Annotated in this window: 118 protein-coding genes, 4 tRNA genes and 1 pseudogene (1 of these 123 cut by a window edge); 88 read left to right on the top strand and 35 right to left on the bottom strand. The window is 62.0% G+C overall.

What is annotated here, in order from left to right:
- On the top strand, positions 1-1225 hold the 3' portion of the coding sequence (locus tag JTF07_RS13630) for a thiamine pyrophosphate-binding protein (protein WP_204234788.1). 632 nt of this gene lie to the left of the window's left edge; 1225 of the gene's 1857 nt are visible here — the last part of the coding sequence; the start codon falls outside the window, past its left edge; it ends in the stop codon at positions 1223-1225.
- Between the two features lie 179 nt (positions 1226-1404).
- Here the strand turns inward: JTF07_RS13630 and JTF07_RS13625 are convergent, their stop codons facing one another.
- Positions 1405-2964 carry an HNH endonuclease gene (locus tag JTF07_RS13625; RefSeq protein WP_252199822.1) on the bottom strand — a complete coding sequence of 520 codons (1560 nt, stop codon included), beginning with the start codon at positions 2962-2964 and terminating at the stop codon, positions 1405-1407.
- 145 nt (positions 2965-3109) lie between these two features.
- A complete protein-coding gene (locus JTF07_RS13620; RefSeq protein WP_204234787.1) occupies positions 3110-4474 on the bottom strand; it encodes an isochorismate synthase in 1365 nt (454 codons plus the stop codon).
- 127 nt (positions 4475-4601) lie between these two features.
- Here JTF07_RS13620 and JTF07_RS13615 point away from each other — a divergent pair, with 127 nt between their 5' ends.
- From JTF07_RS13615 to JTF07_RS13600, 4 genes are read left to right on the top strand one after another with little or no spacing between them, the layout of a single operon-like run.
- Positions 4602-5306 carry a demethylmenaquinone methyltransferase gene (locus JTF07_RS13615; protein ID WP_204234786.1) on the top strand — a complete coding sequence of 235 codons (705 nt, stop codon included), beginning with the start codon at positions 4602-4604 and terminating at the stop codon, positions 5304-5306.
- A gap of 2 nt (positions 5307-5308) precedes the next feature.
- Positions 5309-6610 carry a geranylgeranyl reductase family protein gene (locus JTF07_RS13610; protein WP_204234785.1) on the top strand — a complete coding sequence of 434 codons (1302 nt, stop codon included), beginning with the start codon at positions 5309-5311 and terminating at the stop codon, positions 6608-6610.
- Positions 6611-6639: 29 nt separating this feature from the next.
- Positions 6640-7665 (top strand): polyprenyl synthetase family protein, encoded by a 1026-nt coding sequence (locus JTF07_RS13605; protein WP_252199821.1) that lies wholly within the window; start codon positions 6640-6642, stop codon positions 7663-7665.
- Positions 7666-7676: 11 nt separating this feature from the next.
- Positions 7677-8741, top strand: coding sequence for a permease (locus JTF07_RS13600; protein WP_252199820.1), 1065 nt, complete (start codon positions 7677-7679; stop codon positions 8739-8741).
- Positions 8742-8786: 45 nt separating this feature from the next.
- Here the strand turns inward: JTF07_RS13600 and JTF07_RS13595 are convergent, their stop codons facing one another.
- The 5 genes from JTF07_RS13595 to rarD (JTF07_RS13575) all read right to left on the bottom strand — a co-directional run bounded on the left by JTF07_RS13595 (position 8787) and on the right by rarD (JTF07_RS13575) (position 12909).
- The gene (locus JTF07_RS13595) at positions 8787-9530 is read right to left on the bottom strand and encodes a hypothetical protein (protein ID WP_204234784.1); all 744 of its coding nucleotides are present in this window, start codon (positions 9528-9530) and stop codon (positions 8787-8789) included.
- The gene (locus JTF07_RS13590) at positions 9527-10465 is read right to left on the bottom strand and encodes an ABC transporter ATP-binding protein (protein ID WP_204234783.1); all 939 of its coding nucleotides are present in this window, start codon (positions 10463-10465) and stop codon (positions 9527-9529) included. The genes JTF07_RS13595 and JTF07_RS13590 overlap by 4 nt, the downstream gene beginning before the upstream one ends.
- Before the next feature lie 2 nt (positions 10466-10467).
- Positions 10468-10869 (bottom strand): GntR family transcriptional regulator, encoded by a 402-nt coding sequence (locus JTF07_RS13585; protein ID WP_204234782.1) that lies wholly within the window; start codon positions 10867-10869, stop codon positions 10468-10470.
- A gap of 135 nt (positions 10870-11004) precedes the next feature.
- Positions 11005-11919, bottom strand: a complete 915-nt coding sequence (gene rarD / locus JTF07_RS13580; protein ID WP_204234781.1) for an EamA family transporter RarD — start codon at positions 11917-11919, stop codon at positions 11005-11007.
- Between the two features lie 69 nt (positions 11920-11988).
- A complete protein-coding gene (rarD, locus tag JTF07_RS13575) occupies positions 11989-12909 on the bottom strand; it encodes an EamA family transporter RarD (protein WP_353843972.1) in 921 nt (306 codons plus the stop codon).
- Positions 12910-13060: 151 nt separating this feature from the next.
- Between rarD (JTF07_RS13575) and JTF07_RS13570 the strand changes: the two genes are divergently transcribed.
- The 3 genes and pseudogenes from JTF07_RS13570 to JTF07_RS20920 all read left to right on the top strand — a co-directional run.
- Positions 13061-14479 carry an FAD-dependent oxidoreductase gene (locus tag JTF07_RS13570; RefSeq protein WP_204234780.1) on the top strand — a complete coding sequence of 473 codons (1419 nt, stop codon included), beginning with the start codon at positions 13061-13063 and terminating at the stop codon, positions 14477-14479.
- Between the two features lie 135 nt (positions 14480-14614).
- A complete protein-coding gene (locus JTF07_RS13565; RefSeq protein WP_204234779.1) occupies positions 14615-15529 on the top strand; it encodes a GTP pyrophosphokinase in 915 nt (304 codons plus the stop codon).
- A 51-nt stretch (positions 15530-15580) separates the two neighbouring features.
- A pseudogene (locus JTF07_RS20920) lies at positions 15581-15784 on the top strand (TetR/AcrR family transcriptional regulator); the annotation flags it as partial.
- A gap of 171 nt (positions 15785-15955) precedes the next feature.
- On the opposite strand, the gene JTF07_RS20395 reads toward JTF07_RS20920, so the two are convergent.
- Together JTF07_RS20395 and JTF07_RS13555 are read right to left on the bottom strand one after the other, a co-directional pair.
- Positions 15956-17395, bottom strand: coding sequence for a uroporphyrinogen decarboxylase/cobalamine-independent methonine synthase family protein (locus JTF07_RS20395; protein ID WP_252199819.1), 1440 nt, complete (start codon positions 17393-17395; stop codon positions 15956-15958).
- A 236-nt stretch (positions 17396-17631) separates the two neighbouring features.
- Complete coding sequence (locus JTF07_RS13555; protein ID WP_204234777.1) at positions 17632-18123, bottom strand: YajQ family cyclic di-GMP-binding protein; 492 nt, start codon at positions 18121-18123, stop codon at positions 17632-17634.
- 145 nt (positions 18124-18268) lie between these two features.
- On the opposite strand from JTF07_RS13555, the gene JTF07_RS13550 reads away from it, so the two are divergent.
- Positions 18269-18350, top strand: a tRNA-Tyr gene (locus tag JTF07_RS13550).
- Positions 18351-18466: 116 nt separating this feature from the next.
- On the top strand, positions 18467-18982 hold the full coding sequence (locus tag JTF07_RS13545) for a DnaJ family domain-containing protein (protein ID WP_204234776.1): 516 nt from the start codon (positions 18467-18469) through the stop codon (positions 18980-18982).
- Here the strand turns inward: JTF07_RS13545 and JTF07_RS13540 are convergent.
- Positions 18979-20184: a M20 metallopeptidase family protein gene (locus JTF07_RS13540; RefSeq protein WP_204234775.1), complete on the bottom strand. Its 1206-nt coding sequence runs from the start codon at positions 20182-20184 to the stop codon at positions 18979-18981. The genes JTF07_RS13545 and JTF07_RS13540 overlap by 4 nt on opposite strands.
- A complete protein-coding gene (locus JTF07_RS13535; protein ID WP_204234774.1) occupies positions 20181-21353 on the bottom strand; it encodes a hypothetical protein in 1173 nt (390 codons plus the stop codon). The genes JTF07_RS13540 and JTF07_RS13535 overlap by 4 nt, the downstream gene beginning before the upstream one ends.
- Positions 21354-21587: 234 nt before the next feature.
- On the opposite strand from JTF07_RS13535, the gene JTF07_RS13530 reads away from it, so the two are divergent.
- The 3 genes from JTF07_RS13530 to JTF07_RS13520 all read left to right on the top strand — a co-directional run bounded on the left by JTF07_RS13530 (position 21588) and on the right by JTF07_RS13520 (position 22639).
- Positions 21588-22388, top strand: a complete 801-nt coding sequence (locus JTF07_RS13530; RefSeq protein WP_204234773.1) for a glycerophosphodiester phosphodiesterase — start codon at positions 21588-21590, stop codon at positions 22386-22388.
- A 78-nt stretch (positions 22389-22466) separates the two neighbouring features.
- Positions 22467-22539, top strand: a tRNA-Thr gene (locus tag JTF07_RS13525).
- Between the two features lie 26 nt (positions 22540-22565).
- Positions 22566-22639 (top strand) — tRNA-Met (locus JTF07_RS13520).
- 52 nt (positions 22640-22691) lie between these two features.
- Here the strand turns inward: JTF07_RS13520 and JTF07_RS13515 are convergent.
- Positions 22692-22934: a hypothetical protein gene (locus tag JTF07_RS13515; RefSeq protein ID WP_204234772.1), complete on the bottom strand. Its 243-nt coding sequence runs from the start codon at positions 22932-22934 to the stop codon at positions 22692-22694.
- A gap of 217 nt (positions 22935-23151) precedes the next feature.
- On the opposite strand from JTF07_RS13515, the gene JTF07_RS13510 reads away from it, so the two are divergent.
- Positions 23152-23928 carry an SGNH/GDSL hydrolase family protein gene (locus tag JTF07_RS13510; RefSeq protein WP_353843971.1) on the top strand — a complete coding sequence of 259 codons (777 nt, stop codon included), beginning with the start codon at positions 23152-23154 and terminating at the stop codon, positions 23926-23928.
- Here the strand turns inward: JTF07_RS13510 and JTF07_RS13505 are convergent.
- A complete protein-coding gene (locus JTF07_RS13505) occupies positions 23925-24485 on the bottom strand; it encodes a PadR family transcriptional regulator (protein WP_204234770.1) in 561 nt (186 codons plus the stop codon). The genes JTF07_RS13510 and JTF07_RS13505 overlap by 4 nt on opposite strands.
- Before the next feature lie 97 nt (positions 24486-24582).
- Here JTF07_RS13505 and JTF07_RS13500 point away from each other — a divergent pair, with 97 nt between their 5' ends.
- Complete coding sequence (locus JTF07_RS13500; protein WP_204234769.1) at positions 24583-25539, top strand: squalene cyclase; 957 nt, start codon at positions 24583-24585, stop codon at positions 25537-25539.
- Here JTF07_RS13500 and JTF07_RS13495 read toward each other — a convergent pair.
- A complete protein-coding gene (locus JTF07_RS13495; RefSeq protein ID WP_204234768.1) occupies positions 25536-26105 on the bottom strand; it encodes a hypothetical protein in 570 nt (189 codons plus the stop codon). The genes JTF07_RS13500 and JTF07_RS13495 overlap by 4 nt on opposite strands.
- A gap of 151 nt (positions 26106-26256) precedes the next feature.
- Between JTF07_RS13495 and JTF07_RS13490 the strand changes: the two genes are divergently transcribed.
- The 11 genes from JTF07_RS13490 (at position 26257) to JTF07_RS13440 (ending at position 37870) form a co-directional block, all read left to right on the top strand.
- The gene (locus JTF07_RS13490; RefSeq protein ID WP_286672965.1) at positions 26257-27132 is read left to right on the top strand and encodes an aldo/keto reductase; all 876 of its coding nucleotides are present in this window, start codon (positions 26257-26259) and stop codon (positions 27130-27132) included.
- Positions 27133-27903: a sirohydrochlorin chelatase gene (locus JTF07_RS13485; protein WP_204234767.1), complete on the top strand. Its 771-nt coding sequence runs from the start codon at positions 27133-27135 to the stop codon at positions 27901-27903.
- 154 nt (positions 27904-28057) lie between these two features.
- Complete coding sequence (locus JTF07_RS13480) at positions 28058-29779, top strand: nitrite/sulfite reductase (RefSeq protein ID WP_502710966.1); 1722 nt, start codon at positions 28058-28060, stop codon at positions 29777-29779.
- Positions 29776-30549: a phosphoadenylyl-sulfate reductase gene (locus JTF07_RS13475; protein WP_204234766.1), complete on the top strand. Its 774-nt coding sequence runs from the start codon at positions 29776-29778 to the stop codon at positions 30547-30549. The genes JTF07_RS13480 and JTF07_RS13475 overlap by 4 nt, the downstream gene beginning before the upstream one ends.
- Positions 30546-31454, top strand: a complete 909-nt coding sequence (cysD, locus tag JTF07_RS13470) for a sulfate adenylyltransferase subunit CysD (RefSeq protein ID WP_204234765.1) — start codon at positions 30546-30548, stop codon at positions 31452-31454. Before JTF07_RS13475 ends, cysD begins: the two co-directional genes overlap by 4 nt.
- The gene (locus tag JTF07_RS13465; protein ID WP_204234764.1) at positions 31454-32782 is read left to right on the top strand and encodes a sulfate adenylyltransferase subunit 1; all 1329 of its coding nucleotides are present in this window, start codon (positions 31454-31456) and stop codon (positions 32780-32782) included. The genes cysD and JTF07_RS13465 overlap by 1 nt, the downstream gene beginning before the upstream one ends.
- Positions 32779-33579, top strand: coding sequence for a uroporphyrinogen-III C-methyltransferase (cobA, locus tag JTF07_RS13460; protein ID WP_204234763.1), 801 nt, complete (start codon positions 32779-32781; stop codon positions 33577-33579). Before JTF07_RS13465 ends, cobA begins: the two co-directional genes overlap by 4 nt.
- The gene (fdxA, locus tag JTF07_RS13455; protein ID WP_069599761.1) at positions 33576-33902 is read left to right on the top strand and encodes a ferredoxin; all 327 of its coding nucleotides are present in this window, start codon (positions 33576-33578) and stop codon (positions 33900-33902) included. The genes cobA and fdxA overlap by 4 nt, the downstream gene beginning before the upstream one ends.
- 17 nt (positions 33903-33919) lie before the next feature.
- The gene (locus JTF07_RS13450) at positions 33920-35329 is read left to right on the top strand and encodes an FAD-dependent oxidoreductase (RefSeq protein WP_204234762.1); all 1410 of its coding nucleotides are present in this window, start codon (positions 33920-33922) and stop codon (positions 35327-35329) included.
- A gap of 159 nt (positions 35330-35488) precedes the next feature.
- On the top strand, positions 35489-36610 hold the full coding sequence (locus JTF07_RS13445) for an NAD(P)/FAD-dependent oxidoreductase (protein WP_204234761.1): 1122 nt from the start codon (positions 35489-35491) through the stop codon (positions 36608-36610).
- A gap of 33 nt (positions 36611-36643) precedes the next feature.
- Positions 36644-37870: an MFS transporter gene (locus JTF07_RS13440; RefSeq protein ID WP_204234760.1), complete on the top strand. Its 1227-nt coding sequence runs from the start codon at positions 36644-36646 to the stop codon at positions 37868-37870.
- Between the two features lie 61 nt (positions 37871-37931).
- On the opposite strand, the gene JTF07_RS13435 is transcribed toward JTF07_RS13440, so the two are convergent.
- The gene (locus JTF07_RS13435) at positions 37932-39143 is read right to left on the bottom strand and encodes a serine hydrolase domain-containing protein (RefSeq protein WP_204234759.1); all 1212 of its coding nucleotides are present in this window, start codon (positions 39141-39143) and stop codon (positions 37932-37934) included.
- A 76-nt stretch (positions 39144-39219) separates the two neighbouring features.
- On the bottom strand, positions 39220-41010 hold the full coding sequence (locus tag JTF07_RS13430; RefSeq protein WP_204234758.1) for a biotin carboxylase: 1791 nt from the start codon (positions 41008-41010) through the stop codon (positions 39220-39222).
- Between the two features lie 282 nt (positions 41011-41292).
- On the opposite strand from JTF07_RS13430, the gene JTF07_RS13425 reads away from it, so the two are divergent.
- The 17 genes from JTF07_RS13425 (at position 41293) to JTF07_RS13345 (ending at position 56870) form a co-directional block, all read left to right on the top strand.
- Complete coding sequence (locus JTF07_RS13425; RefSeq protein WP_204234757.1) at positions 41293-41742, top strand: FAS1-like dehydratase domain-containing protein; 450 nt, start codon at positions 41293-41295, stop codon at positions 41740-41742.
- Complete coding sequence (locus JTF07_RS13420) at positions 41739-42182, top strand: MaoC/PaaZ C-terminal domain-containing protein (RefSeq protein ID WP_204234756.1); 444 nt, start codon at positions 41739-41741, stop codon at positions 42180-42182. Before JTF07_RS13425 ends, JTF07_RS13420 begins: the two co-directional genes overlap by 4 nt.
- Complete coding sequence (locus JTF07_RS13415; protein ID WP_204234755.1) at positions 42179-43258, top strand: UDP-N-acetylmuramate dehydrogenase; 1080 nt, start codon at positions 42179-42181, stop codon at positions 43256-43258. The genes JTF07_RS13420 and JTF07_RS13415 overlap by 4 nt, the downstream gene beginning before the upstream one ends.
- A gap of 68 nt (positions 43259-43326) precedes the next feature.
- Positions 43327-44964 carry a metallophosphoesterase family protein gene (locus JTF07_RS13410; protein ID WP_353843970.1) on the top strand — a complete coding sequence of 546 codons (1638 nt, stop codon included), beginning with the start codon at positions 43327-43329 and terminating at the stop codon, positions 44962-44964.
- Between the two features lie 126 nt (positions 44965-45090).
- Positions 45091-45163 (top strand) — tRNA-Trp (locus JTF07_RS13405).
- A gap of 98 nt (positions 45164-45261) precedes the next feature.
- The gene (secE, locus tag JTF07_RS13400) at positions 45262-45537 is read left to right on the top strand and encodes a preprotein translocase subunit SecE (protein ID WP_204234754.1); all 276 of its coding nucleotides are present in this window, start codon (positions 45262-45264) and stop codon (positions 45535-45537) included.
- Between the two features lie 94 nt (positions 45538-45631).
- The gene (gene nusG, locus JTF07_RS13395; RefSeq protein WP_353843969.1) at positions 45632-46564 is read left to right on the top strand and encodes a transcription termination/antitermination protein NusG; all 933 of its coding nucleotides are present in this window, start codon (positions 45632-45634) and stop codon (positions 46562-46564) included.
- A gap of 205 nt (positions 46565-46769) precedes the next feature.
- Complete coding sequence (rplK, locus tag JTF07_RS13390) at positions 46770-47207, top strand: 50S ribosomal protein L11 (protein ID WP_069599770.1); 438 nt, start codon at positions 46770-46772, stop codon at positions 47205-47207.
- Between the two features lie 64 nt (positions 47208-47271).
- Positions 47272-47970 carry a 50S ribosomal protein L1 gene (rplA, locus tag JTF07_RS13385; protein WP_204234753.1) on the top strand — a complete coding sequence of 233 codons (699 nt, stop codon included), beginning with the start codon at positions 47272-47274 and terminating at the stop codon, positions 47968-47970.
- 179 nt (positions 47971-48149) lie between these two features.
- Positions 48150-49421, top strand: coding sequence for a helix-turn-helix domain-containing protein (locus JTF07_RS13380; RefSeq protein WP_252199818.1), 1272 nt, complete (start codon positions 48150-48152; stop codon positions 49419-49421).
- Between the two features lie 126 nt (positions 49422-49547).
- Positions 49548-51071 (top strand): acetaldehyde dehydrogenase ExaC, encoded by a 1524-nt coding sequence (gene exaC / locus JTF07_RS13375; RefSeq protein ID WP_204234751.1) that lies wholly within the window; start codon positions 49548-49550, stop codon positions 51069-51071.
- 88 nt (positions 51072-51159) lie between these two features.
- Positions 51160-52179, top strand: a complete 1020-nt coding sequence (gene adhP / locus JTF07_RS13370) for an alcohol dehydrogenase AdhP (RefSeq protein WP_204234750.1) — start codon at positions 51160-51162, stop codon at positions 52177-52179.
- Between the two features lie 392 nt (positions 52180-52571).
- The gene (gene rplJ, locus JTF07_RS13365; RefSeq protein ID WP_143921969.1) at positions 52572-53105 is read left to right on the top strand and encodes a 50S ribosomal protein L10; all 534 of its coding nucleotides are present in this window, start codon (positions 52572-52574) and stop codon (positions 53103-53105) included.
- 57 nt (positions 53106-53162) lie between these two features.
- Positions 53163-53543, top strand: a complete 381-nt coding sequence (gene rplL, locus JTF07_RS13360) for a 50S ribosomal protein L7/L12 (RefSeq protein ID WP_204234749.1) — start codon at positions 53163-53165, stop codon at positions 53541-53543.
- A 152-nt stretch (positions 53544-53695) separates the two neighbouring features.
- Positions 53696-54931 (top strand): hypothetical protein, encoded by a 1236-nt coding sequence (locus JTF07_RS13355; RefSeq protein WP_353843968.1) that lies wholly within the window; start codon positions 53696-53698, stop codon positions 54929-54931.
- Positions 54928-55716 (top strand): hypothetical protein, encoded by a 789-nt coding sequence (locus tag JTF07_RS13350; RefSeq protein ID WP_204234748.1) that lies wholly within the window; start codon positions 54928-54930, stop codon positions 55714-55716. Before JTF07_RS13355 ends, JTF07_RS13350 begins: the two co-directional genes overlap by 4 nt.
- On the top strand, positions 55713-56870 hold the full coding sequence (locus JTF07_RS13345) for a hypothetical protein (RefSeq protein WP_204234747.1): 1158 nt from the start codon (positions 55713-55715) through the stop codon (positions 56868-56870). The genes JTF07_RS13350 and JTF07_RS13345 overlap by 4 nt, the downstream gene beginning before the upstream one ends.
- Here JTF07_RS13345 and JTF07_RS13340 read toward each other — a convergent pair.
- The gene (locus tag JTF07_RS13340) at positions 56842-57654 is read right to left on the bottom strand and encodes an MBL fold metallo-hydrolase (protein ID WP_204234746.1); all 813 of its coding nucleotides are present in this window, start codon (positions 57652-57654) and stop codon (positions 56842-56844) included. The genes JTF07_RS13345 and JTF07_RS13340 overlap by 29 nt on opposite strands.
- Before the next feature lie 24 nt (positions 57655-57678).
- Here JTF07_RS13340 and JTF07_RS13335 point away from each other — a divergent pair, with 24 nt between their 5' ends.
- The 3 genes from JTF07_RS13335 to JTF07_RS13325 all read left to right on the top strand — a co-directional run bounded on the left by JTF07_RS13335 (position 57679) and on the right by JTF07_RS13325 (position 66354).
- Positions 57679-58737: a GNAT family N-acetyltransferase gene (locus JTF07_RS13335; RefSeq protein ID WP_204234745.1), complete on the top strand. Its 1059-nt coding sequence runs from the start codon at positions 57679-57681 to the stop codon at positions 58735-58737.
- A 196-nt stretch (positions 58738-58933) separates the two neighbouring features.
- Positions 58934-62413 carry a DNA-directed RNA polymerase subunit beta gene (gene rpoB / locus JTF07_RS13330; protein ID WP_204234744.1) on the top strand — a complete coding sequence of 1160 codons (3480 nt, stop codon included), beginning with the start codon at positions 58934-58936 and terminating at the stop codon, positions 62411-62413.
- Positions 62414-62481: 68 nt separating this feature from the next.
- On the top strand, positions 62482-66354 hold the full coding sequence (locus JTF07_RS13325; protein WP_204234743.1) for a DNA-directed RNA polymerase subunit beta': 3873 nt from the start codon (positions 62482-62484) through the stop codon (positions 66352-66354).
- Between the two features lie 340 nt (positions 66355-66694).
- Here the strand turns inward: JTF07_RS13325 and JTF07_RS13320 are convergent, their stop codons facing one another.
- The 4 genes from JTF07_RS13320 to JTF07_RS13305 form a co-directional block, all read right to left on the bottom strand.
- Positions 66695-67720, bottom strand: coding sequence for a 6-phosphofructokinase (locus JTF07_RS13320; RefSeq protein WP_204234742.1), 1026 nt, complete (start codon positions 67718-67720; stop codon positions 66695-66697).
- On the bottom strand, positions 67717-68400 hold the full coding sequence (locus JTF07_RS13315) for a DUF1707 SHOCT-like domain-containing protein (protein ID WP_204234741.1): 684 nt from the start codon (positions 68398-68400) through the stop codon (positions 67717-67719). The genes JTF07_RS13320 and JTF07_RS13315 overlap by 4 nt, the downstream gene beginning before the upstream one ends.
- Before the next feature lie 313 nt (positions 68401-68713).
- Positions 68714-70924 carry a catalase/peroxidase HPI gene (katG, locus tag JTF07_RS13310; RefSeq protein WP_204234740.1) on the bottom strand — a complete coding sequence of 737 codons (2211 nt, stop codon included), beginning with the start codon at positions 70922-70924 and terminating at the stop codon, positions 68714-68716.
- A gap of 78 nt (positions 70925-71002) precedes the next feature.
- Complete coding sequence (locus tag JTF07_RS13305) at positions 71003-71479, bottom strand: Fur family transcriptional regulator (RefSeq protein ID WP_204234739.1); 477 nt, start codon at positions 71477-71479, stop codon at positions 71003-71005.
- A gap of 523 nt (positions 71480-72002) precedes the next feature.
- Here JTF07_RS13305 and rpsL point away from each other — a divergent pair.
- The 27 genes from rpsL (at position 72003) to map (ending at position 89412) form a co-directional block, all read left to right on the top strand.
- Positions 72003-72377, top strand: coding sequence for a 30S ribosomal protein S12 (gene rpsL, locus JTF07_RS13300; RefSeq protein ID WP_101621017.1), 375 nt, complete (start codon positions 72003-72005; stop codon positions 72375-72377).
- On the top strand, positions 72377-72847 hold the full coding sequence (rpsG, locus tag JTF07_RS13295; RefSeq protein ID WP_009883572.1) for a 30S ribosomal protein S7: 471 nt from the start codon (positions 72377-72379) through the stop codon (positions 72845-72847). The genes rpsL and rpsG overlap by 1 nt, the downstream gene beginning before the upstream one ends.
- Before the next feature lie 98 nt (positions 72848-72945).
- Positions 72946-75051, top strand: a complete 2106-nt coding sequence (fusA, locus tag JTF07_RS13290; RefSeq protein WP_204234738.1) for an elongation factor G — start codon at positions 72946-72948, stop codon at positions 75049-75051.
- Between the two features lie 115 nt (positions 75052-75166).
- Positions 75167-76360 (top strand): elongation factor Tu, encoded by a 1194-nt coding sequence (gene tuf, locus JTF07_RS13285; protein WP_143921956.1) that lies wholly within the window; start codon positions 75167-75169, stop codon positions 76358-76360.
- Between the two features lie 519 nt (positions 76361-76879).
- On the top strand, positions 76880-77188 hold the full coding sequence (rpsJ, locus tag JTF07_RS13280) for a 30S ribosomal protein S10 (protein ID WP_009379191.1): 309 nt from the start codon (positions 76880-76882) through the stop codon (positions 77186-77188).
- An 11-nt stretch (positions 77189-77199) separates the two neighbouring features.
- Positions 77200-77874, top strand: a complete 675-nt coding sequence (gene rplC / locus JTF07_RS13275; RefSeq protein ID WP_143921955.1) for a 50S ribosomal protein L3 — start codon at positions 77200-77202, stop codon at positions 77872-77874.
- A 5-nt stretch (positions 77875-77879) separates the two neighbouring features.
- Positions 77880-78533 (top strand): 50S ribosomal protein L4, encoded by a 654-nt coding sequence (gene rplD / locus JTF07_RS13270; protein ID WP_204234737.1) that lies wholly within the window; start codon positions 77880-77882, stop codon positions 78531-78533.
- A complete protein-coding gene (gene rplW, locus JTF07_RS13265) occupies positions 78530-78829 on the top strand; it encodes a 50S ribosomal protein L23 (protein ID WP_101621022.1) in 300 nt (99 codons plus the stop codon). Before rplD ends, rplW begins: the two co-directional genes overlap by 4 nt.
- A gap of 30 nt (positions 78830-78859) precedes the next feature.
- Positions 78860-79696: a 50S ribosomal protein L2 gene (gene rplB, locus JTF07_RS13260; protein WP_009883566.1), complete on the top strand. Its 837-nt coding sequence runs from the start codon at positions 78860-78862 to the stop codon at positions 79694-79696.
- A gap of 15 nt (positions 79697-79711) precedes the next feature.
- Entirely contained in the window at positions 79712-79993 is a 282-nt protein-coding gene (gene rpsS, locus JTF07_RS13255) for a 30S ribosomal protein S19 (protein ID WP_009883565.1), read from the top strand.
- A 42-nt stretch (positions 79994-80035) separates the two neighbouring features.
- Complete coding sequence (gene rplV, locus JTF07_RS13250; RefSeq protein ID WP_009883564.1) at positions 80036-80422, top strand: 50S ribosomal protein L22; 387 nt, start codon at positions 80036-80038, stop codon at positions 80420-80422.
- The gene (gene rpsC, locus JTF07_RS13245; protein ID WP_009883563.1) at positions 80422-81243 is read left to right on the top strand and encodes a 30S ribosomal protein S3; all 822 of its coding nucleotides are present in this window, start codon (positions 80422-80424) and stop codon (positions 81241-81243) included. The genes rplV and rpsC overlap by 1 nt, the downstream gene beginning before the upstream one ends.
- Positions 81244-81246: 3 nt before the next feature.
- Positions 81247-81663 (top strand): 50S ribosomal protein L16, encoded by a 417-nt coding sequence (rplP, locus tag JTF07_RS13240; RefSeq protein WP_009883562.1) that lies wholly within the window; start codon positions 81247-81249, stop codon positions 81661-81663.
- 2 nt (positions 81664-81665) lie between these two features.
- The gene (rpmC, locus tag JTF07_RS13235; protein ID WP_009883561.1) at positions 81666-81917 is read left to right on the top strand and encodes a 50S ribosomal protein L29; all 252 of its coding nucleotides are present in this window, start codon (positions 81666-81668) and stop codon (positions 81915-81917) included.
- Positions 81917-82204 carry a 30S ribosomal protein S17 gene (gene rpsQ, locus JTF07_RS13230; RefSeq protein ID WP_101574502.1) on the top strand — a complete coding sequence of 96 codons (288 nt, stop codon included), beginning with the start codon at positions 81917-81919 and terminating at the stop codon, positions 82202-82204. Before rpmC ends, rpsQ begins: the two co-directional genes overlap by 1 nt.
- Positions 82205-82348: 144 nt before the next feature.
- Positions 82349-82717: a 50S ribosomal protein L14 gene (rplN, locus tag JTF07_RS13225; RefSeq protein ID WP_009883559.1), complete on the top strand. Its 369-nt coding sequence runs from the start codon at positions 82349-82351 to the stop codon at positions 82715-82717.
- Positions 82718-82719: 2 nt separating this feature from the next.
- Positions 82720-83088, top strand: coding sequence for a 50S ribosomal protein L24 (gene rplX / locus JTF07_RS13220; RefSeq protein WP_101621025.1), 369 nt, complete (start codon positions 82720-82722; stop codon positions 83086-83088).
- Positions 83088-83657 (top strand): 50S ribosomal protein L5, encoded by a 570-nt coding sequence (rplE, locus tag JTF07_RS13215; RefSeq protein WP_204234736.1) that lies wholly within the window; start codon positions 83088-83090, stop codon positions 83655-83657. Before rplX ends, rplE begins: the two co-directional genes overlap by 1 nt.
- 69 nt (positions 83658-83726) lie before the next feature.
- Complete coding sequence (gene rpsH / locus JTF07_RS13210) at positions 83727-84125, top strand: 30S ribosomal protein S8 (RefSeq protein ID WP_009883556.1); 399 nt, start codon at positions 83727-83729, stop codon at positions 84123-84125.
- 16 nt (positions 84126-84141) lie between these two features.
- Positions 84142-84678 (top strand): 50S ribosomal protein L6, encoded by a 537-nt coding sequence (gene rplF / locus JTF07_RS13205; RefSeq protein WP_143921952.1) that lies wholly within the window; start codon positions 84142-84144, stop codon positions 84676-84678.
- A gap of 2 nt (positions 84679-84680) precedes the next feature.
- Positions 84681-85061: a 50S ribosomal protein L18 gene (gene rplR / locus JTF07_RS13200; RefSeq protein WP_009883554.1), complete on the top strand. Its 381-nt coding sequence runs from the start codon at positions 84681-84683 to the stop codon at positions 85059-85061.
- Positions 85058-85750: a 30S ribosomal protein S5 gene (gene rpsE / locus JTF07_RS13195; protein WP_069599776.1), complete on the top strand. Its 693-nt coding sequence runs from the start codon at positions 85058-85060 to the stop codon at positions 85748-85750. The genes rplR and rpsE overlap by 4 nt, the downstream gene beginning before the upstream one ends.
- Positions 85750-85932, top strand: a complete 183-nt coding sequence (gene rpmD, locus JTF07_RS13190) for a 50S ribosomal protein L30 (protein ID WP_143921951.1) — start codon at positions 85750-85752, stop codon at positions 85930-85932. The genes rpsE and rpmD overlap by 1 nt, the downstream gene beginning before the upstream one ends.
- A gap of 1 nt (position 85933) precedes the next feature.
- Positions 85934-86386: a 50S ribosomal protein L15 gene (gene rplO / locus JTF07_RS13185; protein ID WP_204234735.1), complete on the top strand. Its 453-nt coding sequence runs from the start codon at positions 85934-85936 to the stop codon at positions 86384-86386.
- A gap of 284 nt (positions 86387-86670) precedes the next feature.
- Positions 86671-87972 (top strand): preprotein translocase subunit SecY, encoded by a 1302-nt coding sequence (gene secY / locus JTF07_RS13180; RefSeq protein ID WP_204234734.1) that lies wholly within the window; start codon positions 86671-86673, stop codon positions 87970-87972.
- A 40-nt stretch (positions 87973-88012) separates the two neighbouring features.
- A complete protein-coding gene (locus JTF07_RS13175; RefSeq protein WP_204234733.1) occupies positions 88013-88579 on the top strand; it encodes an adenylate kinase in 567 nt (188 codons plus the stop codon).
- A complete protein-coding gene (map, locus tag JTF07_RS13170; protein ID WP_204234732.1) occupies positions 88576-89412 on the top strand; it encodes a type I methionyl aminopeptidase in 837 nt (278 codons plus the stop codon). Before JTF07_RS13175 ends, map begins: the two co-directional genes overlap by 4 nt.
- A 14-nt stretch (positions 89413-89426) precedes the next feature.
- Here map and JTF07_RS13165 read toward each other — a convergent pair whose 3' ends face one another.
- Positions 89427-89672 carry a hypothetical protein gene (locus JTF07_RS13165; RefSeq protein WP_204234731.1) on the bottom strand — a complete coding sequence of 82 codons (246 nt, stop codon included), beginning with the start codon at positions 89670-89672 and terminating at the stop codon, positions 89427-89429.
- 45 nt (positions 89673-89717) lie between these two features.
- On the opposite strand from JTF07_RS13165, the gene JTF07_RS20390 reads away from it, so the two are divergent.
- Together JTF07_RS20390 and JTF07_RS20385 are read left to right on the top strand one after the other, a co-directional pair.
- Positions 89718-90119 carry a hypothetical protein gene (locus tag JTF07_RS20390; RefSeq protein ID WP_252199817.1) on the top strand — a complete coding sequence of 134 codons (402 nt, stop codon included), beginning with the start codon at positions 89718-89720 and terminating at the stop codon, positions 90117-90119.
- The gene (locus tag JTF07_RS20385; RefSeq protein ID WP_252199816.1) at positions 90116-90529 is read left to right on the top strand and encodes a hypothetical protein; all 414 of its coding nucleotides are present in this window, start codon (positions 90116-90118) and stop codon (positions 90527-90529) included. Before JTF07_RS20390 ends, JTF07_RS20385 begins: the two co-directional genes overlap by 4 nt.
- A 33-nt stretch (positions 90530-90562) precedes the next feature.
- Here JTF07_RS20385 and JTF07_RS13155 read toward each other — a convergent pair whose 3' ends face one another.
- Positions 90563-91708: a MalY/PatB family protein gene (locus JTF07_RS13155; protein WP_204234730.1), complete on the bottom strand. Its 1146-nt coding sequence runs from the start codon at positions 91706-91708 to the stop codon at positions 90563-90565.
- 162 nt (positions 91709-91870) lie between these two features.
- On the opposite strand from JTF07_RS13155, the gene JTF07_RS13150 reads away from it, so the two are divergent.
- From JTF07_RS13150 to rplQ, 7 genes are all read left to right on the top strand, one after another.
- A complete protein-coding gene (locus tag JTF07_RS13150) occupies positions 91871-93094 on the top strand; it encodes an MFS transporter (protein ID WP_204234729.1) in 1224 nt (407 codons plus the stop codon).
- Between the two features lie 274 nt (positions 93095-93368).
- The gene (gene infA / locus JTF07_RS13145; RefSeq protein WP_101574514.1) at positions 93369-93590 is read left to right on the top strand and encodes a translation initiation factor IF-1; all 222 of its coding nucleotides are present in this window, start codon (positions 93369-93371) and stop codon (positions 93588-93590) included.
- A gap of 61 nt (positions 93591-93651) precedes the next feature.
- Positions 93652-93765: a 50S ribosomal protein L36 gene (rpmJ, locus tag JTF07_RS13140; RefSeq protein WP_009884960.1), complete on the top strand. Its 114-nt coding sequence runs from the start codon at positions 93652-93654 to the stop codon at positions 93763-93765.
- Between the two features lie 188 nt (positions 93766-93953).
- Entirely contained in the window at positions 93954-94322 is a 369-nt protein-coding gene (gene rpsM, locus JTF07_RS13135) for a 30S ribosomal protein S13 (protein WP_092102951.1), read from the top strand.
- Between the two features lie 51 nt (positions 94323-94373).
- A complete protein-coding gene (gene rpsK, locus JTF07_RS13130; protein WP_009884958.1) occupies positions 94374-94778 on the top strand; it encodes a 30S ribosomal protein S11 in 405 nt (134 codons plus the stop codon).
- 151 nt (positions 94779-94929) lie between these two features.
- Complete coding sequence (locus JTF07_RS13125; RefSeq protein WP_143921942.1) at positions 94930-95928, top strand: DNA-directed RNA polymerase subunit alpha; 999 nt, start codon at positions 94930-94932, stop codon at positions 95926-95928.
- Positions 95929-95951: 23 nt separating this feature from the next.
- Positions 95952-96494, top strand: a complete 543-nt coding sequence (rplQ, locus tag JTF07_RS13120; RefSeq protein WP_204234728.1) for a 50S ribosomal protein L17 — start codon at positions 95952-95954, stop codon at positions 96492-96494.
- Between the two features lie 276 nt (positions 96495-96770).
- Here rplQ and putP read toward each other — a convergent pair whose 3' ends face one another.
- Entirely contained in the window at positions 96771-98291 is a 1521-nt protein-coding gene (putP, locus tag JTF07_RS13115; RefSeq protein WP_204234727.1) for a sodium/proline symporter PutP, read from the bottom strand.
- Positions 98292-98441: 150 nt separating this feature from the next.
- Positions 98442-99293 carry a formyltetrahydrofolate deformylase gene (gene purU / locus JTF07_RS13110; RefSeq protein WP_204234726.1) on the bottom strand — a complete coding sequence of 284 codons (852 nt, stop codon included), beginning with the start codon at positions 99291-99293 and terminating at the stop codon, positions 98442-98444.
- A 168-nt stretch (positions 99294-99461) separates the two neighbouring features.
- On the opposite strand from purU, the gene glyA reads away from it, so the two are divergent.
- Together glyA and JTF07_RS13100 are read left to right on the top strand one after the other, a co-directional pair.
- Positions 99462-100736 carry a serine hydroxymethyltransferase gene (gene glyA, locus JTF07_RS13105; protein ID WP_286672964.1) on the top strand — a complete coding sequence of 425 codons (1275 nt, stop codon included), beginning with the start codon at positions 99462-99464 and terminating at the stop codon, positions 100734-100736.
- A complete protein-coding gene (locus JTF07_RS13100; RefSeq protein ID WP_204234725.1) occupies positions 100736-101623 on the top strand; it encodes a bifunctional methylenetetrahydrofolate dehydrogenase/methenyltetrahydrofolate cyclohydrolase in 888 nt (295 codons plus the stop codon). Before glyA ends, JTF07_RS13100 begins: the two co-directional genes overlap by 1 nt.
- A gap of 106 nt (positions 101624-101729) precedes the next feature.
- On the opposite strand, the gene JTF07_RS13095 is transcribed toward JTF07_RS13100, so the two are convergent.
- Positions 101730-102218, bottom strand: coding sequence for a GNAT family N-acetyltransferase (locus JTF07_RS13095; protein ID WP_204234724.1), 489 nt, complete (start codon positions 102216-102218; stop codon positions 101730-101732).
- Between the two features lie 84 nt (positions 102219-102302).
- Between JTF07_RS13095 and JTF07_RS13090 the strand changes: the two genes are divergently transcribed.
- The gene (locus tag JTF07_RS13090) at positions 102303-103115 is read left to right on the top strand and encodes an exodeoxyribonuclease III (protein WP_204234723.1); all 813 of its coding nucleotides are present in this window, start codon (positions 102303-102305) and stop codon (positions 103113-103115) included.
- A gap of 16 nt (positions 103116-103131) precedes the next feature.
- Here the strand turns inward: JTF07_RS13090 and JTF07_RS13085 are convergent, their stop codons facing one another.
- From JTF07_RS13085 to JTF07_RS13070, 4 genes are all read right to left on the bottom strand, one after another.
- Positions 103132-103464 (bottom strand): DMT family transporter, encoded by a 333-nt coding sequence (locus JTF07_RS13085; RefSeq protein WP_213018834.1) that lies wholly within the window; start codon positions 103462-103464, stop codon positions 103132-103134.
- Entirely contained in the window at positions 103461-103817 is a 357-nt protein-coding gene (locus JTF07_RS13080) for a DMT family transporter (protein ID WP_204234722.1), read from the bottom strand. Before JTF07_RS13080 ends, JTF07_RS13085 begins: the two co-directional genes overlap by 4 nt.
- Before the next feature lie 131 nt (positions 103818-103948).
- Complete coding sequence (locus JTF07_RS13075; RefSeq protein ID WP_204234721.1) at positions 103949-104191, bottom strand: CstA-like transporter-associated (seleno)protein; 243 nt, start codon at positions 104189-104191, stop codon at positions 103949-103951.
- 51 nt (positions 104192-104242) lie between these two features.
- Positions 104243-106456, bottom strand: a complete 2214-nt coding sequence (locus tag JTF07_RS13070; protein WP_204234720.1) for a carbon starvation CstA family protein — start codon at positions 106454-106456, stop codon at positions 104243-104245.
- Between the two features lie 236 nt (positions 106457-106692).
- On the opposite strand from JTF07_RS13070, the gene trpS reads away from it, so the two are divergent.
- Both trpS and JTF07_RS13060 read left to right on the top strand, forming a co-directional pair.
- Positions 106693-107691 carry a tryptophan--tRNA ligase gene (gene trpS / locus JTF07_RS13065; RefSeq protein WP_204234719.1) on the top strand — a complete coding sequence of 333 codons (999 nt, stop codon included), beginning with the start codon at positions 106693-106695 and terminating at the stop codon, positions 107689-107691.
- Between the two features lie 52 nt (positions 107692-107743).
- Positions 107744-108793, top strand: coding sequence for an App1 family protein phosphatidate phosphatase (locus JTF07_RS13060; protein ID WP_204234718.1), 1050 nt, complete (start codon positions 107744-107746; stop codon positions 108791-108793).
- A gap of 14 nt (positions 108794-108807) precedes the next feature.
- Here JTF07_RS13060 and JTF07_RS13055 read toward each other — a convergent pair whose 3' ends face one another.
- The 5 genes from JTF07_RS13055 to JTF07_RS13035 form a co-directional block, all read right to left on the bottom strand.
- Complete coding sequence (locus tag JTF07_RS13055; protein WP_204234717.1) at positions 108808-109797, bottom strand: NAD(P)H-dependent flavin oxidoreductase; 990 nt, start codon at positions 109795-109797, stop codon at positions 108808-108810.
- 150 nt (positions 109798-109947) lie between these two features.
- A complete protein-coding gene (locus JTF07_RS13050) occupies positions 109948-110724 on the bottom strand; it encodes an enoyl-CoA hydratase (protein ID WP_204234716.1) in 777 nt (258 codons plus the stop codon).
- Entirely contained in the window at positions 110721-111779 is a 1059-nt protein-coding gene (locus tag JTF07_RS13045; RefSeq protein ID WP_204234715.1) for an enoyl-CoA hydratase/isomerase family protein, read from the bottom strand. The genes JTF07_RS13050 and JTF07_RS13045 overlap by 4 nt, the downstream gene beginning before the upstream one ends.
- A 1-nt stretch (position 111780) precedes the next feature.
- Positions 111781-112947, bottom strand: coding sequence for an acyl-CoA dehydrogenase family protein (locus tag JTF07_RS13040; RefSeq protein ID WP_204234714.1), 1167 nt, complete (start codon positions 112945-112947; stop codon positions 111781-111783).
- Positions 112948-113093: 146 nt separating this feature from the next.
- Positions 113094-113609: a MarR family winged helix-turn-helix transcriptional regulator gene (locus JTF07_RS13035; protein ID WP_204234713.1), complete on the bottom strand. Its 516-nt coding sequence runs from the start codon at positions 113607-113609 to the stop codon at positions 113094-113096.
- 52 nt (positions 113610-113661) lie between these two features.
- Here JTF07_RS13035 and JTF07_RS13030 point away from each other — a divergent pair, with 52 nt between their 5' ends.
- Positions 113662-114336 carry an SOS response-associated peptidase gene (locus tag JTF07_RS13030; RefSeq protein ID WP_252199815.1) on the top strand — a complete coding sequence of 225 codons (675 nt, stop codon included), beginning with the start codon at positions 113662-113664 and terminating at the stop codon, positions 114334-114336.
- Positions 114337-114664 lie beyond the last annotated feature (328 nt).

Below are 114664 nucleotides of genomic sequence, written 5' to 3'. Positions count from 1 at the left end.
GGAGCTCGCCGATTGGAAAGCCACGGTGCAGACGCTGGCAGCGGGGACAATGGAAACAGGCGCGGATGCTGCGCGCCGCGCCGCGAGTGCATTGAGGAGCACCACGGTCCGAATACTTCCTGGCACGGTCATCGTGGCCGGTGATGCCGGCGGCCACTCTGCCCAGGCTCTGAAATCCTTGGCTGAGGCTTACGCAATCCCAGTCCTGGCTGAGCCCTCGAGCCCTCTCACCCCTGCTCTGCGGAACTCAACTGCTGCGGTCCCGGCGCATGCCCGTGTGCTCAGCGAACGTGAGGACCTGCGATCAGCGATCCGCACGGCCATCGTGCACGGGAAGCCGACTCTGACCAGACCTGTCGCCGCGCTCCTTGCCGATTCCGAGGTGTTGGTTCAGCGGTTGCCCGATGACGTCGATGCGGTGTCGCTAGCCGTGTCGCTCTCGGAGACGGAAGTCATCGACACCAGCAACAGCACCCGCCACGGAGATCGCGTCGGCGCCGAGGACAGCGCCAGCGATACATTCTCGCGCGTCAGCGAGGACACAACGTGGCGCGACGAGTGGGTGAACGCCGGCGAAGCGATCATTGCCGCATCTCGGCGTGAGCGCGAGATTGCGGCCGTGTCGACGCCGACGACCGCCCGTGCGATCACCGAGCATCTGGCCGGCCGCGCAATCAACCTCTTTGCGGCGAGTTCAAATACGATCCGCTATCTCAGTGAGGCCACTGATGTGCGAGCGCAAATCCACGCGTCACGCGGCTTGGCTGGCATCGACGGCCTGATTTCGACTGCCACCGGGCTCTCCCTTGCACTCGATGAACAGGTCGTTCTGGTCATCGGTGACGTCGCAATGCTCCACGACGTGGGCGGCCTGCTCACGCCGAGCGCTGAAGAGGCCGGGAACGTGCTCATCGTCGTCCTCAACGACGATGGGGGTGCGATCTTCTCCGGCCTCGAACACTCGCAGGAGCACGTGGCGCCGTATCTCGAAAGATATTTCACGGTTCCTCACGGTCGGGACTTCAGCGGTCTCGCGACTGCCTATGGATGTGAATATTCGTCGGTGCGACCTCAGGACGAGTCAAGCTTGCTCAACGACTTCATCGCAGAGTTTGAGAAGACAGTCTGCGGTGGAGAGGACCGCGAAGCAGCGGACAGCCCACAAACGAGGACCCCACAAACGAAGACGCACGGCCGCCGGATCATCGAAGTGGATCTGACCTGATCAAACTGACTTGAGCAATCCACCTGAGCAATCGGACCTGAGCAATCGGACCTGAGCAATCGGACCTGAGCAGAAGGACAGGACCGAAGGACAGAGCAGCGGGACTGACTCGAGGACCGTTCAGTGGAAAGAGCTTCTGCCATCGCGACCGCTGGCGGCTCTGCTGCCGCGGCGGCTAGTCAGCCAGTGTCCCTCAGCATCAGCTTCTCGAAGAATTCTTCTACCGGACTCAATCGAGGGAAGTCGACCACGTCTTCGTTCGCTTCCGACGTGGATTTGCTGCTGGGGTGACTACTGGCTGCGCCGGAACTGCTGCAGCCGCCTGCTTCATCAGTGTCTTTGACGTAGTCAAGTGCTCCGGAATCATCAGAGTCTGTGGGTTCATCAGTGTCTGTGGGTCCATCAGTGTCTCCCGAAGCGGTGTACTTTCTCGGCGGTGGGTGACTGAACTTGGTGACGAACGGGGGAGTGGTCGACTCGTACTCTTCACCTGTGGGGGTGGAGACGGTGAGGTCGACGGCAGTCGCCTCGTGCTTCCACCCAGGGTGCTCCTTGGCATAGTTGCAGGCCGCGCACAGGCCGGAGGCGTTGGACCACTGGGTCTCTCCGCCTTCGGCTACAGGATTCGCATGATCTGCATGCTTGATCGGGGCGTCACACCATGCGGTCCGACACACGTCGTCGCGGAAGATCACCATGCGTCGCAGCAGGCCGCCGAATGTTCGCCTGCGCGAGTCCATACCGACCAGCTGCCCTGTGTCCGGCGAAATGAATATGCGGCGGATGAAGGACCGGGCCCGATTTGCCGCAAGGAAGTTCCGTGCTGTCTTTGCCGGCAAAGGCCCATAGCTCGGAATCCACGCAGGAACCTGACCGTCAGAGAACAGACTTTCGGCCTCCATCACGATATGGACCTCAGTGGGCACGTCACCGACAGTGTCCTGTCCCGTGAGCCGTTCGACGAAGATATCGGCCATCAGCTGATTGCGGCCGCGGTCGAAGTCCTGGCCGTTGAGCTTGTGCTCGGAGGCAGCAGCGTCCAGACTTTCATACGCAGCAACGGCCTGCTGCAGAGGCAGTGTGGCGCTGAGCATCGCCATGCCGTTGTTCAGCGCGCTGAAGGACACATGGCGATTGGCACTCGCTGCTTCGGCCCTTTCGTGCGCATGATCGGAGGACACGTTGGCCGCCAGGGAGCGGGCTTCGGTCCGTAGCCGGCGGCTGCCGGCAACGGAGGCACGGTCTTTGAGCTCTTCGTCGACGAAGAGACGCTCGTCGGGAGTGAGCCAGGCCGTCTCATCGGCGATGATGCGAGCTTTGGCTTCGGAGATGGAGCCGTCGGCCAGTGCCTCGTAGGTGCGAGGCAGGCCGTTGACAACGGCCTTGGACGTTGAGAGAAACTTGCGCCCCGTCGCGGGTGAGACCCGTTTGGCCAATGCGATCTCGTTGCCTGCGTACTTCCCCTGTTCGCGTTTGGGCACGTCGTTGGCAGCATCTTCGCGCTGCCGGTGCCTATGGAAGGCGACGGCTTCACGGGCCTGAGCGGCGGCGGCCGCGGACGTGAGCTCCTCCAGGGCACGGATGCGAGTCTGGGCCTCCCACGCATCGTCTGCAGGTACGAGGTCACGCAGAGTCTTGCACCACCGATCAATATCGGTGGTGATGCCCGGAAGTCGGGCCCACGATCCGGGGCCCCGGTAATCGGGGTGGTCCGGGTCATCCGCGGGATGCGTGAACATGTGAAGAGACTATGCCGAGCCACTGACACAGGAACTGACACGAGCCGTGCAAACCCTGACAACATGTCAAGGCCACGAGGCTCAGCCAAGACTGCGGCGCTCAGCCAAGACTGCGAGGCTCAGCCAAGACTGCGACGCTCAGGTCCTATTCCAACCCCAGCGCACGGCGCATCGGAGCGAATTTAGCTTCGGTCTCGGCCACCTCGGCCAGGGGATCCGAATCGGGCATGATGCCGGCGCCGGCGAACAGGCGGATCCGATTACGGTCCTCGAGCTGTCCGCAGCGGAGGGCGATTCCGAACTGACCGTTGCCTTGGTCATCCATCCACCCCACGGGGCCCGAATACCGGCCGCGATCGAGCGGTTCCAACTCATCCACGTGGGCAACCGCGCTGGCCTGCGGGTACCCGCCGACGGCCGCGGTCGGATGCACAGCGGCCGCGATGTCGAGAGCGTTGAGACACGAGTCCTCCGGCAGGCGTGCCGAAGCATCCGATGCCGAGTGGATGACGTTGGCCAAGGGCAGCAGGTGCGGCCGCTCGTCGACGGTGACATCATCAGCGACGAGTCCGAGGCTGCGTTGGAGCGAGGCGATCGCGAAGGCATGTTCGGTGCTGTCCTTGTGAGCGCTCAACAGCTTTCTGGCAGCGGGCAGCTCGGCCGTCGGGTCGTTCTCCACCCGATACGTGCCCGCGAGCACACGCGAGGTCACCCGGTTGTTCTCGACGCCGATGAGCAGCTCCGGCGTGGAACCGATCAGGCCGGCGACATCGAACGTCCAACAGCTGGGGTAGCTGCGATTGAGTGCACCAAGCACGGACCGGACGTCGATGTCATCGTCGGTGGTGACAAGCTCATCACGGGCCAGCACGATCTTGCGCAGCGTGGAATCGTCGGCGAAGGCGTCCACCTCGGCGGAGTCTCCGACGGGCGTGAGCATGTGCGAGACCTTCGCGACCAGGTCCGCCCAGGAAGCGCTGTCGAGGTCACCGGGGGAGGCCGTCGCCGAGGTGACGCGGCGCAGCGGTTCGGACTTCAGCACGGGCGGCGCGGGAGTGCTGCCCTCGGCGATGATCGACGTCATCCACACGCGACCGCCTCGGCGTCCGAGCACGAATTCGGGGACGTGGATGAGGGAATCGACCTCCGATTCGCCCGAGTAGGCGACGGTGGCGAAGCACATCAGCCCAGAGCCGAGCAGGTCGACCTCGTCCTCGATGGTCGCGGCGCCGGTGATGGCCTTCCATGCCTCGGAGAGCTCGGTGAAACGATCGCGGCCGCGGGCACGGATGCGCAGCGTGCGGCCGAAGCCGATGAGGCCAGATGTGTCGCGGACCCAGCAGGAGAACGCCGAGGTGGGCAGGAGCTCCAGAGTCTGTTCGACGGTCGTGGGCAGTCCGGATTCGAAGGGGAATCCTGGTCCAGGTTCGACGTCGTCGACGAAGCGAGATCGCACGTGCAGGCGCGGGGGCGCGGTGCGGATGTCAGAGGTATCGAAGGTCGTAGTCATTTCAGGCCCACTCTAGTCGAGGATTTCGGCACGACGATGATGACTGTGGCCAGTTCCACACCGTGAGGCGCATGGAAACGGGACCGCGAATTCGCCCCCCGGCATCAGGTGTTGAGAGAATGGTGCCATGAACCGCGCTCAGCTGGACAAGCAGCCCGATGACGTCGCATCGATGTTCGATGACGTCGCCTCCCGTTACGACCTCACCAACGATGTGCTCACCTTCGGTCTGGCACGCACCTGGCGCCGGACGGTTGCGCACTCCGTGGCTGCCGGACCCGGCGAACGGGTCCTCGACCTCGCAGCCGGCACAGGAACGTCGTCGATGACGTTCACCCATCACGGCGCCGAGGTGGTCGCCGGTGACATCTCGCAGGGCATGCTCACCGAGGGGCGCCGTCGCCACCCGAAGATCGACTTCATCTACGCCGATGCGATGGACCTGCCGTTCTCCGACGCCAGCTTCGACGTCGTCACCATCTCCTTCGGCATCCGCAACGTCAACGACGTCGACACCGCATTGGCAGAGATGCTGCGCGTGCTCAAACCCGGTGGCCGAATCATCATCTGCGAATTCTCGACACCGACGTTCGACCCCTTCAGCCTCGTCTACAAGGAATACCTGATGCGGGCGCTGCCCGCCGTGGCGAAGGCCGTGTCCTCGAACCCCGAGGCCTACGTCTACCTGGCCGAATCGATCCGTGCCTGGCCTGACCAGGACGAATTCGCGCAGCAGATCCTCGGTGCCGGCTTCGACCAGGTTAAGCACCGCAACCTCACAGGCGGAATCGTCGCCGTCCACCACGCACTCAAGCCGGGCGCCGAACGCTGACTATGAACAACTTCGAGGCCGAGGTCATCGTCGTCGGGGCCGGCCCTGCCGGATCGGCCATCGGCACCTACCTGGCGCAGGCCGGCCATGAGGTCATCATCCTGGAGAAGTCCGGGTTCCCACGGGACAAGATCTGCGGCGATGCTCTGACCCCGCGTGCGGTCAAAGAGGTCGGGTTCCTCGGGATGGAGACCCCCGAATCCGAGGGATGGCACAAGAACAGAGGCCTGCGTCTCATCGGTGGCGGGCACCGGTTGGAGATTGACTGGCCCGAGATCGACGGCACCCCGAACTATGGTCTGACGAAGCCGCGGATGGGCATGGACGAGGCCTTCGCCCGCCACGCCCAACGCAGCGGTGCCCGCCTGTTCGAGCAGGTCAAAGCCATGTCCCCGGACATCGGCGAGGATGGTTGGATCAAAGGCATCCACGCCTCCGGAACCGACCACCGCGGCCGTCGGGTCGGACCTGAGGCTCACTTCAGCGCCCCGATCGTGATCGCCGCGGACGGCGTCTCCTCACGTCTGGCAGTGGCCATGGGCCTGGAGAAGCGCGACGACCGCCCGATGGGGGTGGCCGTGCGCGCCTACCATTCCTCGCCGAGGCACGCCGACGCCTACATCGAGAGCTGGGTCGAGATGCGCTCGAGCAATTCGGCCGGCGAATCCGAGGTTCTGCCCGGGTACGGCTGGCTCTTCCCGCTGGGTGACGGCACGATCAACATCGGTGCCGGTCTGCTTGACTCCTCACCTCAGTTCGGTTCCGTGGACTTCCGGGCGATGATGGGACAGTGGATTGCGGATATGGGACACGAATGGGGCATCGACGAATCCACTTCGTTGGGCCCGATCAAATCCGCAGCGCTGCCGATGGCCTTCAACCGCACCCCGCACTTCCATAAGGGGCTCCTGCTCGTCGGCGATTCGGGTGGGATGGTCAACCCCTTCAACGGGGAGGGCATCGACTATGCCCTCGAATCCGCTCGACTGGCCGCCGAGGTGATCTCCACCTATTCCCGCTACCCGCAGCGCGTGATGCGGGAGAAACTGCAGGAATACCCGGCGCTGGTGGGTGATTCCCTGGGCGGCTACTTCACCCTGGGACGCGTTTTCTCCGCCATTATCGGCCACCCTGCACTCATGCAGTTCGGAATCAAGTACGGTATGGGTGTTGAGGTTGTGATGGAATTCGTCGTGAAACTGTTGGCGAACCTCTACCGCGACCCGAAGGTCTCTGAGGCCGATCTCATCGACCGGGTGATTGCAGCTCTCGCCCGAATCGTGCCGGCCACCAGCAATGCCTGAGCTCACCAGCGACTACGACACTGACTACGATGAATGACGAGGACATGAGCCACCTAGCCTCTCCGGCGACTTTTATCGGTGCCGATGCCCAGCTTGCGGCGGATATCTCCACTCAGTTGGAAGCCGTCGAGCGCAGGCTCTATGAAGTGACCGCGCAGACACGGAAGCTGCCGGACACCACGTCCCAACATCTCCTCGCAGCCGGTGGCAAGCGTGCCCGTCCCAATCTCCTGCTGCTCACGGCCCGCCTCGGCGAGGCTGATCGTGAGGAGATCATCGACGCTGCCGTCGCCGTGGAACTCATCCACTTAGCCTCCCTGTATCACGATGATGTGATGGATGATGCCCCGGTTCGCCGAGGTGCTCCGGCCGCACACGAGGTGTGGGGCAATTCCGTTGCCATCCTCACCGGCGATCTCCTGTTCTCGAAGGCGTCGGGAGTGACGGCGAAGCTCGGCCCCGAGGCCGTCACGGTTCAAGCCGAGACCTTCGAAAGACTCGTCCTGGGCCAGCTCAACGAATTCGCGGGCCCACCCGAGGACGCGGACGCGATCGATCACTACATCCAGGTGCTCGCGGACAAGACAGGATCTCTAATCGCCACCTCGGCGCAGTTCGGGGTCATGTTCTCACTCGCGGATCAGGCGCTGGCTGAGCCTGTCAGGGTCTTCGGTGAACGTGTCGGCATCGCCTTCCAACTCGCCGATGACATCATCGACCTGACGGCGGCTTCCTCAGTGTCGGGCAAGACCCCCGGCACTGATCTGCGCGAAGGCGTTCCGACCTTGCCGGTGCTCTATGTCCGGGCCGCTGCGGCCGACGGTGACAAAGCGGCCGCCGAGGTGGTCGACCTCCTCGACGCGGATCTGACCTCCGACGAAGCGCTCGAGTCCGCCCGTGCTGCCTTGGCCGCCCACCCGGTGACGGTCCGGGCACGCGACGAGGCGACTCGCTGGGCCGAGGACGCGAAGGCAGCGCTGGCCCCCGTCCCCGAAGGACTGGTCAAGGAGTCGCTGTACGCGTTCGCCGATTCGGTGGTCTCACGCACAGCGTGAGGATCTGATCCTTGACGAGCCAGGCGGTTGCTGAAGCAGGAGGTCGTCGGCGACTGACCACGGTCGACTGGGTCGGACTCGGCATGCTCGTGGTCTTCCTCATCATCGGCCTGAGCTGGTCGAAGTGGATGCCCTATTGGGACAAGGCCTGGACGATGAGCCAGACGTCTGTTTGGGATGGCAGCCCACTGTTCGAGTCTGCTGGCGACACGTTCTCCTTGGCCGGAGCCTGGGACTTCACCCTGGTGTACTTCATCGCGGTGTGGAAAGCCCTGCTCGTGGCGCTCGTGGTCGCTGCGGCCATCGATGCTCTGGTGCCGCGAGATTGGCTGCTGCGGGTGATGAATCGTCGCACCCACGCCAGCCAGTCGCTCGTCGGCGCGGCGATGTCGCTGCCGTCGATGATGTGCACCTGCTGCGCGGCCCCGGTGACTGCCGGACTGCGGAGTTCGGGCGTCATGCGAAGCGCCGCCTTGGCCTATTGGGTGGGCAATCCGCTTCTCAATCCTGCAGTTCTGATCTTCCTCGCGCTCGTCCTGCCCTGGCAGTACGCTCTCACCCGACTTGTGTTCGGCATCCTCATCGCAGTCGGTGCCAGCGCGCTCATCGGCCGGTGGATCAAGGGTCGCGCCGAGGCGGTTCCCGAACAGAGTCCTGAGCCGCGGAGGATGTCATCTCTTCCCCGGCGCTACCTGCGATCGCTGTCGAAATTCGCCCTCATCCTCGTGCCCGAGCATCTCGCCCTGGTCTTCGTCATCGGACTCATCAGTCCATGGCTGTCAGGAGTGTACGGGCTCGAGGCTCAGGTCGGTGCCCTCGCAGTGCTCATCGCTGCTGTTGTGGGCACACTCCTGGTGATCCCGACAGGGGGCGAGATTCCCATCATCATTGCGCTGCTCGCCGCCGGGGTGGGAGCAGGCACTACCGGAGCCCTGCTGATTGCACTTCCGGCACTGAGCATCCCGTCGATGGTCATGGTCGGAAAGTCCCTCGGGTGGCGCACGACCACCGCAATGGGCAGTGCTGTCGCCCTCGGAGGGGTGCTCTCCGGGGTCGTGCTCATGCTCGTGAGCTGATTCGAATGCTCGCGAGCTGATTCGATCAGAGACGGTCTGCTGTTTTCAGACAGTCAACCGACGCAGAGTGAGGTACGAACCCGCGGCGAAGACCACACCCAATCCCAGGGCCCAGAGCGTCAGTCCCATGCTCTGAGTCTCGAGGACCCACATCCATACCTCGAGCCAGGCTCCGTTGAGGCTGATGAGTGCGGCGCCGCTCAACAGGACGAGTGCGATGACGAGCAGCGCGGTGGTGAGGATGAGAGCTCCGAAGCGCTTGTGCACGATGGCGAACCAGAAGCCGAGGATGAACACGAGCATGGTGAGGGCGAAGTAGGTCAGCCCCGCTGCGAACGGCCCACCCTCCCACACCCAGGGGAGGTAGGCGAAGAACCCGTTGATGCCGTAGCCTTCAGTGGCCTGTTCGATGAGGCCGAGGAGGACGAATATGGTCGATATCGCCGCGGCGCTGATGCCGGCTGCGGTCAGTGATCCGAGATAGAACTCGCGACGTGTGAGGCTCATGGCCTGCGAGAAGTAGAAGGTCAGATTCATCGCCTGCGCTCCGACCACGGCGAAGTACCACAGAGGTGCCTGGGATCCACCACTGTACATCGGCCCTTCGACTCCGGAGGCGGAGATGATCCAATAGATCAGCAGCGTGATCAGCCAGACTCCGCTGAGCACGATGACTGGTACCCAGACGAAGGTCTGAGTGTTCATGAAGTGGAGCCGGACGACACCGAGTATCCGACTCTTCGAACGAGTCGAGTGCTGATTGCCGAGTGCTTCTGTGGTTGCGGTCATGACTGAAGACTCCTGACATCAGTGTCGGTGAGGGGACCGGTGTTCTCATCCTCGTTCGAGGAAGTGGTGTCTGCCTGTGTGGTGCGCACGATGAGCTGTTGAAGCGATACCGGAGTGAGATCCAGATTCGCGTCGGCAATGAACTCACGATCGACGTCGGAGAGCTGACCGAGGATCGTCACCGACGACACACGTCCCAGCGCTTCCCGGTGGATGACCTCTCGACCGGCGACCAGACGCTGAACCGAGTCAGCATCTCCGACGATGTTGACTGCACGTGTGCGCGCCTCTTCCGTGGACTCATCCATGATGATCCGGCCGCGATCGATGACGATGACATTCTCAATCAGGTTGGCCACCTCGTCGATCAGATGGCTCGACAGCACAACCGTTCGTGGGCACTCCGCGTAATCGGCGATGAGGCGGTCGTAGAACATCTGTCGAGCTACTGCGTCGAAGCCGAGATAGGGCTCGTCGAAGAAGGTGATCTCCGCCCGAGACGCCAAGCCGATGATCACGCCTACTGCCGACTGCTGACCCCGGGAGAGCTTCTTGATCGGTGTCTTCAGGGGGAGACGGAAGTCGTCGATGAGCTCCTCTGCCAAGGACTGGTCCCAGCAGGGGAAGAACAGGCGAGCGGTGGCGATTGCGTGTTTCGCTGTGGCGTCCTCGGGATATTTCTGACTCTCCCGTACGAAGCACATCCGATTGAGGACGCGAGCGTTCTCGTAGGGATGCTCACCGAAGATCTCGACATCGCCGCTTGTGGCGAAGTTCTGCGCGGTGAGAATGGACATCAGAGTGGTCTTGCCGGCACCGTTGCGGCCGAGGAGGCCGTAGATCGAGTCCTTTTCGATAGATAGACTGACGTTATCGAGGGCGGTGGCGTGCTTGTACTTCTTGGTGAGGTCGCGTGCGTCGATGACGGAGGTCATTTTCATCCCTTCGCGGTGGTGGGGCCCAGGCGGTGTGAAGTGCCGAGTTCTCTTGAGTGGTCGGCGATGAGGGCGATGACTTCATCGCGGTTGAGTCCTAGCCTGCTGGCTTCTGAGAGCAGTGGGGCGATGAATTTGTCGGAGAAGGTGGACTTGTATTCATTGATGAGCAAGGTTCGGGCTCCTTCCTTCACGAACATTCCGATTCCGCGCCGTTTCTCGAGTACCCCTTTGGCAACGAGCTGGTTCACGCCCTTGGCGGCGGTCGCGGGATTGATCGAATAGAAGCTTGAGAGTTCGTTCGTCGACGGTGCCCGAGACATCTCCGGCAGAGTGCCATTGATGATCGAATCCTCGACCTGTTCGGCGATCTGTGCGAACAGTGGTTTGGCTTCGTCGATCACATCAGCTCCATGTGTATTGGTTAGTTACATAACTAATGAACCATGTAGGTGATTGACTTGTCAAGAGTGCGCCGATTTCGGGGACGATCGAAGCCGCTCTGCGAAGTTGGGTGAAGCCGGGAGTGGGGGAGGTGGCTAGAGCCTGCGGCGGCTTTGGCGGATCATGTCGACGCTGAGCAGGACGACGGCGATCCAGATGACGAAGAATCCGATCCAACGGGTCGTCGACATCATCTCGCCGAGGATGAAGACTCCGGTGATGAACTGCATCGTCGGGGTGATGTACTGCAGCATCCCGACCCACGACAGTGGAATTCTTCTCGCCGCAGCACTGAAGAGAATAAGTGGAATCGCCGTGGCCGGGCCGGTGATGAGGATGATGATGACGTGGCTGGCACCGAACCCGGTGAACGTGGAGAGACCCTGTGCACCGAGGACGATGAGGAAGATGAGGCTGGGCATGGACAGCACTGCACTCTCGATCGTCATGCCTTCGAGGGCTCCGACCCGATTGCCGACCTTGTTCTTCACGAGTCCGTAGAGACCGAACGAGATGGCAACGGTGAACGAGAGGTAGGGCATCCGACCGAGGCCGATGCCGACGATGACGACGGCGATGAGGCCGAATCCCACAGCAGTCCACTGCAGCGGACGCAGCTTTTCACCGAGGAAGATCACGCCCAGGCCGATCGAGATGAGCGGATTGAGGTAGTAGCCAAGTGACACCTCGACGAGGCGGCCCGTCTCGACTCCATAGATGAACGTCGTCCAGTTGACCGCGATGAGCACCGAGGCCAGGGTGAGCAGCCAGAAGGTCCGACCTGAGCGCACGACATCCCAGGTACGTCTGAAGCCGCCGGTGAACGTCAGTAGGATTGCGCAGAAGAGCAGCGACCAGACGACCCGGTGTGAGACGAGCTCCAGGGCCCCGGTCGGGGCTGCGGCTGCGAAGAGCAGGGGGATGAGCCCCCACAGCAGGTAGGCGGAGAGTCCGTTGATCAGCCCGGCACGGCGGAAGTCGTTCTCATCGGGGGCTGAATCTGCGATCACACATAGAGTCTAGTGAGTCGCAGCAGCCTGTCGGACCGCCGGTGGCGCGGAGCCACCGGTGACCGGGACTCAGCCCAAATGGGGTCGTCGTCGGTTCTGCCGGACCATGTCCGTGCACAGCAGGATGACGGCGATCCAGATGATGAGGAAACCGATCCATCTCGTCGTCGACATCGCCTCACCGAAGAGTGCGACGCCGAGGACGAACTGCATCGTCGGTGCAATGTACTGCAGCATACCCACCCAGGACAGTGGAATTCGCCGGGCGGCTGCGCCGAAGAGGATGAGCGGGATCGCCGTCAACGGTCCTGTGGCCAGCAGCAGGACAACGTGCCAAGGCCCGAATCCGATGAATGTCCCATTGCCCTGCACCGCGAGATAGGCGAGGAAGGCGAGGCTGGGAACGGTGAGCACGGCGGTCTCGACGGTCATGCCTTCGAGCGCACCGACCTTCCCGCCGACCTTGTTCTTCACCAGGCCGTAGAGGCCGAAGGAGAGCGCCACGGTGAGCGCCAGATAGGGGAAGCGTCCGATCCCGATGCCGACCACGATGACTGCTGCCGCTCCGAAACCCACCGCGGCCCACTGCAGCGGGCGCAGCTTCTCCTTGAGGAGGATGACGCCCAGCCCGATCGAGATGAGCGGGTTGAGGTAGTAGCCAAGCGAGATTTCGACGAGGCGGCCGGTTTCGATGCCGTAGACGTAGGTTGTCCAGTTCACAGCGATGAGCACGGATGCCAGAGCAAGCAGCCAGAAGATCTTTCCCGAGCGCATCACCGACCAGGTGCGGACAAAGCCTTTGGCGAAGAAGAGGAGGACGGCGCAGAAGATCAGCGACCAGATGATCCGATGGGCGACGATCTCGAACGCGCCCGTCGGGGCCGCAGCGGCGAAGAGCAGGGGAATGAGACCCCAGATGATGTAGGCGGCGGTTCCATATCCCAGTCCGACGCGTCGAAAGGCAGATTCTTCGGGTGCAGAGGCGTTCACAGCCCGAGTCTAGGCAACGCACAGGAGGCTGGCGATTCCGACTGATGCCTGAGATGAAGCCGAATGGAGGGATGCGAGCTTCGTCACGTGTTTGTTAGGAGGACCTTCTTTGCCGATACAATCGGAGATGACTTACTAGAGAGGTGTGAGAATGACGCGTCCCTTCCGTGTGGCTATTGTGGGTGCCGGTCCTGCCGGGATCTATGCTGCTGATCTGCTGACTAAGGCCGAGCGTGATTTCGAGGTCAGTATCGACCTCTTCGAGCGTCTGCCGACTCCGTTCGGTCTGGTTCGCTATGGTGTGGCGCCGGATCATCCTCGGATCAAGGGCATCATCAATGCTTTGATCAAGGTTCTCGATCGTGGTGATATCCGTTTGTTCTCGAATGTTGAGTACGGGGTGGATATCGCGTTGGAAGAGCTGACGGATCGTTATGATGCGGTGATCTTCTCCACTGGCTGTTTCATTGATGCTTCGTTGAGTCTTCCTGGTGTTGATCTGCCCGGTTCCTATGGTGCTGCTGACTTCGTTAACTGGTATGACTCGCATCCGGATGTGGCTCAGACGTGGCCTTTGGATGCGGAGAAGGTCGCGGTTATCGGTAATGGCAACGTCGCTTTGGATGTGGCACGTGTGCTGGCGAAGCAGGCCGATGATATGCATTCGACGGAGATTCCTGATCATGTCTACGAGGGTTTGAAGTCCTCGAAGGTCACCGACGTGCACGTGTTCGGGCGGCGTGGTCCTGCGCAGGCGAAGTTCACTCCGTTGGAGTTGCGTGAGCTGGGGCATGTCAAGGATGTTGACATCATCGTCTATCCCGAGGACTTCGAGTTCGATGAGGGGTCGTTGGCTGCGATCGAGTCGAATAATCAGACGAAGCAGGTTGCGAAGACGTTGACTGATTTCACGATGCGTGAGCCGGTGGGTGCTAAGCGGCGGCTGCATCTGCATTTCCTTCATTCTCCCGTGGCTGTCCTCGGTGAGGACAGGGTCACGGGGCTGCGCACGGAACGTCAGGAATTGGACGGCGCCGGGGGAGTCAACGGCACTGGCTCCTTCCATGATTGGGAGATCGAGGCCGTGTATCGCGCGGTCGGCTATGCGGGCACTGCGCTCCCGCAGCTGCCCTTCGACGAAGCCAAGCGTGTGATCCCGAACCATGAGGGTCGGGTCGTCGACGCAGATGACCAGGCTTCGGCAGCTGAAGGAGACGTGGTGCAGGGCGTGTATGCGACTGGGTGGATCAAGCGTGGTCCTGTCGGCCTGATCGGTCACACGAAGGGTGATGCCCTGGAGACGATCGGGCATATCCTCGATGATCGTGCCGCGGGTGTCCTGACGGAGCCTGTGTATCCGGATGACTCTGCGATCGTCGAACTCCTCGAGTCCAAGGGCGTCGACTTCGTGGATTGGGAAGGCTACCATCGCGTGGAGGCCGCTGAGAAGGCGTTGGGTGAAGTTGAGGGTCGTGAGCGTGTGAAGCTCGCGACTCGCGAGGCCATGCTGCGCGAGGCCCGCAGCCACCTGCACGCGGAAGCGGCCAGCCAGCCCGCATCGGGCCACTGACTTCGACAAGCCACTGAGTCAGACAAGGCACTGAGTTCGACAACTCAATCCAGAAATCTGCGAGCGCGTCACCGTATCGGTGGCGCGCTCGTGGTTTGATGGGAGCAGTGAGGACCCTGTGGCAGAGGAGGTACGGTGAGCGCGGATTCGGCGATGAGGGAAGTGGTCTCGCGGGCCTATGCGCAACGGCGCGACGCCTGGGAATCTGCCGCCGTGCGAATCAAACACTGGCTCAAACAGCAGCAGAAGGGTCTCCTGAAGGACAAGGACATCTCCCGCCTTGACGTCGACGGGCATCGCATCAAGGATCCGGCTCGCACCATCGCCAAGCTCGTCGAGAAGACCGCCGACGACCCGGAGCTGCGGATTTCCTCTCCACATGACGTTGAGGATCACATCCGAGACATCGTCGGAGTCAAGGTGCTGTGCAAATCACCGCGCGACCAGAAGATGATGTTCGACTCGCTCAGAGATCCGGAGCAGCTGGGCGCCTTCGTTCTCATCGAGCAGAAGAACTACGTTGACCCACCCAAGCCCAGCGGCTACCGGGCCTGCCACGTGACCCTGCAGATTCCCTCCGACCAGGGTGATCCGGTCTTCGCAGAGATCCAAGTCAAGACCAGGCTCCAAGACGCCTGGGGCGAGCTGACTCACGAGGATATGTACAAACCCGGCGCGGCGATGAAGCCCAGTGAGCTGCACGGTGAGTTCGCCCGAGCGATGGCGAACATGCTTGCAACTGTCGATGACATGGCCGATACCCTCGCAGTCGAACTCTCCGCCCTGACGAACCCCGACCTCGACACTGGTGTGCCCTCAGCTACCGACGACACGATCGAGGTGAAGGTCAGGGCCACGGGCCCGAAGTACGCGCTGGCGGTCGACGGCGATGGCCGTCAGGGCCTCATCCCCGCCTTCGCCGTCCGCAAACTCAGCGACTCCAAGGGCACGATCAAGGTCAACGACTTCGTCAGCGTCGACGACCGCCTGCGAGTCACCGTCGAAGAGGACTCAAAGGGCCTGTACTACATCCCGAGGGAACTGGCGTGAGCTCAGATTCGGCATCAGATCATTTCTGGAACGTCTGCTCTATAAATAATTGTGGAGCAGACGCTCTACAATGCAAGAGTGGAAGCGAATAGCCGTGGAAGGCCACTCGAGTTCGATCGAGCCCGAGCCCTGCTCGACGCCGCCCGATTGTTCTGGCGCCTCGGCTACAGCGGAACGTCGACTCGGCACCTGAGCTCGGCGATCGGTATCTCGACGTCGAGCCTGTACGCGGCATTCGGCAGCAAGTCCGGACTGTTCGACGAGGCTGTTCGCGTCTACGCCCGGCGTTACACCGCTCTGTACGAAAAGGCAGTTGCCGCGCAGTCCATCCGGACCGTCGTCGATGAGCTGCTGAGATCCTCGGTCATCGAGTTCACTCAACCTCCGGATTCGCACCCAGGTTGTCTCATCACCAGTGCAGTCATGTCAGAGGTTCCGGCGACGCGCAAGGCGCGCGGAGACATATCCACCATGTTGACGACGAACGAACGACTTCTCCGAACTCGCGTCACTCGGGCGATCGACGACGGCGAGATCCTGGGCGGAACCGACGGCGATGTCGTCGCCGGCTTTGTGCAGGCGAACTGGCACGGTCTGGCTGTCCAGGCGAAGCACGGTGTCAGACGCAACGAGCTCCTGCGGGTCGCCGATTTCTCGCAGAGGGCCATGTGGTCGACATACTCGCGGTGAGCTCCCCTCTGTGTCATCGGGCCTGTCGGTGAACGCGACTGCCAGGGTCTTCACCGCAGTGACCTTCTCCTCGGCGGCGGAGAGCTCCGAAGTCTCCTGAACGTTCAGATCGGTCTCGACTGACACCGCGTGGGGAGTATCCAGCATCGAAGTCGACGTGGAGACACTGAGCGATTCGCGATCACAGTCCTGCAGGACCGACAAGCTGGTGGACAGGTCATCGGCCAGAACATTGCCACCGTCGATGACACCGGCGACGAGGTGGACCGAGGTTGGAGTTTCCGCCGCAATGCGGGCAACGCAGTCCGGATCGGACGCGCGGGTGGCTGCTGAGACGTCTACTCCAAGGGCATCGATGCCAGAATGCGCCAACGCGGACAACCCTGCGCGCAGACTTCCGTGCGGGGCCGTGACGAGGATCTGCGGTCGAGTGTTCGCCCTGCTCAGTGCGGTGTAGGCGCGGGAGGCCGCCTCGGCGAGCTCAGAATCGGAGTGTTCGGCGAAGTCGGTCACGAGGGCGGGTTCGTCCAGCTGAACCCAGTCGACTCCGGCCGCGGCGAGAATGCTGATGACGTCGATGTAGGCGACAGCAAGTTCGTCGAGCCGGTCGAACGCCGAGACGTTCGAGTCGGGGTTGGTCTTCGCCAGGGCCAGCAGGGTCACGGGACCGACAAGGACAGGTCGGATAGTGTGACCGGCGGCCCGTGCCTCCGACACCAGCGAGAGAAGGTGCTGGGGCCGGGCCCTGAACGGGGCAGACTCCTTGAGTTCCGGCACCAGATGCCGGTAGTTGGCATCGAAACGCGTGTCGACCCCCAGGGGCGCTGTCTGCCCCGTGGCCCGTGCCGCTGCGAAGTAGTCATCGAGGTTGAAGTCGGTGCCGGTGGGCTCCGACTCGATGAGTCCGACGCTCAGGGCAGTGTCGAAGACGACGCTCAGGGCAGTATCGAAGACATGGTCGCAGTGGCTGGAGGAGGTGGGGATCGAATAGTCCTCATCCAAACCAAGCTCCCGCAGGCGACTGTAGGTGTTCAGCCGCAGGGAGCGCATGCACCGTGAGAGATCCAAGGCATCGATGCGGCCCGCGCAATAGTTCGAAAGAGCCTTCGTCTGCTCACGATTCGGGTCGATGTGCGGATAGCCGATGACGGTGGCTGTGGGGAATGCGCTGGACATACCACTATCCTGCCGTCGGGCTCGGGGAGGCGGTGGGCCAGGCGACCATCGCCGACATCTGCCGTCATCACCAGCTCAGAGCGCGTCTCGAGCCGTCTGACAACGTCGTGAACTCTCACGCAGAGTCATGAACTGTCAGACAGAGTCTTATTGAGACATGCTGGCCGAAGAGGGGGCCAGTGATGGGGCAGGCGGGGATGTGGGTGAGGGGTGTGCTGCTCACCGATCGTTGCGGCTCAGCGGTAGTTGACGAACTGCAGGTCGAGATCGAGGTCCTTGCCCTTGAGCAGGGCGATGACTTGCTGCAGGTCGTCGCGCTTCTTCGAGCTCACGCGCAGCTCCTCGCCCTGGATCTGTGCCTTGACGCCCTTGGGGCCCTCGTCTCGGATGTACTTCGAGATCTTCTTCGCATTGTCTTTGTCGATGCCCTCTTTGAGGCTGGCATCGATGCGGTATTCCTTGCCCGAAGGATAGGGTTCGCCGTCTTCGAGGGACTTCAGCGAGATGCCGCGCTTGACCAGCTTCGACTGGAAGACGTCGAGGATCGCCTTGACGCGGTCCTCGCTGAGGGCCTTCATCTGGATGGCTTCTCCGGTCCAGGCGATCGAAGCGTCGGTGCCGCGGAAATCGTAGCGTGAGTTGATCTCCTTGGCGGCCTGGTTCAACGCGTTGTCGGCCTCCTGCCGGTCGACCTTGCTGACGACGTCGAATGAGGATTCGCTGGCCATGAATGCTCCTTGTGTGGTGAGAAGATGGACGAGTATCTGGTCACCGAGTGTAGTCGAGACGCATAATTGTGATCTGCGTCTATCGAGTTGGTGATTCGGGGTGGGTGCTTGTAGTATTTTCAAGTGCTCATCGAGCACACACTGCGGCAGATTGCCCGAGCGGCCAAAGGGAGCTGACTGTAAATCAGCCGGCATTGCCTTCGAAGGTTCGAATCCTTCATCTGCCACGCAGAGGTGAGAAGCCCCGTGATCTTCGGATCACGGGGCTTCTTCGCATTCGCACCCATTGCGCGGCACCCGGCGCTTCTCTACTGTGGAAGAAAAGCCGAATGGAATCGTCGCCATGAACGAAGAACAGCCTCCTCGCCGCATAGGTTCCCTCGAGGATCGCAACGCGATCGTCGAATCCGCTTTGGACAAGGCGATCAGACGCGGCGATTTCGACGACTTGCCCGGTCTGGGCAAGCCCTTGTCCGGTCTCCACAACTCGGAAGATCCCGACTGGTGGATCAAGGCGAAGATGGATCAGGAGGACATGAGCGGTGTGGCTCCCGCGGCCTTCCAGCTGCGCAAGGAGAACGCCGTCCTCGAGGACACGCTCGATGCCTTGTCGAAGGAGGCCGACGTGCGCAGCTATCTCGCCGGGTTCAACGATCGTGTGCGTGACGCCATCATGGATCTGCGCGAGGGACCGCCCGTGTTCACCCCACCTCGGAAGGTCGAGGATGAGGTCGCGGCCTGGCGCCGGCGCCGAGCTGCGAAGGCTGTGCCAACGACGAACCCGCCCCCGGCCCCGACCGCAGGTCCAGGCGAGGAGCGGGAACAGCCTCGGCGGTGGTGGCAGAGGAAGCGGAGCTAGACCTCCGCGCGCAGACGTTCGAGGGCCAGGTGAGACAGCATTGCCGCCTGATCGCCGAGCACTGTGTCGTCGAAGATGACGAAGGGTGAGTGGTTGTCGCCCTGCCGTTCTTCGGGCACGTCCGTGCGTTTGGCACCGAGCATCATATAGGTGCCGGGAACCTCCTGAAGGACGAATGAGAAGTCCTCACTGGGCATGATCGGATGCGGTGAGACCTCCACTCGGTCTTCGCCCAGCAGGCTGCGGACCTGGTCGATGGTCCATGCGGTCTCAGCCTCGTCGTTGACTGTCACGGGGTACTGAACCTGGAAGTCCACCTCGGCGGTGCATCCGTGGGCCTCCGCGATTCCTCGAGCCAACTGTTTCGATTGCGTTCGCACCGTGTCCAATGATTCCTGGGACAGGGTGCGGACCGTGGCACCGAGGCTCGCCGAGGCGGGGATGACGTTGACCGCCTCACCAGCCGTCAGCTGTGTCACGGACAGGGCGATCGGGTCGAAGGTGCTGATGCGTCGGCTGACCATGTTCTGCAGCGCGGTCACGAGTTCGGCCAGGGCCGGGACTGGGTCGATCGCCGACTGCGGCTGGGATCCGTGACCGCCGCGTCCGTGCAGGGTGATGTGGAGGACGTTGGAACCGGCCTGCAGTGTTCCGGGCTTCGTCGAGACGACTCCTCTGGAGCCCATGTGGACATGGGCTCCGAAGGCGGCGATCACCCGGGGCCCGGCAGCCTCGAGGACACCCTCGTTGATCATCACTGAGGCGCCGTTGTAACCCTCCTCGCCGGGCTGGAACATGAAGACGACGTCGCCGGCGAGTTCCACCCGGTGCGCATGCAGCAGTCGGGCGGCACCCACGAGTCCCGCGGTGTGCAGATCGTGACCACAGGCGTGCATGTTCCCATTCGTCGACTTGAACGGTTCGTCGGTGAGTTCTTCGACGGGCAGCGCGTCCATGTCGCCCCGTAGGAGGACAGCCGGAGCATTCGCGGGCCGCTCAGGGTGCGTTCCACGCAGGACTGCCACCACCGAGGTGGTCTCAACGCCAGTGCTCACCTCCAGATCGAGTCCGTCCAGGGCGGTGAGAACCGCGGCCTGGGTGTGCGGCAGGTCGAGGCCGACCTCGGGGTGGGAGTGGAGCCGTCGTCGGAATTCCTGCAGCTGGGGTAGGAGGGCGTTCGCCTCGCTCAGAAGGGTGCTCACAGCATTCCTACGAGGACGCTGGCGATGACGACGGAACCGGCACTGACTGAGGTGAACCCGCCGACGAGCATCGGTGGCAACATGACGTTGAGGAGGGCTTCCTTCTCGTCCTCGTCACGGGCGATGGAGCGAGCGACCTCGTTGGTCAGCAGGTAGTCGGCAGGAAAGCCGTACATGGCGGTCAGTGCCACCGACATTCCCAGTGGGGCCTTCCACCTCAGCAGCTTCGTGGCGATGTAACCACCGGCGACGATGCCGATGCCGCCGACGATGAGGATCGAGATGGTGGGTAGGAAGGCGTTGATGACGTCCTGCACCGAGGCCGAGACCAGCGGAGCCATGACGATGGCGATCACGCCGGACATGGCGATGCCGAAGGAGTTCGAGCGCTCCATCGCCTTGTCCGGGGACAGGCCGATTGCGGTCGCGACGATGCCGAGGATGAGTGCGAGGATCGACGACGGGATGTGCGTCGGGCCGGAGAGCAGGGTTGCGATTGAGCCCCCGACGAGGATGAGGAAGAGCATGAACAGCTGGTTGTCTACGAGGAACGCCGGCAATGTCACGAGCTTCTTCTTCGCAGCGGCGTCGGCCTCGTCCTCGTGATGGGCCGCGGCAAGCTCGTGGAGTTCGCCGCTGTCACGCAGCTTCGTCGCATAGCGGCGGAGCAGGAAATTCGTCAGCGGCATCGACGGCAGCGACTGCAGCATGAGCACCAGAGCCGGAAGCACGATGATCGCCGATGCGGCTCCGGACGCTGTCAGGCCCTCGGTCGTCAGGCTGGTGGCGACGATGCCGCCCGCCAGTGGTCCCGAACCTGCCACGAAGGTCTCGAAGCCGAATATGGGAGCGATGATGAAGAAGATGAGCAGTACGGCGACGAGCATTCCGGAGACGGCGATGATGACCGAGCGCCACTGTTTGAGCATTACGCGCAGAGGAATGAGCGTCCCCATGTGGAAGAGCAGCGGAGCCACGAGGATGGTGTAGACCTGGACGAGCATCGAATCGTCGACGACGGTGTCAGGGACGATGCCGATCTTGGCGAAGATGAAGATTCCCAGCATCGCCACGAGGAGGCTGGGGACGCGGGCCTTGGACCAGATCGAGACCAATTCGCCGATGGCGATGAAGCCGAGCACGATCGCGGCAGCATAGATGCCTTCCATAGCGATCCTTTCGAAGATGGTGAGTGTCGTGTGGGCTCGGTCGTCACATCCACACCGGCGTGGTTATGAAGCAGCTCACACAGAGTACGTTATTGCCTGTTTTCGGATAGTGCCTATGTCTTTCTCAGCATTCAAGATAATGAAGACGATTCAGGTCCATCATGCCGTGCGATGAAGGGCGACGGAACGTGCCCGGATTGAGGCGTGGGCCGGGGCAGGGCATAGTCTGGGCGTATGAGTTTTCTGCAGTTCCTGCACGAACGAGGCATTACTGAGCGACCTGGTTCCTCGAAGCGTCCCCTGGTGATCGCGCACCGCGGTTATTCCGCAGTGGCCCCGGAGAACAGCCTCGCCGCAGTGGATGCGGCACGTGCGCTTGACGTGGACTTCATCGAAGTCGACACCTCGACGAGCGCCGATGGGGTTCCGGTCATCCTCCATGATCCGGATCTGGATCGGACCACGAATCGGAAAGGACCGGTGGCGAACCTGACGGCGGAAGAACTCTCCTTCGTCGACGCCGGCTCCTGGATGGGCCCGGGATTCACCGGAGTCCGGATACCCACGCTGGCAGCGGTGATGCGAGATATCCAGCACCGAGGCGGTGAACTCCTGCTCGAGCTCAAGGGGGAGTGGTCCTCCGGTGCGGTGGCTCAGATCTCCGAACTCGTCGTTGCGACCGGGACCGCTGACCGCATGGTCGTGCAGTCCTTCAACACCGAGACGCTGGCGGCCTGCAGGGACATGCTGCCGATGGTTTCGCGCTTCCTTCTGCGCATGGTCCCGCGCCCTGAAGACATCGAGTTGGCACGGGCCCTGGGCGCTGTCGCGATCAATCCCTCCTTCAAGGGCTTCTCCATGCGCAGGTCCGTTGTCACCGAGTTCCGTGACAATGACCTGGGCGTGTTCGTGTGGACGGCTGATTCCATGGATGAGTGGCGTGAACTCCTCGATGCCGAGGTCGATGGCATCATCACCAACCAGCCCGGCCGCCTGCAGGGTTTCCTGGCGGGTCGATTCGACCCGGTGAAGTGAACTCATGCAACCTGTGAGTGACGTCACTGAACGCCGATTTGCCCTCGTTGCGCGAAGCCGTGTAAATTCTTACCTGTTGCCCCGATAGCTCAGTCGGTAGAGCATCTCCATGGTAAGGAGAAGGTCAAGGGTTCGAATCCCTTTCGGGGCTCTCGTGCCGCTTAAATGCGGTGCTGGGGCGGGGTAGCTCAGCTGGTTAGAGCGCACGACTCATAATCGTGAGGTCGGGGGATCGAGCCCCCCTCCCGCTACACTGACAGAAGAACCTCCACCTGCAGGGTGGAGGTTCTTCTGATTCACCGGTTACTCATGCGGCTGCGCGGTGACGTCCTCTGGTGCGAATTCCGCCGCGAACTTCCGAAATGTGCTGCACAGTGCCCAGTAGATGGCCCCGGATACCGGGGCAACCAAGATGACCTGCCACCATGACAGATCTTGTGAGCCCCAGCCGAGAAGTTTGAAGCAGGAGTGGACGCACAGGACGAAGATCATCAGGGTGATCGCTTCTCGCCGGTTGCGGCGGCGTTCGGAGGTTGACTCCTTCATAAAAAACAAGGTTACCTGAATAATTGAATCTTCAGGATGTCATTTTTCGGTGGACCCGCGGTTGGGGGCGAAGCTAGGATGATCGTTACTCAACTTGTTGATTAATGGAGCCTGTGATGAAAGACCTCTTTCCACATCTGCACGGACCACAGGATCGTCGTTGTCGGCCTTTGTGCGGTCGGGTCCCGATGACGGCGACACTGTGAGTGGTGATCCCGTGCTTCCGCTGCGATACGTTGCGATCGGGGACAGCCTCTCCGAAGGGGTCGGTGACGAACCCTGGCCCGATGGCAGCCCGCGAGGCTGGACTGATCGCCTGGCCGCACTTCTGACAGCGCACTACGGTCGACATCAGCCGATTCACTATGCGAATCTGGCCGTGCGCGGCTACAAGACAGCCCAGATCGTCGACACACAGATCGAGACGGCCCTTGCGTTGCGACCCAGCTTCGTCACTCTGACTGCCGGAATGAATGACATCATGCGGCCACGTGTCGATTTCGGCGCCCTGAAGAGTGCCCTCGCAGGGATCGTGGAGCCACTGATCGCTGCCGGCGCCGAGATCTTCGTAGTCCCCGTCCCCAATCTCGCTGGAGTCTCGCCAGCCGGACGACTGATCAACACCCGTCGGCTGCGACTCAACGCGATCTACCAGCACCTCGTCGATACCCACGGAGTCCTGCCGCTGACGAATACCACCAATTCGGTCTTCGAAGATCCCCGGGCTTGGGACGAAGATCGCCTTCACCTGGCCACACTTGGTCACGAGCGGCTCGCCTGTGCCGCTGCTGCGAGCTTCGGTCTCCCGATCGGGTTCGATTTCCTCGGTGCTCCAGAAGGGCCAGCGCCGGTGCGCACAGGCAGCACCGAAGCACAATGGTGGTGGAAACACGTCAGGCCATGGGTCTATCGGCGGCTGACCGGCAAGTCGTCAGGCGATGGTCGAGTGGCCAAACGCCCTGACCTGGGGCCGGTCGTCACCGACGGATACTAGGATGCTGCTGTCCGATCGGCGAGTGTCGTCAGCACGAACTCGCACCAGCGGATGTTCTCCCGTTCGAAGGTGATCCCCCGCGCCAAGGTGAGGTATGGGCCGAGGTGGTCGGCCTCGACCAGGTAAGCCTGCTCGCTCCGTCCTTTGAGCAGGTGTGTGCGAGTCTGTTCGTAGTTTTTCAGTTTCGTCTTCGAAGCCTCGAGCTTGTCGTGCACATTAGCCTTGATCGATGCGGCGTCACCGAGTTCCATCGACTCGACCTGTACAAGCAGTTCGTCGCGGATGGCGGTCGGTTTGGGGGTGCGGATCGTGAAGTCGTGCAAAGCGGTACGGCCCTGATCGGTGAGGGAGAACAGTCGTTTGTTCGGTCGTTTCTGCTGGTGGACCGCCCGTGCCTCGACGAGCCCGGCCGCCTCCATCTTGTCCAGCTCGCGGTAGAGCTGCTGCGGCGAGGCAGCCCAGAAGTTCGAGACGGTCACGTCGAACGCCTTCGCCATGTCGTATCCGGAGGCCTCGCCATTCGAGATCGCGGCTAATATCGCATCCTGAAGTGCCATAGCCGACACCATAGCCCGGCATCTCGACCGATCACAAAGGTGATTGTTCCGAATGTAGACTGGGGTCACGCACTTTGCCCACCGTAGGGAATCAGCGATGATCGACACTCGGCTCAGCCACTGGCTTCTGGATTCCGACCCTGCTCTGCGCTGGCAGGTCGAGCGCGACCTGTTGGGCCTCGACGAAGACGTCTGGCGGGATACGCGGGCGAAGGTGTCGACCGAGGGATTCGGCCGTGAGCTACTCAGCCATCAGGACGCTGACGGGCAGTGGGCCGGGGGTGCATACTTCCCGTCGGACTTCAGGGGCGAAGGGCCTCAGCCATGGACGGCCACGACGTGGGCGCTCAATCAGCTTCGAGACTGGGGAGCTCCCGCCTCGGCGCTGCAGGGAATGGCCGAGAAGCTGGCACCGGTGAAGTGGGAATACGAAGACCTGCCCTATTGGGGCGGGGAAGTCGACGTCTGCATCAATGCGATGACGCTGTCGAACGGTCTGTGGCTCGGCGCCGACGTCGACGGGATCGTCGACTGGTTCCTCGACCATCAGCTCGAAGATGGAGGCTGGAACTGCGAATGGGTGGAAGGGTCGAGGGTGGGCTCCTACCATTCCACGCTCAACGCCCTGATCGGACTCCTCGACTACCAGGTGCGAACCGGCGATGCTGAGCGGGTGGCGGCGGCACGAGGCCGAGGAGAGGAGTACCTGCTGCGCCGTGAGCTCTTCCGCAGGCTCTCGACAGGGGAACCCTTCTACGATCGCGTATTCAGCTTCGCCCATCCTCGGCGGGCCTATTACAACGTCCTCGCTGCGGCCGATTACTTCCGGGCAGCCGACTATTTCCGGGCAGCAGCAGAAGGCGCCGGCCCCGATCCGCGCATGGCGGAGGCGATCGAGGTCATCAGATCGCAGCGTCAAGACGACGGGACCTGGTTGCAGGGACACCGGCTCGACGGCGACGTCTGGTTCCATATCGACGTGCCCGGAGGTGAACCATCGAAGTGGGTGACTCTCCAGGCGACCCGAGTTCTGGAATGGTGGGACTCGGCCTAGAAGTCGACTTCGCTCGGGTCGAGGCCGGGGAACTTGACCTCGTACTTGACCATATCGTCCTTGTGATCGACGAGTTTGACCGAGCCGAAGTAGGTCTTCTTCTTCGTTTGAACCTCGCAGCTCGTCAGGCCCCACCAGTCCATGACCTTCATATCGTCTCTGCACTCGACCGCCTTGACCTTCATCGTGAACTTGTTCGTGAACAGGTCGTCGATGTCGGCTTCAAGTGATGCCTTCGGAACTGTTCCGTCGCCTTCTTTGTTGACCTTGATCCCGTCGTCGCTGGCCCAGGAGGTGGCTTTCGGGGAATCTTTGAAGGGATCCTCATACTTGGTCCTGCTGGGCTCCGGCTTCGCGGCCTCCGACTCCTCAGCCTCCGTGGGCTCTTCGGACTCAGCAGCCTCGCCCTGCATAGCACCCGGGGCCTTGGTCTCCTCGCTCTGCTCGGCCTCGTCAGTCTTCTTCTCATCACCTCCGCCGCAGCCGCTCAAGGTCAGGGCCAGTGCGACAACAGCCGCGGCGATGACTGCTCCTGATCGCGAGAGTGACTTCTGCATCGGTTTCATCGTGTTGCTCCTCATCGGAATTCATCTGTGCCAGGGATGACTCATCTGACACCACGGGCGTTGTTCGTTCATTGATGATTCTGCCATCACTGCGCCGGCAGGCAACGATTGCGCTGTGCAGTTCCGGAGACACATGTGTCCATCCAGGCACATGACGTCTGACCCCCGCCACCGGCCCGGTCTCGACTACGATGACCGGATGATCCCCACCACGACAGCAGCCGACAGCACTGGCCTTCCGCTCCTCGGGCAGGGTACCTGGCACATCGGCGACGATCCCGCGCAGCGAACCACCGAGATCGCGGCGCTGCGCGAAGGAATCGAACTGGGTATGACCCTCGTCGACACTGCGGAGATGTACGGGTCCGGACGATCTGAGAGCCTCGTCGGAGAGGCGATCGCACCTGTACGTGATGAGGTGTTCCTCGTCGACAAGGTGCTGCCGACGAATGCCTCGGAATCCGGTGCAGTCGAGGCCTGTGAGCGGTCCCTGGCTGTCCTCGGAACCGACCACATCGACCTCTACCTGCTCCACTGGCCAGGCTCATACCCGGTGGAGGAGACGATTGCCGCCTTCGAGAGACTCCGCGAACGGGGCCTCATCGGAGCCTGGGGCGTGAGCAACTTCGACCCTGCCGAGATCGCGGCACTGCCCGCGGTGCCGCTGGTCAACCAGGTCCTGCTCAACCCCACCCGTCGGGGCCCGGAGTTCGATCTTCTGCCCGCTCACCGCGAAAGCCGACCGCACATCACGACGATGGCATATTCGCCCGTGGAACAGGGGCACCTGCTCGAGGATCCCACCCTCGCCGAGGTGGCCCGTCGTCACGACGCGACCACAGCCCAGATCCTCCTGGCCTGGGCGATCCGGTCCGGTGATGTCATCGCGATACCCAAGGCCTCGAGGCCGGACCATGTGCGGGCCAACGCTGCGGCAGTCGACATCGATCTGACGAGTGACGACCTCGCTGACATCGATCGTGCATTCCCCACCCCCACATCACCGATGCCACTGGAAGTGATCTGAGTGACTCTGCCATCGATCGGTCTCATCTCCCACGGCACCTCGTCGACAGAGGGGCGCAGGGTCATCGAGGCGCTCGCCTCCGCCGTCACCGATGACCTGCACTGCCGAGGGCTGGCCGCCGAGGTGATGCTCGGCCACGTCGATGTCCAGCACCCTGATGTCGCCGAGGTGCTCTCGGTCCTGCCGCCTGATTCCCCAGTGATCCTCGTGCCGTTGCTGCTCTCCCCGGGCTATCACGTGCATGTCGACCTCGCCGATGCCATCCGGGCAGCAGGAGGCGCCGATGGTCGAACAGGGCCAGGCACTGACCGCACTGAAGCGAGCGGGCGAGCCGAGCGTCGTGACATCCGACTGACGCCGACGCTGGGGCCGGACTCTCGGCTTGCCCGGATCCTGGCCGAGCGTCTGCCGAACCTCGAAGACGAGGACCAGGTGGTGCTCGCGGCTGCAGGATCAAGTGACGACAGGGCCAACGCAGCCTGCCTGGAGGTGGCTGAATCTCTGGCTCATGAACTCTCGAGGCCCGTCGTTGCAGGGTTTCATGCCGGTGGGGGAGACCGCTTGGGCGATATTGTTGAGCAGAAACGTGGGTCTGGTGCCCGCGTAGTGCTCTCGAGCTATCTTCTGGCGCCGGGGTTCTTTCAGGATCTCACTTCGACGCTCATTTCTGACTCCCGTGAGATCCTCGCGCCACCGCTGCTTCATGACGGCGCGGAAACCCCGCCGTTGCTGGTCGATGTCGTTCGTGACCGGATAGTCTCAGCGCTCTGATTCGGGGTCAATGTCCACGACCAGGATCGTCATCGGTCGACTTATGTGGTCATGTGTCACGAAACGACATGATTGGGGACCCTAATTTGTTGAGCAATCGATATCTCTTGTAGCGTGACTCACCAAAGGTTCACCGCAGCGTTTGGAGACGATCGTGTCCGCACATGTAGAAGAAATCAAGCAGACTCCGAGATCTGGGGCTTCCACACGGCCGGCTCGACCGAAGAAGTCAAACGGTCAGTGGAAGATCGACGGTCAGGAACCGTTGAACAAAAATGAAGCCGACAAGGCCCAGGACAACGGGCTCAATGTGCGCGCACGCATCGAAGAGACATATTCGAAGAACGGCTTCTCCTCGATCACCGATGAGGACCTGCACGCTCGCTTCCGCTGGTGGGGTCTCTACACCCAGCGCAAGCCAGGCATCGACGGCGGCCGCACGGCGACACTCGAACCCCACGAGCTCGAAGACGAATACTTCATGCTCAGGATCCGCATCGACGGTGGGAAGCTGAGCACAGAACAGCTGCACACCATCGCCGGAATCTCGAACGACTTCGGACGCGGCAGCGCCGACCTCACCGACCGTCAGAACATCCAGCTCCACTGGATCGAGATCGAGAACGTGCCCGAGATCTGGGATCGGCTCGAAGCCGTCGGGTTGCAGACGACCGAGGCCTGCGGCGACGTTCCCCGTGTGATCCTCGGTTCGCCGGTGGCCGGGATCGCCGCCGATGAGCTCATCGACCCGACTCCCTCGATCGAGGAGATCTCGCGCCGGTACATCGGCGATCCGAGCTTGTCCAATCTGCCCCGCAAATACAAGACAGCGATCACCGGCCACCCCAGCCAGGACGTCGTCCATGAGATCAACGACTGCTCCTTCGTCGCCGTCGATCACCCCGAACACGGAATCGGCTACGACCTGTGGGTCGGCGGAGCACTGTCGACGGTGCCGCGATTCGCAGAGCGTCTCGGCGCGTGGGTCGCCCCCGAGCAGGTCGTGGAGACCTGGCTCGGAGTGACCGAGATATTCCGCGACTACGGCTATCGGCGCCTGCGCAACAAGGCCCGCTTGAAGTTCCTGCTCGCCGATTGGGGCGCCGAGAAGTTCCGCGACATCCTCGAGACCGAATACCTCGGCTACAAGCTCGCCGACGGGCCGGCCCCTGAGAAGCCAGCCACTGCAGGTGACCATGTGGGCGTGCACAAGCAGGCCGATGGGAAGTACTACATCGGAGTCAGTCTCATCGCCGGTCGTGCCTCTGGCACATTGCTCAACCAGGTCGCCGACCTCGCGGACAAGTTCGGTTCGACACGTCTGCGCACCACCCCGCACCAGAAGATCCTCCTCCTCGACATCGAGGAGAAGGACATCGATGAGGTCGTCGCCGGCCTCGACGCTCTTGGGCTCTCCAGCCGCAAGGACCTGTTCCGCCGGTCCACGATGGCCTGCACCGGCATCGAGTTCTGCAAGCTCGCAATCGTCGAGACCAAGCAGACTGCCGCCGATGCGGTGGCGCAGCTCGAAGAGCGCCTGGCCGGGATCGATCTGCCGCACCCGATCAGCCTGCACCTCAACGGCTGCCCGAACTCCTGCGCACGCATCCAGACCGCCGATATCGGACTCAAAGGTCAGCTGGTGACCATCGACGGCGTGCAGACCCCGGGGTTCCAGGTTCACGTCGGCGGGGGACTGGCATCGAAGGATCGGGACGAAGCGGGACTGGGCCGCACGGTCCGCGGCCTCAAGGTCACCGTCGATGACCTCAGCGACTACGTCGAGAAGCTTGTTCGCCGGTTCCTCGACGGACGTTCAGAGGACGAGACGTTCTCCCAATGGGCCCACCGCGTCGACGACGAGGAGTTGGTATGAGCACCCCTGAAACCCGAACCACAGCTGTCCTGCCCACGCCCACCCGCCACCGACGTGGCATCGACGAGCTCAAGTCCCTCGCCGAGGCGGGGGCCAAGGAGCTGGCAGGCGATCCCGACAACGGCGTGGCCGAGGCCAACCCGGCCGACGTCATCCGCTGGGTCTCACGCAATTTCGAGACCTCCACCTGCGCAGTGGCCTGCTCGATGGCCGATGCGGCCCTGCCGCACTATGTCGCCCAGTACCTGCCCGGCGTCGACGTGCTCTTCCTCGACACCGGCTACCACTTCGCGGAGACCTATTCCACCCGCGACGAGGTGGCCAGGAAGGTCGATGTCAACATCGTCGACGTCCTCCCGGAGCAGACCGTGGCACAGCAGGATGCCCAATTCGGTGCCGAGCTGTTCAACCGCGACCCCGGCCTCTGCTGCGCCCGGCGCAAGGTCGCACCTCTGAAGAAGTCTTTGGCTGGCTACGAACTCTGGTTCACCGGAGTCCGCCGGGACGAAGCACCGACCCGCGCGAATACGCCGCTGGTGACCTTCGATGAGAAGAACGGGCTGGTCAAGGTCAACCCCCTGGCGGCCTGGTCCTTCGACGATCTTCTCGACTACGCCGGTGCCTTCGACGTGCCGGTCAATCCACTGCTGTCGCAGGGATATCCATCCATCGGATGCCAGCCCTGCACCAACCCCGTTGCCGAGGGGGAGGACCCCCGTGCCGGCCGTTGGGCTGGAACCTCGAAAACAGAATGCGGGCTGCACGTATGAGCATCGATCACACACCACTGTCCACCCTCGACGTCCTCGAATCCGAAGCGATCCACATCATCCGTGAGGTCGCCGCCGAATTCGAGAAGCCCGTGCTGCTGTTCTCCGGCGGCAAGGACTCCGTCACCGTCCTCCACCTCGCGGCCAAGGCCTTCTGGCCCGCGAAGATCCCGTTCGGTCTTCTCCACGTCGACACCGGCCACAACTTCCCGGAGATCCTGAAATTCCGCGATGAGACCGCCGCCCGCTATGGCATCGACCTGAACGTGGCGAAGGTCCAGGACTACATCGACGACGGCCGCCTGCGCGAACGCGCCGATGGCACCCGCAACACTCTGCAGACCCAGCCGCTCATCGACGCGATCGCCGAGGGCGGATACGACGCCGTCTTCGGCGGTGCCCGCCGTGACGAGGACAAGGCCCGCGCCAAGGAACGCATCTTCTCCCTGCGCGATGAGTTCGGCCAGTGGGATCCGAGCAACCAGCGCCCCGAGCTGTGGAACCTCTACAACGGCCGCCACGTCAATGGCGAGCACGTACGCGTGTTCCCCATCTCGAACTTCACCGAACTGGATGTGTGGAGCTACATCGCCCGGGAGAACATCGCCCTGCCCCACCTCTACTACGCCCACGAGCGCGAAGTCTTCCAGCGTGACGGCATGTGGTGGTCAACGGGTGAGTTCTCGGCCCCGCGGCCTGATGAGTCCGTCATCCGCAAGTCGGTGCGCTACCGCACCGTCGGCGACATGAGCTGCACGGGCGCCGTGGAATCCGACGCCGATGACATCTCCTCGGTCCTCGCCGAGGTGGCTGTGACCACTGTGACAGAACGCGGAGCAACTCGCGCCGATGACCGGATCTCGGCTGCGGCGATGGAAGACCGCAAGAAGGACGGATACTTCTGATGACCACGACACCAGACACCACCGCTGCCACACAGACGAAGACGCTGCTGCGATTCGCCACGGCCGGCTCCGTCGACGACGGCAAATCGACGCTCGTGGGTCGACTCCTCCACGATGCGAAGGCAATCCTCGCCGACCAGCTCGAGGCCGTCACGCGCACCAGCGAGGAGCGCGGCTTCGTCGGCGGCGAATTCGACTTCGCCCTGCTCACCGACGGCCTGCGGGCCGAACGGGAACAGGGAATCACGATCGACGTCGCCTACCGCTACTTCGCCACCGACAAACGGTCGTTCATCCTCGCTGACTGCCCCGGACACGTCCAGTACACCCGGAACATGGTCACCGGAGCCACGACCGCCGATGCCGTCGTCGTCCTCATCGACGCGCGCACCGGAGCCACGGAACAGACTCGACGCCACCTCACAGTCGTCCACCGTCTGGGCATCGGGCACGTCATCCTTGCGATCAACAAGATCGACCTCCTCGACTACGATCAGGTGGCGTATTCGAAGGTGGAGGCCGAGATCGAAGCGCTGACGGCTGAGATCGGACTCGACTCGGCTCATCTGATCCCGGTCTCTGCACTGGCCGGTGACAATGTGGCCGAGGCTTCGGCGAACACGCCGTGGTACCAGGGTCCCGCGCTGTTGGAGCTGCTCGAGAACCTGCCCAGCAAGGAAGAGGACACGGCCGACCTCGAGCCCTTCCGCCTCGACGTGCAGTCCGTACTGCGCCCGCAGGGCGGCCTGGCACCGGAACTCGACCCTGATGAGTTCCGCGACTACCGGGCGGTGACAGGCCAGGTCACGTCAGGACGAATCCGCCTCGGCGATGAGATCGACGTTCATCCGGCCGGTCTGCGGACCACTGTGGTCGGCATCGACACGGCAGATGGACCGCTGGAGACCGCGGGCGCCCCGCTGTCCGTGGCGCTGCGTCTGGCCGATGACATCGACACCGCGCGCGGCAGCGTCCTCGCCGCTGCCGGAAGCCTGACCGAACCTCGCAAGGCACTGCGGGCCGAGGTCTTCCCCTTCACCTCCGATGGACTGCGCACCGGTGACCGGGTGCTCGTCAAGGCCGGCACCTCGACGGTCAAGGCGATCGTGACGATCGAATCGAAGCACAACCTGCTGACATCAGGATCCGAACCCGCCGAGGTGCTCGCCGGAAACGACATCGGCACCGCCGAGGTGAAACTGGCCACCGCTCTGCCGATCGCGGACTTCCGCGAGCACGGACGCGCGGGCGGCTTCCTCATCATCGATCCGCAGACCGGGTCCACCGTGGCCGCAGGAATCCACACTCCCGAGGACGAACAGTCATGAGTCTCTTCACCCGTCAGGCACCGGGCAGCGTGCTGCTCATCGGCGCAGGACCCGGTGATCTCGGCCTGCTGACCGTCAAGGGCCTGCGCGCATTGGAAGCAGCCGAGGTCATTGTTGCCGACCGCCTCGGCGCGCGTTCGGTCATCGACCAGCTCGAGACCGAACGCGGGGAGTCACTCGAGGCTGAGATCATCGACGTCGGCAAGACCCCTGGGCACCATCCGGTTCCGCAGCAGCGGATCAACGAGATCCTCGTCGAACAGGCTCGCGCCGGGCACCGAGTGGTCCGACTCAAGGGCGGAGACCCGTTCGTCTTCGGCCGCGGCGGCGAAGAGCTCGCCCACTGCCACGAAGCCGGCGTCGACGTGCAGGTGGTGCCGGGAGTCACGAGTGCGAACTCGGTTCCCGCCGTTGCCGGAATCCCGCTGACTCACAGGGGACTGGCCACCGCATACACAGTCATCACCGGCCACGATCAGCTCTCCGAGCTCGGCGGAGGACGCGACCACACGGTCGTCGTGCTCATGGGCATCGGCACATTGGCGCATTCGACGATGATCCTGGCCCGCGGTGGGCGCGGGGGAGACTGCCCTGTCGCGATCATCGAGGACGGGTTCGGAGACAACCAACGGGTCACCGTCGGCACTCTCGATACGATCGCCTTCCAGGCCGCACGCCGAGGTGTCCGTTCACCGGCCGTCGTCATCGCCGGTGATGTCGTGACCTTGAGCCCGTATGCCGTCGGAGCCTTCGCCGCTGCGCAGGTGTCCGAGCCAGAACTCATGAGGAACCCATGACCTACATCATCGCCCAGCCCTGCGTCGACTTGAAAGACCGGGCCTGCATCGACGAATGTCCCGTCGACTGCATCTACGAGGGCAGCCGCTCGCTCTACATCCATCCCGAGGAATGCGTCGACTGCGGTGCCTGCGAACCCGTCTGCCCCGTCGAAGCGATCTTCTACGAAGACGACGTCCCCGACGAATGGGAAGCCTACTACTCGGCGAACGTCGACTTCTTCGACACCATCGGATCCCCGGGAGGCGCCGCCGCGCACGGAGTCATCGACGGCGACCACCCCTTCATCGCGGCCCTGCCGCCCCAGAACACTGACGACTGACTCTCCTGAGGAGAACCATGACGACGAATCCCTTCCGTGTGGCTATTGTGGGTGCCGGTCCTGCCGGGATCTATGCTGCTGATCTGCTGACTAAGGCCGAGCGTGATTTCGAGGTCAGTATCGACCTCTTCGAGCGTCTGCCGACTCCGTTCGGTCTGGTTCGCTATGGTGTGGCGCCGGATCATCCTCGGATCAAGGGCATCATCAATGCTTTGATCAAGGTTCTCGATCGTGGTGATATCCGTTTGTTCTCGAATGTTGAGTACGGGGTGGATATCGCGTTGGAAGAGCTGACGGATCGTTATGATGCGGTGATCTTCTCCACTGGCTGTTTCATTGATGCTTCGTTGAGTCTTCCTGGTGTTGATCTGCCCGGTTCCTATGGTGCTGCTGACTTCGTTAACTGGTATGACTCGCATCCGGATGTGGCTCAGACGTGGCCTTTGGATGCGGAGAAGGTCGCGGTTATCGGTAATGGCAACGTCGCTTTGGATGTGGCACGTGTGCTGGCGAAGCAGGCCGATGATATGCATTCGACGGAGATTCCTGATCATGTCTACGAGGGTTTGAAGTCCTCGAAGGTCACCGACGTGCACGTGTTCGGGCGGCGTGGTCCTGCGCAGGCGAAGTTCACTCCGTTGGAGTTGCGTGAGCTGGGGCATGTCAAGGATGTTGACATCATCGTCTATCCCGAGGACTTCGAGTTCGATGAGGGGTCGTTGGCTGCGATCGAGTCGAATAATCAGACGAAGCAGGTTGCGAAGACGTTGACTGATTTCACGATGCGTGAGCCGGTGGGTGCTAAGCGGCGGCTGCATCTGCATTTCCTTCATTCTCCCGTGGCTGTCCTCGGTGAGGACAGGGTCACGGGGCTGCGCACGGAACGTCAGGAATTGGACGGCGCCGGGGGAGTCAACGGCACTGGCTCCTTCCATGATTGGGAGATCGAGGCCGTGTATCGCGCGGTCGGCTATGCGGGCACTGCGCTCCCGCAGCTGCCCTTCGACGAAGCCAAGCGTGTGATCCCGAACCATGAGGGTCGGGTCGTCGACGCAGATGACCAGGCTTCGGCAGCTGAAGGAGACGTGGTGCAGGGCGTGTATGCGACTGGGTGGATCAAGCGTGGTCCTGTCGGCCTGATCGGTCACACGAAGGGTGATGCCCTGGAGACGATCGGGCATATCCTCGATGATCGTGCCGCGGGTGTCCTGACGGAGCCTGTGTATCCGGATGACTCTGCGATCGTCGAACTCCTCGAGTCCAAGGGCGTCGACTTCGTGGATTGGGAAGGCTACCATCGCGTGGAGGCCGCTGAGAAGGCGTTGGGTGAAGTTGAGGGTCGTGAGCGTGTGAAGCTCGCGACTCGCGAGGCCATGCTGCGCGAGGCCCGTGAACAGGTGAGGAGCGAATCCCACTCCGGCACCTGAGCCGAATCTGCATCACGCCCCGTCAGCCTCTGTTCCTCCCGTTGCACGTGTAGGAATAGAGACTGGCGGGGCGCAGTGCGTGATTGCCGGGAGGGCGTAGGCTCGAGGGACCAACAGCCGCCCTGCACGGTTCGCACCCGTCTAAGGAGACGCACTGCCGTGACCGACACATCAGCTCGCGTTGCCGTCATCGGCGGCGGAATCGCAGGCGCCTCGGTCGCGTTCGGCCTGGCCTCTCGCGAGGCCAGCGTCACCGTCTTCGACGACGCCATGGCCGGTCAGGCGACCGCCGCCAGCGCAGGCATCATTGCTCCCTGGGTTTCGACGAGCACCGGCGCCTACTACGAGACCTATGCCGCCGGAGGCAACTTCTACCCGGACTTCCTCAATCGCCTCAGCGCTCTGGGGATCCCCGATCTGGGATACCGCAGATCCGGTGCACTCGTCGTCAACTCAGATCCTGTCATGCTCGCCGAGGCGGCCCGACTCATCCGTGATCGTGTCGCAGGTGCCGCCTCCGTTGCCGGGGAGGTTCACGACATGGACTCTGCGAATCTGCGTGAGATCTTCCCGCCGATCGCCCCGGAGATGACAGGCCTGTTCATCACCGGGGGCGGTCGCGTCGATGGTCGTACCCTGCGCGATGCCATTCTGACCGGAGCCCACGCCTACGGCGCGCGGCTTGTGCACGATGCGGCGAGAACCATCTCCACCGGACACCGAGGTAGCAGGTGGAAGGTGGGGACCACCTCGGCGACGGAGGACTTCGACGCCATCGTCGTCGCAGGTGGAGCACGGAGCACGGAGATGCTGCAGAGGCTAGGTCATCACGTGGAGATCACCGCGCAGCGAGGACAGCTGGTTCACCTGGGTCTGCACGGGATCAACACCTCGCCATGGCCGACAGTGCACCCGCTCGACCACCACTACATCACTCCCTTCGACGGAGGCAGAGTCGTCATCGGCGCTACCCGTGAGGACGGTGTCGGATTCGACGTCCGCGCAACAGCTGCGGGGCAGCATCAGGTGCTGTCCGATGCGCTCAGGATCGCTCCCGGACTCGCAGATGCCGCGGTGGTGGAGACGAGAGTCGGAGTCAGGCCCATGTCCACACGCACGAGCGGGCTGCCCTATGCCGGGGCTGTCCCCGGTGCGCAAGACCTGTGGCTGGCTTCCGGATTCGGTGCGGGCGGGCTGACGATGGGTCCGCTCATCGGCGACGCAATCGCCAGAGCTATCCTCGGCCGGCAAGCAGCAGAGATCGCGCACTTGAGCCTATGACATCGAACGACAGCGCCTTGCTAACCTGAAGCCATGAGCGCGCAGCTGCCCCGAGCATTTCGGTGGTTCTGGGCGGGCGAAACCGTATCGGGATTCGGCAGCTGGATCACCCTCCTGACTCTGCAGGTCATCGTCGTCGACTACCTGCACGCAGGAACCGTCGGCCTGGGCTGGATGAACGCAGCAAGGTGGCTTCCCTATCTCCTCTTGGGCCTCGTGCTGGGTGCGCTCATCGATCGGGTGCGCCGGCGGCCCGTCATGATTGCCAGCGACCTCGTGCGTGCGCTGCTGCTGTGTGCGATTCCGGTGCTGTGGTGCCTTGACCTGCTGAATCTGAGCATGCTGCTTCTGCTTGCAGCGGTTCTGGGAACGGCGACTCTCATCAACGACAGTGCCTCACAGGCCTTCGTACCCCGTCTCATTCCGACACGGAGCCTGCAGTCCGCCCATGCCAGGATCGACGGGACCAACGCCGTCGCAGAGACGGCGGGTCCGGCCATCGGCGGTGCGCTGCTCGCGGTCATCGCGGCGCCGTTCGCTGTGCTCGTCAACGTAGGCACCTTCCTGTTCTCGGCAGTCGTCGTCTCTCTCATCCACGTTGAGGAACCGAACCGATCGCGGGCCGATGATTCAGACGAGCCGAACCTGCGCCGGGAGATCGGGGCCGGGCTGAAGTGGGTCTATTCGACTCCGAGCCTGAGACATCTCGCCGTATGGACCCATGTGTGGTTCGCCGCGCAGGCCATCCTTGCGGCAGTCACCGCAGACTACTTCCTCAACGACATCGGCATCGACGCCTTCTGGTTCGGCATCGTCATGGCCGGCAGCGGCACAGGCGGAATGATCGGCGCGCTGAGCTCGCGCACGGCGGGGGAGCGTGTGGGCAATGGTCGGGCAGTGATCCTCGCGCACGTGTGCTCGGCTTGCGGAGTGCTCGTCCTCTTGGCGGCAACGGTCAGCGCCGTTGCGGTGCCCGTCCTCTTCGTCGGAGTCTTCCTCCACGGATTCGGCATCGGGTTGAGCAACTCCCACGAAATGGCCTACAGACAGTCGATCACACCCGACGGCTTCCAGGCGCGGACGAACACGACGATGCGATCGACGAATCGCGCAGTCGTGGTCATCGTGTCGCCGCTGGCCGGAATCCTCGCTGCGGCCACGAGCTCTGAACTCGCGCTGATCATCGCCGCTGGGATCTTCACCCTGGCCGCTGTCGGCCTGTGGTTCTCGCCGTTTCGCACAGTGCGAATCGACACCTGACGCACAGGGCAGCCGCATGGTTCACAGGGCAGCCGCTTGATTCACATGGCAGCCGGAGAAGTCAGTCGACGATCGGTGCGCTGATTGCTGTGGCCAGGGCGTCGAAGGCCCGGATCGTGGGGAACAGTTTGGCAGCATCCTGCGGCAGGCCCCAGCTGGAGAGCTTGACGCCGACGAAGTTGGCTCCCGGGTTCATGTAGATCATCTGCCCGTGGATGCCCAGGGCGAGGAACGCGTGCGAATCCGGAAAGGGGAACCAGAACTGGTTCCGATACATTCCGCCGGGCATCCGATTGTCATCGGGGCCCTCGGCGAAGGCCTTCCTGGTGTCCTCATCACCGGTGAGCGTGTCCCCGACCCACGAGGTCGGCACCACCTGTTCACCGGTGAGGGAGACTCCCCGGTTCGCATACAGGTAGCCGAAGCGAGCGAGGTCGCGCAGCGTGGTGTTGATGCCACCGTCCAACATGCCCACACCGTATTGGTCGGTGGCGATGAGCGCGTCGCGTTCGGCTCCGATCCGCGACCACAGGACGCGCGACATGAGGGCCTGCATGCTCTCGCCGGCGACTTTCTCGCACACCCAGCCCAGCACATCGGTCTCACACGAGCGGTATTCGTAGACCCCGCCGTGCTCGGACTTCGCCTCCAGCGTGGTCAGGAACTCATACATGCCCTTGGCCTGGCCCTCGGGGCTCGTCTCAGACCAGCCGATCGACTCCTCGATCCGCCTGACCTCCGACTTCGGGTCGAGGTAGTTCTCCGAGAACCTGATCCCCGAGCGCATGTCGAGGATGTGACGCACCTTGGCCCCGGCATATCCGGAGGATGCGAGCTCGGGAACGTAGTCGGTGACCAGACGGTTCGGATCGAGATCCCCGGCGCCCACGAGCACACCGGCCACCGTGCCCACGAGTGATTTGCTCACCGACATCAGCAGGTGTTCGGTCTCCGGTCGCATCGTGGAGAAGTATTCCTCGGTGAGCACCGTGCCGTTGTGCATGACCATCCACGCATCCGTGTCGCTGGCCTCGATGACGCTGCGCACGCTGCGAGCCTCGGAGAACTCGGTCTTCGGAATCTCGATGCCGCCCAGGTCCTGCAGCTCCACGGACAGCTCTGCCACAGGTCCGGTCCCGCGCGAGATCGGCGTGGTGGGCAGCACCTGATCGACGTGCTGGAAGGACCAGCGGACGTTTTCGGCATCCTGCCAGTTGTCCTTGTCGATGACGGGGGCGACGGGCACAGTATTGTCCGGCGACGTCTCGGTCACTCTCCACCTCTTCGAATTCGTCTCGTGCAGTCTGCGGTATCTGCGTCAGTCCGTGATGAGATTACCACCACGGAAGTCAATCGCCCTTTGCTCCTGGACCCCCCAGAGCGGGTGCAGGATCCTCCACAGCAACAGGCACACCGGCGTACATCGCACGGATCGAATCGATGAAGTGCTTGGCCCGGATGCTCAGTGCGTTCGGACCCCCGGCCGTGGTCTGCAGCGGGTTCTTCGTCACGAGCACACCGAGGTCGGCCCCCTTCCACCGGTATTCGCCGGCCCCGAAGATGCGCAGGAAGAACACCTCATTGCCGTTCTGCAGGGGATGCCAGTCGAGCGCGGGGCGTTTGTAGGTCAGAGTCCCGTACTGATCGAGGAAGTACTGACCGGTCAGCGGTGAGTGCGTGATGTACTCGGTGATGTCAGCGGTCTCCTTGATGACCATCTGGCTCCATTCATCGGCCCCGGAGAGCTCTTCCCACCGCTCATTGATCTCATCGACGTCGAGATCGAACTCGACGTCGAGGTATTCGAGCAGATGGAACAGGAACAGCGGTACGTCGGCATAGGCTCCGGCGGTGACGTTGGTGATCGCCGAGGCTCCGGAGATGCGCGGGTTGAGCTCGCCCGGATACACGTCATCGGAGTCCAGATCGACGAGCACATCGACCTCGAAGAATCCGCGGTAGCCGCGCATGCGCAGTCCCTCGCCCATGCGCCGCACCAGCTCCCTGGCGCGTGTGCGCTGGTCCGCCGTGAGCACATCGGGGGTCATCTCATTGCCGCACCAGCCGCCCTTGTACGGGGTGAGTTCGGCGAAGCCGGCCAGTTCGGTGAGGAACGGGCCGACGACGACTCCGCTGCTGGTGATGACGGCCTCCACCGCCACGGGCGTGTTGTTGATGCGCTTCATGATCTTCAGCTGCTCGCCGATGATGTCGTGCTTGTGCCGGCTCCAGTCCTCCTCGGCGGCGATGAAGAACGTCGTCTTCCCCGAATCCCCGTAGGGCGTCTGGACGACGAGGTCGGTGCCCAGGTTCTCTTTCTCGGCCTCGGCGTTGAGCTGGGCATACGTGTCGGCCGTGGTGAGCACATTCGGCACGGAGAAGGCCCCGGCCTCATTGCCGAGCTTCGTCGTCTCGATCTTCGAGTCGAGCTGGTTGCGCAGCGTCGCCGAAGGCAGGATGAGGTCGTAGCCGAGTTCGCGGCAGATCCGCTCGGTCTCCTCGTCGAAGAAGACCATGGCCACCTTGGGCCGCTCACCATGGGGCACATTCGCCGTCATATGGGCGCGCACCTCGGCGTTGAGGAGGAGCCAGTTGTTGATCGCCTCACCACTGTCGAATTCGACGAACGGCTTGTAGCGCGGGGAGAACACGCGGGGATGCCCGCCGTCCCATCCGTCGTAGTACGTGATGTAGGAGAAGTTCCGGACCCAACGGTCGAGGCCGAGCAGGTTGAATGGGGTCGCACCGATGAAATAGATCGGCGTGATGTTGGTGCGGAAGAAGTGGCGGACCTCGGAGATGTTGCGCAGCGGGCGGCGGATCTGGACCCGTTCGGCCTCCTTGCCCGCATAGGCGGCGTCGGTGCCGACATGGACTTCGACATCTGCCGGATCCGGCGCCGAGGTGGAAGTTGGGGTGGGCGTGGCTGCCGGCACTGCCCGGGGCGCAGTGGCAGCGGCATCGGGAATGCGAGCCTCGATCGAGCTGACTGCTCGACCGGTGCCGGGAACCGCGACAGCATCCTTGACCACACGCCTGTTCGCGCCTGCTCCCGTGCCCGGCGTGCTGGTCGGCGTCCCCGACCCGTCCGTGTTCCCAGTCGTCGTCGACGGGGTTGGGCCTGCAGGATTCTTCGTCATGGCACTGCTCCTTGTCAATACATCTGGGCTCACTGCTCGCAGTCACCTGAGCCGTTCGCCCGCTTCATCGCGGAGATGACTCGGATGCCGAACGCCAAACGTGATGTGGGCAACAACCTATACCAGTTTTCGGGGGCTGAGGACGATGGTGCATCAATTGGATGAACCCGATGCGAATTCGCGGTCAAATCCGAGGTCGCACGTACCAGTCGGGTGAATTCCCCTCGCGTGGTGAGGGGCCGCTAGGCTGGGATCACCACGTATTTTCGAAAGAGAGCCACTATGCCGGTGAATACCGATAAGCAGGGAACCAGCTATTCTCTGCCACGCCCCTATGAGGTGTCGCGGGAGGCGGTCGCGGAATTCGCGCTGGCCACCAATGCGAAGGCCGACTATCACTTCGACACCGAGGCAGCGACAGCTCTCGGCTATCACGATGTTGTGGCGCCGACCACCTTCGCCGTGATCATCGCGCAGAAGTCCGAAGCGGCCTACATCAGTGACCCCGAGTCCGGCGTCGACTTCTCCAAGGTCGTTCACGGTTCGGAGCAGTTCAGCATCACCCGGCCCATCGTCGCCGGTGACAGTCTGGACGCCACGACCCACGTCGACGGCGTGCGCGCGTCGGGCGGCAACGCCATGATCACCACCCGCACAGAGATCACCGACGCCGCCGAACAGCCGGTCGTCACAGTGAGTTCGACCATCGTTGTGAGAGGAGACGGAGAATGAGCGTCACCGACTTCTCCCAGCTGACCATCGGGGACACCGTCGTCGAAGCCGAGATCCCCCTGTCGCGGGCATCGCTCGTCGACTACGCGGGCGCCTCAGGCGATCACAACCCGATTCATTGGTCCGAACGCTTCGCCACCGAGGTGGGTCTTGAGGGAGTCATCGCCCACGGCATGCTCTCGATGGCCGTCGTCATCGCCCCCATCGTCGAATGGATCGGAGATCCGGGCGCGATCGTCGACTACCGGACACGGTTCTCCGCGCCGGTGCTCGTCCCCGACGCAGAATCCGGCACACCGGCCACACCCACCGCCACCCTGTCGATGACCGCAGTGGTCGGGGCCGTCGACGGGGCTGTGGGCACCGCTCGCATCGACGTCACGGTGAAGTCCGGTGACCAGGATGTTCTCAGCCGCACCCAGATCCGAGTCTCGCGGTGACGAATGATCTGGCAGAGTTCACGACGTTCCACCTCGGCGGCCCAGCAGCCAAGCTGCATATCGCTACGACCAGGGACGATCTCGTGGACTTCTCTCGTGAACATCCCCTGAGTCTGTCGGCTCAACCCGCGGCCGATGTCCTCTTCATCGGCGGCGGATCGAACCTCCTCGTCTCCGATGCCGGCTTCGACGCCGACGTGTGCGTGGTCGCCACCAAGGGTGTGACGATGACCGATATCTCGGAGACCGAAACCCGTGTCACTGCCGAGGCTGGGGAGAACTGGGACGAATTCGTCGCCTTCACCCTCGGCTGCGGTCTCTCGGGTCTCGAGGCCCTGTCCGGGATCCCCGGCTCCGTCGGAGCGACTCCGATTCAGAACGTGGGCGCCTATGGAACAGAGGTCGCCGAACTCATCACCTCGGTCGAGGTATTCGATCGCCTCGCCGGCCAGGTCCGTCACCTCAGCGCCGTCGAACTCGAGTTCGGCTACCGCACCTCGGTGCTCAAACGTGCGCAGCAGAGAACTGGCACTGCCCAGTACCTGGTGCTGTCGGTGACCTTCGATCTGCACCGCAGTCCGGACTCCCTGCCGGTGCGCTACGCACAGCTCGCCTCGGCATTGGAAGTCGAGATCGGGGAGTCGGTGCCGGCCACGCTGGTGCGCACCAGTGTCATCTCCCTGCGCAGGTCCAAAGGCATGGTTGTGGACCCAGACGACCACGACACCTGGTCAGCTGGTTCCTTCTTCACGAACCCGATCGTCGACGACCCCGCCGCGCTGCCTGCCGAGGCGCCCCGCTACCCGGTCACCGATCCACTGAGCGGATCGACGATCGAAGGAAGGACGAAGACCTCGGCCGCCTGGCTGATCGAACATGCGGGATTCTCCAAAGGCTTCAGCGTCGGGAAGGGTCGGGCAAGCCTGTCGACCAAGCACACCCTGGCACTGACGAATCGCGGCCAGGCGGCGACGGACGACGTCCTTGAGCTCGCCCGCGCCGTGGTCGACGGGGTGGATGAGAAGTTCGGCATCATCCTCGAGCCTGAACCCACGTTCATCGCCTGCTCGCTCTGAGACCGTGGTCTGGAATGCAGTCTGTGTCGCCGCGTCGGAGAACCTCAGCCCTACTGATCCTCATTGTTGTGGTCGCAGCTGTGACCCTGCCATGGGCGCTCCTATCTGCACGTGCTGACCTCAGCTTCGGCCCGCATGAGGCCCGCTATCAGATCACGGCAGACTCCCGGCTGACCGTTGACTTCGGTCCGTTGGGCAAGCTGCTCGTCCCCGCAGACGACTATCTGCCTCTGGGGCTGGGGCTGACTGTCGACATCGGACAGATCCCGGTCTCCGGAGCGGACGAGGACGACCTGCACACAGGTGCCTCCGAACGGCGTTCTGACAGAGATTCCTCCGACGGATCAGACGATGCCTCCGAAGGATCGGAGCAGGGAGTCGGGGGAGGAGCGGTCGATGCTCTGGGCGGTGACATCGCCTCCTACGCTTCCCTGTTCTCAGCCCCACAGGCACAGGTCAACGAGGTCGTCGACGGGTTGACCACAGAGATCCTGGCCCGGTGGGCCCTGGCCGTCTGCCTCATCAGCGGCGTGGTCGTGGCCATGGCGTTCATCCTCGGGCCCGTTCGGCTCGCCGGGATCGGGAGGGCCTTCGTCGGTAAGGAGCTCATCGGCATCGGCCTGGTCACCATCCTCGTACTGGCGAGTGTCGGCACAGCAGTCCTCAACCGCCCCGAACCTCTCGACGCCGATCCCGCCTTCGACGGGACCCCATTGGCGGGTGCACAAGTCACGGGCCGCCTCGGCGGGGTCATCGATGCCGCGTTCACAGCGGTCAAGGACTTCTCCGACGACAACGACGCCTTCTACGACCAAGTGCTGGAGAACCTGCGCGCTCAATGGACCACGCGCCCCCAGACCGGCAACTGGTCGGATCAGGGGATGGTGCCTCGCCCGGGCGGAGACGAGGACGGGCTGAACGCAGACGTATCGACATTCGTGTTCGGCTCGGATCTGCACTGCAACATCGGTATGGCCCGGGTGGTCGGCGCGGTGACTTCGATGAGCGACGCCGATGCCTACATCGACGGGGGAGACGTGACGATGACGGGCACCACGGCGGAGAACTACTGCTTTGACGTACTCGACGATGAGCTGCCCGACAAGCTGCCGCGGATGATCGTCAAGGGCAACCACGACTCCGCCGAAACCACGAATCACGCGAGGGGCCAGGGGTGGAAGGTCCTCGACGACACGAGTGCGAAGATGAGCGGAGTGACGTTCTTCGGCGGACCGGATCCTCGACGGACTGTGTTCGGATCCGGTCCGCAGCTTGAGACGGATCTCACCGCCGATCAGTACGCGAAGAAGCTCAACGACGAGGCCTGCGCGAGCGACTTCGACATCATGCTCATCCACGATGCGCGGGTCGGGGCGCCGTCGCTGCGCTCCGGATGCGCGCCGTACAGCCTCAGCGGACACTGGCACAGACGAGTCGGCCCGGAGCCCCTGGGCAGCGGAGTCCGATATGTGAGTTCGACGACAGGCGGTGCCCTGGCGAACGCACTGACCCCGGGGCCGCTGAAGATGGACGCGGAACTGAGCATCGTGCGCGTGGACAATCAGACCAAACGGCCCATCGACGTCCAGATCGTCACGGTCAGCCCCGACAAGACGGTCACTATCGAGCCGTGGAGGACCTTCCCGGAGCCTGTGCCGCTGGTCGGTCAGCCGCCGCAGAATCAGGCCGCGGGCGAGGAGGGATAAGGGGCGAGGACGTCGAGTTCAGACAGGCATGGGAGCCCGGTTCGACTAACGGCGGTCACAGACGGTATGCTCGTTTCTCGTGGTTGGACACAACTCGGGGAACACGGATCGAGGGTGTCGAATCGAAGGGGTGTGGCGCAATTGGTAGCGCAACGGTCTCCAAAACCGTAGGTTGCAGGTTCGAGTCCTGTCACCCCTGCGCAGTTGATATCTGCTTGAGTCATATCGGCGAAACGCCGTCCTCGACGGGCTTGAACAATTGTGCTGTCCCAATGGAAACCGACCGAGTGAGGATGTGTGGAAGACACACCGGCAAAGAAGACTGGAGATCAGCCCAAAGGCACCAGTCGTAAGCAGCTCGGGTTCTTCGGACGAATCCTGCAGTTCTTCCGCGAGGTCATCGCGGAGCTGAAGAAGGTCGTCACCCCGACACGTAAGCAACTGGTCAATTACACCCTGGTTGTGCTGGGCTTCATCCTCTTCATGATGCTTCTCGTGGTAGTTCTCGACCTCGTGTTCGGCAAGCTCGTCGGATTCGTCTTCGGCGGAACACCGCTGTGGCCATTGTGGTGACTCACCCCCAGCGGTGATCACTTGGATTTCAAACACGTTGCAGACCCTTCACTCCCATATGGGAATCACTACACGCGAAGCGAGGAATTGATCGGTGTCGGATACCAGTTCACCTGAGCAGGAAACCCCTGAGACACAGAACGCCACTCCAGAGGAGTCGAGCGTTGCACCAGTGGTGGAAGACGTCGAGAACGAAACCTCCGCTGTGAGCGCCGACGACGCGCTGGTCGACGACGCGCCAGCTGACGAGGCTGTCCCTGAGGAGGCGCCTGCCGACGGTGCCGCTTCTGACCAGGCCGACGTCTCTGACGATGACAGTGCCGCAGCAGCCTCCGATGATGTCGCCTCAGGCGATGACGCAACAGCCGAATCAGTCGAGACGGATGAGACCTCTGCTGCCGCCGAGGTCGACCCGGCCGAAGAGTTCAAGTCGGAACTGCGCATGCAGGAGGGAGACTGGTATGTCATCCACTCCTACGCAGGCTACGAGAACCGCGTCAAGCAGAACCTTGAGAACCGTTCCATCAGCCTCAACCTCGAAGAGTTCATCTTCGAGTCCCAGGTGCCGATGGAAGATGTCGTCGAGATCAAGAACGGCCAGCGCAAGCAGGTCCGTCGCGTGCGCATTCCGGGCTACGTGCTCGTTCGCATGGAACTCACCGATGAGTCATGGGGCGCGGTTCGCCACACCCCGGGCGTGACCGGATTCGTGGGCAACGCCTACGACCCGACTCCGCTGTCCATCGACGAGGTCTTCACGATGCTCGCTCCGATCTTCGAAGAGCGCCAGGCCGAAGCCGCTGCCGCCGAAGGTGTGCAGGCCGAGCAGGCCGCGAAATCCGCCCCCATCACCGAGGTGGAGTACGAGGTCGGCGAATCCGTGCTCGTCAAGGAGGGTTCCTTCGAGGGCCACCCCGCAACGATCCAGGAGATCCGTCCGGAATCACAGAAGCTCACCGTGCTGCTGTCGATCTTCGAACGTGACGTTCCCGTCGAGCTCAGCTTCAACCAGGTGTCCAAGCTCTGAGCAGATTTTCACGGTAGGAAAGGGCCCGGTGATCTCCGGGCCCTTTCGCCATTCACGCCCAGTGATGCCTGTCACCGACATTTGCTCCAGGGTCTGCAGGCATGGAATACTGGTGTGGTTTGATCTCGGTTCCCATCGGAAGCCGATTTCGGACGATGCGCCGTATTTCTCTGGCGCATCGAAACTTCAAGATTAAGGACCGAATATGCCTCCCAAGAAAAAGGTAGCCGGCCTCGTCAAGCTCCAGATTCAGGCAGGTGCCGCTAACCCGGCGCCTCCGATTGGTCCGGCGCTTGCCCAGCACGGCGTCAACATCATGGAATTCTGCAAGGCCTATAACGCCGCAACAGAGTCCCAGCGCGGGAACATCGTTCCCGTCGAGATCACGGTGTTCGAAGATCGTTCGTTCACCTTCATTCTCAAGACCCCACCGGCTGCAGAACTCATCAAGAAGGCTGCAGGCGTGAAGTCAGGCTCGGCTACTCCTCACACCGACAAGGTTGCTCACCTGAGCGCCGACCAGGTTCGTGAGATCGCCACCACGAAGATGCCTGACCTCAACGCCAATGACCTGGATCAGGCTGACCGCATCATCGCCGGCACCGCTCGCTCCATGGGCGTGACCACCGACATCGAGGTCTGAGACCAGACATTTCACTGTGGTAGGGCTCGCGCAGCCCGCACCACGACTGCAAGGAGAGAAGCAGATGGCAAAGCGTTCAAAGGCCTATCAGGCCGCGGCAGAGAAGATCGCCGCAGATGTGACATACGAACCGGCTCAGGCAATCGCACTGGCCAAAGAGACCACAGTGGCGAAGTACGATGCCACCGTCGAGGTCGCCCTCCGCCTGGGTGTTGACCCACGTAAGGCGGACCAGATGGTGCGCGGCACCGTCAACCTTCCGCATGGTACCGGTAAGACCGCTCGGGTCCTGGTGTTCGCTGCCGGCGACCGTGCAGAAGCTGCCCGTGAAGCAGGTGCTGACTTCGTCGGCTCCGATGACCTGCTGGAGAAGGTGGCCAATGGCTTCACCGACTTCGACTCGGCTGTTGCCACCCCTGACATGATGGGCAAGGTCGGACGTCTGGGTAAGGTTCTGGGTCCACGTGGCCTGATGCCGAACCCCAAGACCGGCACCGTGACCATGGATGTCGCCAAGGCAGTGACCGAGATCAAGGGCGGAAAGATCGAATTCCGCGTCGACAAGCATTCGAACCTGCACTTCATCATCGGAAAGGTCTCCTTCTCCGAGGAAGCACTGCAGGAGAACTTCGATGCAGCGATCGAAGAGATCCTTCGTCTGAAGCCGAGCTCCTCGAAGGGCCGCTACATCTCGAAGGCAACCGTGACGACATCGAACGGTCCTGCCGTTCCGATCGACGGTTCATCGATGCGCGTAGTCTGATCCCTGTGAGGGATTGAACCGCGTTCAGCAGTTCTGGGCGGGAAGTGAGCGATCACTTCCCGCCCTTTCTGTTCCCCGGCAACCATCATTCGGCCTTGCCCGGAGGAGGTATCGCGGATAGATTGTGATCACTGAAGACCACTGTGTGCCAACCGCCGATGGGGGTGGACAGCTCCGCCATGCATTCGACTCCGCTGCTTCGCGATGATTATCAGCGCATCGTCCGTCGTGCCCATGACAATCTGGCATCACTGACCGCTCCGGAGAGTTCGGGCCCGGGAGTCCGCCCCGCCGTCCTCGAGTCCTGGAATCGATCCCTCGGCCGTCTTCGTGATCCGGGCGGAGTACGTGTGCGCATGGCCTATGAGGCCGATCAGCTCGCCGAGGTGAGGCGCCGTCATCCGTTCCACTCCATCATGGGCCTGCTGCAGTCGCATCTGATCGAACCCGCCAAGGAGGCAGGGCTGCTTGTGGCGCTCGGTGATGAGCAGGGGCGTCTCCTGTGGGTCGAGGGTGAGCGCGCCGTCCGCAGCCGTGCCGAATCCATGGGCTTCCTGCCAGGCACTGACTGGTCGGAGGACGTGATGGGAACCTCCGCCCCCGGACTCGCTCTGCGCTCGCGCAGTGCCGTGCAGATCAGTCAGGCCGAGCACTTCTCCGCAGAGGTGCACTCGTGGAGCTGCAGTGCAGTGCCCGTGACCCATCCGCTGACCGGTCACGTCCTTGGCATCATCGACGTCACCGGCGGCGATGACGCGGTATCGTCCATCGTCCTGCCGTTGCTGAACTCCACGGCTCAGGCCGCCGGCGTCGGATTGTCGAAGCTCTACACCCCGGACTCCGGTGGACTGTCTCCTGTCGGTACCCGTGACGGTGTCTATCTCGAAGTCACCGGGGCTCGTCCCCAGCTATCGGGCCCGGATGGCACCCGAATCACGCTGTCGGGACGACATGCTGAGATCCTGCTGCTCCTGGCGCGCAACCCCGGCGGCATCAGCAGCGCCGGGCTCGCCGACCGGCTGTGGGCGCTCGGTGGAAGTGAAGTCACCGTCCGGGCGGAGATCGCGCGTCTGCGCAGAACGATTGACCACCTCGGCGACCTGCGCCTCGATGCCCGCCCCTACCGGCTCCGTGGAGACATCGACAGCGACGTCGAGCGCACGCACCGGGGCCTGGCCCAAGGGGACGTGGAGACCGCCCTCAACTTCTATCAGGGGCAGGTGCTGCCCGAATCCGATGCCCCCGGCATCCGGGAGATCGGTGCTGAGCTGCAGGCGCTGATTCGGGAGAGCCTGCTGCAGAACGGAACCTGGCAGCAGCTGTGGCGCTATGCGGGATTGGCCGAAGCGCGCGAGGATTCGGAAGTGCTGATGTCCGTGCTGCGCCTTGCCCCTCCCGAAGCACCCGAACGCAACGCGGCCGTCGTGCGTCTCGAAGCCCTCGGCTGCTGAGCCCGAGGAGCTGGAGCTGACAGCCCTTCTGCTGTGATGCAACCCACATGCAACGTTGCCCTGCGTAGCGTGTGGAGCAATCGGAGACAGACATCCGATCGCCGCATACGCATCAAAGGAGTTGCAATGACTGTTTACGCTCAGCCTGGTCAAGACGGATCGCTCGTCACCTTCAAGTCACGGTATGAGAACTTCATCGGCGGACAGTGGGTCGCTCCCGTCAACGGGAACTATTTCGAGAACCCCACGCCCATCACGGGTCAGACGTTCTGCGAGGTACCCGCCAGCACCTCGGAGGACATCGAGCTCGCACTCGATGCCGCGCACAAGGCGGCTCCGGCCTGGGGCAAGACCTCGCCCGCAGAACGCGCCGTGATCCTGAATAAGATCGCTGACCGGATCGAGGAGAACCTCGAGATGATCGCGGTGGCCGAGACCTGGGACAACGGAAAAGCCGTCCGTGAGTGCCTCAACGCCGACATTCCCCTGGCCATCGATCACTTCCGCTACTTCGCGGGAGCCATCCGTGCTCAGGAAGGCGGGCTCTCACAGCTTGATGACGATACGGTGGCCTATCATTTCCATGAGCCGCTCGGCGTGGTCGGACAGATCATTCCCTGGAACTTCCCGATCCTCATGGGCGTGTGGAAGATCGCGCCGGCGCTGGCCGCAGGCAATGCCATCGTCCTCAAGCCTGCCGAGCAGACTCCGGCCTCGATCCTCGTCCTGATGGAACTCATTGCCGACCTGCTTCCCGAGGGAGTTCTCAACATCGTCAACGGCTTCGGGCTCGAAGCAGGCAAGCCCCTGGCGTCGAACAAGCGGATATCGAAGATCGCGTTCACCGGTGAGACGACGACCGGTCGTCTGATCATGCAGTACGCCTCGCAGAACATCATCCCGGTCACGCTCGAGCTCGGCGGCAAGTCCCCGAACATCTTCTTCGATGACGTCAATGCCTCGGATGACGCCTACTGGGACAAGGCCCAAGAGGGCTTCACCATGTTCGCCCTCAACCAGGGCGAGGTCTGCACGTGCCCGTCGCGCGCACTGGTCCAGGAATCGATCGCCGATCCCTTCCTCGAAGCAGTTGCAGAACGGACGAAGAGGATCGTGCAGGGCAACCCGCTGGACACCGACACCATGATGGGTGCGCAGGCCTCAAACGACCAGTTCGAGAAGATCATGTCCTATCTCGACATCGGCAGGCAGGAGGGCGCCGAGGTGCTCACCGGCGGAGCCCGGGCCGACCTCGGCGGGGACCTGTCCGGCGGCTACTACGTGCAGCCGACCATCTTCCGGGGCAACAACACGATGCGGATCTTCCAGGAGGAGATCTTCGGCCCGGTCGTTTCGGTGGCCACCTTCAGCGACTACGACGACGCCATCGCCACGGCCAACGACACCCTCTACGGACTGGGCGCCGGCGTCTGGTCGCGCAACGGCAACACCGCCTACCGTGCGGGTCGGGACATCCAGGCTGGCCGTGTGTGGGTCAATAACTACCACGCCTACCCGGCACATGCGGCCTTCGGCGGCTACAAGGCCTCCGGCATCGGACGTGAGAACCACCTGATGATGCTCGACCACTACCAGCAGACGAAGAACCTGCTGGTCAGCTACTCGGAGAACGCCCAGGGCTTCTTCTGAGACGAGTCCTTCTCTGAGTTCACGCGACGGTGCCCCGGTGGCAGCGACGCACAACAGCACACCTCACATCATCACAAAGGAGTCAATGATGTCAGACATGAAAGCAGCAGTCGTCAACGAATTCGGCCAGGATCTCACCGTCGGCGACAACGAGATTCCCGAGCCCGGACCAGGGCAGGCGCTGATCAAGCTCATCGCCTCGGGAGTCTGCCACACCGATCTGCACGCGGCGCACGGCGATTGGCCGATCAAGCCGAAGGTTCCCCTCATCCCCGGACATGAAGGTGTCGGGACCGTCGAGAAGGTCGGACCCGACGTCACCGATGTCACGGTCGGACAGATGATCGGCAATGCTTGGCTGTGGAGTGCCTGCGGAACATGCGAGCACTGCCGCCAAGGGTGGGAGACGCTGTGCGAACAGCAGGTCAACGGCGGCTACGGCATCGACGGATCGTTCGGTGAGTACATGCTCGTCGACACGAAGTTCGCCGCCATCATCCCGGAGGGGTCCGACCCCTATGAGATTGCGCCCGTACTGTGTGCAGGAGTCACCGTCTACAAGGGACTCAAGCGCACCGAGGTGAAGCCCGGGCAATGGGTCGTCATCTCAGGCATCGGCGGGCTCGGCCACATCGCTGTGCAGTATGCGGTGGCGATGGGGATGCGCGTCATCGCCGTCGACGTGGCTGACGACAAGCTGGCATTGGCGAAGAAGCACGGAGCGGAGATCACGGTCAACGCCTTTGCCGAGGAGCCGGCCGACATCATCCAGGAGAAGGTCGGAGGCTCACACGGTGTGCTCGTCACGGCGGTGCACCCGAAAGCATTCGGGCAGGCGATCTCAATGACTCGCCGAGGTGGGACCATCGTCTTCAACGGGCTGCCCCCGGGCGAGTTCCCGGCCCCGATCTTCGACATCGTCCTCAAGGGGCTGACGATCCGCGGATCGATCGTCGGCACCCGCCAGGACATGGTGGAAGCCTTGGAATTCTACGCAGCGGGCAAGATCCACCCGACGTTCACCAAGCGGCCGCTCGAGGACATCAATGCGATCTTCGACGAGATGATCCACGGCAAGATCGACGGTCGAGTCGTCATCGAGTACTGATCCACTCGGTCACCACAAGCCTCCGGGCACTGCGCAGCCTCTCTGCAGGGTACGCAGCGCCCGGAGGCTTGCCAGCGGGCACTGGTGGTGGCAGCCGTCCAGGTGCCGGCAGGAGTGTGGCCAGCATCTCGGCCATCGATTGGACTTGGCGCGAAGTCCTTCGATAGACTTCAACTACCCAAGACCGTCGGTCTTTTCGGAACCAGCAGAATTCGCAATCGGATCCTGTTGCCCGGAAACGAAGACTCCACTGGAGTGACCTGCGCAGGTGAGCACGAGATTCTTCCGATGAGTTCCTATGATCTCATCATTCGAAGCGTTTCACGCATGCCTGCGTGGAGCGCTTTTTTTGGCGTTGGGACACGATCGGCGACTGTACGAAAGGAACTACCATGGCGAGGCCAGACAAGGCAGCCGCAGTAGAGGAGCTCAAACAGCAGTTTGAGAACTCCGACGCTGTGTTGCTGACCGAGTACCGCGGTCTCACCGTTGCGCAGATGAAAGATCTGCGCGTTTCACTCGGTGAGAACGTCAGCTACGCCGTGGTAAAGAATACGCTCACTGCTATTGCAGCCAAAGAAGCCGGAATCAACGATCTCGATGAGTTCCTCAACGGACCCACCGCGATCGCATTCGTCAACGGTGAACCACCAGAGGCTGCAAAGGCATTGCGTAACTTTGCCAAGGCGAATTCTCAGCTCGTATTGAAGGGCGGCTACTGGGATGGTGCCGTCCTCAGTGCTGAGAATGTCAACAAACTCGCCGACCTCGAACCACGCGAAGTGCTGCTTGCAAAGGCAGCTGGTGCCATGAAGGCAAGCCTCCACCAGGCGGCTTACCTGTTCACCGCTCCGATGGTCAAGGCCGTGCGCACTGTCGACGCTCTGCGCGAGAAGCAGGACGACGCTCCTGCTTCAGACGCCTGAGCAACACCCCATAAACCCGGTCGCTCAAAGTGACCACCAAAGGAAGGACTGGCCACCATGGCTAAGCTCACCCCCGAAGAGCTCATCGAAGGCTTCAAAGAGCTCACACTGATCGAACTCTCCGACTTCGTCAAGAAGTTCGAAGAGGTCTTCGAAGTTGAAGCTGCTGCACCTGCCGCTGCAGTTGCCGCTGCACCTGCTGCCGCTGCCGAGGCTGCCGAAGAGCAGACCGAATTCGACGTCATCCTCGAATCGGCTGGCGAGAAGAAGGTTCCCGTCATCAAGGAAGTTCGTGGGATCACCTCCCTCGGACTGAAGGAAGCCAAGGACCTGGTCGACGGCGCTCCTAAGGCCGTCCTCGAAGGCGTGTCCAAGGACGCAGCCGAGAAGGCCAAGGAAACTCTCGAGGGCGCGGGCGCAACCGTCACCCTCAAGTGATTTCTCTGGCAGCAGTCTGACTGCTGCCTCTTCGAAGAACCCCACAGCCGATGCTGTGGGGTTCTTCGCATCTACAGTGCGAGCCGGCGATGTTGCAGGACGGCTGCGTGCCGCGACTTCGGCGACAGCCTGCCCTGACCTATTCTTAAGTGGTGACTGACAGTGCCACCGACACCAGACTGCTGAAGAAGCTGAGTTCCACATACCGTGACGCCTGGCAGAGCGACCCTCTGTTCATCGATCCGATCATTGCGCCGGGACTCACCGACAGTCAGAAGACAGCGGTCGAGCAAGCATCGAAGCAGACAGGGCAGTCGGCCCTTGCCCATTTCGTCGCGATTACGCCTGCGCTGCCGAGATCAGACGAGCCGAGATGGGCCCGCTTCACCTCTGATCTCGCATATGCGATGCACAAAGACAGCGGCAGAGAACAGACCATCGTCCTCTTCAGCCAGGCAGACGATGCCGCGCGATCCTACGCCTATCTCGTCGATGCGAATGGGCCGGCTATACCGCCGGGCTCGAACTTTCTTGCCCGTTCGTCCAGCGACGACTTTCTGCCTGTCGAGCTGGCAGTGCCCTATCAGCTGCAGATTCTCGTCGCGGCTGCGAAGGGGACTGAACCTCCGGCGCCCCCGGACTTCGACACTCGCGATGCGGGGGATCGCAATGAGGACTACATCGAAGCCACCGGACTCGACAATGACAACCCGGACGCCCTCGTCTTCGGTGCGACGGCTATTGCCGCCCTGGGGCTGAGTATCTGGGTGCTGCGCCGTCGGGAAAAATACTCCTGGCGGAACTCGCTGACGACGAAACCGGACCCCGTCAGGACGCAACAGCTGCCTGAGCGCGTAGAAAGTGCGCTCGAACCGCTTCCCGAGCCGCAGGAGTCCACCGAAGAGGCATGGTCGCTGTATGACCGCGGTCGGCGAGTGCAAGAGGCGATCAGGTCGATCATCGCGGCTAATCCCGATTGGGCGCAGAGCGTCGACTTCTCGCACCGCTTCGGTGTTGAGAACCTGCTGAGCACGCACAAATGGGTACGTGCTCGGCTTCGCGGTTCGACCACGGTCAGCTCCGAAGCGCCTCGGTTCTGCTTCCTCTTCCCTCACCACCGAAACAAGATCGAGACGTTCGCGCTCAAACAGGACGGGACCACGCTGACAGTCGACATGTGCGATCGCTGTCGCCGCGAAATCAACGACGGGCACGAGCCGCAGTGCCTCATGGTGCCCAAACGACCCGGATCGAAGAAGCCTGTTCCCTACTATCAGCGCTCCGATGTCTACGCACTGTCCGGCTTCGGCAGCTTTCAGCCCCTTGAAGACGCAGTCCTGGAGTCACTGGGAACACCGTCGACGTCCCCGACAGGAGGACGAGGATGAACACGCCAGCGAAATTGGGTGCGGCAATCATCATCGTCGGTGCTGTCGCAACCGGTTCGTCGATCTACAGCCACTCCGAATTCGACGAGGCCAGAGATGCTCGCATCGTCGCTGAAAAGGGCGACACGATCACGGTCGATTCGATCTATCTCGATCGCATCGAAGGCAGATACGACCCGAACTACGACCGGAGCCGGTACCAGGCGATCGCAGAGTCGCTGCAGTCCGACCCGATCTATATCGACGCCTATCAGGCATTCGAAGTCGACGACGAGAGCCTGGCGACGATCAGAGACGAAGTCAAAGACCTCGACATGCCGATCTACGTCGCGTTCCTGGCCACCTCGCAGGTCGATGATGCGGATGGACAATCTCAACTGCTGGCTGGGCGGATCGCCGAGGAGCTGCCCGATAAGCGCGCCACAGTGGTCGTAGTCGGGGCAGTGACCGAAGGTATTGCCGACAAGGGAGCCGACCGGCGCGTGGCTTCCTACGATGTCGCCACAGACGTCGACGATAATCGTTCGGCCGTGGCGCGCAGATACGTGGAAGCGCTCAAGGCGGCCGAAAGCGAGGCCTCGAAGTCCAGCAGCTCGCGAAGTCTCGACGATGAGCTGCAGCCGATCGTCGTTGATGAGGACACGTCCACCGATCCGAGCACGTTGGCCTATCCGGGCGGTGCAGCCGTCGGGGGTGCGGCGCTCGGCCTCATCGTCGGCGGTGGTCTGGGAATCGGGGGAGTCCTGGCGTGGAGAGCGATCAAGAAGAGGAAGCAGAACACGTGACAACTGATGCACAGCAGATTGCCGAGGCACTCAAAGACGACCCGTTCCACATCGACAGGGCGGTCGAGGGGTCTCTCAACGCGGATCTCATCGACCAGGCTCGGGAGACGGCGAAGGAATTGGACTATGACGTCTATGTCATCGCGGTCGATGAGCACTCTCTGAACCGAGATCTGTTGGAGCAGATCAAGGTGTTCAACGGGGGCGAAGGTTCGTTCATCATGATCAACGGCGAATCCCAGATCGCTGTCGATGTGAACTTCGCGGACAACCATGACCTCAATATGCAGGTGATGGACCAGTTGTCGGTCGCCCGCGATGAGTGGAACATCAGCTCACCGTCGACGACGAAGCTCAATATCCTCCTCGACCTCTATGCGCAGCCGCAGGAATACAAGCAAGAAGAAGCCGTCACCGGGCAGGAAGCGCCCGGCAGCGAGGTCCAGACCGTTGACGGTTCGGGATCCTTTGCTCCGATGTTCCTCGGCGGGGCGGTACTCATCCTCGCTCTCGTCATCGCCGGTATCTGGTTCACCCGCTCGCGACGGCAGCGTCGCGAGGTGAAGCGGATGCAGCAGCGATTCCAGCTGCCCGATCGGCTGCTGAACCGCGTCGACAGCCTGCAGCGGCGATCACTGCGCGAGACCATCAATGCCGACACGACTCAACTGGCAGGGGAGATCGATCGGCTGCAGACGCAGAATCTCAATGCGGCGAGTGCTGCCAGCGTCGAGCGCGGACTCGACGCCTATCAGATGGCCCGCACGATCGTCGACGACGAAACATCCGAACGCATCGATCTGGCCGGGGCGATGGTCCTTCTCCGGCAGGCGGGACGCGAAATCGCCGAGGTGGATGCTGCCAGGAAGAAGAAGCGCAGCCCCCGTGCCCGAAGCGGACTGCCGCAGAGTCTGTGCACCATCAATCCGCTGCACGGAGAGGCGCAGTCCACGACGCGCCTCGATGCCGATGCCTCAGGTGTACGCGTGCCCGTCTGCGGAAGCTGTCAGAACGACCGACAGCGCGGAAACCAGCTGCAGTGGATCTTCGACGGTGACCGGCCCTATGTCGAAGGCGACAGCGTGTGGGCGCAGACTCTGTTCGGCGCCATCGGCTCAGACCTCGTCACCGCCCTGCACCGGCAGGGCAGATGACCTGCTGCCGGGGGAAGCTCCGGTCATGGTCACCTGGCATGGCACGTGCGGGCAGAGCCACCTCGGCGTCGGCTTGATTCGATCTCAGACCGCCGATGTCCTCAAGCTGACGTTCGACGAATTCCCGGTCAACGGGCACTCCATGCCCGGGCACGAACACTGTGGTCTCGGGGAAGGACAGCAGCGTGTGCAGGCTGGTCACCCACTCGCTCAGTGAAGCATCGTCGCCTGCCTGTGGGGGAGCTCCCTCCTCCACCAGGTCACCGGTGAACACGATGCCCTGATCGGGCAGGCGCACGACGAGATCTGCTGTGGAATGCCCACCCAGCACGTGGAATTCGACCCGACAGTCCCCGAGGTCGAGCATCACCTCCGACTCAGCGGCATCGACGGGGGAGACGTCGACGATGAGGTCGCGCGGATCCTCGGGCAGCTCGGATGCGAATTCGGCCGTCTCGGGGGCGGTGCGGACGGCGTCGAGGGCGATCCATGCGGTCGCCTCGTGGTCTCCGGCGAAGGACTCGGAGACGTGGAAGGTCTCGATTCCCGCTGCGGCAAGGGTGGCATTGCCGAAGAAATGATCCCAATGGTCATGAGTGATGACGGCAGCAATGGGATTGACGCCGCCAGTGACCGCGAGGCTCAGCTGCTGTGCCGTGTCGGCCAGATGCTTCGCTGTGCTGGGCCCCGGACCGGAGTCGACGATGAGGCTGGCGCGGGAGCCGGTGATGATTCCGCAGTTGACCGCGGCCGGATTCTGAGAGAGAACACTGACATTGACCATGGGTGCAGTCTAGAATGTCAGCCCATGGAGATCACTCACATCCCAGCTGGATCTCGCAGCGAAGAAGAGATCGAGGGCATCCTCGCCGAGGTGCTCGATTTCGATACCCTCATCAACCGAGCATCGGGGCTCGGCACCGATTTCGACCCCCGCGCAGACGAGATACGGCGGGAGTTGCTCTCACCCACGCAATACCTGAGCAATCAGACGTGGATCGGTCGGCTCGGCGGGGCCATCGTGGCCAAAGGAATCGCCTACCTGGCTCTGCAGGACAACCTCGATGTCGCCGACGTGTGGTGCTCGGTCCATCCTGAGCTGCGCGGACAGGGACTGGGTTCCGAGCTGCTGGCTGAGATGGAGACCAACCTGGCTGCTCAGGGCCGAACACAGCTGACCAGCTACTGCGAGATCCCACCATCGGTTCGTGACGCCGATTTGCGGGGTGCGCATCTCGCGGCCGACTCCGGCGCGGGAAGTCTGCCCGTGAATCAGCCGGACGTCGCCTTTCTCATCCGACACGGCTTCGCCTTCAAGCAGCTCGAGCGGTGCTCTGTGGCGAATTCGGCCACGGCTGCACGGCTGCCCGCCGTTGAACTCGGCGCAGGCTACACGATCGAGACGTGGGTTGGGCCGACGCCAGAACACCGTCTCGACGCGGTCGCACTGCTGCACCAGAGGATGTCGACGGACACCCCCGGCGCCGAAGAATTCGGTGAGGAGGAGGCGTGGGACGCCGCACGGGTCCGCGCCCTCGACGCGAAGCGGACCACAGACCGGGAGGTGGTGAGCACGGCACTGGCGCTCAAAGGGGAGGCAGTCGCCGGCTTCACCGAGGTCGCGCACTTCGACGAACGCCCCGAGGTCGGGTGGCAGGGATCGACTCTGGTGACTCGAGAACACCGCGGACACGGACTCGGGGCGGCACTGAAGATCGCCAATCACGTTGCGTTGGGGGAGCGTACCGGCGTGGAGCGAATCTACACGTGGAATGCGGTGGAGAACTCGTGGATGCTTCTCATCAACGACAGGGCGGGATTCGCAACCTGGGCCTGGGTCGGTCTGTGGAAGAAGCGTCTTGCATGACTTGACCGATTGCTATAAGCTTGATATTTGCGTTGATCTGCCTGTGGCGTGCCTTCATATAGCGGGGGGCACCTCATTTCCACTCAAGTGAACCACGATGTCGCCCGGTGTCGAAATCTGACACACCTGGGGTCGTCGACGTGACTTCGGGTGGAGGGTCAACCTATCAATTGGTGAAGCACTCGGAAGGATCCCATTGGCCGCCGCCAACGATAACACCAGGACCGCTAACGCCCCCAAGAGAATCTCCTTCGCGAAGATTCGCGAACCGCTCGAGGTTCCCGATCTGCTCGGTCTGCAGACAGACAGCTTCGATTGGCTCATCGGCTCGGAAGCGTGGCAGGACCGCGTCGCCGAGGCTATTGAAATCGGAGACGATTCCGTAGCAACCACCTCGGGACTCGAAGATATCTTCGAAGAGATCTCACCGATCGAGGACTTCGGTGGATCGATGTCGCTGTCGTTCCGGGAGCACCGGTTCGAAGCCGCCAAGTACTCCATCGATGAGTGCAAGGAACGCGACATGACCTATTCGGCGCCACTGTATGTGACCGCCGAATTCATGAACAACAACACCGGCGAGATCAAGAGCCAGACCGTCTTCATGGGTGACTTCCCCCTCATGACCGACAAGGGCACGTTCATCGTCAACGGCACCGAGCGTGTCGTCGTCTCGCAGCTCGTGCGTTCGCCCGGTGCGTACTTCGAGTCCAGCGTCGACAAGACCACTGACAAGGACATCTTCACCGCGAAGATCATCCCTTCCCGTGGTGCATGGCTGGAGTTCGAGGTCGACAAACGCGACCAGGTCGGCGTTCGCCTTGACCGTAAGCGCAAGCAGTCGGTCACCGTTCTGCTCAAGGCCCTCGGCTGGTCAGAAGCGAAGATCCTCGAGGAGTTCGGCGAGTTCGAGTCCATCCGCGAGACCATGGCCAAGGACACGGTCAACACGCAGGACGAAGCGCTGCTCGACATCTACAAGAAGCTGCGCCCGGCAGAGCCTGCGACAGCTGAAGCGGCACGCAACCTGCTCAACAACCTGTACTTCAACCCCAAGCGCTACGACCTGGCCAAGGTCGGCCGCTACAAGGTCAACCGCAAGCTGGGCGTCGATGCACCGCTGAGCGACTCGGTCCTGTCGACCGACGATGTGGTTGCGACCATCCGCTACCTCGTGTCCCTGCACGCAGGCGTTGACACCTCCAAGGGTGTCCGTGACGGCGAGGACATCGAGCTCAACGTCAAGCTCGACGACATCGACCACTTCGGCAACCGTCGCATCCGTGCAGTCGGCGAGCTCATCGAGAACCAGGTCCGCACCGGACTCTCTCGCATGGAGCGCGTCGTCCGTGAGCGCATGACGACTCAGGACGTCGAAGCGATCACGCCTCAGACTCTGATCAACATCCGCCCCGTGGTGGCTGCGATCAAGGAGTTCTTCGGCACCTCCCAGCTCTCGCAGTTCATGGATCAGAACAACCCGCTCGCGGGTCTGACCCACAAGCGCCGCCTCTCAGCTCTGGGACCTGGTGGTCTCTCGCGTGATCGTGCCGCCATGGAAGTCCGTGACGTTCACCCGTCGCACTACGGACGTATGTGCCCGATCGAGACTCCCGAAGGCCCGAACATCGGTCTGATCGGCTCGCTGGCCTCCTACGCCCGAATCAACCCGTTCGGTTTCATCGAGACGCCTTACCGCAAGGTCGTCGATGGTGTCGTCACCGACGACACCGAGTACCTGACTGCCGACGATGAGCTCGAGTTCAACATCGCGCAGGCCAATGCGCCGCTGACCGAAGAGCAGCGCTTCGCCGAAGTCGAAGTTCTCGCACGTCCTAAGGGCGGCGGCGGCGAAGCCGAGTTGGTCCAGTACGACACGATTGACTTCATGGACGTCTCCGCGCGTCAGATGGTGTCTGTTGCGTCCGCACTGATTCCGTTCCTCGAGCACGATGACGCCAACCGTGCCCTCATGGGTGCGAACATGCAGCGTCAGGCTGTGCCGCTGGTGATGTCGGAGTCCCCAGTCGTGGGCACCGGCATGGAATACCGTGCAGCAGTCGACGCCGGCGACGTCATCACTGCCGATCGCCCAGGCGTCGTCACTGAGGTATCCGCCGACTTCGTCACCGTTCTGGCTGACGATGGCACGATGCAGACCTACCGCGCCTCGAAGTTCAAGCGTTCCAACCACGGAACCTCGTACAACCAGCGCATCATCGTCGACGAGGGCGATCGCGTCGAGCCGGGCACGGTGCTGGCAGACGGACCGTCGACTCAGAACGGTGAGATGGCACTGGGCAAGAACCTCCTCGTGGCATTCATGTCATGGGAAGGCTACAACTTCGAGGATGCGATCATCCTCTCCCAGCGTCTCGTCCAGGACGACGTTCTGTCCTCGATCCACATCGAGGAGCACGAGGTCGATGCTCGCGACACCAAGCTCGGTGCTGAGGAGATCACTCGCGATATTCCGAACATCTCGCCGGACGCCCTGGCAGACCTCGACGATCGCGGAATCATCCGCATCGGCGCCGAGGTCACCGACGGCGACATCCTCGTCGGCAAGGTCACCCCGAAGGGTGAGACCGAGTTGACGCCGGAAGAGCGCCTGCTGCGCGCGATCTTCGGTGAGAAGTCCCGTGAAGTCCGCGATACCTCGCTGCGTGTGCCTCACGGCGAGATCGGCACCGTCATCGGTGTGCGCGTCTTCGACCGCGAGGAAGACGACGAGCTCTCACCGGGCGTCAACCAGATGGTCCGCGTCTACGTCGCTCAGCGCCGTAAGATCACCATCGGTGACAAGATGGCCGGTCGCCACGGCAACAAGGGTGTCATCTCGACCATCCTGCCTGTTGAGGACATGCCGTTCCTGGCCGACGGAACCCCCGTCGACATCATCCTCAACCCGCACGGTGTTCCGCGTCGTATGAACATCGGCCAGGTTTTCGAAGTCCACCTCGGATGGATCTCGAAGCAGGGTTGGAAGATCGAGGGCAACCCCGAGTGGGCTGCCGAACTGCCGGATGCCGCTCGCGAAGCCGAGGCAGGCACTAACCTGGCGACCCCGGTCTTCGACGGTGCACACGAGCAGGAGCTGCGTGGACTGCTGGACTCGACGACTCCGAACCGCGATGGGGATCGACTCATCGATTCCTCGGGCAAGGCCCAGCTGTTCGACGGTCGCTCCGGAGAGCCGTTCCCGTACCCGATCGCTGTCGGCTACATGTACATGCTCAAGCTCCACCACCTCGTCGACGACAAGATCCACGCGCGTTCGACCGGTCCGTACTCGATGATCACCCAGCAGCCGCTCGGTGGTAAGGCACAGTTCGGCGGTCAGCGCTTCGGTGAGATGGAAGTGTGGGCCCTCGAGGCCTACGGTGCGGCGTACACGCTGCAGGAACTGCTGACGATCAAGTCCGATGACATTCCGGGCCGCGTGAAGGTCTACGAAGCCATCGTCAAGGGCGAGAACCTGCCCGATCCGGGAATCCCGGAGTCGTTCAAGGTTCTCATCAAGGAGATGCAGTCCCTGTGCCTCAACGTCGAAGTTCTGTCTTCGGACGGAGCCGAGGTTGAGATGCGTGACGGCGAGGACGAGGTCTACCGGGCAGCGGAAGAGCTCGGCATCGACCTGTCACGCCGTGAAGCCCAGACCGTAGAAGAAGTCTGAGGACTTCCACTTCAACCGACACAACTTCGCGATGAACTCGACGTTCATCGCCAGGAAAGAGGATTTACGTGCCTGACGTCAATTTCTTTGATGAGCTACGTATCGGTCTTGCCACTGCGGAATCCATCCGCGGCTGGTCACACGGTGAGGTGAAAAAGCCTGAGACCATCAACTACCGCACTCTTAAGCCGGAGAAGGACGGACTCTTCTGCGAGAAGATCTTCGGTCCGACCCGCGACTGGGAGTGTGCCTGCGGCAAATACAAGCGTGTCCGCTTCAAGGGCATCATCTGTGAGCGCTGCGGCGTCGAGGTGACTCGCGCCAAGGTTCGCCGTGAGCGCATGGGACACATCGAGCTGGCCGCACCGGTCACTCACATCTGGTACTTCAAGGGCGTTCCTTCGCGCTTGGGCTACCTGCTGGACCTGGCACCGAAGGACCTGGAGAAGGTCATCTACTTCGCTGCCTACATGATCACCTCGGTGGACGAGGACTCTCGCCACCGTGATCTGCCCAGCCTGCAGAACAAGATCGACATCGAGAAGCAGCAGATCGGCACTCGCCGTGACGCCGACATCGATCGTCGTGCCAAGAAGCTCGAAGAGGACCTGGCAGCTCTCGAGGCCGACGGCGGCTCCGCCCCGGCCAAGAAGAAGCTGCGCGATGTCGCCGAGAAGGAAATGGAGAAGCTGCGCAAGAACGCCGACCGTGAGGTCGACCGCCTTGAGCAGGTGTGGGACCGGTTCAAGAACCTCAAGGTCAATGACCTCGAAGGCGATGAGAGCCTGTACCGCGAGATGTTCCACCGTTTCGGTCTCTACTTCACCGGTGCCATGGGCGCCGAGGCGATCCAGAAGCGTCTGCTCGAATTCGACCTCGAGGCCGAGTCCGAGAAGCTGCGCGAACTCATCGCCACGGGTAAGGGTCAGCGCAAGACCCGCGCCCTGAAGCGTCTCAAGGTCGTCAACGCGTTCCTGACCACCGACAACAACCCCGAGGGCATGGTCCTCGACGTTGTTCCCGTGGTGCCCCCGGAACTGCGCCCGATGGTGCAGCTCGACGGTGGACGTTTCGCCACGTCTGACCTCAACGACCTCTACCGTCGTGTCATCAACCGCAACAACCGCCTCAAGCGTCTGTTGGATCTCGGCGCCCCCGAGATCATCGTCAACAACGAGAAGCGGATGCTGCAGGAAGCCGTCGACTCGCTGTTCGACAACGGCCGTCGCGGTCGTCCGGTGACCGGACCGGGCAACCGTCCGCTGAAGTCACTGTCGGACATGCTCAAGGGCAAGCAGGGACGTTTCCGTCAGAACCTTCTGGGCAAGCGTGTGGACTACTCGGGCCGTTCGGTCATCGTGGTCGGTCCGCAGCTGCACCTGCACCAGTGCGGTCTGCCCAAGACCATGGCTCTGGAACTGTTCAAGCCCTTCGTGATGAAGCGTCTGGTCGATCTCAACCATGCGCAGAACATCAAGTCGGCAAAGCGGATGGTCGAGCGTCAGCATCCTCAGGTGTGGGACGTCCTCGAAGAGGTCATCACCGAACATCCGGTGCTGCTCAACCGTGCACCTACTCTGCACCGTCTGGGCATCCAGGCGTTCGAACCACAGCTCATCGAGGGCAAGGCCATCCAGCTGCACCCCCTCGTCTGCTCGGCGTTCAACGCTGACTTCGACGGTGACCAGATGGCAGTTCACCTGCCGCTGAGCCCTGAGGCTCAGGCGGAGGCACGCGTGCTCATGCTCTCGGCGAACAACATCCTCAAGCCTTCGGACGGCAAGCCCGTGACCATGCCTTCACAGGACATGATCATCGGTCTCTACCACCTGACCTCCGAGCGCAAGGGTCTGGCCGGCGAGGGACGCTCCTTCACCGGTCTCGGTGAAGCCATCATGGCCTTCGATCGTGGAGAGCTGGACCTCGGTTCGGTCATCACGATTCGACTGGAGAACGTCGTCCCCGGCGACGATCTTGAGGTTCCCGAAGGCTGGGAAGCCGGCGATCCGCTGGACGTGCAGACCACTCTGGGTCGCGCACAGTTCAACGACTACCTGCCTGCCGACTACACGTATGTGAACTCCACGATCGACAAGAAGGCGCTCAGCCGCATCGTGAATTACCTGGCCGAGGAATACCCCAAGGTCGAGGTCGCACACACCTTGGACAACTTCAAGGCCGGCGGCTTCTACTGGGCAACTCGTTCGGGAATCACCATCTCGATGTCCGACGTGGTCTCACCCGAGGCCAAGACCGAGATCATCGACGATGCGGAAGCCTTCGACACGAAGGTTCAGCAGCAGTACGAACTCGGTGCGCTCACCGACGACGAACGCCGCAACGAACTGGTCAAGCTGTGGACCGAGACGACCGAGAAGGTCGACCAGGTCATGCGGACCAACTTCCCGGAGGAGAACTCGGTTCTGCGTCTGGTGGAGTCCGGTGCATCAGGTAACTGGATGCAGGTCCGCCAGCTGGCCGGTATGCGTGGACTGGTGACGAACCCGAAGGGTGAGATCATCCCTCGCCCGATCGTCTCGAACTACCGTGAGGGACTCTCGGTGCTCGAGTACTTCATCGCCTCGCACGGTGCTCGTAAGGGTCTGGCCGATACGGCTCTGCGTACCGCTGACTCCGGTTACCTGACTCGTCGCCTCGTCGACGTGTCGCAGGACGTCATCATCCGCACTGCGCAAGCCGATACGAACAAGGGCATCACCCTGCCTGCAGCCGAGCGCGACCACGAGGGCAACCTCGTTCCGCACGAGTATGCAGAGACGAGCCTCTACGGACGCCTCACGGTTGCAGACGTCTCCGACGCGGATGGCAATGTCATCGTGCCGGCGAAGACCGACGTGACCGCGGACACGATCGATAAGCTGGTCGCTGCCGGGATCGAAGAGCTCAAGGTTCACTCTGTGCTCACTGCTGATTCCGATACGCAGATCTCGGCCATGCACTACGGCCGTTCGATGGCGACCGGAAAGCTCGTCGACATCGGCGAAGCAATCGGCACCGTCGCTGCCCAGTCGATCGGTGAGCCGGGAACCCAGCTCACCATGCGTACCTTCCACACGGGTGGTGCGGCGGCGTCCACGGGTGACATCACCCAGGGTCTGCCGCGTGTGACCGAGCTCTTCGAAGCTCGCACGCCAAAGGGCTTCGCTCCTATCGCCGAGGCGACCGGACGAGCCAAGATCGACGACAGCCGCAAGACCCGCTTCGTCGTCATCACACCCGATGACGGTGGCGAAGAGATCGAGCACGCAGTCTCCAAGCGCGCCCGCCTCCTCGTCGAGGACGGACAGAACGTCAAGGCCGGCGAACAGCTGGTCATCGGCGCTGTCGATCCGAAGCAGGTGCTGCGCATCCGCGGTCGTCGTGAGGCCGAGCGCTTCCTCGTCGAGCAGGTGCAGAAGGTGTACCGTTCGCAGGGCGTGGGCATCCACGACAAGCACATCGAGGTCATCGTGCGCCAGATGCTGCGTCGCGTGACCGTGATCGAGTCGGGCGACACGAACCTGCTGCCCGGTGAGCTGGTCGACCGTGGCCGTTACCAGGGCGAGAACCGTCGTGTGGTCGCCGAAGGCGGCCAGCCGGCATCGGCTCGTGACGAGCTCATGGGTATCACGAAGGCCTCTCTGGCCACCGATTCGTGGCTGTCCGCCGCATCCTTCCAGGAGACGACACGCGTCCTCACCGAGGCCGCAATGGAAGGCAAGTCGGACACCCTGCTCGGACTCAAGGAGAACGTCATCCTCGGTAAGCTCATCCCTGCGGGCACCGGCCTGCAGACACACCGCGACATCGTGGTGGAGCCGACCGAAGAGGCGAAGGCCGAGATGTTCACGAACAGCTACGGTGACTTCTATGCAGGCATCGGTTCCGATTCCGGATCCGCCATCCCGCTGGAAGACTACGACTACGGCGCCTTCAGCTGAAGCTGATCGTCTGAGTCGAATCCCTGTCGCTGAGTCACCAGACTGAGTCGACAGGCACAGCAAGAGGGGCACCCACCATCAGGTGGGTGCCCCTCTTCGCTCCTTCATCGGCGTTGCCCGCGAACACAGACGCGAACGCGGGCGCGTTCGCGGGTGCGCGAGCAGAAGCATTGCCGCAGAAGATCCTCGGCCAATGGCCTCGAACTCGGTCAGAAGTACAACGGTTGGTCAGTTCTGGTCGAATATCTCGAACAATTCGACCAGAACTGACCAACTGTTGGCCTGCCGCGGTCTCTGACTGTGTGTCTGCGGTGCGCGGCGGCCTCGTTGAGCAAGACGGTTAGCCGAAGAGGACTTGCGCCTCTTCCCAGCGTTGAAGCGGAACAGACTTGAGCCGGTCGACGGCTGAAGCCATGTCGACCGAGACGATGTCGGTGCCCTCGAGACTGGCCATCTTGCCCCAGTCGCCGTTGTGCGCGAGATCTGCCGCAGCCATCCCCAGGCGCGTGGACAGGACTCGGTCATATGCCGTGGGGGAGCCGCCTCGCTGCAGGTGTCCGAGGATGGTGGCACGGGACTCGATTCCTGTGATCTCCTCGATCTTGGGAGCCAGGAAGTCTGCGATGCCGCCGAGGCGTGTCCGCCCCTTGTTGTCGACGCCTCGGTCCGCGACCTGCTCGTCGAGCCCCTCGGGAATGAAGCCTTCGGCCACGACGACGATCGGAGCACGGCCGCGGTCCCTGGCCGATGTCACCCATTCCTCGATCTGGTCGAAGGAGACGGGAAACTCCGGCATGAGGATCGCGTGAGCGCCACCGGCCATTCCCGCATGCAGCGCGATCCATCCGACGTTGCGGCCCATGACTTCGATGACCATGCATCGATGATGGGACTCCGCAGTTGTGCGAAGCCGGTCGATGGACTCGGTTGCGATGGCTTGGGCCGAGTCGAAGCCGAAGGTGTAGTCGGTGCCGCTGAGATCGTTGTCGATGGTCTTGGGGACACCGATGATGTTGAGTCCCTCCTCGTTCACGAGTCGGGAGGCCCCAGCCAGTGTGCCCTCGCCGCCGATCGCAACGATCGCGTCGATGCCGTGAGTGGTCATCACCTCGCGCATCCGCTCCGGCCCGCCGCCCTCATAGGGGTGGGTGCGGGAGGTGCCGAGGATGGTGCCGCCACGGCCGGAGAGTCCACGAACGTCGAGCATCGACATATCGAACACATCGTCGTCGAGCAGGCCGCGCCAACCGTCGTGGATACCGACGAACGTATCCTCGTGGGAGCGGATTCCCTTGCGGACGATTCCGCGGATGACCGCGTTGAGTCCGGGGCAGTCCCCGCCGGAGGTCAGTACACCTATCTTCATTCCAATTGCCCCTGATCCTTTGCTCGGTAGCCTTTGGCCAAATGCACGTCGTGACCGGCCATGACAGAGACGCCTTTGAGGATGAGCGTCCCGTTCGATCCGTCTCCTTTGGCGGAGCCGCGGATCTCATTGCCGGCCATGATGTTGATTGTGTCGTCGCGGATCCGCACGCCCGGAGGGACGTAGATGTCGTGGCCGGCCATCATCGAATACGAGGTCAGTGACACGGTGACTCCCGGACCCATGACGTCGCACAGGTCGATGTTGTCGCCGCCCATGAGCGAGTAGGTCGTCACCTCGGCCGTGCCGGCTGGCACATCGAGTTCGCGCCCGGACATGATGGCCACCGAGTTCATCGGCTTCGCTGTGCCCGGTTCCGCTATCGGAGCCAGCGAGGTGGGTCCAGCGCTGCGGGCGAGTGATGTTCCCGCGGTTGTTCCGCCGGTCTGGCGCGCCAGGGCGCGGTAGAGCTCGTGTCCTTCGGGCAGATCGACGATGAGCGGCATCAGTTCGTCGAGGTACTTCGCTGAAATCGCCTCATCCTGACGTTCGGCGGTCTCTTCCGAGTCGAGTCGACCGTTGCTGACCGCGTCGGTGATGACTCCGAGAACGGCGTCGCGGTCCTTGTCAGAGGCTCGGATGCGGGGCGCGGGCGAATGCGGGGAATCTTCTTTGGCCATGACGTCCAGTGTAGCGGGGACCACACATCTGCCGTTGAGATCGGACGCCGCCAAGTCGCACTGGCTGGACACAGCCGTGACTGGGACTTGCGACAGCACAGCACACGAGAGTGGAATCACTGACTGCTAAGGAGGTTCCATGGCAGACAACCAGAATCCGAACCTTCCCAACTTCTGGCCGGTCACTCCCAGAGCCGGGCAACAGGGATGAGGCGACAGGGTGGTGGCCAGCAGGGGCCAGGTCCCATCCCGGATACGACTGTGCCCCCATCACTGATCGTGGTGGGGGCACAGTCGTGCGTTATCAGATCACTCAGCGGTGCAGATCGAAGCGGTCTGCTTCGACGAGCTTGCTCCAGGCCTTGACGAAGTCGTTGACGAACTTCTCCTGGGCGTCATCGGAGGCGTAGACCTCGGCGATGGCGCGCAGCTCGGAGTTGGCACCGAAGAGCAGGTCGATACGGCTTCCGGTCCACAGCTTCTCTCCCTCGGGGGAGAAGCACTCGTAGACAGTGGCGGATTCGGACGGTCCGATCGGCTTCCAGACGTTGCCCAGTTCCAGGAGGTTGACGAAGAAATCGTTCGTCAGCTCGCCGGGACGGTCGGTGAACACGCCGAGCTCGGAGTCTTCGTAGTTCGCGCCGAGGACGCGCAGTCCGCCGATGAGAACGGTCAGCTCCGACGGGGTCAGACCCAGCAGGCTCGCCCTGTCCAGGAGGAGGTACTCGGCCGAGAGCGGAAGATCCTCGGTGAGATAGTTGCGGAACCCGTCGTGAGTCGGCTCCAGGTAGGAGAACGAATCGACGTCGGTCTGCTCCTGGGTCGCGTCACCGCGGCCGGTCGTGACCGGAACACTGACATCATGGCCGGCGGCCTTCGCCGCGGTTTCGATGCCGACGCCGCCGGCGATCGCCAGGACATCGGCGAACGTTGCGCCGGTGTCCGCTGCGATGCCTTCGAGGACGGTGATGACCTCGGCCAGCTTCGCGGGCTCGTTGACTTCCCAACTCTTCTGCGGTTCGAGGCGCAGGCGTCCGCCGTTGACTCCGCCGCGGAAGTCGGAGACTCGGTGGGATGATGCTGCGGCCCAGGTGGTTGAGACGAGCTGGGAGACGCTCAGTCCGGATTCGCGCAGGGCAGTCTTGACGGCCTCGAGCTGGCTCTCAGCCAACGGTGTGCCGGCCGGGACCGGATCCTGCCAGATGAGCTCTTCGCTGGGGACCTCGGGTCCGAGATAGCGAGTGGACGGGCCCATGTCTCGGTGAGTGAGCTTGAACCAGGCGCGGGCGAAGGCATCCTCGAAGGCCTTCTGGTCGTCTTTGAAGCGACGCGAGATCTCACCATAGATGGGGTCGAAACGCAGCGAAAGGTCGGTTGTGAGCATGCGGGGCTCGCGGCGTCCGTCGCCCTGAGCCATCGGAACCATGTCATCGCCGCCGCCGTCGACTGGGCGCCACTGCAGGTGTCCGCCTTCGTTCTCGAAGACCTCCCATTCGTAGGCGAAGAGGATGTGGAAGAACTCGTTGTCCCACCGAGTGGGGTGGTAGGTCCACGTGACCTCGATACCGCTGCCGACGGTGTCATTGCCCTGGCCGGTGCCGAAGTCGGACTTCCAACCCAGGCCCTGCTCCTCGATCGGTGCTGCTTCCGGATCTCCGCCCTTGTGTGACTCGGGTGCTGCGCCGTGGGTCTTGCCGAAGGTGTGTCCACCTGCGATGAGAGCGACTGTCTCCTCGTCGTCCATGGCCATGCGACCGAAGGTCTCGCGGATGTCGATGGCCGCGGCCAGCGGATCCGGTTTGCCCTCTGGGCCCTCAGGATTGACGTAGATGAGACCCATGGTCGTTGCCGCCAGCGGCTTCTGCAGCTCGCGGTTGCCCACATAGCGCTTGTCGGTGCCCAGCCATTCGGTCTCGGAGCCCCAGTAGACGTCATTGTCGGGTTCCCACACGTCCTTGCGGCCACCGGCGTAGCCGAAAGTCTTGAAGCCCATGGACTCGAGACCTACGTTTCCGGCGAGGATGAATAGGTCGGCCCATGAGATCTTCTTGCCGTACTTCTTCTTGACCGGCCAGAGCAGTCGACGGGCTTTGTCGAGACCCACGTTGTCGGGCCAGGAATTCAGAGGCGCGAAACGCTGCTGCCCTTCGCCGCCGCCGCCGCGTCCGTCCTGGACTCGGTAAGTGCCTGCGGAGTGCCAGGCCATGCGGATCATGAACGGGCCGTAGTGACCGAAATCAGCCGACCACCAGTCGGCGTTCGTCTTCTGCAGCTCTTCGATGTCGGCCTTGAGTGCGTAGTAGTCGAGGCTGGCGAACTCGGTGTCGTAGTCGAAGCCTTCGTCCATCGGGTCGCGAGCTGGCTGGTTCTTGGCCAAGATCTTGAGGTTGAGGCGATTCGGCCACCAGTGCGAGTTGGCATCGCCCTGGCTGGGATCGACCAGCGAGTCGGCATCGGGCGCCGTCGCCGCAGCCGAGGTGGTGTGGACGACTGGACAGCCGCCGGCGGTGGAAGTATCGGTCATAGTATTCCTTTCACTTTCGAGTCCCCGTCAGGACCCGGTTGAAGACAAAGGTGTGGCTTTGTCGTTGAGTGGATCGGCTCAGACCGCCGAGGCGGGTTCGGTGCTGCCCGAAGACGCTGCAGACACAGCGCAGTCAGGACACAGGCCCCAGAAAGTGACTTCGGCCTGTTCGATGACGAAACCAGCGTCGTGTGAAGGGGTCAAGCAGGGGGCCTGCCCGACCGCACAGTCGACGTCGACGATGAGATTGCACGAGCGGCACACGAGGTGATGATGATTGTCCCCGATGCGTCGCTCGTAACGGGCCACAGACCCGGACGGCTGAATGCACCGCACGAGTCCGACTTCGGTGAGTGTGTGCAGCGAGTCGTACACCGCCTGATGCGATACCTCGGGGAGGATCTCTCGAACAGCGCGGATGACAGTCTCTGTGTCTGCATGCTGGTGGTCGCACACAGCTGCGAGAACTGCGACTCTCTGTTTCGTCACGCGAAGGGAACTCTCCCGCAGTGCTGCGGTCGGTTCCGACTCGTGCCTATCCTTGTTCTCAGCCACAGCAACAGCTTGCCGCCTTTTCTTGAATGAGTCAAGGAAGCGAATGTCTCGGGTGCGCAAGGCTACCGGGGGCTTTCGGCCTCGGACCTCGGTCGCGATGAGCTCGGGCTCCGGTCCGAGAAGAGCAGGAGCACCAGAGGAGAGGGTTCCTGCGCCGGGTGGCGGTGGTTGTGTCGTGCAACGCACAGCGGCTGGTTTTGACCAGATGCGGCAGACCGCGATATTCTAGGATGCGACTGATTGTGTTATCTGCGTCGGCGAACGACCATACCGGATGTTTTGTGAGATCCGGACCCATTGTGAGAATTCGCCAGAGGCAGGCCGCCGACGTGTCATTCTGCATAGGTGCTGTGTCATTGCGACACACCCGAGTGCAGGGTTCATGCCGTCGCGCGAATACTGGCATCGGGCGTGAAGCTTCACCCGGTGTTCAGTCGGATATGTCCCACGGTTCACAAACATGGCTGATGCCATGGCCAACGTTGGGAATTAGGTCTATCGAGAAGCAAATGGAGAACGCTTAGTGCCGACAATCCAGCAGCTCGTCCGCAAGGGACGACATGTCAAATCCGCAGGATCCGACGCTCCTGCTCTGAAGAGCAGCCCGCAGCGTCGTGGGGTGTGCACCCGTGTGTACACCACTACACCTAAGAAGCCGAACTCGGCTCTTCGCAAGGTCGCTCGTGTCAAACTTTCGAGCCAGATCGAAGTGACTGCCTACATTCCAGGCGAAGGACACAACCTGCAGGAGCACTCGATCGTGCTCGTGCGCGGTGGTCGTGTCAAGGACCTGCCAGGTGTGCGCTACCGAATCGTTCGCGGTTCGCTTGACACCCAGGGTGTCAAGGGCCGCCAGCAGGCACGCAGCAAGTACGGTGCGAAGAGGGAGAAGAAGTAATGCCACGTAAAGGTCCTGCACCAAAGCGACCGATCGTCATTGACCCGGTCTTCAGTTCGCCGATCGTCACGCAGCTGATCAACAAGATCCTGCTCGACGGAAAGCGCTCGACCGCTGAGCGCATCGTCTACGGTGCTCTCGAAGGTACCCGTGAGAAGAACGGCAATGACCCAGTTGTCAACCTGAAGAAGGCTCTCGACAACATCCGCCCATCCCTCGAGGTTCGCTCTCGCCGTGTCGGTGGCGCGACCTACCAGGTTCCGGTTGATGTCCGTCCGGTTCGTTCGACGACTTTGGCACTGCGCTGGCTCGTGGCTTACTCCCGCCAGCGTCGTGAGAAGACGATGACCGAACGCCTCATGAATGAGATTCTCGACGCGAGCAACGGCCTCGGCGCCGCTGTGAAGCGTCGCGAAGACACCCACAAGATGGCCGAGTCCAACAAGGCCTTCGCCCACTACCGCTGGTAATCGTTCCTCTCCGGAACCCTGGCCGGCAGGCGTCTTGCGGCGTCTGCCGGCCAGGCAGCGGGGGAGCCGATCACATCATCGAGTGAGAGAGAGACACCGTGGCACTTGACGTGCTCACCGACCTGAATAAGGTCCGCAACATCGGCATCATGGCCCACATCGATGCCGGTAAGACCACCACAACCGAACGCATCCTTTACTACACCGGTGTGAACTACAAGATCGGCGAGACGCACGATGGTGCCTCGACGATGGACTGGATGGACCAGGAGCAGGAACGCGGCATCACGATCACGTCGGCTGCCACCACCTGCTACTGGCACGACAACCAGATCAACATCATCGACACCCCGGGCCACGTCGACTTCACCGTCGAGGTTGAGCGCTCACTGCGCGTCCTCGATGGCGCCGTCGCCGTCTTCGATGGCAAGGAAGGCGTTGAACCGCAGTCCGAGACCGTGTGGCGTCAGGCTGACAAGTACGACGTGCCGCGCGTGTGCTTCGTCAACAAGATGGACAAGCTCGGTGCTGACTTCTACTTCACCGTCGACACCATCCGCGAACGCCTCGGCGCCAAGCCGCTGGTCATTCAGCTGCCTATCGGTTCCGAGTCGGAGTTCGCTGGGGTCGTCGACCTTCTTGAGATGAAGGCCTACATCTGGCCTGATGAGTCCAAGAAGGGTCAGGACATGACCGAGATCGAGATCCCAGATGATCTCCAGGACAAGGCAGTCGAGTACCGCGCCAAGCTCATCGAGGATGTTGCTGAAGCCACTGACGAACTCATGGAGAAGTACCTTGAGGGCGAAGAGATCTCGATTGCCGAGATCAAGGAGGGCATCCGCTCCCTCGTCGTCAACTCCACGGCTTTCCCTGTCATGTGCGGTTCGGCATACAAGAACAAGGGCGTCCAGCCCATGCTCAATGCCGTCATCGACTACCTCCCTTCGCCTCTCGAGGTTCCTCCCATGATCGGTGAGAACCCTCGTGACGAGGACGAGAAGCTGACTCGCAAGCCTTCCAAAGACGAGCCTTTCTCGGCTCTCGCGTTCAAGGTTGCCACCCACCCGTTCTTCGGCACGCTGACCTACGTCCGCGTGTACTCCGGACAGGTGAAGTCGGGCGAGGCCGTTCTCAACTCGACGAGCGGCAAGAAGGAGCGCGTCGGCAAGCTCTTCCAGATGCACTCCAACAAGGAGAACCCTGTCGAAGAGGCCATCGCCGGCCACATCTATGCGTTCATCGGTCTCAAAGAGACAACCACCGGTGACACGCTGTGCGATCCGAACGCCCCGATCGCTCTCGAGTCGATGACCTTCCCTGAGCCGGTCATCTCTGTGGCCATTGAGCCCAAGACCAAGAGTGACCAGGAGAAGCTCTCTGCCGCCATCCAGAAGTTCGTCAAGGAAGACCCGACATACCGGGTCGAACTCGATGTGGAGACGGGTCAGACCGTCATCCGCGGAATGGGCGAACTTCACCTCGACATCCTCGTCGACCGTATGCGTCGCGAGTTCAAGGTCGAGGCGAACGTCGGCAAGCCGCAGGTCGCCTACCGTGAGACCATTCGCCGCACTGTCGAAAAGTACGATTACACCCACAAGAAGCAGACGGGTGGATCGGGACAGTTCGCGAAGGTCCAGGTCACCTTCGAACCTCTCGAGGTCGAAGGCGACACGATCTACGAGTTCGAGAATGCCGTCACGGGCGGACGTATTCCGCGCGAGTACATTCCGAGCGTCGACGCCGGTATCCAGGACGCCATGCAGCTTGGTGTGCTGGCCGGTTACCCGATGGTTGGCGTCAAAGCCACACTCATCGACGGCGCCTACCACGATGTCGACTCCTCGGAGATGGCATTCAAGATCGCCGGCTCGATGGTCTTCAAGGAGGCCGTTCAGAAGGCGAAGCCGGTTCTGCTGGAACCGGTCATGGACGTCGAGGTGCGTACCCCAGAGGAATACATGGGAGACGTCATCGGCGACCTCAATTCCCGACGTGGCCAGATCCAGTCGATGGACGACGCTTCCGGTGTGAAGGTCGTCAAGGCTGTGGTCCCGTTGTCGGAGATGTTCGGTTACATCGGTGATCTGCGGTCGAAGACCCAGGGCCGTGCGGTGTACTCGATGACTTTCTCCAGCTATGCGGAGGTCCCCAAGGCAGTCGCCGAGGAGATCGTCCAGAAGATGCGTGGCGGAGAGTAATCTCCGGTCCCCGGTCGCCACGGTGAGCAAGAACATGTTCACCGAAATGAAAGATAACCAACAAAGGTCTAAGATATGAACCGCATATCTTTTGCCAACCACGAGGAGGAACCCAGTGGCAAAGGCTAGTTTCGATAGGACTAAGCCGCACGTCAACATTGGCACCATCGGCCACGTTGACCACGGAAAGACCACCTTGACCGCCGCAATCACCAAGGTGTTGGCGGACAAGTACCCAGATCTCAATGAGGCTCGCGCCTTCGACCAGGTGGATAACGCACCTGAGGAGAAGGAGCGCGGCATCACCATCAACGTCTCGCACGTTGAATACCAGACCGAGAAGCGTCACTACGCTCACGTCGATGCCCCTGGTCACGCCGACTACATCAAGAACATGATTACCGGTGCTGCTCAGATGGACGGCGCAATCCTCGTGGTTGCCGCTACCGACGGTCCGATGCCGCAGACTCGTGAGCACGTTCTGCTCGCTCGTCAGGTTGGTGTGCCTTACATCGTCGTCGCACTGAACAAGTCCGACATGGTCGATGACGAGGAGCTCATCGAGCTCGTCGACTTCGAGGTCCGCGATCTGCTCTCCAGCCAGGACTTCGACGGCGACAACGCTCCCGTCATTCCTGTGTCCGCTCTCAAGGCGCTGGAAGGCGACGAGAAGTGGGTCAAGAGCGTCGAAGACCTCATGCAGGCCGTCGATGACAACGTTCCCGAGCCGGAGCGCGACATCGACAAGCCCTTCCTCATGCCAGTGGAAGACGTCTTCACGATCACCGGTCGTGGAACCGTCGTCACCGGTCGTGTGGAGCGCGGCGTCCTGCTGCCTAACGATGACATCGAAATCGTGGGCATCAAGGAGAAGTCGTCCAAGACGACCGTCACCGCAATCGAGATGTTCCGTAAGACTCTTCCCGACGCTCGTGCGGGTGAGAACGTCGGACTGCTCCTGCGTGGAACGAAGCGCGAAGAAGTCGAGCGCGGCCAGGTCATCTGCAAGCCAGGTTCGATTACGCCTCACACCGGCTTCGAGGGCCAGGTCTACATCCTGAGCAAGGACGAGGGTGGGCGTCACAACCCGTTCTACTCGAACTACCGTCCTCAGTTCTACTTCCGCACCACCGACGTCACCGGCGTCATCACGTTGCCTGAGGGCACCGAGATGGTCATGCCCGGTGACAACACCGACATGTCGGTCGAGCTGATCCAGCCGATCGCTATGGAGGAGGGCCTCCGCTTCGCTATCCGTGAGGGTGGACGCACCGTCGGCGCTGGTCGAGTCACCAAGATCACCGCCTGAAATACCTTCGGTCTGTGAGGCTTCGGCCTTGAGTTCGGGACTTCGGTCCTGACAGATCGATTCGGAACCCCGGTCCTTTGGGCCGGGGTTCCGTGCATTCACAACGGGGCTATCCTCGGTGAGCGGCCCGGCTGTCGTGGGGGAGTGACCTGGCTGACTGCCGGTTGTGTGCGATCATGAAATGCCTCACAACGCAGATGCCTGGAATTGCGCCGATGAAGTGCTATGTGACAAGATAGTGAAGTTGCGTTTTGGACGTTGACCCCTGCACTGCGGTAGAGATACCGCGAACAGTCCGGAACACTATCGGATCGATGAATCTGCCTTGAGCGGGTTCGGACCGAGCAGCCAATGAGTAGAAGCGCCGTCGGCCCTCAACGAGAATCGAAAGATTCTCCGCAAGGATTAGCCGACACGCCCGACCTCGGGGGTCGGTCATGGTCAGCCGGCACAGACCACAGAAGATTCCGATCGACTGTTGGTTGATGGCCGGAAGTAACTAAAGAAAGAGACGACGCCATGGCGGGACAGAAGATCCGCATTCGGCTCAAGTCGTACGACCACGCTGTGATTGACAGTGCTGCACGAAAGATCGTGGACACCGTCACTCGCGCAGGTGCGACTGTTGTGGGCCCCGTGCCGTTGCCAACGGAGAAGAACGTTTACTGCGTCATCCGTTCGCCACACAAGTACAAGGACAGCCGTGAGCATTTCGAAATGCGCACGCACAAGCGTCTGATCGACATTGTCGATCCGACGCCGAAGGCAGTCGATTCGCTCATGCGGCTCGACCTTGCTGACGACGTCAACATCGAGATCAAGCTCTAAGGGAGGCAGACATGGCGAACAATCGTTCATCAGCTCTCCCTACCACCCGCAAGGTCAAGGGCCTTCTGGGAACCAAGCTGGGCATGACTCAGGTTTGGGATGAGCAGAACAATCTCGTACCGGTGACCGTAGTGGCCGCCGGCAGCAACGTCGTGACACAGATCCGCAACGAGGAAACCGACGGTTACCCCGCACTGCAGATCGCGTTCGGCGAAATTGATCCTCGCAAGGTCAACAAGCCCACTGCAGGTCACTTCGAGAAGGCAGGCGTGACACCACGCCGTCACCTTGTCGAGCTGCGCACTGCAGATGCTGCTGACTACGCGCTGGGTCAGGAACTCGGAGTCGATACGTTCGACGCCGGGATCAAGGTCGATGTGACCGCAAAGACCAAGGGTAAGGGAACCGCCGGTGTCATGAAGCGTCATGGCTTCCACGGCGTCGGCGCCTCCCACGGTTCGCACCGCAACCACCGCAAGCCGGGTTCGATCGGCGGAGCCGCGACCCCTGGTCGCGTGTTCAAAGGTATGCGTATGGCCGGCCGTATGGGTGCAGTCAAGCACACCACCCAGAACCTCACGATCCACGCCGTGGATACCGAGAACAACTTCCTGCTCATCAAGGGTGCCGTACCTGGCCCCAAGGGTGCAGTCGTTCTCGTTCGCTCGGCCGCGAAGGAGGGCTGAACGTAATGACTGATGTCAAGACAGTCGACGTCGTCGATGCTGCTGGTGCGAAGACCGGATCAGTTGACCTGCCAGCCGAGATCTTCGGCGTGCAGACCAACGTGCCGTTGATCCACCAGGTTGTTGTCGCACAGCTGGCAGCAGCCCGTCAGGGTACACACAAGACAAAGACCCGCTCCGAAGTACGCGGTGGCGGTCGCAAGCCCTACCGCCAGAAGGGTACCGGTAACGCCCGTCAGGGTTCGATCCGTGCTCCTCAGTACAACGGTGGTGGAGTCGTGCACGGGCCGGTTCCCCGCGATTACTCGCAGCGGACCCCCAAGAAGATGAAGACCGCTGCTCTGCGCGGCGCTCTCTCGGATCGCGCACGTCTCGATCAGGTCTTCGTTGTGAAGAACCTGATCACGGGCGAAGCACCGTCGACCAAGCAGGCGAAGCTCGCTCTGGCCAGCCTCTCCGATCGCAAGAACACCCTCGTGGTGCTCAACCGTGACGACGAGCTCACCGAGCGCAGCGTTCGCAACCTGCCTCATGTTCACGTGCTCACCTCCGATCAGCTCAACACATACGATGTGCTGATCGCCGATGACATCGTGTTCACTGAGTCAGCGCTGGAGACGTTCCTGGGCGGATACCGCAAATCGGAGGACGCATCATGAGTCTGAACTTCAAGGACCCACGCGACGTCATCGTCGCTCCGGTCGTCTCGGAAAAGACCTACAGCCTGATGGACGAGGGAAAGTACACCTTCATCGTCGATCAGGGGTCGAACAAGACTGAGATCAAGAACGCCATTGAATCGATCTTCAATGTGCAGGTTGCCAAGGTCAACACCCTGAATCGTCAGGGCAAGCGCCGCCGCACTCGCACCGGTTGGGGAAAGCGCAAGGACACCAAGCGTGCCATTGTCGCCCTCAAGGACGGATCGATCGACATCTTCGGTGGATCGCTCTAAGCGATCCTTCGTAAAAGAAGGACAAGACTCATGGGAATCCGTAAGCACAAGCCGACGACCCCGGGCCGCCGTGGCTCATCGGTCGCCGACTTCGTCGAAGTGACCCGGTCTACACCGGAGAAGTCACTTCTGCGCCCACTGCCTAAGCGCGGTGGCCGCAACAGCCAGGGACGCGTGACCACTCGCCATCAGGGCGGCGGCCACAAGCGTCAGTACCGTGTCATCGACTTCCGCCGCCATGACAAAGATGGCGTACCGGCAAAGGTCGCACACATCGAATATGACCCGAACCGCACTGCGCGGATCGCTCTTCTGCACTATGCAGATGGCGAGAAGCGCTACATCCTCGCCCCGCAGAACCTCAAGCAGGGCGCACAGGTGGAAGCCGGTCTGGGTGCAGACATCAAGCCGGGCAACAACCTTGCCCTGCGCAACATCCCAGTCGGTACCGTGCTGCACGCAGTTGAAATGCGTCCAGGCGGCGGTGCCAAGATCGCTCGCTCTGCCGGTTCATCCGTGCAGCTCGTTGCGAAGTACGGCCGGTTCGCTCAGCTGCGGATGCCTTCGGGCGAAATCCGCAATGTTGATGCTCGCTGCCGTGCGACGATCGGCGAGGTCGGCAATGCCGAGCAGTCGAACATCAGCTGGGGTAAGGCAGGCCGCATGCGTTGGAAGGGCAAGCGCCCATCCGTCCGTGGTGTCGTCATGAACCCGATCGATCACCCACATGGTGGTGGCGAGGGCCGTACTTCGGGTGGTCGTCACCCAGTCAGCCCGTGGGGTCAGTCAGAAGGCCGCACACGCCGGCCGAACAAAGAGAGCGACAAGTACATCGTGCGCCGTCGCCGGACCGGCAAGAAGCGCTGATTGGAGTACTGACTTATGCCTCGTAGCCTCAAAAAGGGTCCTTTCGTCGATGAACACCTGTACCAGAAGGTGGCTCGTCAGAACGAGAAGAACTCTAAAAACGTAATCAAGACATGGTCTCGTCGCTCGATGATCATCCCGGATTTCCTGGGACACACCATCGCAGTACATGACGGACGCAAGCATGTTCCAGTCTTCATCACTGAAGCCATGGTCGGACACAAGCTTGGCGAGTTCGCACAGACACGGACGTTCCGTGGCCACGAAAAGGACGATCGCAAGGGTCGCCGCCGCTGACGCGGGGCACTCTTACGATCCTAGACAAGAGAGAAGGAAGCGATGGAAGCCAAGGCTAAGGCGCGTTACCTGCGCGTCACGCCTCGCAAGGCTCGGCGCGTCATCGACCTCATTCGTGGTCAGCAGGCGACCGAAGCACTTGCAGTGTTGAAGTTTGCAGAACAGTCGGCATCAGATCCGATTTACAAGCTCGTTGCCTCCGGAATCGCCAATGCGCGTACCCGGGCCGACGAGGAGGGCATTGCGTTCGACGAGAACGAACTGGTCATCTCCGAAGCATTCGTGGACGAGGGACCAACCATGAAGCGGTTCCGCCCGCGAGCTCAGGGTCGCGCTTTTCGCATTGAGAAGCGCACAAGCCACGTTTCAGTGGTCCTGGCCAGCGGTGACGACCTGCCTCAGCGCAAGAGCCGGAAGGGGAACCGTTAATGGGCCAGAAAATCAATCCGAACGGATTCCGACTCGGAATCACGACGGATCACAAGTCAAAGTGGTTTGCTGACTCGACTAAGCCGGGACAGCGCTACAGCGACTACGTGCTCGAAGATGTGAAGATCCGACAGATGATGACCAAGGGCCTTGAGCGCGCTGGCATCTCCAAGGTGAACATCGAGCGCACACGTGATCGTGTCCGAGTCGACATCCACACTGCCCGCCCGGGCATCGTCATCGGGCGTCGTGGAGCCGAAGCCGATCGCATTCGCGGTCAGCTCGAAAAGCTCACCGGCAAGCAGATTCAGCTCAACATTCTTGAGGTGAAGAACGCTGAGATCGACGCGCAGCTCGTTGCTCAGGGAGTTGCCGAGCAGCTCGCAAGTCGTGTGGCCTTCCGCCGCGCGATGCGCAAGTCGATCCAGAGTGCTCAGCGTGCAGGTGCCAAGGGCATCCGCGTGCAGTGCTCCGGCCGCCTCGGCGGTGCTGAGATGAGCCGTTCCGAGTTCTACCGCGAAGGTCGTGTGCCTCTGCACACCCTGCGTGCGAATATCGATTACGGCTTCCACGAAGCACACACCACATTTGGTCGCATCGGCGTCAAGGTGTGGATCTACAAGGGCGATATGACCGATAAGGAGCTTGCTGCCGAGCAGGCGAAGGCTCCTGCAGCTCGTGGCCCCAAGGGCCGTGGGCGCGGCCGTGGAGGCCGTGGTCGTGGACAGGAAGGCGCAGCAGCACCGCGCCGGAATGACGCAGCGCCGAAGACCGAGAACAATGCCGAGGCCCCTGCGGCTGAGGCCGGATCGGAGGGCTGACACATGTTGATCCCTCGTCGGGTTAAATACCGCAAGCAGCACCACCCCAAGCGGGGCGGCGCAGCCAAGGGCGGCACCAAGGTGTCGTTCGGTGACTACGGCATCCAGGCCACAGAGCCTGCCTACATCACCAACCGGCAGATCGAGGCCGCACGTATTGCCATGACGCGCTATATCAAGCGTGGCGGCAAGGTGTGGATCAACATCTACCCAGATCGACCGCTGACGAAGAAGCCTGCCGAGACCCGCATGGGTTCCGGTAAGGGTTCGCCTGAGTGGTGGGTCGCCAATGTCAAGCCGGGTCGGGTCATGTTTGAACTCGCCGGTGTGTCCGAGGAAGTTGCACGCGAGGCGCTGCGTCTTGCGATCCACAAGCTTCCGCTCAAGGCCCGTATCGTGGCCCGCGAAGGTGGTGAGTGAGTATGGCAATCGGTTCGAAGAACCTTTCCATGGACGCACTTGACGGTTATGACAACGAGCGTCTGCTCGAAGAGCTCAAGAAGGCTAAGGCCGAGCTGTTCAACCTGCGCTTCCAGTCGGCCACCGGCCAGCTGGAGAGCCACGGTCGGCTCAAGGCCGTGCGTCGCGACATCGCTCGTATCTACACCGTGCTCAATGAGCGGGAATTGGACATCCGTCCGAACCCCGCTGACGCTAAGGAAGAGGACAAGTGATGGCGGAGACCACCAAGCCCGAGGCAACGCCTGCGGACCGTAACTCCCGCAAGACTGCGCGTGGTTACGTTGTTTCCGACAAAATGGAGAAGACCATCGTCGTCGAGGTGGAGGAGCGCAAGACGCACCGCCTGTACGGCAAGGTTCTTCGCCAGTCGGTGAAGTACAAGGTTCACGATGAGGAGAACGCCGCTGGTGTCGGCGACCTCGTCCTCGTGTCCGAGACGCGGCCGGTTTCGTCCGCGAAGCGTTGGCGGCTCGTCGAGATCATCGAACGCGCCAAGTAAGCCGACGCCACCCCTCCCACCCGGTCCCGCCCACGGTCTCCAGCAGATCGTGGGCGGCTACCGGGAATGGGGTGAAATGTCATTAATCCGTTCCGCAAGGCTCATCCAATCGTGTGAGAACCGGCGCGACGACAGGAGAAAATAGTGATTCAGCAAGAGTCGCGACTCAAGGTCGCCGACAACACTGGTGCCAAGCAGATCCTGGCAATCAGGATTCTGGGTGGTTCCGGTCGGCGTTATGCCTCGATCGGTGACACCATCGTGGCAACCGTCAAAGACGCAATTCCTGGTGGAAACGTGAAGAAGGGTGACGTCGTCAAGGCTGTCATCGTTCGCACCGCCAAGGAACGCCGTCGTCCCGATGGTTCGTACATCAAGTTCGACGAGAATGCAGCAGTCATTCTCAAGACTGATGGCGAACCACGCGGAACCCGTATCTTCGGACCCGTGGGACGCGAATTGCGCGACAAGAAGTTCATGAAGATCGTCTCCCTGGCACCGGAGGTGTTGTGAGCATGGCGAACAAGCTCAAGATCAAGAAGGGCGACCTCGTCCAGGTGATTGCAGGCGCCCGTCAGTCACGAGGTGGCGATCGTGGGAAGCAGGGCAAGGTTCTTGCCGTGTACCCGGAACGCAACCGCGTCCTCGTTGAGGGCATCAACCGCGTGATCAAGCACAAGAAGGCAACGCAGACTCAGGCCGGCGGCACTGCCGGTGGTCGTGAGACTCACGAAGCCCCAATCCACGTGTCCAACGTGGCGCTCGTTGATCCTAAGGACAACAAGCCCACCCGCGTCGGATACCGCGAGGAAACTGTGGAACGTGATGGTCGCGATAAGACCGTCCGCGTCCGCGTCTCGCGTCGCACCGGGGAGGAGATCTGATGACGGAAACAACAACGAACCGTCCAGCGCCACGCCTCAAGCAGGTTTACCGCGATGACATCGTGGCCAAGCTGCAGGACGAGTTCAACTACGCAAACCCCATGCAGGTTCCCGGTCTGACCAAGGTCGTCGTGAACATGGGTGTGGGTGACGCAGCACGCGATTCGAAGCTGATCGAAGGCGCAATCAACGATCTCACTCTGATCACCGGTCAGAAGCCGATCGTGACTCGGGCGAGGAAGTCCATCGCCCAGTTCAAGTTGCGCGAAGGTCAGCCCATTGGAGCCCACGTCACCATGCGTGGAACCCGTATGTGGGAATTCGTCGACCGTGTCATCTCTCTGGCTCTTCCGCGTATCCGCGACTTCCGCGGCCTCTCGGATCGTCAGTTCGACGGGAACGGTAACTACACCTTCGGTCTCACGGAGCAGTCGATGTTCCACGAGATCGATCAGGACCGGATTGACCGCGTCCGGGGTATGGATATCACAGTTGTGACTACAGCGAACACCGACGACGAGGGACGTGCACTTCTGCGTCACCTCGGGTTCCCGTTCAAGACCAAATAATCGCTACGTTGCAGGTCCAAGCACGCATTGCGTGGGCGGAAACCGTAACGAGGAAGGGCTAGAGCCCAAATGACAATGACTGATCCAGTCGCAGACATGTTGACACGTCTGCGGAACGCCAACTCGGCTTATCACGAGGACGTCAGCATGCCGTTCTCAAAGCTGAAATCCAACATCGCTGAGATCCTCAAGAGCGAGGGCTACATCACCGGTTGGAGCGTCGAAGACGCTCAGGTCGGTAAGACCCTGCTCATGGACCTCAAGTTCGGTCCTAACCGCGAGCGTTCGATCGCCGGCCTGCGCCGCGTGTCGAAGCCCGGGCTGCGCGTCTACGCGAAGTCGACCAACTTGCCTAAGGTCCTCGGTGGACTCGGCATCGCCATCCTGTCGACCTCGTCAGGTCTCCTGACTGATCGTCAGGCCGCCAAGAAGGGTGTGGGTGGGGAAGTCCTCGCCTACGTCTGGTAAGGAAGGAGAGAAGAATATGTCACGTATTGGCAAGAACCCGATCTCCGTCCCGAATGGCGTAGAGGTCAAAATCGATGGCCAGGATGTCGCCGTCAAGGGACCGAAGGGTGAGCTGTCCGTCACCATCGCCGAGCCGATCACCGTATCGCTCGACGAAGGCGTCGTCACAGTGGCCCGTCCGAACGAGGAGCGCGAATCGCGTTCACTGCACGGACTGTCCCGCACGATGATCAACAACATGATCGTCGGAGTGACCGAGGGCTACTCGAAGGCTCTCGAAATCGTCGGCACCGGTTACCGCGTGCAGGCCAAGGGATCGAACCTCGAGTTCGCTCTGGGCTACAGCCACTCGATCACCGTTGAACCAGCTGAGGGAATCTCCTTCACGGTCGACGGACAGACCAAGCTGGCCGTTCACGGCATCGACAAGCAGCTGGTCGGAGAGACCGCTGCCAACATCCGGAAGCTGCGCAAGCCTGAGCCTTACAAGGGCAAGGGTGTTCGCTACGTCGGAGAAAATGTCCGTCGCAAGGTCGGAAAGGCTGGTAAGTAGAGATGGCCTTTGGCAAAAAGGAAAGCTACGGCAAGGGCAGGGCTGCGGCCCGCAAACGTCGTCACGCTCGTCTGCGCAAGCATGTCAGCGGTACGCCGGAACGCCCACGCCTGTCAGTGACTCGCTCCACGCGCCACGTCTTTGTCCAGGTCATCGACGATACCGTCGGCAAGACCTTGGCATCGGCCTCCACCATGGAAGCCGACCTGCGCACGCTTGAAGGTGACAAGACCGGCAAGGCCCACAAGGTCGGCGAACTGGTAGCCCAGCGCGCCAAGGAAGCCGGCATCGAAGCTGTTGTATTCGACCGTGGCGGCAACGCCTACCATGGACGTGTACAGGCAATCGCCGAAGGTGCACGTGAAGGAGGATTGGCCCTATGAGCACTGAAGAGAACAAGGAACAGCAGCCAGCTGCTGAGACCCGTACCGATAACAACAGTGATCGCTCCTCACGTGGCCGCGGTCAAGGCGGTCAGGGCGGTCAGGGCGGCCAGGGTCGTGGACGCGGCGAAGGTCGTGGACGCGGCGGTCGCGGTGACCGTGAAGAGAAGAGCCAGTTCATCGAGCACGTCGTGACGATCAATCGTGTGTCGAAGGTCGTCAAGGGTGGACGTCGGTTCTCCTTCACCGCCCTCGTCGTCGTCGGTGACGGTGACGGCATGGTCGGCATGGGCTACGGCAAGGCTAAGGAAGTTCCTGCAGCCATTGCCAAGGGTGTTGAGGAAGCGAAGAAGAGCTTCTTCCGCGTCCCCCGCATCCAGAAGACCATTCCTCACCCGATCCAGGGTGAGACCGCTGCCGGTGTCGTCATGCTTCGGCCTGCCGCTCCCGGTACCGGCGTCATCGCCGGTGGTCCGGTGCGTGCGGTCCTCGATGCTGCCGGTGTTCAGGACATCTTGTCCAAGTCGCTGGGATCAGCCAACGCAATCAACATCGTTCGCGCGGCGATCAAGGCCCTTCAGAGCCTCGAGCGCCCGGAACAGGTCGCGGCACGCCGTGGTCTGCCTGTGGACGAGGTCGCCCCTCACGCATTGCTGCGGGCGGCTGCTGAAGGCGAGAGGAAGTCCTGATGGCAAAGCTCAAGGTAACCCAGCGCAAGTCCGATATCGGTGGCAAGCCGAACCAGCGCGCGTCGCTGCGTTCGCTTGGACTGAAACGGATCGACGATGTGGTGGTGTGCGAAGATCGCCCGGAAATCCGCGGAATGATCAATGTCGTGCGTCACCTCGTGACTGTGGAAGAGGTGGATTGATATGTCGAATGACGACTCACTGAAGGTCCACGATCTGCGTCCTGCCCCTGGAGCGAAAACCGCCAAGACCCGTGTCGGTCGTGGTGAAGCTTCAAAGGGCAAGACAGCCGGACGCGGAACCAAGGGCACACGTGCCCGCTACCAGGTTCCTCACGGCTTCGAGGGTGGACAGACTCCGATGCACATGCGTCTGCCTAAGCTGCGTGGGTTCAAGAACCCCGCAAAGGTGACGTTCCAGGTTGTCAATCTTGACAAGCTGTCGGCCTTGTACCCAGAAGGCGGCGACGTCACTGTCGCCGATCTGGTTGCCAAGGGCGCCGTGCGTCCAAAGCAGCCCGTGAAGGTTCTGGGCACCGGTGAGATCACCGTTGCTCTGAACATCACTGCAGACAAGGTCTCGGGTTCAGCACTCGAGAAGATCATGGCTGCAGGCGGAAGCGTCAACGAAGCCTGAACAGCACTCGCACAGCGGGTCTGAACTCTCAGGGTTCCCCAGAAGGGGCGGTCACACTGTGGCCGCCCCTTCTGCGTCCCCGAATTCTCGCTCCTGCGACGGGTGAAGACGCCTCAGAGTCGGTTTCGACACAGTCCCGGCGATATCGGCCTTGAGCAGTCGTCCAAGCGGTCCCTCGGTTTCAGCCTGACGGTCATAGCCTGGTAGTCTTTTGCAGGTATTTGTCTCATTCGCCAGGTCGTATTTTCGACCCTGACTTTTTCATCCCCCAATGAGGAGGACGCTTGATCGGCGCAATTCGGAGGGCATTCAGAACGCCCGACCTGAGGAACAAACTCCTCTTCACCCTGGGCATTCTTGTCATCTTCCGCCTCGGTTCGTTCATTCCCTCGCCGGGGATCGACTACACCCAGGTCCAGGAGTGCGTGGCGTCCCCGCAGCTGAATGAGGGCGGGTTCGCGATGATCAACCTGTTCAGCGGTGGTGCACTGCTGCAGCTGTCGATCTTCGCTCTGGGCATCATGCCCTACATCACCGCCAGCATCATCGTGCAGCTTCTGCGCGTGGTCATTCCGCGCTTCGAGTCGCTCCATAAAGAGGGAGCCTCGGGCCAGGCGAAACTCACCCAGTACACGCGCTACCTCACCATCGGGCTGGCCGTTCTCAACGCGACGACCCTCGTGTCCACCGTGCGATCGGGGGCGCTCTTCGGCCAGATCGAAGGTTGCACCGACCTCATCACGAATGACACCTGGTGGGGCATCGCCGTCCTCGTCGTCACTCTGGTGGCAGGCACCGGCCTCATCATGTGGCTCGGCGAGCAGATCACCGAACACGGAGTCGGCAACGGAATGTCGCTGCTCATCTTCACTTCGGTGGCTTCCGCCTTCCCGTCGTCGCTGGGAGCGATCTTCCGCGAACAGGGCATCGACATCTTCCTCATCGTCATCGCCGTCGGTCTGGTGCTCGTGGCACTCGTCGTGTTCGTCGAGCAGTCCCAGCGCCGCATCCCGGTGCAGTACGCCAAGCGCATGGTCGGTCGGCGGATGTTCGGCGGGACGTCGACCTACATCCCGATCAAGGTCAATATGGCCGGTGTGATCCCGGTGATCTTCGCTTCCTCGGTTCTCTACCTGCCTAGCCTGATTTCGCAGTTCTTCGATCCCGAGAGCAAGTGGGTGGAGTGGATCAACACCTACTTCACGCGCGGTGACCACCCCATCTACATCGCCACCTATGCCGTGTTGACGATCTTCTTCGCCTACTTCTACGTCGCGATCACCTTCAACCCGGAGGAAGTCGCCGACAATATGAAGAAGTACGGCGGCTTCGTCCCCGGCATCCGGGCAGGAAAGCCCACAGCCGACTACCTGAGCTTCGTGCTCAGCCGCATCAACTTCCCGGGCTCGCTCTACCTTGCCTTCATCGCTCTGATTCCGCTGATCGCGCTGGTGCTCATCAACGCGAACCAGAACTTCCCGTTCGGCGGCACCTCGCTGCTGATCGTGGTGGGAGTCGGTTTGGAGACCGTCAAGCAGATCGATGCACAGATGCAGCAGCGCCACTACGAAGGTCTGCTGCGCTGACTGACCCAGGCCGCGGAAATCCATTGGAAGGAAATACCTTATGAGCTCACGCATCATTCTGATCGGCCCACCTGGTGCCGGCAAAGGCACCCAGGCCGCACGACTGTCCGAGGCGCTGAACGTCCCGGCGATCTCGACCGGTGACATCTTCCGTGCGAACGTGAAGGGCGAGACCGAACTCGGCAATCTGGCCAAGCGTTATATGGACGCCGGCGAGTACGTCCCCGACGAGGTGACCAACTCGATGGTCGCCGATCGACTGGGCCAGGACGATGCCGCTGAGGGATTCCTCCTCGACGGCTACCCTCGCACCAGTGCACAGGTGGACGAGCTCGATCGGATTCTCGCCGCTCAGGGCCATGAGATCGAGCAGGTCGTCGAACTCACCGCTGATATCGACGAGGTCGTCGCCCGACTCTTGGCGCGCGCACAGACCGAAGGCCGCAGCGATGACAATGAAGATGTCATCCGTCACCGCCTGGACGTCTACGCCGAGCAGACTCAGCCTCTGACTGATATCTACCGCGAGCGCGGCCTCCTGCGTCAGGTCGACGGACTCGGTGAAGTCGCTGAGATCACCGACCGAATCCTCGACTCCATTCGATGATCTTCGGTCCCCGGATCGAGCTGAAGTCTCCTGAACAGCTGGTCACGATGCGCCGGGCAGGTCTAGTCACCAACGAGGTGCTGAAAGCCGCTCGCGCCGCAGCGGTCCCGGGCGCGACCACCGCCGAGGTGAATGCGGCCGCCGAATCCGTGATCACCGAGGCGGGGGCTCAGTCCAACTTCCTGGGCTATCAGGGGTATCCCGCCGTTGTGTGCATCTCCGTGAACGAGGAGATCGTGCATGGCATACCAGGCGAGCGGGTCCTCGAGTCCGGGGACCTCGTGTCCATCGATGGCGGAGCCATCGTCGATGGGTTCCACGGTGATTCCGCCTTCACAATGATCATCGGCGGAGACGCCGCTGGGTCGGAGGCGGACATCGCACTGTCCCGCGCCACGGAGAAGGCCATGTGGGTGGGCATTGCTGCGTTCGCAGCAGGGAGCAAGGTCAGTGACATCGGGGATGCCATCGACGATCACGTCTCACGTGAAGCTCCCGATCTGGGACTCGTGGAGGAATTCACAGGCCATGGCATCGGAACGGCTATGCATATGCCGCCTGAGGTTCTCAACTATCGGGCGCGTTCGAACGGTCCCAAGATCAGATCGGGAATGTGCCTCGCGATCGAACCCATGCTCACCGCCGGCAGCAGCGAGACTATCACCCTGGCCGACGACTGGACCATCGTGACCGATGACGGATCCCGAGCCAGCCATTGGGAGCACAGCGTTGCCAGGCATGATGGGGGAGTCTGGGTACTCACCGCTGAGGATGGGGGAGTGGCTGGTCTGGCACCCTTCGGAATCATTCCTGTGCCTCCGGCTGGTGCCTGAAGCGGATCGAAGAATCAGATCTGGCGCCTCGCCTGTTGTCGCTTGAGGTCAGTCGTCGTCACGATGTGCATGCTGATGAACAGCGCCGAGGCTGACATGAGACTCAGCGCGAACATCCATGCCACAGTGTCCTGAATCCCGAAACCAGCGATCATCAACGCGGCGAAGGTGATGAAGGCCGTGATCGCTCCGGTCAGCACTGCGGCGGTGCGTGCTGTCTGGAAAGCCCGCTGGCTGTTTTCGTAGATTCTTTCGTCCAAGACACTGCACCTCGTACTTGTGCCCGTCTTGCAGGCCTGCTCGACATGATCCTTGCGACCTCACGTGAGGATCTGGGCATGACGGGTGTCCACGATCACACGAAACGTCGGGAAGATGTGGGCGATCTGTATCGTCTGACCCGATTAGCCTTCGACGTCATCTCCGCCTTCGGCTGCCTGCGCGCTCAGGGCCTGCCCGGGCCTGTGAACGTCTCAGTCCTCGCCGAACACGGCTATTCGTCCTCGAGCGTGCACAATCAGCTGGTGCGGATGGTTCAGCGCAATATTCTGGTCAGCGAGCGACACGGACGAGTCTCCATCTATGGATTGAGTGCGCGCATACTTGCCGGATTCATGGACATCGCGGGTGATCGCGCGGAACCGACTTTTGACGGCCGGTTCCGCTGCCGGCAGTCGTCGAGCCGGGCTGGTGCGGATGCGCGATGATCGAGCCGGCGGACATCGCCTCCGCAAAGCGAATGACGTCGCGAGCCTTCGACGTGGAGTCCGCGACTCTTGAGCTTCCACCGCTTGAGAGCAAGCTGGGTGCACTGAGCCAGGATGGCAGCCGACCGGGTGGTGGACACCCAGAGATGACGTTGGTGAAGTTCTTCGACATCTGTTTTCAGGTCGCGCGAGCAGTTATGACGCATCCGATACTTCCATCGGAGCTGGTCGGGGCCGACCAGCCTGCCGTGCGTTTCAGGAGACTCATCGACCGTTGCAACCTGGAGTACTACCTGAGATTCGACCAGCAGATCGTGGAGCGTGCTGGCTCGAGTTCAGCCTTCGACTTCATCGAGTGGCTGCCGGACAGCGGAACCGACTGTGCCCGATGTCAGCACTGTGCCGGCTGAGTCCACTGTGCAGGCTGAGTCCACTGTGCTCGATCAGAGCGCGGAGGCGATGCGTGCGATCGCTTCGGTGAGCAGGGGGCGCGGGAGCGCGAAGTTGAATCGGATATGACCTGCGCCGACTTCACCACACAAGCGCCCCTCGGTGATCGCGACGTGGGCCCTGTCATTGAAATGTTCGGAAAGACCGGTCTCATGTCCATATCCGCGCATATCCAACCACGCCAGGTAGGTGCCCTCGGGCGGGAGGAACGTGGCATTGGGCAGATGTGTGGCCACGAGGTCGGTCAGAAGCTCACGATTGCCCTTGAGATATGCGGTGATCTCGGCCAGCCAGTCACCCGACTGAGTGTACGCCGCTGTGGTGGCCAGGATGCCGGGGTTCGAAGCCGCACCCGAGACGAAGCTGCCCTTCTTCGCCCAGATCGCGCGGTCATCTGCACTGGTGAAGATGAGCTGCGCGCATTTGAGCCCGGGAATGTTGAACGCCTTCGACGCAGCCGTTGCCGTCGCAGTATGGGAGGCAGTGGACTCATTGAGGCTGGCATAGGGAATGTGACGGGCAGGTTCGTAGACGAGAGGTGCGTGAATCTCATCGGAGAACACGCGCGCATTGTTGCGCTCGACCACCTCGGCGAGCTCCAGAAGTTCAGTCTCCGTGTACACCTTCCCGATCGGATTATGGGGATTGCACAGAACCAGGGTGGCCCCGGGCACCAGAGCGGCATCGACTGCATCGAGGTCGAGGGACCAGCCTGTCTCGGTCCGGATCATCGGCACCTCGATGAGCTTTCGTCCTGTGACCGCGGCGACATCGAAGAAGGGCATGTAGGCGGGCGTCGGAAGGACGATCGGGGTATCGGCCGGGGTCAGGTGTGTGAGGATGCCCAGGAAGCTTGCGATGACATCGCTGGCGAGCTCGACATGCTGGTCCGAGAACTGCCAGCCGTAGCGTTCGGCGCAGAACGCCGAGGTGGCCGACTTGAGGTCGGAGACGATCGACTGCGGTGCATAGCCGAAGAGATCGCGCTCATCGACCTCGCGCAGAGCCTGGCGCACGCCCGGTGCGACACCGAAGTCCATCTCTGCGATGAACGCGCCGAGGCTGCCCGGGAAGCTTGACCACTTGCGTCCGCCTTTGGCGATGAGTGAGTCTTCTGAGATCGAATCCAGGTCCTGCACGTGATGCTCCTTCGTTGGCCGTTGCGAGACTGTCCGGTTTCACGCTAGCAGGGGAACCGCCGCGTGCGCGGTCCGTTCTGACATGCACGGTCACGGGCTAAAGTGGACCGTGCGACAGGGTCCGGACTCGGTCATTGAGGCAATTGAGAGGTGGTGGTCGCGATGTCTGCACAGCGGCAGTCGGTATTCCGCCGGAATCAATGGGCTCTGAGTCTGGCGCAGCTGTTCTCCGGCATCGGCATCGCAACAGGGTTCGCCGTCGGCGGGATCCTCGCGGAGCGTCTGACTGGACGCACGGAGCTGGCCGGATTCGCGCAGACTGCGTCCATCCTCGGTGCCGGGCTGCTTGCCGTTCCACTGGCGAAGCTGGCCGAACGCAGAAGCCGGCGCCTGGCATTGGCCATCGCATACGCGATTGCACTCTGCGGTGCCATTCTCATCGTGTTGGCGATCCTGTTCGGCATCGACATCGCATTCTTCATCGGCATGGGCTGTTTCGGGGCGGCGACGGCCGCGGGGCTGCAGGGCCGCTATGCTGCCACGGATGCAGCTCCCGACCATCTCAAGGGTTCAGCGATGTCCGTGGTCGTCTGGGCCACGACGATCGGCTCCGTCATCGGGCCCAACCTCTCCGGACCCGGTGCCGGGCTCGGCCGGGTCCTGAATCTCGACCCATTATCGGGTCCGTTCGTCATCGCGATCGCAGGCTTCGCACTTGCTCTCCTCAGCGTCCTGTTCCTGCGCCGACTCACACCCGCCACACGGGATGAGTCCCCGGCATCCCCTCGCCGAGGTGGCACCTGGCAGGCCATCAGACGTTCCCCGAGCGCGCTCATGGGGCTGCTGTCCGTGGTCACCGGGCACATGATCATGGTGGCAACAATGGTGATGACACCGCTTCACATGGACCACCATGGACTGGGCCTCGAGCTGATCGGCATCACGATCGGCGGGCATATCCTCGGCATGTACGGACTCTCCCCGGTCTTCGGCTACCTCACCGACAGATACTCCGCCGGTCGGGTGATTCTCCTCGGCCACGGACTGTTCGCCGTGTCCTTGCTCCTCGGCTTCATCGATGCGCTCGGTGAGTCATCCTTCACCAGGCTGTCTGTGGCGCTGTTCGTCTTGGGCTTGGGCTGGAGCGCATGCCTCATCGCTGGATCCACCCTGCTGACAAAAGAGATCGATCCCGCACATCGGATGTCGGTGCAGGGACTCTCAGACGCAGGAATGAACTTCGGGGCCGCCGCGTTGGCGGCACTGTCCGGGCCGCTGCTGGCCTTCGGTGGGTTCGCATCGATCACCCTAATGGGCCTCGTCGTGCTCGCGATCGCCGTCATTGTGAGCGTCCGAGCCGGGTACGGAACTCGACACAGGACCTGAACCTGGGACCACCTCGGCGAGGGAGTGATCGATTGTAAGGGACTTCACTCCCGTAAGCCAGCACCGTGTGGAAGAATCTTCGGCCATAGTGTAGGGTTGTTGATTGGTCTGTTCTCACTCAACTCACCCTTTTTCAGTTGTGGGCGGCATTTGCCATCCGCAACTTTTCATGTGGTGAGGTGAACCGCAGACCATGGGGTCGTCGGGGTGAATCGACGATACACGATTACGTCGAACGCGAAGTTTTCGCGGGAATACGAGGTTAGCGAACGATATGGCCAAAAAAGAAGGGGTCATTGAGATCGAAGGCGCCGTTGTCGAAGCCCTCCCGAACGCATCGTTCCGGGTTGAGCTGAGCAATGGGCACAGGGTGCTTGCGCATATCTCAGGAAAAATGCGACAGCACTACATTCGAATTCTCCCTGAGGACCGGGTCATCGTGGAGCTGTCTCCATACGATCTTTCGCGTGGGCGAATCGTTTACCGCTACAAGTAAGGATCTTCGATCATTCGTACCCGCCCCTGCGCAGGGGTAAGGGTCGGAAGAAGGAAAAACCATGAAGGTTAAGCCAAGCGTCAAGAAGATCTGCGAGAATTGCCAGATTACCCGCCGTCACGGCCGGGTCATCGTCATCTGCTCCAACCCGCGTCACAAACAGCGCCAGGGTTGAGCAGCTCTTCGAGCAGACAGAGGCACCCGCAAGGGGCTTCAGCAGCACCACACCCGCGCAGACCTCGCCATCTGCACTGCCTTTAGGGCCGTGTCAGGACGATACCTTCGGTCGGGGGCCGAGGACTTTGGGAAACCAAGGACAGGTCTGCATCAGCACCTCCGGAACTACAACAGGAGATAGTACCTATGGCACGACTTGCCGGAGTCGACATTCCGCGTGAAAAGCGCGTGGAAGTCGCCTTGACTTATATCTACGGTGTGGGCCGCACCCGTGCGCGCCAGACCCTGACGGAAACGGGAATCAGCCCTGATACCCGTGTGAAGGACTTGAGCGATGCCGAGCTCGTCCAGCTGCGTGACTTCATCGAGGGCACATTCCAGGTTGAGGGCGACCTCCGACGTGAGGTTGCTGCCGACATTCGCCGCAAGGTGGAGATCGGAAGCTACGAAGGCCTGCGTCACCGCCGCGGTCTGCCGGTTCGCGGACAGCGGACCAAGACGAATGCGCGTACCCGCAAGGGACCGAAGCGCACCGTGGCCGGTAAGAAGAAGTAACATGCTCACCCGGTTGACCAGCATCAGCCACCTCGATCAGGAGTAAAACACATGCCTCCCAAGTCACGCGCCGCTACAGTGCGCAAGCCTCGCCGCAAGCTCAAGAAGAATATCGTTGCCGGCCAGGCACACATCAAGTCAACGTTCAACAACACCATCGTGTCGATCACCGATCCGACCGGTGCTGTCATCTCCTGGGCCTCTTCAGGTGAGGTCGGCTTCAAGGGTTCGCGCAAATCGACCCCTTACGCCGCGCAGATGGCTGCGGAATCCGCTGCCCGTCGCGCACAGGAGCACGGCCTCAAGAAGGTCGACGTCTTCGTCAAGGGACCAGGTTCGGGACGCGAAACCGCGATCCGTTCGCTGCAGGCCGCCGGTCTGGAACTGGGCACCATTCAGGATGTCACTCCAGTTCCGTTCAACGGCTGCCGTCCCACCAAGCGCCGCCGCGGCTGATCCTTCCGTGTATCTGCGACCGATGACGGGGCAAGCCCCGGCATCAGTTGCACAACGGATTCCAAGATAAACCGAACCGTTCTTCATGGCTTTAGGCCATGACGTGCAGTGCGAACGTCATATAGCGGATGTTCGCTGAAAGGAAGCCCACGTGCTCATTGCACAGCGCCCAACGCTCACGGAAGAAGTCGTCTCCGAGAATCGCTCACGGTTCGCCATCGAACCACTTGAGCCAGGATTCGGCTACACCCTCGGCAACTCGCTTCGTCGTACCCTGCTGTCGTCGATTCCAGGTGCCGCCGTCACATCCATTCGGATCGACGGTGTGCTTCACGAGTTCAGCACCGTTCCAGGAGTCAAGGAGGATGTCACTGAGTTCATCCTCAACCTGAAGTCCCTGGTCGTGTCCTCGGAATTCGATGAACCGGTCGTTGCCTACCTGCGCAAGCAGGGCCCCGGCACCGTGACTGCCGCCGATGTCTCTGCTCCTGCCGGAGTTGAGATCCATAACCCAGATCTGCATATCGCCACGTTGAATGGTGAGGGCCGTCTGGACATGGAGCTGACCATCGAACGTGGACGCGGATACGTTTCGAGCGCTCAGAACAAGAATGCGGATGCAGAGATCGGTCGGGTCCCCGTTGACTCGATCTACTCGCCGGTTCTCAAGGTCACCTACAAGGTCGAGGCCACTCGTGTCGAGCAGCGCACCGACTTTGATCGCCTGGTGCTCGACATTGAGACCAAGCCGTCGATGACCCCACGCGATGCGATTGCATCTGCGGGTAAGACACTGGTCGAACTCTTCGGCCTGGCTCGGGAACTCAACGTCGAAGCCGAAGGCATCGAGATCGGACCCTCGCCGGTTGACGCAGCTCTGGCTGCCGATCTGGCACTGGCTATCGAGGATCTCGATCTGACCGTGCGCTCCTACAACTGCCTCAAGCGCGAAGGAATCCACACCGTCGGCGAACTCGTTGCCCGCAGCGAAGCCGATCTGATGGATATCCGCAACTTTGGTTCGAAGTCGATCGACGAAGTGAAGGCCAAGCTCAATGAGCTGGGTCTGAGCCTCAAGGACAGTCCCGCCGGGTTCGAACCCGGTCTCGTTGATGAGGACCAGTCCTACGTCGAAGACGAACAGTACTGATTAAGACCTAGGAGTAAGACACTATGCCAACCCCAACCAAGGGTCCTCGTCTCGGAGGCTCCCCAACACACGAGCGCATGATGCTCAATAACATGGCTGCTGCCCTGTTCGAGCACAAGAAGATCACCACGACCGTGACCAAGGCCAAGCGCCTGCGTCCGGTTGCGGAGCGTATGATCACCGCAGCGAAGAAGGGCGACCTCGCCGCCCGTCGTCGCGTGCTCGGAAAGATTGGCGACAAGTCGATCGTGCACGAGCTGTTCACTTCGATCGCCGAAACCATGGCCGAGCGTCCCGGTGGATACACACGTATCACCAAGATCGGTCCTCGTGCCGGTGACAATGCGCCGATGGCCGTCATCGAACTGGTCCTCGAGCCCTACTCGCCGAAGCAGGCAACTGTGAAGGAAGCCGAGCAGGCCACCGAGACCGCAGCAACGGAGAACACAAGCGAAGAGGTCGTCGAAGAGGCTCCTGCAGAGACCACCGAGGACGCAGCCGACTCGGCCGCAACCGAAGAGGTCGCTGAAGAAGCAACCGACGAAAGCGCCGAAGAAACCAAGTAAGGGCTCTTTGACGCAACATCTCAGGCGGGCACCCGATGGGTGCCCGCCTGAAGTGCATTCACAGGAGAGCGGCCGCGTGCGTCGCGTACGGGATGCACGAGGATCCTTAAGCACCTCGCGTCAGCAGCATGTCGCACTCGCAGGTGGACAGTAACGACTCAGCGGCTATTCCTCCCGGTGCTGGTGGAGGAATAGCCGCTGACTGGAGGGCGTGGTGACGGTGGAGGGCTCAGCTTGCCCGACTCACGTGAGTGCGTCAGACGGGCCGTTGGTCCGTCATTTCACTCGTGAGAGTTCAACTGATTCGTCGAATTCGCGGTCTGTGTCCGCATTGGGCTTGTACGTGAACCTGCTGACCACGATCGCCACAATGAGGTTGATGGCGAAACCGGGGATGATCTCGTAGATCTGATCGGTCAGTGGGCTGCTGACCTGTCCCCAGATGAACGCGACCGCCGCACCCGAGATGAGCCCGAAGAGCGCGCCCCAGTTGCTGAGCTTCTTCCAGAACAGCGTCAGCAGCACGATCGGTCCGAAGGAGGCACCGAAGCCGGCCCAGGCGAATGCCACCAGGTCGAGGATGCTGTTCGACGGTGAGATCGCCAACAGCACGGCGATGACGGCAACAACGAGGATGCCGAGGCGCCCAAGCAGGACATACGTCTTGCCCTGCAGGGTGTGCTTCGAACCGGTGCGCAGCGCCACGATCTTGTAGAGATCCTCGATGAGCGCCGAGGAGGTGACGACGAGTTGCGAGGAGATCGTCGACATGATCGCCGCGAGCACCGCAGCCAGGACCAGTCCCGCGATGAATGGGTGGAAGAGGATCTGAGCCAGATCCAGGAACACCGTCTCCGGGTCGGTTGGCTCCATATCAGCATGATCGGAGAAGTAGGAGATTCCGACGATCGAGGTGGCGATGGCCCCGAGCGCGGAGATTCCCATCCATCCCACACCTATCCGGCGAGCCACTTTCGCATCCGCAGGGGTCCGCAGCGCCATGAACCGTACGATGATGTGCGGCTGGCCGAAGTAGCCCAGGCCCCAGGCGAGAGCGGAGATGACAGCCAAGTAGGTGCCTCCAGCCCAGAACGGTCCGCTGCCGAAGATATTGAGCAGGCTGGGGTCGATGTCCCTGACGTTGGAGATCACAGTTGACGGACCGCCGGCGTTGACCACTGCGACGATCGGGACCGCGACGAGTGCGGCGAACATCAGCAGGCCCTGGGCGACGTCGGTGAGTGTGGCGCCGAGGAATCCGCCGAACAGCGTGTAGATCATGGTGATGGCCGCGACGACGAGCATTCCGGCAAGATAGTTCAGGCCGAAGCTCGACTCGAAGAACTTGCCAGCCGCCACCATGCCGGAGGAGACGTAGAAGGTGAAGAAGACCAGAATGATGACACCGCAGACGATGCGCAGCAGACGGGTGTTGTCCCTGAGACGCTGCTCGAAGAAGCTGGGAATGGTGATCGAGTCACCAGCCTTTTCCGTGAATGCCCGCAGACGTGGGGCCACGAACTTCCAGTTCACCCAGGCTCCGACGGTCAGACCCACGGCGATCCACGCCTCGACCAGTCCCGCCGCGTAGATGGCTCCGGGCAGCCCCATCAGCAGCCAGCCCGACATGTCGGAGGCTCCGGCGCTCAGTGCGGCAACACTGGGGCGCAGTCCGCGGCCTGCCAGCATGTAGTCGTCGAGGCTGTTCTTGGTCTTGCGGTACGCGAACCAGCCGATGGCCAGCATTCCTGCAAAGTACAGGACGATCGCTATTGTGCGGAAAGTGGTTTCCGTCATCTTTAAGTCGTCTCCTTTTGTAAACCGGGGCGACTCTACAACACATTCAGCATGGGGTGTGAACTGTCTATGAGTTGGCTAAATGAGGATTAACGATCGGGAGAATCTGCTGACACCCCGGCGCTGTGTGCCGACGACCAGCCGGTCGGGTCAGTTGAAGACGACCGTGCGGTGCCCGTCCATGAGGACACGTCCTTCTGCGTGCCAGGCCACGGCCCGTGCGAGCACCGCTGCTTCGACATCCTGTCCGCGCTGGACGAAGTCGGCGATGTTGCGATTGTGATCGACGCGAGCGACATCCTGTTCGATGATCGGTCCCTCGTCGAGATCGGGGGTGACGTAGTGGGCCGTGGCTCCGATGATCTTCACTCCGCGGGCGTGCGCCTGGTGATACGGTTTCGCGCCCTTGAAGCTGGGCAGGAACGAGTGGTGGATGTTGATGACCCGCCCCTCGAGCCGAGCACACAGATCAGGGGAGAGGATCTGCATGTACCGGGCGAGGACGATGAGCTCGACGTCAAGCTCATCGACGAGTTCGCTCAGACGAGCCTCAGCAGCGTCCTTGATCTCACGAGTGATCGGAATGTGGTGGAAGTCGTGGCCGTGGAATTCGGCCAGTGGCCGAAGGGAGTCATGGTTGCCGGCGACACCGACGATATCAATGGGCAGCTGACCCGAGCTCTGTTGGAACAGCAGTGTGTTGAGGCAGTGTGCAGCCTTCGACACGAGGACCAGAGTTCTCGTCTTCTTCTCCACCGGCTGGAGGCTGAGCGTCATATCGAAACGGTGAGCCGCCTCGGCGAGGGATGATTCCAGGGCTTCGGCATCGGAATCGCGGTTCGTGACGAACTGGACGCGCAGGAAGAACTGGAGGGAATCGGGGGAGGAGAACTGCTGGGACTCGGTGATGTTGGCACCGAGTGAGGCGAGGACCCCGGTCACGGCATGCACGATTCCGGTTGCGTCCGGGCAGGTGACTCGCAGGATCCATTCTCGACTCATGCGATCGATTCTAATGGTCGTACCCGGTGTGCCCCGAAACCCGCCCATCATCCGGATGACGAGCGCCTCATCGGTGTGATCTGGTTCGCTGTTAGCATTGTTTTCGGGTGTTCGCGGAGCCGATCGCGGCGTCCCACTCATCACTTTGGATGCCACAGGAGTGTATACATGACTGATAACACGATGCAGGCTTCGCTTGCAGACATCGATCCACAGATCGCGGAAGTCCTCGACCAGGAATTGGGCCGTCAGCGTTCGACTCTCGAGATGATCGCCTCGGAGAACTTCGTGCCGCGCGCAGTGCTGCAGGCACAGGGATCCGTGCTGACGAACAAGTACGCCGAGGGCTACCCCGGGAAGCGCTACTACGGTGGCTGCGAGTACGTCGATGTCGCTGAGACTCTCGCCATCGACCGGGCTAAGAGCCTCTTCGGTGCCGAATACGCGAACGTGCAGTCACACTCAGGTGCCTCGGCCAACGCCGCAGTGATGCACGCACTCGCCCGCCACGGTGACAAAATGCTCGGCCTGTCGCTGGCCCACGGCGGTCACCTCACCCATGGCATGAAGATCAACTTCTCGGGACGCCTCTACGACGTCGCCTCCTATGAAGTCGATCCCGACACCTACCGCATCGACATGGACAAGGTGCGTGAGCGAGCACTCGAGCATCGCCCCGAGGTCATCGTCGCAGGCTGGTCTGCCTACCCGCGTCAGCTTGACTTCCAGGCCTTCCGCGACATCGCCGACGAAGTCGGAGCGAAGCTCTGGGTCGACATGGCTCACTTCGCCGGACTTGTCGCCGCCGGCCTGCACCCCAACCCGGTGCCCTTCGCTGATGTCGTGTCATCGACGGTGCACAAGACCATCGGCGGTCCACGCTCAGGCTTCATCCTCGGCAAGGAGGAGTACGCGAAGAAGCTGAACTCCGCAGTCTTCCCGGGACAGCAGGGCGGACCGCTGATGCACGTGATCGCGGCTAAGGCAGTGGCGTTCAAGCTCGCCGCCTCCGAAGAGTTCAAGGCTCGCCAGGAACGGACCGTACGCGGAGCCCAGATCTTGGCGCAGCGACTCTTGGCCGATGATGTTGCCAAGGCCGGTGCAACGGTCCTGACCGGCGGAACCGACGTCCACCTGGTCCTCGTCGACCTGCGCAACTCAGCCCTGGACGGCCAGCAGGCAGAAGACCTCCTGCACGAAGTCGGAATCACCGTGAACCGCAACGCCGTTCCGTTTGACCCGCGACCGCCGATGGTGACCTCCGGTCTGCGTATCGGCACCCCTGCTCTGGCCACCCGCGGGTTCGGCGATGCCGAGTTCACCGAGGTCGCCGATGTCATCGCCGAGGCGCTGAAGCCCGGTGCGAACGTCGACGCACTCAGCGCTCGGGTCAAGAAGCTCAGCGACAACTTCCCTCTCTACGAAGATCTGGAGCAGTACTGATGGCAGCACAGATACTTGACGGCAAGGCCTGTGCCAACGAGATCAAGGAAGAGTTGAGGACGGCCGTCGCGGACCTGGCCGAGCGGGGCATCGTTCCCGGCTTGGCCACGGTCCTCGTCGGTGAGGATCCGGGATCGAAGTGGTACGTGGCGGGAAAGCACCGTGACTGCGCCGAGGTGGGCATCCATTCCATCCGACGTGATCTTCCGGAGTCGGTGAGCCAGGACGAGCTGCTGTCGATCATCGACGAGCTCAATGCCGATGAGGAATGCACCGGGTACATCGTGCAGCTGCCGCTGCCGTCTCACATCGACACGGACACGGTCCTCGAACGCATCGACCCGGCCAAGGACGCGGATGGACTGCATCCGACCAACCTCGGCCGGCTCATGCTCAATGTCAACCGGGAGATCACCACTCCGCTGCCGTGCACCCCGCGTGGAGTCATCGAGCTGATGCAGCGCAACGGGGTCGAACTGGCCGGCAAACATGTGGTGGTCGTCGGTCGTGGTGTCACCGTCGGCCGGTCGATCGGTGCGCTGCTGACCCGTCGCGAATACAACGCCACGGTGACGCTGACGCATACCGGAACGACGAATCTGCCCGAGCTGCTGGCTCAGGCCGACATCATCGTCGCCGCCGCGGGCTCGGCTCGGATCGTGACCGCCGACGCGGTCAAGCCCGGTGCCGTCGTCCTTGATGTCGGAGTCTCACGCGAAGAGGATCCGGAGACGGGGAAGTCGACGATCGTGGGAGATGTGGACCCGGCAGTCGCCGAGGTGGCGGCTTGGGTGTCACCGAACCCCGGCGGAGTCGGACCCATGACTCGGGCACTGCTTCTGAAGAACGTCGTTGACGTCGCTCAGCGGGCGGCTGCAACCGCCTGAACGGTTCACGTTCTCACAACGATGGCCTCCCGCACCTGTGTGCGGGAGGCCATCGTCCTCTGTTCGCTGGGCCGGTCTCTGTTCGCTGGTCAGACCGGTGTGTCCGTCACTCCTCGAGAAGTTTGAGCTCGAAGAACACTCGCGGATCTCCGGCACCCGCATAGTCTTCGATGAGTTCACCGGTGAACCCGAGCGAGGAATGGAACGAAATCGCTGCGGAAGAATCAGGCAAGGTTGTGGCCTGCACCGATGAGACACCCAAGGTTCGCGAGTGTTCGATGAAGTGCTGGTACAGGTGACGGCCGATTCCCTTGTGTCGGAAATCCGATCGGGCGGCAACCAGGTGGATGTAGGACGGGCCATCATGGGGGATGACGCCGAGCAGATAGCCGACGATTTCCGAACGGTATCTGGCCACCAGACCCGAGGTCACGAACTGGCGGAACCAGTAGGCATCGTGATCGCCGCTCAGGTCCCGGTCTCCCCAGAAGTTCTCCTGCGCACCGAGCAGGAACTCGCGCATCTCATGGGCGTCTACTTCATCAAGCGGGCTGATGCTCAGCTGCTCAGAATCGAAAGTCTCGTCAACAGCCATTACGCCTCCTGAAATATGTTTCTTTCCATCACTCTATAACGCCCAAGCCCGTATGAGTAGTGCGCTCATGCCATGATAGAACACATGATTCGGATTGCATCAGTCAACGTCAACGGAGTTCGAGCAGCATGGAGAAAGGGGATGCCCACCTGGGTGGACAGTGCGAAACCCGACTTCATCACACTGCAGGAAGTTCGCGCCGCCAACGACATCGCCCTCAAAGTACTCGAGGACACCGAGTACACTACGATCAGCCACGACGCCGAGGCGAAGGGACGTGCCGGAGTCGCCGTCCTGGCTCGCACGGAGCCGGCCGAGGTACGCGAAGGCCTCGGCGCTGACGGGTACTTCGACCGTGCCGGTCGGTGGGTGGAAACGGACTATCGCCTCGGTGACGGGTCGCTGCTGACTCTCGTATCTGCCTACGTCCATTCCGGTGAGGTGGACACTCCCAAACAGGAGGACAAGTACCGCTTCCTCGACCGAATGACCGTGCGCCTGCCCGAACTCGCACAGCACGCCGATCATGTGCTGGTCACCGGCGACCTCAACGTCTGCCACACCGAACGCGACTTGAAGAACTGGAAGGCCAACCGCAAGAAGGCGGGATTCCTGCCCGAGGAGCGCGCGTACTTCGACGGCTTCTTCGGCGATGTCGGCTTCGTCGACGTGCACCGGAAGCTCAGCGGCGATGTCGACGGCCCCTACACCTGGTGGTCCATGCGCGGACAGGCCTTCGACAACAACGCCGGTTGGCGCATCGACTATCAGATGGCAACACCGGAACTTGCCGAGGCGGCAGTGACAGCCACGGTCGACAAAGCTGACAGCTGGGCCGAGCGCTGGTCCGATCACGCACCGCTCGTCATCGACTACGACCTCCCCGCACCGAAGTAGGCCGCAGGCTGGTCGTCTAGGTGTGTGAGGAGCCGAGTTCGATGAGCAGCACGCCGATGAGGATGAGACCGATACCGAAGAGCATCTTCCGCGTCAGCTTCTCCTTGAACAGCGCTCGACCGGCCAAGGCCGTCAGAGCCACCCCGGTGGCGGCCCAGATTCCGTAGGCCACGCCCAAGGGGATGCCTGTGCGCAGCGTCAGGCTGAGCAGGCTGAATGACACGAGGTATCCAGCGGCGACTCCCGCGTACCACCATCTGCTGCCGCCGACCGATGCCATCCGCAGACAGATCGTGGCCGCGACCTCGAGGACGATTGCGATGGCGAGCAGAATCCATCCGATGATCATGACTCGACTCCCGGCCCGGTCTGGTGCGCGTCGTCTTCGCGGTTGCCGACCTCGACGAGGATGACGCCAGCCATGATGAAGACGATTCCGGTGATCATGACGGGTGTGAGTGGTTCAGCGAAGAGGACCAGGGAGAGGACCGCGGTGAGCGCGACTCCCGCTGCGCCCCAGATTCCGTAGGCGATGCCAAGCGGCATACCGACGCGAAGGGTGAGGCTGAGGAAGACGAACGCTGCGGCATAGCCGAGGCCGACGAGGATATAGAGGGCGGGGGAGTCAAGAGCTCCCTTCAGCGCCAGGGTGCCGGTCACCTCGGCGATGATGGCGCCCATCAGAAATAGCCATCTGCGCACATGACAATTGTCGGCCATGGTCATCCGGCAGGGAAATCGGGCAGCTTCCCGTCACACGAAGAGGCCCGGGTCTGCGCGGAGGAATCTCCACACAGACCCGGGCCTCGCTCAGGGCTCATCGGCGCTGAACGTCAGCAGCATCGAACCTTCGGATTGCTGTCCTGCTCATCGGTGAGGTCACGCCAGAACTCCTTCTCTCCCATGGCACCCTCGCGAGTGCCGTGGCGGCGCTCGTAGGACTCCATGTAATGGATGTAGGCGTTCTCACCCATGACCTCCTTGAGGTACCACAGGAGTCCTGCGGCGCCTCGGCGAAGCGATCCCCATGGGTCCCTCACGAGACGCTCGAGCGGATGTGTGCTTGCGCTGGTCATGGTCTCTCTCCTTTCTGTGCCGCTGTCACGGCACATGAAACGCGGTTATGGTCATCTGTGTGGGGAACGTTCGTCCCACTGGGCCTGTACCTCGCGTTCGGCCTTACGTGCGATGAGACCCGCCGGAGCGAATATCTTGGTCTCCGTATAAGGCTCCTCAGTGGTGGGCAGTGATCCCTTCCTGATGGCTTCGATGGACTTCCACACGGCCATGATGACGACCATGGCAACGAGCAGCGCGAAGACGATGGAGAGAGTGCCCTGCACAAAGGTGTTGCGGACGACGGCATTCATCGCCGCTATGCCTTCGGTGTTGCCCAAGGAGGTTTCCCCAGCGGCCAAGGCGTCCTTGTAGGCGAAGTGCTGTGCCCAGTAGCCGAGGACAGGATCGGATGAGAAGATCTTCTGCCAGGACGCGGCCATGGTGACCACGAGGTCCCATACCAGCGGTATGCCAGGGATCCACGCCCAGCGGGCCAGACCCATCTTGCACACGATGGCGAATATCACCGCCAGCGCAATGGCTGCCAACAGCTGGTTGGAGATGCCGAAGAGCGGGAACAGCGTGTTGATGCCGCCAAGAGGGTCGGTGACTCCCATCAGCAAGATCGACCCCCAAGCCCCGACCATGATCGCCGTCGTCAGCCATGCGCCCGGGGTCCACGAAGGATCCCGGAACTTCTTCGAGAAGTTGCCGAGGGCGTCACTGAGCATGAAGCGGGCGACGCGGGTACCGGCATCGATCGTGGTGAGGATGAACAGCGCCTCGAACATGACCGCGAAGTGGTACCAGAACGACATCCACGCGGGACCGCCGAAGATGTTGTGGAGAATGTGCGCCATGCCCATCGCCAGAGTCGGAGCACCACCGGTGCGGGAGACGATGCTCTCTTCGCCGACGTCCTTGGCTGCCTGTTCGAGCAGCTCGGGACTCGTCGCAACGCCGGACATGCCCAGTGCGTTGTTGATGAAGTCCGAGGCGCCCTGCGCTGTTCCGCCGGTGAGCGGTTCGGCGGCGTTCATCGCGAAGTACAGCCCCTTGTCGAGGCAGATCGCGGCCACCAGAGCCATGATCGCAACGAAGGACTCCATGAGCATTCCGCCATAGCCGATGAGGCGGGCCTGGGATTCCTTCTCGATCAGCTTCGGTGTGGTGCCCGAAGAGATGAGTGCGTGGAATCCCGATAGGGCCCCGCAGGCGATGGTGATGAAGAGGAACGGGAACAGAGCTCCGGCGAAGGCAGGGCCTTCGGAGTTGAAGGCGAACTCGGTCACAGCTGGCATCTGCACACTCGGGTTGACGATGAGGATGCCGACAGCCAGGAGGATGATGGTGCCGATCTTCATGAAGGTCGACAGGTAGTCACGCGGTGCCAGCAGCACCCAGACCGGCAGCACAGCGGCGAGGAAGCCATAGATCATCAGGCACCAGGCCAGTGTCACCTTGTCGAGGTGAAAGAACTCCGACCACACGGGCGAGTTGTGAACCCAACCGCCGGCGACGATGGCCAGGATCAGGAGGACGATGCCGATGACCGAGACCTCGACGACTTTGCCCGGACGCAGGTAGCGCATGTAGATGCCCATGAACACGGCGATGGGAATCGTCATGGCGATCGAGAAGACACCCCAAGGGCTCTCGGCCAGGGCATTGATGATGACGACGCCGAGGACGGCGATGAGGATCACCATGATGAGGATGATGCCCAGCGAGGCGATGATTCCGCCAGTGCGACCAAGCTCATCACGAGTCATCTGACCCAGCGAACGGCCATTGCGGCGCATCGAGAAGAACAGCACCAGGTAGTCCTGGACGCCGCCGGCGACGATGACGCCGAGAACGATCCACAGGGTACCGGGCAGGTAGCCCATCTGCGCGGCCAGGATCGGTCCGACCAGAGGCCCGGCGCCCGAGATGGCGGCGAAGTGGTGGCCGAAGAGCACTCGGCGGTCAGTGGGTGCGAAATCCCGTCCATTGTCATTGAGCTCTGCAGGAGTGGCCCGTTTCGGGTCAGGGCGGCAGATCTTCCATTCGATGAACTTGGCATAGAAACGGAACGCGATGAGATAGCTGCCCACGGCAGCGGCGACGAACCAGCTGGCCGACATCTCCTCTCCGCGCACGAACGCAACCATCGCCCATCCGGCGGCCGCGACCAACGCGATGACCACCCAGATGACGATCTTCACCGGAGTCCACCGCGGCTTTTCGACCACAGCCACTGGTGGCAGCCCCTCTTCGGTTCTGACGTATTCGACCGACAAGATTTCCTCCTCGTTGAGCTCGATGACTTCGCACCGAATATCCATTGCCCATGATCACCGGTCACCGGCCGAACAAGACTGTTGATCGAACCATGTGAGATACCTCGATGAATCATGTGATCTGCTTCGTCACTATACCGTTTGCCGGTGGCGCGCAGGTGCCTGAGATCACCTGAGTCCTCGGCTCGCACGGGGTGGTCTGCGATGACGCAGGGTTGAAGTGGCATTATGGTTCTATGATGACTTCTTCTCTGCCACGCACCGTTTCCGGCATCCAGGCCACCTCTGACTCACTGCACCTGGGCAATTACATCGGAGCTCTGCAGCAGTTCGTGGCGCATCAGGAGTCACACGATGCCTTCTACTTCATCGCGAACATGCACGCGATCACCGTCGAGCAGGACCCCAGCGACCTGCGCGAGCGCACACTGCGCACCGCTGCGCAGTTCATTGCGGCGGGTATCGATCCGGAGAAGTCGACGATCTTCGTCCAGTCGCAGGTCCCGGCACACCCCCAGCTGTCATGGGTCCTCGAATGCACCACGTCGATGGGTGAGGCCAGCCGGATGACGCAGTTCAAGGACAAATCGGCCAAGCAGGAGCATGTGTCCCTGGGGCTGCTCACCTACCCAGCGCTGATGGCCGCCGACATCCTCCTCTACAACCCGCAGATGGTGCCCGTCGGCGAGGACCAGCGCCAGCATCTCGAACTGACCCGAAACCTAGCCGAACGCTTCAACTTTCGATTCGGAGAGACCTTCGTCGTTCCTGAGGCGCAGATCCTCAAGGCCACTGCGAAGATCTACGACCTGCAGAACCCCTCGTCGAAGATGTCGAAATCTTTGCCCAGCCCGCTGGGTCGCATCGACCTCCTCGACGACGCGAAGTCACTGACGAAGAAGATCAAGTCCGCCGTCACCGACGATGGCAAGGAGATCGCCTACGACCCGGAGTCCAAGCCCGGAGTCTCGAACCTGCTCACGATCTATTCTTCTCTGACCTCGCGGCCGGTCGATGACATCGTCGCAGAGTACGAGGGCAAGATGTACGGTCACCTCAAGGTGGATCTGGCAGAGATCGCCGTCGAAGCCCTCACCCCTGTGCGAGAGCGCACCACTGAGCTTCTCCAGGACCGGGCGCAGCTCCAGGCCATCCTCGATTCGGGTGCGGCGAAGGCCAATGAGATCGCCGAGGTGACCCTGCGAGAGGTCTATGACAAGGTCGGCTTCGTCTGATCCGACTGCAACCCGATCCGACCTGACGTGCGATGAGTGTGAAGGAAGAACCGTGGCGAAGAAGAAACCCGAAGAGGGACCGCTGAATCTCACCCCGGACATGCTGCACACCGCGGCACGGATGGAAGACCGACTCAACGGCTGGCTGCAGAACCGCGCCACCGACCATACCTATCAGCGCACAGTCATCGCCTATGACACCTATGGCGGCACCGGATGGGTGAGAGTGCTCGGGCGTTTGGTCCTGACCCCGACCGGTCAGCCTGCGGCGGACCTGCAGGCGAGCATCCGAGGGTGGAAGTCCTTCGTCAGTGTGCCTCTGCCCAACGACACGGCCTGGGTCCGCGTCAATGATGAAGAGCACATGGTCACCGCGGACAGGGGCGGCATCATCGACACTGTCATACCCGGTGACTTTCAGCCCGGTGAGACGGAGATCGAACTGTGGACCGATGGCTCGCTCGTCGATTCCGCTGCCGTGCGGATCATCGGCGAGGACACGACGTTCGGCATCATCTCCGATATCGATGACACGGTCATGGTCACTTCACTGCCGCGACCGTTTCTTGCCGCGTGGAACACCTTCGTGCTCAGCGAGCATGCCAGGTCGCCGGTGGCGGGAATGGCTGTGCTCTATGACCGAATCACCTATATGCGCCCGAACTCTCCGATGGTCTATCTGTCGACGGGAGCTTGGAATTCGGCCCTGACGATCAAGAGGTTCCTCTCCCGCAATCTTTACCCGATGGGGCCTCTGCTGCTCACCGATTGGGGGCCGACGACGACTCGCGTCTTCCGCTCGGGCAAGGAGCACAAACGCAACTCTCTGGAGCGCCTGTCGCGTGAGTTCCCGTGGATGAAATGGCTGCTCATCGGCGACGACGGCCAGAAGGACGAAGAGGTCTACGGAGAATTCGTGGACAACCACCCCGACAATGTCGCCGCGGTCGCGATCCGACAGCTCACCGTCGGTGAAGCGGTCTGGGCAGGTGGTCGTTCGAAGCGCCACGGTCGCGGTCAGGGAGTGCCGTGGATCTATGCCCCGGACGGTGCAGGACTGTCTTCGCGCCTGACCGAACGGGGCATCATCTCCACGATCTGAGAGTTCAGTGCGGCTCAGCCGACACCGACAGCCGTATTCAGGCGAGCGTCGAGCTCCTTCTTCGCGGACTCGAACTGCGCGGCAAGACCGTCGACGAGTTCGGCTGTGGTGGTCTTCTCGTCGAGCACGCCGATGCCCTGTCCCGAGCCCCAGATGTCCTTCCACGCCTTCGAATCCGAACCTTCCTTCGTGCCGAAGTCCATCTTCGTCGGGTCGGCCTCGGGAAGATCGTCGGGGTCGAGTCCCGAGGCAGTGATCGAACCGCGCAGGTAATTGCCCTTGACGCCGGTGAAGTAGCTGGAGTAGACGACGTCCTCGGCAGCGGAGTCGACGATCATCTGCTTGTAGTCCTCGGTGACGTTGGCCTCTGTCGTCGACAGGAAGGCCGAGCCCACATAGGCGCAGTCGGCGCCGGCGGCCAGCGCTGCGAGGACCGAGCGGCCGTGTGCAATTGCGCCCGAGAGCAGCACCGGACCGTCGAACCAGGATCGGATCTCCTGGACGAGCGCGAACGGGGAGAGCGCGCCAGCATGCCCACCGGCACCGGCGGCCACGGCGATGACTCCGTCGGCGCCCTTCTCCACGGCTTTGTGCGCGAACTTGTTGTTGATGACGTCATGGAGGACGATGCCGCCGTAGGAGTGCACGGCCTCGTTGACCTCTTCACGCGCGCCCAACGATGTGATCACGATGGGCACCTGGTGGCGAACCACCTCGGCGAGATCGGCCTCCAAGCGGTTGTTCGAGCGGTGAACGATGAGGTTCACAGCGAACGGTGCCGCTGGATGATCGGGATTCGCTGCGGTGAACGCGGAGTTGGTCTCACGGATCTCGTCGAGCCAGTCGGTGAGCATCGAGGCCGGGCGGGCATTGAGGGTGGGGAAGGAACCGATGATGCCGGCCTGGCACTGGGCCTTGACCAGGTCGGGACCCGATGCGATGAACATGGGGGAGCCGAGCACCGGAAGTCGCAGCTGGGGGAGAATATTGGCGAATGAATTCATTGTGCCTCCTTTGGGTGGATGAACGTTTCCACTCTAACTGAACGATTGTTAAAAGCGATCATGTGACCGAATGCGCCGATGGCGCAGACGAGTTCGACTCGGCTGCGCCATCGGTGCAGCCGTGTGCGGGCTGCTGCGTCGTGCGGTGATTCAGGAATCCGTGAAGTTCGCGTCCCGCTTCTCGACGAATGCGGCCATTCCCTCGGACTGGTCGTTCGTGGCCAGGGAGGAGTGGAAGAGGCGACGTTCGTAACGCAGTCCCTGCTCGAGCGTCGTTTCGAACGCGGTATTGACCGCCTCTTTCACCATCGCCGAGGCGATGCGGGACTTGGATGCGATCGTCTGTGCGATCTCATTGGCCGCTGCAAGCAGTTCCTCGGGTTCGACGATACGTGCGACGAGGCCCGAGCGCTCGGCCTCCTCTGCGTCCATCATGCGTCCGGTCAGGCACAGGTCCATGGACTTGGCCTTGCCGATCGCGCGAGTCAGACGCTGGGATCCGCCCATGCCGGGGAGAACGCCGAGGTTGATCTCGGGCTGGCCGAACTTCGCCTTCGTCGACGCGATGAGGATGTCGCCCATCATCGCCAACTCACAGCCGCCGCCGAGCGCGAAGCCGTTGACCGCGGTGATGACCGGTTTGCGCACGTCAGTCAGGCGGGTCCAACCGGCGAACCAGTCGGCCTTGAACGCGGTGGCGAAGTCGAGGTCGGACATCTCTTTGATGTCGGCGCCCGCGGCGAAGGCCTTGCCGCTGCCGGTGATGATGATCGCCTTGACCTCATCGTCGGCATCGAATGCGGCGGCTGCGTCGGTGACGTCGGTGAGCACCTGCATGTTCAACGCATTGAGAGCCTTCGGGCGATTCAGCGTGATGGTGGCAACACCCTGGTCGACGGATGTGAGGATTGTTTCGTAGTCGCTCATGCGAACACCTTCTCTTCGTGATCGGTGGTGAGGATGTCGTTGACTGTTTCGTCGCTGACCTCGTCGAATGTGGACGGTGACCACTGCGGCTTGCGGTCCTTGTCGATCACCTGCGCGCGGATGCCCTCCTTGAGGTCGGGACGACGCGTCAGCGCGACGGCTGCGCGGTAGTCCTGTTCGAGGACCTCGGCCAAGGACATGTTTCCGGCCTTGCGCACGGCGGCCAGTGTCACCTTCACCGAGGTGGGTGCCTTCGTCCCGATCAGCTTCCCGGTGGCATTGGCATCAGGATTCGCATGCGCGTCCAGCGCTGCGACGATGTCCTCTGCCCGGTCCCCGGTATAGCATTCGTCGATCCAACCTGCTGCCTCAGCGAGTTCGTTCTCCGGCGCAGCGGCGGCGTAGCGGTCGATCACCGTCTCCACGTCGCCGCCTGCTTCGAGGTCGGCGATGAGTCCCGGCACATCAGCGTCAGGCACGTAGTAGTCGGCCAGTCCCATGGCCAGCGCGGCTCCCGCTCCGACCGGCAATCCGGTCAGCGCCAGATGGGTGCCGAGCTCGCCCGGCGCATTGGCCAGCAGATGTGTGCCGCCGACGTCGGGGAACAGGCCGATCCCGGTCTCGGGCATTCCGATCTTGGTGGAATCGGTGACGATGCGGTGCGAGCCGTGGCCCGAGATTCCGACGCCGCCGCCCATCGTGATGCCGTTCATGATGACGACATAGGGCTTAGGGAACTCGGAGATCTCATGGTTCATCTTGTATTCGCGATTCCAGAACCGGGCGTTCTCATCTGTGCCGGCGACAATGTCGTTGTAGACGGCCTTGATGTCGCCTCCAGCGCACAGCCCGCGTTCGCCGCGGCCGGTGACAAGGAGGGCCTTGATCGCGTCGTCATCACGCCAGCTCTTCAAGGCGTCATCGATGGCACCCACCATTTCCTGGCTCAGCGCGTTGATCAGCTTCGGTCTGTTGAGCTCTATCCGGCCCACTCCGTTGGTGATCGAGGTGATCACCGATGCTTCCGTCGGCGGTGCCGGGGTCTCTGTCGTCATATCAGCCCACTCCTGTGCTCTTGCGCGAAATGATCACGCGCATGATTTCGTTGGTGCCTTCCAGAATCTGGTGGACGCGCAGGTCACGCACCAGCTTCTCAATTCCATACTCTGTCAGATAGCCGTAGCCGCCGTGCAACTGGAGTGCCCTATTGGCGACGTCGAAGCCCGAATCCGTGGCTGTCAGCTTCGCCATTGCCGAGAGCAGTGAGGTGTTCGGATCACCTGCGTCGTACGCGTTGGCGGCACGCCACAGGAGAGAGCGAGCCGCTTCGAGCTTGGTCTGCATCTCCGCGACCTCGAATCGCAGAGCCTGAAAAGCTGAGAGCTCGGTGCCGAAGGCCTGTCGTTCGCCCATGTAGTCGATGGCCTTCTCCAACGCAGACTGCCCGCCGCCCAGCGAGCATGCTCCGATGTTGAGCCGGCCTCCGTCGAGTCCGGACATCGCGATTTTGAAACCCTGACCGGGTTCGCCGAGGAGGTTCTCCTTCGGCACGCGCACGTTTTCCATGATGACCTGTCGGGTCGGCTGAGCTCGCCATCCCATCTTCTGTTCGTTGGGGCCGAAGGAGAGACCCTCCATGCCCTTTTCGAGGATGAAAGCGGAGATTCCGCGTGATCCATCCTGGCCGGTACGCGCCATCACCAGGTAGGTTTCGGTGGTGCCGGCACCGGAAATGAACTGCTTGACACCGTTGAGGACATAGGAGTCACCGTCCTCCCTCGCTGAGGTGCGCAGAGCGGCAGCATCGGAACCGGCATTGGGTTCCGTGAGGCAGTAGCTGCCGAGGTGATCCATCGAGACGAGCTTCGAGAGGTATTTGTCCTTCTGCTCGGCATCTCCGTATTTGTCGATCATCCACGCCACCATGTTGTGGATGGAGATGTATGCGGCGACCGAGGGGCAGGCGGTCGACATGGCTTCGAAGATGAGGGCTGCATCCATTCGCCCCATCCCCGTGCCGCCGGCTTCTTCGCTGACGTAGATTCCGCCCATGCCCAGGTCGGCGGATCTCTTGATGACGTCGACGGGAAAGTGGTGGTTGGCATCCCACTCCAGAGCATGCGGTGCGATCTCGGAATCCGCGAATTCGCGCACCATGCCGGAGATTGTCTGTTGTTCTTCGGTGAGACCGAACGGCAGGGCAGCTGCTGTGCTGCGGGACATTGTTCCTCCACGGTTTGGGCTATCCACGATCGAGGCTTGTCGCATTCGTGATGACGTTCACTACGATACGGAGAAAATACTTGGACGTCCAACTAAATTCGCGCAGTCGGTTCGTCTAAGAATCGATCAGCAGAGAAGATGCAGCCTCAGGCGTGGTCTTCGAGCTCGGAGCGCAGTGATTCAAGGTGGGGGAGGAGTCCGCCCAGATCGGTCCCGGCCAACGCCGGGGAGGTGAAGACCTGCTCATTGAGGGCGGCGGTTGCGCGTGAGGAGAGTTCACGGCCGGTCTCGGTGAGTTCGACGAGCGTGGTGCGACGGTCATCGGGGTGGCTGCGTCTCTTCACGAGACCGGCGTTCTCGAGTCGATCGACCGAGTTAGTCGTCGATGTGGCGTGGACCTGCAGACGGGCCGAGATCTTCGACATCGGCAGTGTACCCGACTTGGTGAAGGATAGGAGGGTGAGGACTTCGTACCGTGAGAACGTCAGCGCAAAGGGTTTGAGTGCGGCATCGACTTTGGCAAGGAACAGCTGATGGACTCTCATCACAGAGATCACAGTCGTCATGCCATCGGTGGAATCGTTCCAACCGTGGGCGAGCCACTGTTTCCTGGACTCCTCGATCGGGTCGAGTCTGCTCGCTGATGTCTTTTCCGCCGCCATTGTCGACAGTGTAGTGAAGTGAGAAGATAAGCGCATGTGTGGTCGACTCAATATGTCTCTCGATCCGGCAGATCTCGCCGATGAGCTCCGTCTTGACGTCATCTCCTACGACTACACGCCCAGGTACAACGTGCCGCCCGGCTCCTTCGTGCCGATCGTTGTCGAACGACTCGATGACGAAGGACAGCTGACACGTCGACTGGAGACCGCTTCGTGGGGGTTGGTCCCTGGGTGGGCGAAGGACACGAAAATCGGCTTCAAGGCATTCAACGCGCGTTCGGAGACTGTCCTCGAAAAGCCGATGTTCAGGCAGTCCATCAAGAGGCGTCGCTGTGCACTTCCGATCCCTGGCTATTACGAGTGGGAGACAACTGAAGACGGAAAGCAGCCATGGATGATGTCGGCCGCGGGCGCCGACCCGCTGTTCATGGCCGGCCTGTTCGAGTTCTGGAAGCAGCCGGACCAGTCCTGGTTGGTGTCGACGACGATCCTGACCATGGAAGCGGCGGGACACCTGCGCGATGTTCACCATAGGATGCCGGTCTTCCTCAACCGTGAGGGTGTCGATCAATGGATCGATCCAGCGGTGCCCAGTGCCGAGGTCCATCCACTCTTGGAATCGACACTCTCGCACGTCGACCCCGCGAGCGTGAAGCGACATAAGGTCGGCAAGAGCGTGGGCAATGTTCGCAATGACGGCCCAGAGCTCATCGCTCCAGTGGGCTGATGATCTTCTGCACTGTTGCGCGAATCCGCGGAACCTATACGGTACGGCTCTTGCGGCGCACCGGTCGCCGCGAAGTCCTCACCCGCAGTTGCAAGTGAGGCAAACGGGTCAGCATCAGGAGGTCTGTGCGGCAGGATCCACTTGTTTTGCACACGCGGCCGGATGTGTGTAGTGTGTACCGAGTTGCCAGCCCGCAAGGAACGGCAACGGTCGCTCTGACCAGGTTTGATCCCAGCAAATTGAAGATGAACTTCAAGTTGCGAAGGTCCAAACAACGCTGTAGAGTGGATATCCGCTGGTACGGCGGGCCGCAAGGCAGAAAGTACAC

It is taken from the genome of Brevibacterium sp. RIT 803 (assembly GCF_016892625.1).
Taxonomy (GTDB): Bacteria; Actinomycetota; Actinomycetes; order Actinomycetales; family Brevibacteriaceae; genus Brevibacterium.
The sequence above is the reverse complement of the archived record's forward strand: the minus strand, read 5'-3'. Positions and strand labels throughout refer to the sequence as shown.

Coding starts and splice junctions, on each gene's coding strand:
- JTF07_RS13085 (WP_213018834.1), bottom strand. CDS start 103,464: ATGATCATCGGATGGATTCTGCTCGCCATCGCAATCGTCCTCGAGGTC.
- purU (WP_204234726.1), bottom strand. CDS start 99,293: ATGAGTCGAGAATGGATCCTGCGAGTCACCTGCCCGGACGCAACCGGA.
- rplQ (WP_204234728.1), top strand. CDS start 95,952: ATGCCAACCCCAACCAAGGGTCCTCGTCTCGGAGGCTCCCCAACACAC.
- rpmD (WP_143921951.1), top strand. CDS start 85,750: ATGGCAAAGCTCAAGGTAACCCAGCGCAAGTCCGATATCGGTGGCAAG.
- JTF07_RS20395 (WP_252199819.1), bottom strand. CDS start 17,395: ATGTCCAGCGCATTCCCCACAGCCACCGTCATCGGCTATCCGCACATC.
- rpsS (WP_009883565.1), top strand. CDS start 79,712: ATGCCTCGTAGCCTCAAAAAGGGTCCTTTCGTCGATGAACACCTGTAC.
- JTF07_RS13055 (WP_204234717.1), bottom strand. CDS start 109,797: ATGAATTCATTCGCCAATATTCTCCCCCAGCTGCGACTTCCGGTGCTC.
- rplW (WP_101621022.1), top strand. CDS start 78,530: ATGAGTCTGAACTTCAAGGACCCACGCGACGTCATCGTCGCTCCGGTC.
- JTF07_RS13150 (WP_204234729.1), top strand. CDS start 91,871: ATGTCTGCACAGCGGCAGTCGGTATTCCGCCGGAATCAATGGGCTCTG.
- JTF07_RS13050 (WP_204234716.1), bottom strand. CDS start 110,724: ATGAGCGACTACGAAACAATCCTCACATCCGTCGACCAGGGTGTTGCC.
- infA (WP_101574514.1), top strand. CDS start 93,369: ATGGCCAAAAAAGAAGGGGTCATTGAGATCGAAGGCGCCGTTGTCGAA.
- rplK (WP_069599770.1), top strand. CDS start 46,770: ATGCCTCCCAAGAAAAAGGTAGCCGGCCTCGTCAAGCTCCAGATTCAG.
- rplX (WP_101621025.1), top strand. CDS start 82,720: ATGGCGAACAAGCTCAAGATCAAGAAGGGCGACCTCGTCCAGGTGATT.
- JTF07_RS13340 (WP_204234746.1), bottom strand. CDS start 57,654: ATGGTCAATGTCAGTGTTCTCTCTCAGAATCCGGCCGCGGTCAACTGC.
- JTF07_RS13335 (WP_204234745.1), top strand. CDS start 57,679: ATGGAGATCACTCACATCCCAGCTGGATCTCGCAGCGAAGAAGAGATC.
- JTF07_RS13530 (WP_204234773.1), top strand. CDS start 21,588: ATGAGTTTTCTGCAGTTCCTGCACGAACGAGGCATTACTGAGCGACCT.
- JTF07_RS13495 (WP_204234768.1), bottom strand. CDS start 26,105: ATGAAACCGATGCAGAAGTCACTCTCGCGATCAGGAGCAGTCATCGCC.
- JTF07_RS13100 (WP_204234725.1), top strand. CDS start 100,736: ATGGCAGCACAGATACTTGACGGCAAGGCCTGTGCCAACGAGATCAAG.
- JTF07_RS13605 (WP_252199821.1), top strand. CDS start 6,640: ATGAATGACGAGGACATGAGCCACCTAGCCTCTCCGGCGACTTTTATC.
- JTF07_RS13430 (WP_204234758.1), bottom strand. CDS start 41,010: ATGACGAAGAATCCTGCAGGCCCAACCCCGTCGACGACGACTGGGAAC.
- cysD (WP_204234765.1), top strand. CDS start 30,546: ATGAGCATCGATCACACACCACTGTCCACCCTCGACGTCCTCGAATCC.
- JTF07_RS13095 (WP_204234724.1), bottom strand. CDS start 102,218: ATGGCTGTTGACGAGACTTTCGATTCTGAGCAGCTGAGCATCAGCCCG.
- rpsG (WP_009883572.1), top strand. CDS start 72,377: ATGCCACGTAAAGGTCCTGCACCAAAGCGACCGATCGTCATTGACCCG.
- rplL (WP_204234749.1), top strand. CDS start 53,163: ATGGCTAAGCTCACCCCCGAAGAGCTCATCGAAGGCTTCAAAGAGCTC.
- JTF07_RS13535 (WP_204234774.1), bottom strand. CDS start 21,353: ATGGAAGGCATCTATGCTGCCGCGATCGTGCTCGGCTTCATCGCCATC.
- JTF07_RS13440 (WP_204234760.1), top strand. CDS start 36,644: ATGAGCGCGCAGCTGCCCCGAGCATTTCGGTGGTTCTGGGCGGGCGAA.
- rpsE (WP_069599776.1), top strand. CDS start 85,058: ATGAGCACTGAAGAGAACAAGGAACAGCAGCCAGCTGCTGAGACCCGT.
- JTF07_RS20385 (WP_252199816.1), top strand. CDS start 90,116: ATGATCGAGCCGGCGGACATCGCCTCCGCAAAGCGAATGACGTCGCGA.
- JTF07_RS13420 (WP_204234756.1), top strand. CDS start 41,739: ATGAGCGTCACCGACTTCTCCCAGCTGACCATCGGGGACACCGTCGTC.
- JTF07_RS13500 (WP_204234769.1), top strand. CDS start 24,583: ATGATCGACACTCGGCTCAGCCACTGGCTTCTGGATTCCGACCCTGCT.
- rplO (WP_204234735.1), top strand. CDS start 85,934: ATGTCGAATGACGACTCACTGAAGGTCCACGATCTGCGTCCTGCCCCT.
- JTF07_RS13380 (WP_252199818.1), top strand. CDS start 48,150: ATGCATTCGACTCCGCTGCTTCGCGATGATTATCAGCGCATCGTCCGT.
- putP (WP_204234727.1), bottom strand. CDS start 98,291: ATGACGGAAACCACTTTCCGCACAATAGCGATCGTCCTGTACTTTGCA.
- JTF07_RS13075 (WP_204234721.1), bottom strand. CDS start 104,191: ATGACCAGCGCAAGCACACATCCGCTCGAGCGTCTCGTGAGGGACCCA.
- rpsH (WP_009883556.1), top strand. CDS start 83,727: ATGACAATGACTGATCCAGTCGCAGACATGTTGACACGTCTGCGGAAC.
- JTF07_RS13425 (WP_204234757.1), top strand. CDS start 41,293: ATGCCGGTGAATACCGATAAGCAGGGAACCAGCTATTCTCTGCCACGC.
- JTF07_RS13615 (WP_204234786.1), top strand. CDS start 4,602: ATGAACCGCGCTCAGCTGGACAAGCAGCCCGATGACGTCGCATCGATG.
- rplJ (WP_143921969.1), top strand. CDS start 52,572: ATGGCGAGGCCAGACAAGGCAGCCGCAGTAGAGGAGCTCAAACAGCAG.
- JTF07_RS13035 (WP_204234713.1), bottom strand. CDS start 113,609: ATGGCGGCGGAAAAGACATCAGCGAGCAGACTCGACCCGATCGAGGAG.
- rplA (WP_204234753.1), top strand. CDS start 47,272: ATGGCAAAGCGTTCAAAGGCCTATCAGGCCGCGGCAGAGAAGATCGCC.
- JTF07_RS13040 (WP_204234714.1), bottom strand. CDS start 112,947: ATGTCCCGCAGCACAGCAGCTGCCCTGCCGTTCGGTCTCACCGAAGAA.
- rpmC (WP_009883561.1), top strand. CDS start 81,666: ATGGCAATCGGTTCGAAGAACCTTTCCATGGACGCACTTGACGGTTAT.
- exaC (WP_204234751.1), top strand. CDS start 49,548: ATGACTGTTTACGCTCAGCCTGGTCAAGACGGATCGCTCGTCACCTTC.
- rplV (WP_009883564.1), top strand. CDS start 80,036: ATGGAAGCCAAGGCTAAGGCGCGTTACCTGCGCGTCACGCCTCGCAAG.
- fdxA (WP_069599761.1), top strand. CDS start 33,576: ATGACCTACATCATCGCCCAGCCCTGCGTCGACTTGAAAGACCGGGCC.
- JTF07_RS13175 (WP_204234733.1), top strand. CDS start 88,013: ATGAGCTCACGCATCATTCTGATCGGCCCACCTGGTGCCGGCAAAGGC.
- rpsC (WP_009883563.1), top strand. CDS start 80,422: ATGGGCCAGAAAATCAATCCGAACGGATTCCGACTCGGAATCACGACG.
- JTF07_RS13315 (WP_204234741.1), bottom strand. CDS start 68,400: ATGGCCAAAGAAGATTCCCCGCATTCGCCCGCGCCCCGCATCCGAGCC.
- rpsK (WP_009884958.1), top strand. CDS start 94,374: ATGCCTCCCAAGTCACGCGCCGCTACAGTGCGCAAGCCTCGCCGCAAG.
- JTF07_RS13620 (WP_204234787.1), bottom strand. CDS start 4,474: ATGACTACGACCTTCGATACCTCTGACATCCGCACCGCGCCCCCGCGC.
- rpsQ (WP_101574502.1), top strand. CDS start 81,917: ATGGCGGAGACCACCAAGCCCGAGGCAACGCCTGCGGACCGTAACTCC.
- JTF07_RS13490 (WP_286672965.1), top strand. CDS start 26,257: ATGACGTCTGACCCCCGCCACCGGCCCGGTCTCGACTACGATGACCGG.
- JTF07_RS13610 (WP_204234785.1), top strand. CDS start 5,309: ATGAACAACTTCGAGGCCGAGGTCATCGTCGTCGGGGCCGGCCCTGCC.
- rplF (WP_143921952.1), top strand. CDS start 84,142: ATGTCACGTATTGGCAAGAACCCGATCTCCGTCCCGAATGGCGTAGAG.
- JTF07_RS13570 (WP_204234780.1), top strand. CDS start 13,061: ATGACGCGTCCCTTCCGTGTGGCTATTGTGGGTGCCGGTCCTGCCGGG.
- rplP (WP_009883562.1), top strand. CDS start 81,247: ATGTTGATCCCTCGTCGGGTTAAATACCGCAAGCAGCACCACCCCAAG.
- rplE (WP_204234736.1), top strand. CDS start 83,088: ATGACGGAAACAACAACGAACCGTCCAGCGCCACGCCTCAAGCAGGTT.
- JTF07_RS13545 (WP_204234776.1), top strand. CDS start 18,467: ATGAACGAAGAACAGCCTCCTCGCCGCATAGGTTCCCTCGAGGATCGC.
- rplD (WP_204234737.1), top strand. CDS start 77,880: ATGACTGATGTCAAGACAGTCGACGTCGTCGATGCTGCTGGTGCGAAG.
- JTF07_RS13450 (WP_204234762.1), top strand. CDS start 33,920: ATGACGACGAATCCCTTCCGTGTGGCTATTGTGGGTGCCGGTCCTGCC.
- JTF07_RS13595 (WP_204234784.1), bottom strand. CDS start 9,530: ATGACCGCAACCACAGAAGCACTCGGCAATCAGCACTCGACTCGTTCG.
- JTF07_RS13505 (WP_204234770.1), bottom strand. CDS start 24,485: ATGGCACTTCAGGATGCGATATTAGCCGCGATCTCGAATGGCGAGGCC.
- rplC (WP_143921955.1), top strand. CDS start 77,200: ATGGCGAACAATCGTTCATCAGCTCTCCCTACCACCCGCAAGGTCAAG.
- JTF07_RS13090 (WP_204234723.1), top strand. CDS start 102,303: ATGATTCGGATTGCATCAGTCAACGTCAACGGAGTTCGAGCAGCATGG.
- adhP (WP_204234750.1), top strand. CDS start 51,160: ATGTCAGACATGAAAGCAGCAGTCGTCAACGAATTCGGCCAGGATCTC.
- map (WP_204234732.1), top strand. CDS start 88,576: ATGATCTTCGGTCCCCGGATCGAGCTGAAGTCTCCTGAACAGCTGGTC.
- JTF07_RS13625 (WP_252199822.1), bottom strand. CDS start 2,964: ATGTTCACGCATCCCGCGGATGACCCGGACCACCCCGATTACCGGGGC.
- JTF07_RS13045 (WP_204234715.1), bottom strand. CDS start 111,779: ATGACGACAGAGACCCCGGCACCGCCGACGGAAGCATCGGTGATCACC.
- glyA (WP_286672964.1), top strand. CDS start 99,462: ATGACTGATAACACGATGCAGGCTTCGCTTGCAGACATCGATCCACAG.
- trpS (WP_204234719.1), top strand. CDS start 106,693: ATGATGACTTCTTCTCTGCCACGCACCGTTTCCGGCATCCAGGCCACC.
- JTF07_RS13475 (WP_204234766.1), top strand. CDS start 29,776: ATGAGCACCCCTGAAACCCGAACCACAGCTGTCCTGCCCACGCCCACC.
- JTF07_RS13350 (WP_204234748.1), top strand. CDS start 54,928: ATGAACACGCCAGCGAAATTGGGTGCGGCAATCATCATCGTCGGTGCT.
- rpmJ (WP_009884960.1), top strand. CDS start 93,652: ATGAAGGTTAAGCCAAGCGTCAAGAAGATCTGCGAGAATTGCCAGATT.
- rplR (WP_009883554.1), top strand. CDS start 84,681: ATGGCCTTTGGCAAAAAGGAAAGCTACGGCAAGGGCAGGGCTGCGGCC.
- cobA (WP_204234763.1), top strand. CDS start 32,779: ATGAGTCTCTTCACCCGTCAGGCACCGGGCAGCGTGCTGCTCATCGGC.
- JTF07_RS13555 (WP_204234777.1), bottom strand. CDS start 18,123: ATGGCCAGCGAATCCTCATTCGACGTCGTCAGCAAGGTCGACCGGCAG.
- JTF07_RS20390 (WP_252199817.1), top strand. CDS start 89,718: ATGATCCTTGCGACCTCACGTGAGGATCTGGGCATGACGGGTGTCCAC.
- JTF07_RS13465 (WP_204234764.1), top strand. CDS start 31,454: ATGACCACGACACCAGACACCACCGCTGCCACACAGACGAAGACGCTG.
- rpsM (WP_092102951.1), top strand. CDS start 93,954: ATGGCACGACTTGCCGGAGTCGACATTCCGCGTGAAAAGCGCGTGGAA.
- JTF07_RS13590 (WP_204234783.1), bottom strand. CDS start 10,465: ATGACCTCCGTCATCGACGCACGCGACCTCACCAAGAAGTACAAGCAC.
- JTF07_RS13320 (WP_204234742.1), bottom strand. CDS start 67,720: ATGAAGATAGGTGTACTGACCTCCGGCGGGGACTGCCCCGGACTCAAC.
- rpsJ (WP_009379191.1), top strand. CDS start 76,880: ATGGCGGGACAGAAGATCCGCATTCGGCTCAAGTCGTACGACCACGCT.
- JTF07_RS13515 (WP_204234772.1), bottom strand. CDS start 22,934: ATGAAGGAGTCAACCTCCGAACGCCGCCGCAACCGGCGAGAAGCGATC.
- rplB (WP_009883566.1), top strand. CDS start 78,860: ATGGGAATCCGTAAGCACAAGCCGACGACCCCGGGCCGCCGTGGCTCA.
- JTF07_RS13030 (WP_252199815.1), top strand. CDS start 113,662: ATGTCTCTCGATCCGGCAGATCTCGCCGATGAGCTCCGTCTTGACGTC.
- katG (WP_204234740.1), bottom strand. CDS start 70,924: ATGACCGATACTTCCACCGCCGGCGGCTGTCCAGTCGTCCACACCACC.